Raw genomic sequence first — 99,904 nt, 5'->3', positions numbered from 1 at the left:
TTTCAAGAGCATCTTGCGTATCCTTTAATTCACGTTTTAAACGTCTGTTTTCAAGCTCAGCCTCTGTTAGATTCCCTGAACCTTTAAATGTTGCCTGGTTGTTATTGGCTTTAGCTTCTTGCTTCCACCTGTATAAAGTACTATCTCCAATACCTAAATTTTTAGCACATTCTTTACGACTTAGTTCTGGATGTGTTAAACAATAATTGACTGCATTTTGTTTAAATTCTTGATCAAACTGTTTCTTTTTATTTGCCATTTTCTTTTGCCTTCCTTTGTCTTTGAATCATCCTCTTTCTATTGTACCACTGGCGTAAATTTTCTCTTTTTGACTAGTCCTATTTATATGCTAACATCAACATTGTCTTTACTATTCCTGAAGAACTTAGAAACTGGTTCAGACAGGATCGTTCTAGACTCAATCTTTTGTTTGTTGCTTCTAGAAACACCATTTCCATTCTTACCAATAAATCTCTTGCCGATAAACTCAAAAAGAAAAAATTATCGGATACTCACTATATATTCAAAGATATTCCTGTTCGTAATGAATTTGGCATGATTACAACTATACATACTTTTACAAGACCTTAAATGGAATCCACACATCCATTGTCTTATTCCTGAATTAATCTATTCTTTTAAAAAAGATAAAATCAAAACATTTCATCATTTCAATTTTACTAAGCTTAGAAAAACTTTTCAGTTTGAATTCATTCGACTCATACAGGAAGCTGGAGGATTAAAGAAACCTGAAGAAAAGAACAGACTCTATAAAGACCATCCTAAAGGATTCTATGTCTATGCCAAGTTCAAATCCCTTGACAACGATTCTAACGATGCTTCATCTAATAAAAACAGTAAAGATATTCAAGGCTGCGTAAACTATTTTATTCGCTATGCAGGTAGGCCTGCCATGGCTGAAAATAGAATCACAGAATACAATAAAGAATCAAAGACTGTCAGCTGGTTCTACAATGATCATAAGGATGAAAAACGTCATGATGTCACAGATAATGTGATTGATTTTATAAACCGCCTTATTATACATATACCAGACTACCATGTCTTAACCACTCGATATTATGGATTCTATGCCAATGCTTCTAAGAAAACTCTAGATAAAGTACATGCACTTCTTGGAATCAAAAAGAATAAGGATTATTCTCGTGAAACAAGAACCAAAACTCTTAAAAACAAACTCAATAAATTGAAGTACCGCACTCATTTGATTGATTCTTTTAACCTAAGACCCAATTCAATGTAAATGTAAAGCCACAATGCAGTATACTTATACATATAATCCATTCAAGGACAAAAGAAATGACAGAACATACAGAAAAAGATGTATTGATGAAATGCACAAAATGCGGTTACGAAGAAGAAGTACCTAGATGGTTGATCGATGAATTATTTCCAAATGAACCTGAAGAAAACTATATGATGCACTACCCTGAATGCGATCATAAGATGATTGTAAAAAAATAATTCAGCAACTAAAGACAAATACAAAATGTTGGCTATTTTCAATAGCCCTTTTTATCGTTCCTGATAACCTACAAATTGTGATAATCCGATATTTTTTCACATATTACATTTCCCTGTTCAGAAACCAAAATCTTAATATACAAAAAAATAAGAATATCTTCACATTAAGATATTCTTAAATCTTTGGCATACACCATATACTCCTGATTGCCACTTCTTCCTTCTAGAATGCTTGGCATCGCTTCAACACTTCCATAATATTGAAATAGAAAAGATTTTACATCTTCAACAATCTGTAAGGCAAGCTTAGAATTCTTTAGAACGCCATGCTTATTCAAAGCAGTGGGACCACACTCAAATTGTGGTTTTACAAGTATCGCAATATGAGGAATGGATAAAACACGTAATACATGTTCCAATATGGTCTTACAAGATATAAAACTAACATCCATACACATAAAATCAATCGATTCATTAAACCATTCTGGTACAATTTCACGAGCGTTATGCCCTTCCATTTTGATTACACGACAATCTTGATCTAATTCTTTGGCAAGTTGAAGATGACCTACATCTAAGGCATATACTTTTTTTGCTCCATATCGAAGACATACATCCGTAAATCCACCTGTACTCGCACCAATATCTAATACAACCTGATTTTGAATATTCACATTGTACTTATCTAAACAACCCTTTAGTTTAAAGGCACCACGGGAAACAAATTCATCCTCAGTATGTGTTACGACAATATCATCTTCATCCCCAACTAAAAAACTAGCCTTTGTGATTACTTTTCCATTGACACTGATTTTACCTTCTTTAATCATATCCTGTGCTTTTGCACGAGACGATATCTGATTGAGTAAAGCTTTATCTAAACGAATCTTATCCATTTTTTTCTAGTTCCTCAAATAAACATTCTGTGCTAATACCTTCTTGAATACGTAAAGAACGAATCGAACCATGACATACATAGTGATCGCCAATAGCTAATACATGAATTTTTTCATCCAATGTATTCATATATTCTAAAATAGCACTCGATAAGCCGCCCTTCTTAATATCCGTTTCATAAACCGTAATTGGAAGGTTTAATTTTAATAAATCTTTCATCATAACTTCATCGATTGGTTTAAAGAAACGTGCATTGACAACAAGTAAGCCAATCTGATTTTCTCTTGCCTTATTGATCACATGATCCACATCCGGTCCATATGTGATCACAATTTGCGTTGGTGTTCCAACCACAAATTTTTCCCAAGTACCAATTGGAATCAATGAATACGACTTGTTTTTTGCGTATCTCACATTTCCTCTAGGATAACGTACACAAAATGGTTTCTTAGAGGCAAAGGCTGTATAAATCATATTCTGTGCTTCTTGGGCATCTTTTGGCTGAGATAAGACAAGATTTGGAATACTTCTAAGCATCGCAATATCAAACACACCTTGATGCGTTTCACCATCATCTCCAACTAAGCCACAACGATCAATTCCAAGCACAATAGGCACATTCATTCTTGCCATGTCGTGGTTGACTTGATCATAAGCTCTTTGAAGGAAAGACGAATAAATACTCACAAATGGTTTTAATCCACCTAAAGCCATAGCACAAGCCATTGTCACGGCATGCTGTTCGGCTATTCCACAATCAAAAAAACGATCTGGATAACGTTTTTGAAATTCTAATAATTTACTACCCTGCGCCATCGCGGGTGTGATTGCAACAATACTCTTATCTTTTTCCGCCAGATCCATAACCGTATTTGAGATCACTTGTGACCAGGAAATTTCATTAGGCGGAAGTAAACACAAAGATTTTCCCGTTGCGACATCAAACGGACTGACTCCATGCCACTTACCTACTTTATCTTGTTCCGCAAATTTATAGCCTTTTCCTTTCTGTGTTAGGACATGTACAACAATGGGGCCATCGTGTTCTTTGGCAGCCTGAAAAACTTTGATCAAGCTAGCAATATCATGGCCATCGACAGGTCCCATATAATCTAAGTTAAACTCTTTAAATAATGGAGCATCGATCACTTCATCTTTGATTTTATCACGGAAATGTGACAATGTATTCAATACGTTAGTTCCTAATTTATTGGATTTTAAGTTGTTTTTAACATCATGTTTTAAATCTATATATAAGTGAGAAGCACGAATATCTGTAATTCGTTTTTCAACACCACTATAATTTTTAGAAATCGACATATTATTATCATTAAAGATGATGACCATCTTCTTTTGTTTAGAACCAATATCATTTAAAGCCTCTAGTGCCATACCACCCGTTAATGAACCGTCTCCAATTACAGCAACAACTTGATAATCATCATGCATTAAATCACGTGCAATCGCATAGCCGAGTGCGGCAGATAAAGAAGTAGAAGAGTGTCCTGCTTCCCAACAGTCATACTTACTTTCACTTCGCTTTTGATATCCTGAAAGCCCACCCTTTTTACGTAATGTCGCAAATTGAGTGGATCTTCCTGTTAATAGTTTATGTGTGTAACATTGGTGCCCTACATCAAAAATCATTTTATCTTTTGGTGAATCAAAGACATAGTGCATCGCAACTGTGACTTCGACAATCCCAAGATTACTCGATAAATGTCCGCCTGTTTTCGAAATCGACTCGATTAAAAAAGTTCGAATATCGCTGCACAATTGTGTAAGCTCATCGATTGACATATCTTTGATTTGACTAGGTGACTCAATGTCATACACTTGACTAATCTTTCTCATTTTATAACCCTCGTTAAAAAAACTAGTCCGCTAAAGACTAGTTTTAGCTATTATTAATATACCCCTTTTTTCAAAGAAATTCCATATATTAATATGTACGCTTTAATAAAGTATCCAATACTTTTGTCAGTGAAGTTACATCACAACTCACAAAACCTAGTTCTTTACGAATTGTTTCATCATAGCTAGCAACCATATCTTTAGCACCTTGAAGCCCTAATAAAGATACAGCTGTAACTTTATGATTATCTACATCACTCAATGACTTTCCAACCACTTCTTCACTACCAGTAACATCCAAAATATCATCCTGCATCTGGAATTCAAGACCTAACACAAGACCTATCTTACGGAAGTGTTCAACATCATCGAATTTATTCGCTAAGATACATCCACAAACCAATGGTAATGTTAATAATTTGCTAGTCTTGTAGTGATCAATTTCCTGTAAAAGTGCAAGTGTTGGATTTGGATCATTTTCAGACTGTAAATCTAAAGTTTGTCCATAAATCATGCCATCAATCCCGGCATACCAAGAAAGAGCCTTTACTAAAGCTACTTTTTGTTCAGCACTACATTCACTATCCAATGCAACTTCAAATGCCTTCGTCAATAGTCCATCGCCCGCAAGAATGGCAGTTGCCTCATCATAAGCTTTATGACAACTTGGTTTACCTCGACGTAAATCATCATTATCCATAGCTGGAAGATCATCATGAACCAATGAATATGTATGAATCATTTCAATGGCACAAGCACATGGATATCCAACTCTTGCATCGATTCCATAGCCTTCTAGTACAGAAAACAACAAAGTAGGACGTACACGCTTACCCCCATTCATCAATGAATAGGCCATCGCATCTTTTGTACGACAATCATCATTTTCATGTACTCGCATTAATAAATAATCTTCGAATTCTTTATTCACCATCATCTTGATTCACCTCCATCAACTGATCCATTTTTGTTTCAAATTTTTTTAATTGTTTTTCGCATTGCGCACTCAATTTCAAGCCTTCCTCAAATAATGACATGGCCTCTTCAAGCTCCAATTCATTATTATTTAACAAAGCCACGATTTCATCCAATCGCTTCATCGCCTCTTGAAATTTCATTTGTTTAGCGGCCATTTTATTCCTCCTTAGTGGATACAACACATGAAGTGATCACACCATCATTTACTCTTGTTACCATTATATCATCACTTGCGACATCTTTGACATGCTTAATAACTTTATCTTCAATCTTTGAGATACTATAACCACGAGAAAGTACCTTTAAAGGTGAATAGGCATCCAATAAAGCACAATTTTTTTGTAAAGAATGTCTAGAATTTTGTAGTAAAACTTGCATATTCGATCTTAGTTTTTCAGGCACCATAGAAAGTTTATTTTCTTGTACCTTTACTATATTCATCATACGCAAATGCATTTGTTGTGTATAATTCTTAATAACATTTTTCTTTTGCAGCTCTAGCTCTAGTACATGTTCAATTTGTGTATTGTAGCCATCTAGTTTTAATTGTTTTTCTATAATAAAAGATTTTGGATCCTTTAAATACGGATGATTCTTATACGAATCCAGTTTTAACTTGTTGTGATTTAAAATCATAGACATGTTTTGCCTCAACAATTCTCTATCCTTCAAAATTTGCGTCATCACTTCATATTGATCCAATGTCACCCATTGTGCAGCTGCTGTAGGGGTTACACTTCGATGATCACAGACAAGATCACATAATGTTGTATCCACTTCATGACCTACACCACTGACAATATATGTATTTAAACTGTAAATCGTCTTTACAAGCTGGATATCATTAAAACAGAACAAATCTTCAAAGCTTCCTCCACCACGAACAATCAATAAGGCATCATGATTATGAGTATCAGCCTCTTTCAAGGATTGAATCAAACTTTTAGGTGCAAAACTACCTTGCACTAAACTAGGATATAAAGTAACCTTCATCATCGGCCAGCGCCTTTGAATAGTTGATAATACATCTTGTAAGGCAGCAGCCTGAGCTCCAGTTACAACACCAATATTTTCAATATAGTCAGGTTTAGCCTTCTTATGACTTTCATCAAAATAGCCAGCCCTCAAAAGATCTTGTTTTCTTTTTTCAAATTCAAGATATAAATCACCTAAACCATCTTGTTTCATTTTACGAATCACAAGCTGAAGACTGCCCCTTTGTTCATACACATTAATACTTCCTGAAACTAAAACACGCATACCTTCTTCTACATTGAAGTTTAAACGTGATACATAACTTGAAAACATAACACAACTCATTTCTCCGCTTTTATCTTTCAAAGAAAAATAATAATGTCCCGATCTGTGTTTTGTCAGGTTGCTGATTTCACCCTGAATCCAGATGCCATCTAGATCCATGGTTTGTGTTAAAACATTTTTAATGCGAGCAATAACACTAGAAATACTTACAACCATTTCGTTTCTCATAGCTGGTCAAGAACTCCATTTAATAATTTATAAGAATTATCATCGCAATACTTTTTAGCCAAAGTAATCGCTTCGTTGATTACAACAGCTTTCGGTGTATCGTTTGCCAAGATTTCCTGGAAAGAAATTAAAAGAATGGCTTGTTCTAACATACTTAAACGATCAAAATCCCAGTCATCACGTAATAATTCATTGATTTTTTGTTCGAAAGCTTCTTTGTTTTCAATAGTTCCCATTGTTAAACTATATAAATATCCATCAATGTCATTTGAACCTTTCATTACATCAAATACACATTTACGAATATCCTTTCCTAATAATAAGTGTTGATACACACTTTGCATCGCAACTACACGTTGTTCATGTCTATTCATCTACATATCTCCTTCTTTATATGGTACGCGTGCACTTGGTACTACTTCACTTGCAGGCCCTGCATGCACGTCTTGATCATCAAAAAATATATTGGCACCAAAACAGGCTAATACATCCGCTTTTTTAGCGCCTTGCATAAAGAATACTTCATCTACGACAATATTCCATGCTCTTAAAGTTTTTATTACACGAACACCCGTATCTTTGTTTCGTGCTGTTACAATCGCTGTTCTTAATACATTTAAATCTTTAGTTTCATTTTGAAGCCAAGATAAACTCTTTAATAAAGAAGCCATTGGACCTTTTTGTAAGGCAATATCCTGGTTTAGAATCTCATTTTCATTGAATGCTTCTAAACCATGTTCCTGATAGATCTTTTCCGATTCAGCCGAAAATAATACGGCATCCGCATCAAAGGCGATACGAATCTGATTGTCAGGAAAACTATATTTAGTATCTCTGGCATAAATCATACCAGCCGCAAAGCCTGCATGAATCGCATTGGATACATCGTTTTCATTACACGATAAGAATAAATCGACACCAAACGCCGATAAATAACGACTGATGTCTTCTCCACCACTCAAAACCATTCGACCAATGTCCATATCATAATGTTCTAGTGAGTGAATGATACGCAAAGACGTATCCGCACTATTTCTTGACATCACAATAACTTCAACAAGTTTTCGATTCGCGAGTTTATTGATATTTAATAAGTTTTTAACTAACGCAAAACCACTACCCGGATTTAACACATCATTTTCGTGAACAATTTGATAGTCACGATATGCGTCTAATCCTTCTTTTTCAAAAACCTCATTTTCTTTTTCTAAGTTAAATAAAGCTCTTGAACTAATACCTACCACAAGATAATTTTCAAAAGATACACTCATAAAATTGAAAAAAAGGAAACCTTTAAAAGATTTCCTTAAAAAATAAATCCAGTCACCTGAATTTCAATCGCTTCAGGTTTAAAGTCTGTCATATAAGAAATACTTTCAAAGATCTTGTTTTGTAGATTTAAACAAACATCACTTACATTTGATTTGTGGTTCACTTTTACAGGAATCGATAAAGTCAATTTATTGTTCTCAACACGAGTGACAATTCCTGTCTTAAATGGTTTTGTTCCTTCTGCAATCTGAACATTTTCATCTTCTTCGATCACGTTCTTTGCGATTGTAGAAAAAACTGTTTTATTTAAAGAAATAACACCATATTCATTGCCTGGTTCTAGCTCGATATATTCTTTCGCCATAATTTCACCTTCACTTCTCTTTAAGTATACCAAAAAAGTTATTTAAACTCAAAAACTTTCGCACCCCAAAGTGATGCGGTTTTTGTAACATACTGCTTTTCATGCAAAATCACCTTTTTACAAGTAACAATATCCCTCTGTAACTGTTTCTTTAAGGCTTCAAAACCATCAAAACGAATCTCATTTCGCGTCTTTTTCAAGAAGAAAAAGCGTACTTGTCGTTCATAAATATCTTGATCAAAATCAAAGATATGCGCTTCAATAGAAACTTTTGTATTTTTAAAAGTAGGATTGTTTCCCACATTGATCATAGCCCCATAAAATGTATCATCCACATATACAAAACCTGCATAAACACCACTAGAAGGCACTAAATAATCGGGATTTGCCCCAAGATTTGCGGTTGGAAACTTCAATAGTGTACTGCCACGTTTAAAGCCATGTTCAATCACGCCTTCAATCGAATACATATACCCCAATAATTCATTGGCTAAATCAATCTTGCCACTTTGAATCAATGGCTCAATGCGACTGGATGAGATTTTTTCGTTTTTCGAATTTACACTGGCAATCACTGAAACATCAAAGTAGTTTTGTGAAGAAATTGTATCCACATTTCCTGTATTCTTTGAAGCATATTTAAAATCAAATCCACAAGTAATATGTGCTACATTCATCTTTTTTAACAACATATGAAAGGCATCTACATCTAAGGCTGCAAAATTCTTAGAGAAAGTAATGACATACATCACTTCAATACCCATGACGCTTGCCAAATAGATACGATCTTCTAACGTTGTGATATGACGACATACACGATCTGGAAAAAAGATTCTCCAAGGATCTGGATCAAATGTGATCAAACCACTTTTAATGTTTAACTCTTTGGCTTTAGCAATACAATTCTTAAGCAATGCCTGATGCCCTGTATGCAGGCCATCAAAGAAGCCAATACAACAAGAACTCTTTGGCAAATTTTCTTGTACATGTAGATAATCAATACGAATGACTTCCATTACCATAGACCTCTTTTACTCTTAAAAATTCCTTCACGCTCTTTTTCATAAATTGCGATAGGCTCACCTGCATCTAAAATACATACTTCTTGATTTAGATTATCTAAACGAATGCGTTTTCCTTGGTACACATCTTGAATCGGTTGATAGTCAATCTTATCTAAATGATCCAATACATAGATTGAAGGATATAGGACGGGTTCTTGTGTTTCAAGATCTTCTAGTGTTTGAGCCTGATCAATTGTAAAGCGACCAACCTTAGTTCTTCTTAAACTTTTCATACAACCTAGATTATTTGTATTTAAGGCCAAATCACGACAAATACTACGAACATACGTTCCACTCGAACATGCTACTTTAAAACTGTAGTCACCAAGATCTTCCATCGAATAAATTTCAATATCGCTATAGACTTTAGGAACTTCAAGTCCCTCTCTTTGATAGTCCATTAATTTTTTCCCATTCACTTTTTTATTGGAAGTCTTTGGCACCAATTGATGGTTCTTACCAACAAATTTTTGAAGTTCCTCTGAAAAACAAAAATCCAAATTCACTTCTTTTTCAGCTTCCACTTCACCCCAAATATCATCGGTTGATGTACTTTTACCAAATTCGATCTGTCCAATATATTCTTTATCTGTATCACTCAAAAATTGTAATAATTTACACGACTTTCCACAAAGAACAACTAAAACGCCGGTTGCGTTGGGATCGAGCGTACCAGTGTGTCCAAATTTTTTTTGTTTATATTTTTTTCGAAGCCAATTTACAACATCATGGCTTGTCATACCATACGGTTTATCAATAATTAATATTCCATCCATAATTTCACCTTTTATATTTTACTTTTTTTTAAGGGTACTTGCAACTATGCACATTAGACACTAAAAAGTCAAGACTTGTATTCTAATATGAAGTTCGTTATTATAGAAATGCCTAAGGACATTAATTTTTCCTACACTCGAGATAAGGGAAATCGGATGTTGAATTGTTGTGTTGAAGACCCGCTACGCGTGGGGATCCTAATGCTGTTCACAGATTGCCCACCTGTACTTAACAGGGAAAGATCTCATGTTCTTGGGCTTTTTAAATAGGTAAAAAGTATGAACGCAAAAGAAGAATTTATTCAAATCTATAAAAAAAATATCCATCGTGAAGGTGCCGATACCTTTCTAGAATTCTTAGAAGGAGTTCACTCTGATTTTTTTACGGCCCCTGCAAGCACACGTTTTCATGGCAACATGGAAGGTGGTCTTTGTGAACACAGTGTACATGTATATCATTGCTTAAAGGACTATTTATCAAGACAAAGAGTTCAAGATACGTACAATATGCACTACAGCGATGAAACCATTGCTCTGGTTGCCCTACTTCATGATGTATGTAAGATCAATGTCTATAAAAAAGGTACAAGAAACAAGAAAATCGATGGTGAGTGGCATCAAGTGGATGTTTTTGAATTTGAAGACAATATTCCATTTGGCCATGGTGAAAAAAGTGTCTATATGATTCAGCCATTCATGCGTATAACGCGTGAAGAAGCGTTTGCGATTCGTTATCATATGGGATTTTCTGGAAGCGATCCAGTCAATAATGTGGGTAAAGCTTTTGAATTGTTCCCGCTTGCCTTTGCGCTAAGTACGGCCGATATGGAAGCTACATATTTTTTAGATAAGCAAGTCTAGATGACTTGTTTTTTTGATAAGAAAAGACAGGAAAAAATCCCTGTCTTACTTTGTTTCAATACCCAATTCTTTTAATTGTGCTGGATCTACAGGACTTGGTGCCTGTGCCATTAAATCCGATGCACTTGCTGTTTTAGGGAAAGCGACGACATCACGAATGTTGTCTGTACCAGCTAAAATCATAGTTAAACGTTCTAGACCAATACCTACACCTCCATGAGGTGGAGTTCCATATTGGAATGCATCCATAAACCAGCTAAATTTTTCATGCGCTTCTTCTAAAGTCATACCGATAGCTTCAAATACTTTTTCTTGAAGCTTTTGATCATGAATACGAATGGATCCTGATAATAACTCATAGCCGTTTAACACTAAGTCATAAGCTCTAGAATAACAATGTGCTGGATCACTCAACAATTTATCGACATCTTCTAAGTTAGGTGATGTGAATGGGTGGTGAGCCGCTACATAACGGTTTTCATTTTCATCATATTCAAACATTGGAAAATCAGTAACCCATAAAAATTCATAGGCATCTTTGTTGATCAAATCTAAATCATGGCCTAATTTCACACGCAATGCACCAAGTGAGGATTGAGCCACTTTCTTCTTATCCGCTACAAAAAATACAATATCATTTTCTTCGATATTCAACATGGTACGCAATGCTTCTTTTTCAGCATCGGATAAAACTTTTGTGACACTTCCCGCAAAGCCTTCCGCTGTTAATTTTAAGTTAGCAAGCGCTTTTGCACCATATACTTTTACATAATCTTGTAGTTTATCCAATTGCTTTCTTGAGAATTTGTCCGCCCCATTTTTAACATTCATAGCCTGGATGATGCCACCTTCATTTAAGCAATTTTCAAACACTTTAAATTCAGTGTTTGCGAATACTTCACTGACATTATACAAAGGCATGTCAAAACGTAAATCTGGTTTATCGGAACCATATCTTTCCATACAAGTATCATATGGAATACGTTTAAATTCTGGTAGATCAATTCCCTTGATATCTTTGAAGATTTCTTTCATCAAACCTTCTGTCATTGACCAAATATCTTCTTCGTCCACAAAACTCATTTCAATATCGATCTGTGAGAATTCAGGTTGACGGTCTGCTCTTAAATCTTCATCTCTAAAACAACGAGCAATTTGGAAGTAGCGATCCATTCCACCAACCATCAATAACTGTTTATATAGCTGAGGCGATTGTGGAAGTGCATAGAATTCCCCTTTACTAATACGACTAGGTACTAAATAGTCACGTGCACCTTCTGGAGTCGAACGACATAAAATAGGTGTTTCCACTTCTGTAAAACCATATTTAGCTAAATAATTACGAACTAATAAAGTAATACGGTTTCTTAAGATTAGGTTCTTTTGAAGAACTGGTCTTCTTAAATCTAAATAACGATATTTTAAACGAGTATCCTCTAAAGCATCTGTTTCATCCGCAATGATCATTGGTGTAGTGATAGCTGTATTCACAATTTTTACTTCACGAACTGCAACTTCAATTTCACCTGTTGCAAGCTTAGGGTTTTTGTCTTTTCTTTCAACAACCGTTCCCTTTACTTGTAGTACATATTCATTACGTACATCACTAATTTGTGTTGCTAGATCTTCATTGAATACAAGTTGTGTAATACCATAACGATCTCTTAAATCGATAAAGACCAAAGCTCCAAAATTACGGCGTTTCGCAACCCAGCCACATAAAGTGACTTCTGAATTTACATTTTGAAGACGCAACTCTCCATTGTTATGAGTTCTATACATTTCTATTCTCCTTCCTGTTCGTGATGATGATGACTTTTTTCTTCTAATAAAGAATCAACATATGGAATCAATTCATCAACACTAATAGTTTCTTGTTCTTTATGTGCAATATTTTTAACTGTGACTTTCTTTTCTTCCAATTCCGATTTACCAATCAAAATCGCTAGTTTAGCCTTTGCACGATCCACAGCCTTAAATTGTGCCTTAAAGCTTCTTTCCATCATATCCATATCACAACGATATCCATATGCTCTAAGCTCAGTCAACACTTCAAATGCATAGGTTCTAGCTTCTTTATCAAGGCACATTACATAAGCATCTAATGCCGGTTTTTGTTCCAATTCAATACCTTCAGCTTCTAAGGCAATCAATAGACGTTCCATACCTAGAGCCCATCCAATACCACTCATGCCTTCGGGTCCACCAAAATATGAAATCAATCCATCATAACGTCCACCTGCTAAAACTGTGGATTGTGCACCCATTTCTGAATTCATAGATACAATCTCAAATACTGTATGAGTATAGTAATCCAATCCACGAACCAACTTGTCATCTACTTCATAAGGAATATCTAATTTATCTAATAATTCGCATACAGTATTGAAGTATTCTTGACTGGCTTCATTTAAATAGTCTGACATCTTTGGTGCATTCTTCATGCATTCATGATCATGATCTACTTTACAGTCTAAAATACGTAATGGATTTTGTTCATAACGACGTTTACAATCCCCACACAACTCATCTACATAAGGAGCAAAATATTCTTTTAATGCACTACGATAGTTTGCACGAGACTCATCATCACCTAATGTATTTAGACATACTTTAATATCATTTAATCCTAGTGATTTAAGAATTGAGAATGCAAGTACGATTGTTTCTACATCGACATAAGGACTTTTAACACCTAAAGCCTCTACACCAAACTGGTTGAAAATACGCATTCTCCCTTTTTGAGGACGTTCATGTCTTGACATAGGTCCCATATAATAGAATTTTGCGGGTAGATCAGGATTTGCGAACATTTTATTTTCAACAAAACTCCGAACAACACCAGCAGTTCCTTCTGGACGAAGTGTTAATGATGTTTTTGAGTTTTCAAGTTTAAAAGTATACATTTCTTTGTTTACCATATCACTTGAATCGTTTTCTCTTTTGAAGACTTCTGTATGTTCAAAAATAGGTGTTCGAATTTCATCATAATTGTACATGTAACAGAAACTTCTTAATGTTTGTTCAAGAGCTTGCCATTTGTAGGATTCATTTCCAAATACATCCTGACAACCTCTAGGAATTTGATATGCCATGCGTTTTCCTCCTTTAAATAAACAAAAAAACGCCCTGATATAAGGACGTTTTAAACGCGGTACCACCTTATTTTATACGTAAAGTATACACCTCAAGTCTTAACGCGACAAACGGTTGGTTTTTGTCCAACTCCTCCAAAGTGTCCCAATAAGTATTCTACGAAAATTTTCACCAGCCATTTTCTCTCTACAGTATATCCTTATTTTCTTCTTTTTCTTAGGATTAATTATTCAGCTTCATCTAGATTTGAAACATTGTGATATACATTTTGTACATCATCAACTTCATCTAGTAAAGTAACTAAACGTTTGAATAAAGTTAAATCTTCACCATGAAGTTCAACTTCTTCATTTGGAATCATCTTATCTTCTAAGACTTCAAATTTAACATCTGGAATCAATTTTTCAACAACAACTTTTGCGTCATCCAATTGTGTTGGATCTACCGTAATTGTCATATATCCTTCTTCGATTTCAATGTCATTTAATTCGATTTCTGCTTCCAATAATGCGTCCATCATAGCTTCTTCATTATCATATTGAATAACGATTACACCTAAGTGTTCATATCCAAATGATACAGATCCACCAACACCTAATTTAGCGTGTGATTTATTAAAACAAGCTCTTAAGTTTGCGATTGTACGGTTTGCGTTATCTGTCAAACAATCAATGATGATTGTAGATCCAGCACCCTGTCCAAATCCTTCATAACGAGCACTTGAATAACTTTCATCAGCACTACTTTTTGCTTTTTCGATAGCACGCTTGATTACGTCAGCAGGCACGTTGTTTGCCTTCGCACGATCAATGGCCTTCTTTAAAGTCTGGTTCATATCTGGATTAGGGTCACCGTTTTTTGCAGCAACTAAAATCTCTTTCGAATATCTAGAATAAATTTTTGCCTTCGCATTGGCTGTCTTCTGCATTGCTGCAGCACGAACCTCAAAATGTCTTCCCATAGATTTATCACCTTTCATTTTATTTTTTACAGTTAATTATTATAACAGTCAAAGTCGAATTATTCAACCTTGGCATAACGTTCAATAATTTTTTGAACCAATGGATTTCGAACCACATCACTATTTTCCAAATGAATGATTGAAATACCCTCAATATGATCCAAGATTGTACAAGCCTGCATCAAACCTGAATCCTTTTTCTTGATTAAATCGATCTGTGTAACATCTCCCGTTACAACCATCTTACAATTTTTACCCATACGTGTTAAAAACATCTTCATCTGTGCACACGTCGCATTCTGTGCTTCATCCAAAATCACAATGGCATCATTTAAAGTACGTCCACGCATAAACGCTAAAGGTGCAATTTCAATGACTTGTTTCTCCACATACTTTTCAACTGTTTCTAAACCTAGCATCTCATTTAATGCATCATATAAAGGCCTTAGATAAGGATCTACCTTTTCCTTCATATCACCAGGTAAAAAGCCAAGGGATTCCCCTGCCTCAACAGCTGGGCGCGTAAGAATGATTTTTTCGACTCGTTCACTCTTTAACATGCTCACCGCATAAGCTACCGCAAGATAGGTTTTACCAGTACCAGCAACACCTGTCGCAAAAACAATTTCATTATGACGCATCGCATCACATAAAATAGCTTGTCCAATTGTTTTTGGATAAATCATTTTACCTGTTTTCGTCTTACATACAGCCTGTAGCTGATGAGCCTTAAAATCTTTTAAACGATTCTTAAAAGCCAAAGAACAAATATAACTTACATCTAGTGAATTTAAACGATGCTGCGTATCAATAATTGAAAAACAAGCCTCAATGACTTCTTCTACTTTATGTGCAGATAAAGTCTCATTTACTTCCACTTTGATTTTTTGGTCACGAATCATACATACAGATTTAAAGCATTTACTCAACATATCCAAGTTGGAATCTTGAAATCCTGCAAAAATCTGAATCTCTTCAAATGTTCTATCGGAACAATCAAATTCAAAAAAAGACACAAATCTCCTCCTCAAGAAAAAAAATCTGCATTAAAAATGCAGATTATTTACCTCTACGTGCTTTACGTGCAGCTTCAGATTTTAACTTTCTGCGTACACCTGGTTTTACGTAAAATTCTCTTTTGCGCGCCTCAGCAAGGGTGCCATTACGAGAAACCTGACGTTTAAATCTTCTTAAAGCGTCATCAAGTCCTTCGTTTTCTTTAAGAACTACTTTTGGCATATTCACAAACCTCCCTTCCCAAGATTAGCAAAAATATTATATCAAAGATTTCATATAATGCAAGCACAATTTGATTTTTTAAGCTAAACTTGCCTGTATACACTCTTTAGCCGCTACATTGTCGCCAACCCAAGGGGCTCTTCCATTTTCACGATAGATAAAGCTTTCATCCCCCTTGCCAAGAAGCAATACCGTATCTCCTTCTTGGGCTGAGCTGATTGCCTGATGAATGGCTTCATAGCGATCTTGTACAAACACATGTGGTGTATTTTGAATACCTGACTTGATTTGTTCGGCAATTTTTTTAGAATCTTCATCACGAGGATCGTCTTCTGTCACTATGATATAGTCACAATACTTATCGGCAAGTTCACCAAAGACTTTACGCTTATGTACATCACGTTTACCAGCTGATCCAAATACCGCAATCAAACGATGACCTGGCATTGTGACACTACGTCCAAACTGCATCATTTTTTCCATACCATCTGGTGTATGTGCAAAATCAACGATTACGTTGTATGGCTGACCACAATCAATACGTTCCATACGACCTTCAACTTGGGCAATATGTGCACATTTTTCAATGATTCTTTCTAAATCGTAACCTGTTTCATTGAGTGCTGCAATAACAGCTAATAAGTTATAAACATTAAAGTTACCCACTAAATTTGTCTTAACCGAATACATATGACCTGAATATACCAAGTCAAATTGCGTACCTTGTGAACTCATCTTAATATTAATAGCACGATAATCTGCTTCACTATTTATCGCATAAGAAACAACACGCGCTTTTGAACAATCCTTTAAAGCTCCATATTTTTCATCATCCTTGTTAATTACGGATACGCCATCTTCTTTGACCAAGTTTTTAAACAACAAAGTCTTCGCTTCAAAATAATTTTCCATTGTGCCATGGAAATCCAAATGATCATATGTAAGGTTTGTGAAAATCGCACAATCAAAAGAAATACCATCGACACGATGTTGAGCCAAACCATGACTCGATACTTCTAAAGCACAAGCCTTCATTCCACAGCGAACCATATCTGCCAATTTAGACTGCAGGAACAATGCGTCTGGCGTAGTCAAATTTGGTTGCAACTCAATATCACCATATTTGATTGCAATCGTACCAATATAGCCACATGGCGTTTTGTCGTTGATAATATCACGAATGATATTTGTGATTGTTGATTTTCCATTTGTGCCCGTTACACCATACATCTTCATTTTATCACTTGGACGAGCATAGAAAATACGAGCCACTTTATTCATGGCATCATTGACATCTTCTACACGAATATATACAGCACCAGGTGCCATGTTCAATAATTCTTTTGAATGTACAATACATACAGCTCCATTTTTTATTGCAGAATCAATAAAATCGTGGCCATCATTTGTAAGTCCTGGTAAACAGAAGTAAATATTTCCCGGACGAACGGTTCTTGAATCAAAACTTAAACCCGTAATATTGACTGTCGGTGCATTTTTAAATAGTTTGCTTAATCGCATACAACATCCTTCTTTCCATAGTACGTACCATCTTCAATACGATCCCATTCGATAGTGATTCTACCACTTAATGGTGTATCACTCAATATCTTACAAGAATGATATTGGTTTGTATAACCCGTATAATAGCCGTCTTGTTTTCTTTCAATCAAGACTTGTACAGGATTAAAACGCTTCATGTCACGTTCTCTGCATGCATTCGAAAGTTCAAGTAAACGAGCCACTCTAGCTTTTGCGACCTTCCCATTGATTTCACCCTTTAAAGTACTAGCCTTTGTTCCATTACGCTTACTATAAGGGAAAACATGGAAGAAACTTAATTCTAGCTCCGCTAGATTTTCATATGTTGTTTCAAATTCTTCATCACTTTCCTGGACAAAGCCTGCAATCACATCCGTTGAAATGGAAATATCTGGAATACAAGAACGAATATAGTTGATTTTTTCTTTAAATTCCTCAATTGTATAGGGACGATTCATACGTCTTAATGTTTCATTACATGCCGATTGTACCGGAATATGTAAATGATGACACATACGAGGATTTTCTTTCATTAACGCAATCAATGCATCGCTGACTTCCGTAATTTCTATACTTGAAATACGATAATACACAGAGTCTGGCGTATTTTCTAATAAAGCTTTCATTAATTTAGCTAAATCGTATTCTCCATCATCATAACGCCCCGTATGAATACCGGTTAACACAATTTCTGTATGTCCTTTATCACATAGATCTTTGGCAATTTGAATCACCTGTTCATGATTTAAACTACGCTCTCTACCACGTGCAAAAGGAATCGCACAATAGGAACAAAATTGATTACATCCATCTTGTACTTTTAAGAAAGCTCTATGCATCGATTCAAAACAATGTACAGGCATAGCTTCAAAATCTTTAAATTGCGTAACCTCATTGACAACGTCAATTTTTTCATGATCCTTTAATGCTTTTTGGATTAAATTCACCAATTCATTTTTTTGTTTGGCACCAATCACAAGATCGGCGTCCAAAGCCTTTCTTTCATCTTCACTTGCAAACTGTACAAAACATCCCACAACAACACACAAGGCATTTGGATTCATTCGTTTGGCATAATGAATCTTTTGACGTGATTTGCTGGCGGCTGTGTTTGTGACAGTACACGTATTGATGATACAAATATCACACGCTTGATCCGGTGATACTTGTTCATATCCTAATTCTTCTAATTGACCTGCATAGTATTGTGACTCATACGCATTTACTTTACAGCCTAGTGTAATAATTGAAAATTTCATTTATCCCTTATCCTTCCACATGATTTTGGTATTCAATCGCTGTCAACACATAACAAGCAGCCGTTTCTGCACGTAAGATGTTTTTACCTAGAGAACAATTGTCAAAACCAAATTCATTTAATACTTGAATTTCACTCTCTTCAAATCCACCCTCAGGCCCAATACATACAGTAATGGATTGTGGATTGTCTTTTAAATAACGGGCCATATGTTTTGAAGGCTCATTTTCCTTTTCATAGGCCACTAAATTACATTCACTCTTATAATTTGATAGTTCCTTCAGCGTAATCACAGGCTCTAGTTCCACTAACGTATTGCGATTGCACTGTTTTGTAGCCGCAAGTAAGATTTCATTCCAACGAATGAGTTTCTTTTCAGCTTTTTTTTCATCCAGTTTTACCACTGTATTTTTCGATACAAAAGGAACGATTTTATGAACACCAAGTTCACAAGCTTTTTGAAGCATCCATTCAAACTTATCTTGCTTGATCAAAGCACAACATAAGGTGATCGATTGATTTTCTTCAAAGACATCCACCATGGAATCAACCACTAAATTAGGTTTATTTTCAACATGTCCAAAGAATACCCCTGAATTTTTAGTAACAATACGAATCTTTTCTTTTGATGTCGTACGAAGTACATCAAAGATGTGGTGCGCTTGTTTAACATCTAAACAAATTACATCTTGTACCGAAACATTTTGATCTAAATAAACTTGTTTCATTATTTTTGTTCGCCTTCCATACTTAAGCGATTCAATTGTTTGATTTCATATGGTTTTAGGCGACGATATTCTCCGGCTCTTAAATCCTTTACGTCTAAGAACGCAAACTTCACTCTGTGCAAACGACGCACTTCATGGCCCAATGCCAACATCATATTTTTAACCTGGTGATTTTTTCCTTCTGAAATCGTTAATTCGAATTGAGTACGATTACGCGTTAAATCTTTTTGAAGCACAAATACTTTTGCCGGTTGATACTTTTCTGTCTTAGTTTTTAATCCTCTTCGTAATTGTTTGATGTCATCATCACTTAAGATACCTTGAAGATTGACAACATATGTCTTTTCTAAGTGATAACGAGGGTGAATCATATGGTTACAGAATTGGCCATCATTTGTAAGTAGTAAAACGCCACTCGTATCATAATCCAAACGTCCTACAGAGAAAATTCTTTGGTTTTGTGGCATGTAATCTAATACGGTTTTTCTGCCCTTGTCATCACTGCTTGTGCATAGACAACCTTTTGGTTTATTCATGATGTAATACACTTTTTCTTCTTTTGAAATCACATTTCCATTGACTTCTATACTATCCTGGTTCGATACTTTTGTACCTAAAACGTCACATACTTTTCCATTGACTTTGACTTTACCATCTAAAATCAATTCTTCGGCTTTTCTTCTTGAACAAATACCTGCTTGGGCAATTACTTTTTGTAGTCTTTCCATTGTCTATTCTCCTTCAAATAACTCTTCACTATTGTTTCTAGTTTGAGGTAGTTCCGGCAATTCTTTTAGATCTTCCAATTGAAAAGCATCCAAGAATTCATCGGTTACACGATATAATAATGGCTTACCAATCGCATCTAAACGATCTTTTGCTTCAATCAAGCCACGAGCCACTAATTTCTTTAACATCATTTCACAATTTACACCACGAATCTCTTCAATTTCAACACGTGTAATCGGTTGTTTATAAGCAATAATAGCCAAAGTTTCCATGGCAGCCTGTGAAAGGGTGGGTTGTTTATATTCTTCAAATAATTGTTTGCCATAAGGATATACAAATTCTTTTGTGACAAACTTAAAACGATTCGCATATTCTACAAGTTCAATTCCTTTTGAAGAACTTGAATATTCTTTTTTTAACGCATCCAATAAGACACGTATATCATCCATTTCTAAATTTTGTAGACCATGCATCATCTGATCCATAGTCAAGCCTTCTTCTCCACTTAAGAATAAAAGACCTTCTAATATTGCTTTCGCATTATCCATTCTACAAATCCTCTCTTGCGACCCAAATCATCTGCGTCTCATCAATGGAATATGTCATCCATTTTTCATGTATTAAATCTAATATCGATAAAAAAGTCACAATCACCATATGTAAGCTTGTACAATCTGCACATAGATTTTGAAATGAAATAGACCCCTCAAGATGTTTCATTCTCTCTTTGATTTGTACAGCTCTTTCTTCGATTGATAATTCTTTGATTGTGATCTTTGTTTCATACGGTTGTAAAAGCTCCATACGCACAATACAATGGCGCATTGCCTTCATTAAATCATAAGGTGATTGTGCTTCTAAAGTATCACTTTCAACTGGTACTTTCCATTCTTCCACTAAACTAGAAACGGGACGCGAAAAATGCAGTTGCCTTTGTTCGTAATCTTCCTTTAAGGCTAGACTTACTTCTTTATATCTTTGATACTCTAATAATCTTGCGACCAGTTGATCACGCTGATCTTCTTCATATTCTTCTTCTACCTCAACCGTTTCTCTTGGCAGAAGTTTCTTTGACTTATATGCGATAAGACTTGCCAACTCTGACAAATATTCGCTAGCTACTTCTAGATGCATGTTTTGCATGGCATGAATATAATCAATATATTGTGTTGCCAAAACATTCATATCTAAGTCAAACAGATCCAATTTATTTTCTTTGATCAAATGCAGCATCAGATCCAAAGGACCTTCGAACTGATCTAATGTTATTAAAAAATCCATACTATCACCCATATTAGCCATTATAACAAATTTTAAAAAGCTTTTCATCTCTAACGAGTAATGTTAGAATAATTAGAAAGGAGGTATGTCATGCGTAGAGCCATTCTCTTTTTAATTTTTGCGTTGTTTTTAGCGATGGTCATTCAGCCAAATTTAAATAAACAAATTAAAGAAAAATCAAAAATCGATGTTCCTGAACAAACGGATTCGACAATTATTACCAATGATACAGTCGACAATTCGCGCTGTAAATCGAAAGCTGTCATCTGTATTGATGCAAGTCATGGAGGTAGTGATGCAGGATATACAAGTGATGGACATACGAGTGAAAAAGATCTAAACCTGATTATTGCCAAGAAGATTGGAGACAGTCTAGCTTCGGTAGGATATAACGTCGTGTATACAAGAAGTGATGACTCTTCTCTTTCAACAGAAGATCGTATTACTTCAATCAACTCGCAAAAGGCAAAGTATTTGATTTCTATTCAAATGAATTCAAGTTCGGATCCTCTATCCAAAGGCTACTCCATTTTTACGCAGCCTAACGATAATATGATTCAGCTTGCCAAAAAACTTGCCCAAACTATGAATTCCATCAACCTATCGCAATTTGAAGGTATTGATTCGGATCATTATGAAAACTTCCCTATCTTATATGATAGTCAAATTCCTTCGATTCTATTAGAACTTGGATATTTAAGCAATAGTGAAGACTACACAAAATTAACGGATGAAACTTTCCAACAAAAGATTGCGAATGCGATCACAGAAAGCTTTTTAGATCAAATCAACTAACACTCTTCGGAGTGTTTTTTTTATATATTAAGTAATTGATTTCAAAGAAGATGAATTTAGAAATGTAAAAATGATCGAATTATTTGAATCTAGTTTTATATAGGCATGACAAAACAGACTATTGGTAACAGCCTTGTTTAGTATGGAGTTCTTATTGATCATAATCTTCTTTTGTACAATTGCATCATTTCATCAATACATCTTTTTCAGTATGCTCTGTCATTTCTTTTGTCCTTGAATGGATTATATGTATAAGTATACTGTATTGTGGCTTTACATTTACATTGAATTGGATCTTAGGTTAAAAGAATCAATCCAATGAGTGCGGTACTTCAATTTATTGAGTTTGGTTTTAAGGGCTTTGATTCTTGTTTCACGAGAATAATCCTTATTCTTTTTGATTCCAAGAAGTGCATGTACTTTATCTAGAGTTTTGCATAGAATCCATAATATCGAGTTGTTAAGAAATCATGCCAAATTCATTACGAACAGGAATATCTTTGAATATATAGTGGGTATCCGATAATTTTTTTCTTTTTGAGTTTATCGGCAAGAGATTTATTGGTAAGAATGGAAATGGTGTTTCTAGAAGCAACAAACAATAGATTGAGTCGAGTACGATCCTGTCTGAACCAGTTTCTAAGTTCTTCAGAAATAGTAAATACAATGTGTCTATGAGGGCAGTCAAGACAAAAAGAGGTAGCCTTGGCTGCAAGCTATTTCGCATATTTAACACCATAGGCATTGATTAAATAAGATAAATAATCAGAACCAGAAGTTTATGATATTTTACTGGATGATAGGTACATAGATCATGGATAAAATTCTGAAGTATTTATAAAAAAGCATACAATAAAAACTCCATCGATAAAGACTGAATGGATCGGGATATCGAATGATTCAGAAAGATGGAGTGGATGTTGAAATGTTACCGGACGACTGGAAACGAATCGGGCACGTTATTTTAGCGTGAGACTTTCCGCAGAAAAAGTCTTTTCTTGTGTTATAATTAAAAGAAAAAAGAGGTAATTTATGGAAGAAAAGTTAATATATAAAGGAATTATTTTTGATTTAGTCCGAAAAGATGTTGAAATCAAGAATAAAGCCTATAAAAGAGACATCATCCGTCATCCAGGTGGTGTAGGTGTGATTTGTATCGTTGATGGTAAGATCTTACTTGTAAGACAAGAGCGTCCAGCTATTGGTAAAGAAACATTAGAAATTCCGGCGGGTAAACTCGAATATGGTGAAGATCCAATGGAATGTGGTCTTCGTGAATTAAATGAAGAAACGGGTATGGCTTGTGATAAACTTGAACTTTTATTAAGTTTTGTATCCACCCCAGGCTTTTGCGATGAAAGAATCTGGATTTATAAAGCGATCAACCCAAGAAAAGCGGATATAAAACTTAGCTTAGATGAAGATGAAGAAATTGATACTTTGTGGCTGGATTTAGAAACTGCCTTTGAGTATACAAGAAACGGAAAGATTGATGATGGTAAGACTGTGATTGCGATCAGTCAAATGATGATAGAAAGGAATTAAGATTATGAATTTTGTGGTGATTTCACCAAACTATCCAGAAAGCTACTGGATGTTTTGCAGGGGGTTAAAAGAAAATGGGGCTAAAGTTTTAGCCATTGTCGATACACCCTACAATCAATTGAAACAAGAATTAAAAGAATATTGTGACGAGATCTATGTTGTAAAAAGTTTCCATGATTATGATGAAATGGTCAAAGCTTGTGGTTATTTTACATTTAAATATGGAAAGATTGACTGGATTGAATCCAACAATGAGGCTTGGTTGGATTTAGATGCACATCTTCGTGATGATTTCAATGTGAAAACAGGTTTTTCTCTAAAAAGAATTGAAGAACTTCAATCCAAGTCACAAATGAAAAAATATTATAAAGAAGCTAACGTTCCTGTGGCAGATTATAGAGTACTACATACACTTAAAGATGGCTTAGATTTTGCCGAACAAGTAGGCTATCCTTTAGTCATGAAACCCGATCAAGGTGTAGGTGCAAGCATGACTTACAAGATCATGAATGCTGAACAATTAGAATCGGTATATATGCAGACAAAGGATCATGTGATGATTCTAGAACAATATATCGATGGAGATGTCTTTACCTTAGATGGTATTTGTGATGAAAACGGGGATATTCGCTATTTAAACAGTTTAGAATATGTCGGCAATTGTATGGATTCTGTACTTTACCAACAAAGTATTGGTTGTTATACAACTTTTGAGATCAGTGATGAATGTCGTGACATTGTACAAAGAACAATCCATGCGTTTAAAATCAAGAATCGCTTCTTCCATTGCGAATTCTTTCGATTGAATCATGATGTGCAAGGTTTAGGAGAAAAGGGACGTATCTTTGGTTTAGAAGTGAATTTCAGACCCCCAGGAGGATTCTGTCCGGATTTAATGAATTATGCCGGAGAATTGGATGTGTATCGTTTATGGGCCGAAGTCATCTTGAAACAAAATGCTTCTTATTCAAAGCTTAGAAGATATTCGGCTGGTTTTGTAGGAAGAAGAAACTCCATCAAATATCGTTTTACAGTAAAAGAAGTGGAAGAGATGTTTAAAGAAGATATGATTGAAGTCTTATATCTTCCTGAAGCTTTTGCAGCTGCGATGGGCGATGTCGCAATTGTTGCCAAATTTACAAGTCCTGCAAGGCGAGATGAATTCTTTAAGACTGCATTAAGAAGGAAGGATCGATTATGATCGTTGAAAAAGAACTTTTCATGACAAAGCTTAATGAAACAAGAAAAATCTTTATTTATCTACCCGATGATTATGAAACAAGTAATAAACAATATCCTGTTTTATATGCCTTTGATGGACACAATATCTTTTTAGATGCATATGCCACTTATGGCAAGGCTATTCATATTCAACAACATATAGAAAAGCTAGGCATCGATATGATTGTTGTTGGACAAGAATGTAGCCATGTTGGAAATAATCGCTTAAAGGAATACGCTCCCTACTCTTTCTATGATCCGGAATATGGCTCTTTTGAAGGTCAAGGAGAAGAAACGATGGATTTTTTCGTACATGAATTAAAACCATATATAGATGATCACTATAGAACTAAAAAAACAAGAAAGAATACATTTATTGGTGGAAGCAGCTGTGGTGGTTTAATGGCTTTATATGCAGCCTATGCCTATTCCAATGTATACTCAAAGGCCATTGTGATTTCTCCTTATGTATTAGAAAGTATGGATGCGATTCTGAAAGATATCCATCAAAGTCATATTCAAAAGAACACTTCTATCTATCTATCTTGGGGTTCAAATGAAACAAGCTTGATGCATGAATTTGTTTGGCAAACAAAGGCATGTACAGAAATTGGCAATGCCCTATCTAAAAAAGGAGTCAACGTCTTATACAATGTAATTCCTGAAGGAAGACATTGTGAGGAAGACTGGGAAAAAGAATGTGATACATTCCTTCCTTTCTTGGTACAATGAATCGAAGTGTAGTGATTCAAGAGCTTGAAACAAAAGCTAAACGTAAAATTGTCATTAGTGATATCCATGGAAATTTAGATCTATATTTAAAATTATTAGATCAGATTTCTTATAAGCCCAATGAAGATTGTTTGATTCTTTTAGGAGATTTAATTGAAAAAGGAAAAAGAAATCTAGATACCCTGCATTATATTATGCACCAAGTACAAAATGAAGATGTACATTGTATCATGGGAAATTGTGATTTTATTGCGAAGAATGTTCTTTATTCGTATCGCTTAGATTTTTTAAAACATGTGCTTGGTTTTCGTAAAGAAAGTTTGATTCATGAAATGACAAGAAAGCTAAATTTTGAGATTACACATAATAGTAATATGGCAAATGTTTGTCAGATTCTAAGAAAGCACTATTTAAAAGAATTATGTTTCTTAAATGATTTACCTCATGTTTTAGAAGATGAAGACCATATATATGTGCATGCGGGTATTGAATCAAACGAAAATTTTGGAACCGATTTTAAACAAGTCATGACACATCCCTTCTTTTTAGAAACAAATGTGATTTTTAAAAAGAATGTCGTAGTAGGCCATATGCCTGTGACAGAATATTGTACGCATATTGCCTCTTTTGATCCTATTTATGATGCAAAACATAATATTTATAGTATAGATGGTGGCAATATGGTGAAATATGGCGGTCAATTAAACGCCCTTATCTTTGAAGACAATACTGTAAAAATGGATCGATGTGATTTTCTTCAAGAAAGAAAAGTCGTTCATGATGTCAAATATCATACACAAATTCCCTTCTTTATTACTTTTAATCATGGTAATATTCAAATTCTTGAACAACATTCGATACAATCAAAAGTATATTGTCCCTACAACAATCGTACATTCTGGGTTGAAAATGAATTTGTGACAAAAGACATGAAGGCGTATGATTATACAAATTATGAGATTCCATTAAAAAAAGGCGATACCGTCAAAGAGGTATTCGCCTATCAAGATAAAGTTCAAATCAAAAAGAATGGTATACTAGGCTGGACCTATCGTTCGAACCTAGAATGATACTATTCTTTTTTTTCGATTGCTTGTTCTAAATATGTGATCAATGCATTGACTTCATCTTGACTTGTGTGCCAACTTGTCACGAATCGAATGACATAGTGATCATCGCATTTTTCCCAGATTTCAAAATCAATGTTTTCACTTAAGAATTGGTATTGTTCCTTGGATACATTCACAAAAATCTGGTTTGTATCACTCTTCATGAATAAGGCATAGCCAAGTTCTTGTAGTTTAGATTGAATTTTCTGTGCTAAAACAACCGATTGTTTGGCATATCCAAAGAAAGCATCATGTTCAAATAAGCCTAAGAATTGAATGCCTAAAAGCCATCCTTTGGCAAGCATTGCTCCATTTTGTTTCATCACAAAACGGAAATATGGCTTTAATTCAGGATTGGAGATGACAACAGCTTCTCCCATTAAAGCTCCATTTTTTGTTCCGCCAATATAGAATACATCACAAATATTGGCCAGGTCATTTAAAGTATAATCTACAGTGGATAAGGCAACGCCTAGTCTTGCACCATCCATCATTAAATAGAGACCTAATTCATCGCAAACTTCACGAATATTTTTTAATTCGTCTAATGTATACACCGTTCCATATTCTGTGGCATTGGAAATATAAACCATTTTTGGATAAACCATGTGTTCATATGAAAGCATATGTGCATCAAATACTTTACGAATATCGCTAGGATTGATCTTTCCAGCATAATTATTTACCGGAATTACTTTATGTCCTATAGCTTCAATCGCACCCGTTTCATGGGTGGCGATATGTCCTGTATCACAGGCAATCACGGCTTCAAATGGTTTTAAGCAAGCTTTGATGATCGTTTGGTTAGTAATCGTTCCTCCAACTAAAAAGTGGATATCTACATCGTAGTCTGGAATATGTTTTTTAATGGTTTCTTTGGCATTTTGACAAATCGTATCCATACCATACCCAGTAAAAGAATGCCCATTGGTAGTATTCATATATTCCATGATTTCTGGAATACATCCTTGGCCATAATCATTTCTAAAAAATAACATTTTTATCAACTCCCAAAACCATTGTAACACAAAAAACAGGTCATTTGACCTGTTTATTCAATTTATTCTTCTTTTAAGCCCATGATTTCATCCGTAAATAGACGAGCATCCATCAACTTCAAATCTTCAGCGATGTATGGCTTAAATTCCATTTGATCTAATATATCTTTTTGTAAATCTACACCTGGAGCGATTTCGATCAATGTTAATTTACCATTAATTAACTTAAATACAGCACGCTCAGTGATATATAAGACTTTTTGACCTGTTTCATTCGCATAATCTGCTGAGAAAGTAACCTGTTCAATATGATTTTTGAATTTTTTGATCTGTCCTTCTTGATCAATTGTCAATTTACCATTAGCAATTGTTTCTTTTAAACCTTTAGCTGTGAATGTTCCACAATAAACGACAACTGGTGATGTTTGGGTAATATTAATAAATCCACCACATCCTGCAATTTTTGGTCCGAAACGAGAAACGTTGATATCCCCTTTTGGATCACATTCAGCAAGTCCTAAGAAGGCTTGGTCTAATCCACCACCATCATAAAAGTCAAACTGATATGTTTGGTCAATGATTGCGTCTGGGTTTGTACATGCACCAAAGGCAGTTCCATTCATTGGAACACCACCGATCCCTCCAGCTTCTACAGTCATCTTAAGTCCTGGTAAACCTTCTTCGTTGGCAACATTTGCGATCCCTTCTGGCATACCAATTCCCAAGTTGATAACAGCTGATGGATCCAATTCCATAGCAGCACGACGACAAACAACTTTACGTGCATTTAATGGCATTGGTTCAATTGAATCAACTGGGACACGAATTTCACCACAGAATGATGGGTTGTATGGATCTGAGTAAGTTTGCCAGTGATTTTCTGGATCTGCAACTACGATTGCATCAACATAAATACCTGGAATCTTAACATCCATTGGTTTTAAAGAACCGCGTTCTACAACTTTTTCTACCTGTAGAATAACTTTACCACCACTGTTTTTAACAGCTTGGGCAATACTGATTGAATCAAGAGTAGCTGCTTCTTTACACATTGAGCAGTTTCCATCTTCATCGGCATATGTACCACGAATTAAAGCAATATCCAATGGGAATGATTTATAACGTAACCATTCTTCTCCATCCATATTGATTAATTCGACTAAGTCTTCCTTAGTGCGTTCATTCATTTTCGCACCTTCTAGACGTGGGTCAATAAATGTTTTCAAACCAATTTTAGTGATAACGCCAGGACGGTGTCCAGCAATTTCACGGAACATCAAACTGATGGTTCCTAGTGGTAAGTTGTATCCTTCTACTTTATTCTCAAAAACTAATTTTTGGAAAGTAGGGATCAATCCCCAGTGACCACCAATAATTCTTTTTAACAATCCTTCATGACCCATATGGTTCAATCCAAGATCAGGTGTTCCATCTCCTACACCAGCAGAGAACATAACTGTTAAATCTCTTGGGTGTCCAGTTTCTAAGAAACTCTTTTCAATGGCAACACTAAGTTCTTGAGGGTGACCCATCCCAATAAATCCACCAACACCAATTTTATCGCCATCTTTGATCAAACTGATGGCTTCTTGGGCTGACATTACTTTTGACATTTAAATCATCCTTTCAAATAATTATTTGTTTTTAAATTCTTTTTCTTTTACTTTATTTACGAAGCATTCCATTCCGTAAGTTTGATCTTCTGTTGCGAAGCAATCCGAGAAATCTTTTACTTCGATAGCGATAGCTGAATCCATATCTGTTTGAAGTCCAGCGTTGATTGCTTTTTTAGCTTGAGCAACAGCGATTGGAGCGTTCTTGCAGATTCCGTTAGCCATCTTTAATGCAGTTGCCATTAATTCTTCTTGAGGAACTACCGCATTTACTAATCCAATAGTCAATGCTTTATCCGCTTTGATGTTACGAGCTGTAAAAATCATTTCTTTAGCAATTCCAGCAGGTACTAAACGAGCTAAACGTTGAGTTCCACCAAAACCTGGAGTAATTCCTAATCCTACTTCTGGTTGTCCAAATACAGCATTTTCAGCTGCAATACGAATATCACAAGCCATGCTTAATTCGCATCCACCACCTAATGCGAAACCATTTACGGCTGCAATTACTGGGCAGTGTAGAGTTTCAATTTGACGGAAGATTTTGTTTCCGTAAGCTCCATATTCAGCAGCTTCTTCAACAGTTTTGTCTTTCATTTCAGCAATATCTGCACCAGCAACAAATGATTTGTTTCCAGCACCAGTAATAATTACACAATAAGTGTCTTTATCTGCTTCTACTGTATTCACAGCTTCTTCTAAGTCGTTTAATACAGCTGTTGATAAAGCGTTTAATGCTTTTTCACGATTAATTGTGATAATTGAAACGTGACCTTGTTTTTCTAATAATACGTTTTCCATGATTGTTCTCCTCTAATATTTAAATAAAAAGTGAAACAACGAGTGTTTCACTTTAGTTGTTTCACTAGTTGTAGCTGTAGAATCCTTGTTTAGTTTTTTGACCTAATTTTCCAGCACGAACCATTTTCTTTAATAATGTACATGGACGATATTTAGGATCTCCTGTTTCAGTATATAATACTTCCATTACATCTAAAACAATATCCAATCCAATTAAGTCACCCAAAGCCAATGGTCCCATTGGGTGGTTAGCTCCAAGTTTCATAGCTGTATCGATATCTTCAACACTTGCCAATCCTTCTTGGTAAATGAAACAAGCTTCATTGATCATTGGAATTAAGATACGGTTAACTACGAATCCAGGTCCTTCAGCAACTTCTACTGGAGTTTTTCCTAATGATTTAGAGTATTCGATGATAGCTTCTTTTGTTTCAACTGGAGTGTTTTCACCAGAAATAACTTCAACTAATTTCATACGATCAGCTGGGTTAAAGAAGTGCATACCGATAACGTTGTGTTTGATTCCGTTAGCAATTTCAGTAACACTTAAACTTGAAGTATTTGTTCCGAAAATGCAGTCTTCTTTACAGATTTCATCTAAAGTCTTGAACAAATCTTTTTTGATTTCCATTTTTTCAAGAACAGCTTCAACGATTAAATCGCAGTCAGCTAAGTCTTTGTATTCACCAGCAGTTAAGTTAGCTTTGATACCTTCTGCTTTTTCAGCAGTTATTTTTTCACGAGATACTAATTTATCTAATTTAGCACCAATTTTGTTGATACCGTTTTGTGCCCATTCGATTTTAATATCACATACAGTTACATTGTATCCAGCTGTAGCAAATGCATTGGCAATACCTTGCCCCATTGTTCCAGCACCAATAACACCTACATTTTTCATTTTAAATATGCTCCTTTTTATTATTCAGCTTTTGCAGCTTTAATTGATTCTACTAATAAAGGTAATACAGTTGCGCAATCTCCAACGAATCCCATGTTAGAAATATTGAAGATTTCTGCTTGAGGGTCACGGTTGATAGAGATGATCAAATCTGATTTATCCATACCTGCACAGTGTTGTACAGCTCCAGAAATACCGCAAGCGATATATAATGAAGGACGTACAGTCTTACCTGTTTGACCTACCTGACGATCTTTGTCTAAGAATCCATCTTCAACAACGGCACGTGTACAGCAAACTACTCCACCCAATTCGTCAGCTACTTTTTGAAGTACATCTAAGCAGTTTTCAGCACCACGACCAGCACCTACTAAGATGTCAGCTTTTGTGATATCTACATCGGCTTTAACTTTTTCAATTACTTTTTCTACGAATACTTGAGGATCTGTTGTTCTCCAAGTTGGTGTAAATTCTTCAACTTCACCAGTACGAGTTGGATCTGTTGGAGCCAATTCGAATACTTTTGGTCGAATTGTAGCCATCTGTGGACGAGTGTCTTTACATACGATTGTACCAAATAAGTTACCACCGAATGTAGGACGAGTTACGTCTAATAATGATTCACCATTTTCTTTAGCATATTCTAAGTCTACTTCGATCTTAGTAGCATCCGCAGTTAGACCTACATTTAAACGAGCAGCTACACGTGGTGCTAAATCACGTCCTAATGGAGTAGCACCAGTTAACATTGAATCTGGTTTATGAGCTAAAACAACTTGTGTTAAAGCATCTGCATAGAATTGAGTTGAATAGTCTTTTAATAAAGCATCATCAACAACGATTACTTTGTCAGCTCCATGACTAATAACTTCTTGAGCTTTTTCTTTTACATTTTCTCCAAGCAATACACCAACTACTTTGTATCCAAATTCAGGGATAGAAGCAACTAGTTTTCTTGCTTCTGAAATAAGTTCATAACTTACTTCTGCAATGTTTCCGTTTTCTTGTTCAACGAAAACGAAGATATCTTTATATTCTTCAAATCGAGCCATTCTACTTCATCCTCCCTACTTTGTAATGATTTGCTTTTCTTTCAAAGTCTTAGCAATCATATCTGCAGTTTCCTGCTCAGACAATGTGAATACTTCTGTTTTATCAGTTACGTCTTTTGTGAAAGTAGTTTTAACTGATGTAGGAGAACCTTTGAAACCAACTGTTTCAGGATCAATTCCTAATTCAGCATTTGTTAAAACTTCAATCTTGTCTTCTTTACACAAGTCAACAATATTGTCACATTGCATGTAACGAGGTTTGTTCATTCCTGATAATGTTGTGATAACACATGGCAACTTAGCAGTTACGATTTGTTCAACATCTTCTAATGAACGTTTTACTGTGATTGAATCTTCTTTTACTTCTAAGATTTCATCTACGTAAGTAATTTGAGGAATATCCAAACGTTCAGCAGTTTGAGGTCCTACCTGAGCAGTATCACCATCGATAGCTTGACGACCAGCGATAACTAAGTCGAATCCTACTTTTTTCAAAGCAGCAGCTAAAGCGATACTTGTAGCACATGTATCAGATCCACCTAATACACGGTCTGTTAATAAAACACCTTTGTCAGCACCCATAGCAACGCCTTCTTTTAACATTTCAGCAGCTTTAGGTAATCCCATTGTCATTACAACAACTTCGGTGTCAGGGTTTTTATCTTTTAATTCCAATGCAGCTTCCAAACCAGCTAAATCATCAGGGTTTGTGATTGCAGGAACACCGTCACGAATTAACGCACCCGTTTTTTTATCAACTGTAATTTCAGTTGAATCCGGAACTTGCTTTTCTAAAACAACGATTTTCATTTTTAAACACCAATTCCTTTCTTACTTCAACATAGCGCCAGAGATAACCATACGTTGTACTTCTGAAGTACCTTCGTAGATTTCAGTGATCTTAGCATCTCTAAACATTCTTTCTACTGGTAAATCACGAGTATATCCGTATCCACCTAATAATTGGATAGCCTTAGTTGTAATTTCCATTGCTGTTTCAGCAGCGAATAATTTTGCTTCAGCAGCTAATTGAGTATAAGGACGACCTTCTTGTTTAGCAGTAGCTGCAGAGTATACTAACCAACGAGCTGCATCTGTTTTTGTTTGCATATCAGCTAATTGGAATTGAGTGTTTTGGAATTTAGCGATTGGACGACCAAATTGTTTACGTTGTTTTACATAAGCAACTGCTTCGTCGATAGCACCTTGAGCAATTCCTAATGCTTGAGCAGCGATACCAATACGTCCACCATCAAGTGTCTGCATGGCAATCTTGAATCCCATACCTTCTTTTCCTAATAAGTTTTCTTTTGGAATACGTACATTATTGAAAATTAATTCACATGTAGCAGATCCACGAATACCTAATTTCTTTTCGTGAAGACCGAATGTGAATCCTGGAGTTCCTTTTTCAAGAATGAAAGCAGAAATTCCACGAGTTCCCTTTGTTTTGTCTGTCATGGCAAAAATTACATATACATCAGCTTCTCCAGCATTTGTAATGAAGATTTTTGTACCATTGATAACATATTCGTCACCATCTAATACAGCTGTTGTTTGTTGTCCAGCAGCATCTGTACCGGCATTTGGTTCAGTTAAACCAAAGGCAGCTAATTTCTTACCTGTACATAGATCTGTTAAGAATCTTTGTTTTTGTTCTTCAGTACCAAATTGAGCAATTGGCCAAGTACCTAATGAAGTGTGAGCTGATAAAACTACACCACTTGTTGCACATGTTTTAGACAATTCTTCGATTGCTAAAATGTAGCATAAATAATCTGCGCCAGCTCCTCCATATTCGCGAGAATAAGGAATACCAAGCATCTTAGCTTGACGCATCACTTCTACAGATTCCTTAGGGAATCTTTCGTTTTCGTCAACATCCGCTGCGTTTTCTTTTATTTCGTTTTGCGCAACTTCTCTGAACAACTTTTGCATCATTAATTGTTGTTCTGTTAAATTGAAATCCATAAATGAAGTTCTCCTTTCCAGTTTTCTTGAACTATTCGAATTAGGACATCGATAGCATGAGAAAGTATGTTAAACTTTTCACACAGTCATATTCTACATACTTTTTTGAGCGTCGTCAATGATTTTGTTAATATTTTAACAAATTGTTTTAAACACTTACTCTTATTAATATATATAAAGTATTTTTAATATGTGAAAATATAAACAAGTGGTTGACATACCCTATTTTAAGGACTAGACTAAGCATGTAAAGTGAATCTCGATTTAGAGTAGAAAGTAGGTATACAAATGAGAAAAGCTTATATTGTTGCTGCGAAACGTAGTGCAATTGGTACTTTTTTAGGAAGTCTAACAGATGTTGATTTAGCAACTGTTGGTGCTACAGTTTTAAAAGAAACTATTAAACAAGCAAACATTGATCCAGCAAACTTGGACGAAGTTATTATTGGTAACGTAATCGCTGCAGGTTTAGGACAAAACATTGCTCGTCACGTTGCATTCGATGCAGGTATTCCTGTTGAAGTATGTGCACAATCTATTAATATGTTATGTGGTTCAGGTTTGAAAGCCGTTATGGAAGCTACACTTCGTATTCAAGCTAACTTTGGTGATTTATATGTTGCTGGTGGTGTTGAATCTATGACACGTGCTCCATTCATGTTGAGCTATAAAAACCGTACAGGAACTAAAATGGGTGACCAAAAATTAGTGGATGCTATGTTACACGATGGTTTAACAGATGCAATGTATGGAATTCACATGGGATGTACAGCTGATAACATTGCTAAAAAATACAACATTTCACGTGAAGCACAAGATGAATTCGCATTTGCTTCGCAAGAAAAAGCTTTAGCGGCTATTGCTGCAGGTAAATTTAAAGACGAAATCGTTCCTATTACTTATAAAACTCGTAAAGGTGAAGTGGTATTCGATACAGACGAACACCCTCGTAAAACAAGCTTAGAAAAATTAGCTAAATTACGCCCAGCCTTCAATGCAGATGGAACTGTAACTGCAGGTAATGCTTCTGGTATCAATGATGGTGCTTCATTTACAATCGTTGCTAGTGAAGACGCTGTTAAGAAATATAACTTAAAACCAATTGCTGAAGTTATCGGATTTGGACAAGGTGGAGTAGATCCACGAGTTATGGGATTAGGTCCTACTCCAGCTATCTTAAATGCATTAAAATATGCAGATCTAAAGATTGAAGATCTTGACTTAGTTGAATTGAACGAAGCATTTGCTGCTCAATCATTAGGTGTTATCCACGAATTAGAAGAAGCTACAGGTATGGATCGTGAAGCCTTCTTAGCTAAGACAAACGTAAATGGTGGAGCTATTGCTTTAGGTCACCCAGTAGGTGCTAGTGGAAACCGTATCTTAGTTTCATTGTTATATGAAATGCAAAAACGTAAATCAAAAATTGGTCTTGCTTCCCTATGTATTGGTGGAGGACAAGGTGCTGCTGTTATCGTAAAAATGTGCGATTAATTAATAAGGAGACGTGTTCTCCTTATTTCTTTAAATTCACTTGTGAATTTTTTAATTTGTGATTGATTTTCATCATTCACTATGTTAAAGTTTAAAAGGTAAATGACTAATAGTCTTACATGGAGGAATATTAATATGACAAAAAAAGTAGTTTTAGCAGGTGCATGTCGTACTGCTATTGGTAAAATGGGTGGAGCTTTAAGTAACACTCCAGCTGCTGAATTAGGTGCTATTGTTATTAAAGAAGCATTGAACCGTGCAGGTGTTAAACCTGAACAAGTTGACGAAGTATTAATGGGATGCGTTATCCAAGCTGCTCAAGGACAAAACGTTGCTCGTCAAGCTAGTATTAAAGCTGGTCTACCAATTGAAGTTCCTGCCGTAACATTAAACGTTGTTTGTGGATCTGGTTTGAACTGTGTTAACCAAGCTGCTGCAATGATCATGGCTGGTCAAGCTGATATCGTTGTTGCTGGTGGTATGGAAAACATGTCAATGGCACCATATGCTATGACTAAAGCTCGTTTTGGTTACCGTATGAACAACGCTACTATCGTTGATACAATGGTAAATGATGCATTAACAGATGCATTCAACCACTACCACATGATGATCACAGCTGAAAACATCTGTGATCGTTGGAATTTAACTCGTGAAGAATTAGATGAATTCTCAGCTAACTCTCAACAAAAAGCTGAAAAAGCTATGGCTGAACACAAATTCGATGATGAAATCGTACCAGTTCCAGTTAAAGTTAAAAAAGAAATCGTTGAATTTAAAGTGGATGAAGGACCTCGTCCAGGAACAACTGCTGAATCATTATCTAAATTACGTTGCTGCTCTGGTAAAGAAGGCGGAATGGTAACTGCTGGTAATGCTTCAGGAATCAATGATGGCGCTGCTGCAATCGTTGTTATGAGTGAAGAAAAAGCTAAAGAATTAGGTGTTACACCAATGGCTACTTGGGTACAAGGTGCATTAGCTGGTGTTGAACCAGAAATTATGGGTATTGGACCAGTGGCTGCTACTCGTAAAGTTATGGAAAGAACTGGATTAACAGTTGATGATATGGACTTGATCGAAGCAAATGAAGCTTTCGCTGCACAATCAGTTGCTGTTGCTAGAGAATTAGGATTCGATATGAGCAAAGTTAACGTAAACGGTGGAGCCGTAGCATTAGGACACCCTGTTGGAGCTAGTGGATGCCGTATCCTAGTTACTTTACTTCACGAAATGCAAAAACGTGATGCTAAGAAAGGTTTAGCTACACTTTGCATCGGTGGTGGTATGGGTTGTGCTACTATCGTAGAACGTGACTAATTTATATATAATAACGAACTAAACTACTTCTAAAAAGAGATTCAACAAAATTGAATCTCTCAGGTTGTTGACAAAAGCCTATACCTTTTCGTAAGGACATAGGCTTTTTATTGTATATAGGTAATTTTCAAAATGAAATTGTTTTTTTTTGTATATTTTGAATGATATATTGAATTTTTTGATGGCTTTTTTCTATATTTTCCTCTCAAAAGGGACATTTTCTTCAGATTATGGCACGCAAAAATCAACCAAGCATTCTGTTGGTTTTTCTTCAAGCCTTTTAACCTTGTGAAACGTAGTCCATTGTTTTCTTTACAGTCCGCAAATACTCGTTCAATGGTTTCTTTTCTTTGTGGATAAATTTCTTTCCATTCCATAGTATGACGGATCTCATCGGCATATTCTCTAAACTCTTCCCATAGGTGACGTTCGATAACTTTTGTCATGTTCTTACTCTTTGTACATTTGTTTCTAAGAGGACAATCCTTGCAGTCTTTTGGATCCAATTTATATTGTCTGTATCCATTTCTTGTAGTAGTTGTATACATAAGGATCTTATCATTTGGACATAGATAACAGTCGTATTCTTCATCATAGACATATTCGTATTTTTTAAAGAAGCCTTTTTTGGTCATTGGTCTTTTATATGGCATATAAGGAATCTGATCATTTTGTACAATGGCTCAGCATGTTGCGGGTGTCATGTATCCGGCATCTAACGAAACATTCTTAATCAGGTATCCGTATTTTCCATTGATCAATTTTTCATAGGCATCAAAAAAACTAACACTATTATGTACATTTCCAGGAACAGTTGTAATTGCCAGTACGAACGTATTCTTATCGCAGAAAGTTTGATACGAGTACGCAAAACATTTCTCCTTCTCACCTTTATGGAAGCAGCCACTTTCTGGATCTATAGTGTTTCCTGTAATTGTTTTAGTTGAAGTTTTTTCACTTCTTCACCCATTTCTTCATCATGTACATATTCTGTATGCACCATTGAATCAAAGGCCTCTTTACCTATACATTCTCTATCCTCGTTGATTTCAACCAACATTACTATAACTATGAACACAAATCTAAATCGAATATTATTTATTTTCGCAGGAATATGTTTTATATTCACATACTTCTTAACAAAGAATTTTACTTGTCTACCAAATGTTGGCTATTTTCAATAGCCCTTTTTCGTTCCTGATAATTCATATCTTGTGTTATTTTAGTGCTATTTCACATATCATATTTCTCTATTCCGAAACCAAAACCTTAATATACAAAAAAAGAGAAGACCACTAAGTCTTCTCTATTTTTCGATTTCCTTTAAGATGTTTTCAATCTTATTTCCCTGTTCAAGACTTGTATCTTGAATAAAGATCAATTCTGGCATCTTACGAATCTTAATTTTTTTTGCTACTTGAGAACGAATGAAACCCTTTGATTGATTTAAAACACGCATACCTGCATCATTACGTCCTTGTTTACCAAGGAATGTAACATACACTTTAGCTTGTGATAAATCATTTGTACATTGTACATCCGTTACCGTGCAAAAACCTAAGTTCGGATTTTTCAATTCAAATTGAAGAATATGTGAAATCTCTCTTTGAATTGTCATCTCCATACGTTCTGTTTTTAATGACATACTATTCTTCCACTTCCTGATCTTCGAAGCCTTCTATAATATCCCCTACTTTAATATCATTAAAGTTTTCAATTGTCATACCACATTCGTAACCATTTATAACTTCCTTAACATCATTGTCGAAACGACGTAATGATCCAAGTTTTCCTGTATAGATAACGATACCTTCACGAATCAAGCGAACTTTACATTCACGTTTTATCTTACCATCCGTAACCATACATCCGGCAATTGTACCAATCTTACTTACCTTATAGATCTGACGAACATCCGCCTGACCAATGACAACCTCTTCATATACTGGTGCAAGCATACCTTTCATAGCAGCTTGTAATTCTTCAAGAGCCTTATAGATGATGTTGTGTAAACGAATTTCCACACCTTCTTCTTCCGCTTTTTTACGAATAGCTGCACTAGGACGAATGTTGAATCCATAAATAATCGCATTTGAAGCATTTGCCAATAAGATATCTGATTCTGTAATTGTTCCTACAGTTGAACGAATAACATTGATACGAACATTTCCATCAACTTCCAGCTTTTCCATACTAGCTTTTAAAGCTTCCGCAGAACCTTGAACATCGGCTTTGATCAAGACATTGATTTCTTGAACATCACCCTCATCAATTTTCTTAGCTAAATCTTCTAAAGACATAGCGCTTGTTGAATTACGTTCTTTTTCAATTTGTTTATCCAAACGATGACCTGCAATTTCAGCAGCCTTCTTATAGCTATCATAAGACATGAATACATCACCAGCTCTTGGCACTTCATTTAAACCAATGATTTCTACTGGACAGCTTGGTTCAGCATGTTTGATTTCCATACCACGATCGTTTGTCATTTTACGAACACGACCATAACTAGTACCAACTACTACACTATCTCCCGTGTGTAATGTACCACGTTGAACTAACAATGTGGCAACAGGTCCACGACCTTTATCCAACTTGGCTTCAATTACTGTACCAGAAGCATTTGTATCTGGATTTGCCTTTAATTCTTGCATATCCGCCACTAACAACATTGTTTCCAACAATTCTGGAACACCAGTTCCCTTTTTAGCAGAAACTTGAGTAAAGATTGTATCTCCACCCCATTCTTCAGGCATAATTCCTAGTTCACTCATTTCAGACATGATACGATCTGGATTTGCGCCTGGCTTATCAATTTTATTTACCGCAACTACAATTGGAACACCTGCAGCTTTGGCATGGTCTACCGCTTCTTTTGTTTGTGGCATGACACCATCATCCGCCGCAACAACGATAATAACGATATCGGTTACTTCGGCTCCACGAGCACGCATAGCTGTAAATGCTTCGTGACCTGGTGTATCTAAGAATGTAACTTTTCTACCTTTTAATGATACCTGATATGCACCAATGTGCTGTGTGATACCACCAAATTCATTTTCCGTAACATTCGCTTTACGAATTGTATCCAATAATGTTGTTTTACCATGGTCAACGTGACCCATGATTGTGACAACAGGAGGACGAGGTACTAATTTAGATTCATCTTCTTCTACATTTTGAAGTTGTTCTTCAATATCATCTTCGTCAACAACAACCTCTTTATGTACTTCCACATTGAAGTTCATACAGATCAATTCAATATCCTCATCAGACAATACTGTATTGATTGTTGACATATTTCCCATCATAAATAAGAATTTAATGATTTCAGAACTATTTTTGTGAAGCAATTGTGCTAACTGACCTACAGTAATCGCATCACTATATGTGATTTCCTTTACTGCTTCTTCCTTTTTAGGTGCATTAGACTGATACGAACTCTTATGCCCTTTTCGATTTGGTTTCTTTTTGTTTTTATTGTTGTTATAAGCCATTTAATCACCTAACCTTTCATCTTTTCGATAATCGCTTTGGCAAAGCCACTATCTACAATCGCAATAGCACTCATCTTTTTATAAGAAACATCATCTAATACAGATGGTTCTACCACTATATACGGCACATTGTAATATGTGCATTTATCCTGAATTTTCTTCATCCGGTTTTGTCCGCATAAAGAAGATACAAGTACAAGTTTTGCTTGAGATTTTTGAATACTAACAAGTAAAGAATCACCCTTTGCTACTTTACCAGCACGATAAGCTAGTTGTATCAAATTCGTAACTTTATTCATTGGTAATGATTGCTTCTAATTCCTGATAGACTTCATCGGGAATTTCAGTTTCTAAAGCTCTTTGTAAAGCCTTATTCTTTTTGGCAAGAGCCAACGTTTCTAAGCTTTTAGAAATATAAGCACCATGCCCATTCTTTTTACCTGTCAAATCGATCTCAATTGTTTCTTCAGGTGTACGCACCACACGAATCAAATCTTTTTTGGGGAAGCGCTCTTGTGTTACGACACATTTTCGCATTGGAATCTTACGCATAAGACCAACTCCTAGTCATCATAATATTCGTCATATTCTTCATAGTCAACATCATCATCCCAGGCATTTTCATCTTCATATTCCTGTTCTTCGATTTCAGCCAACTCTTCTTCCGAATAGATTGGTTTCATATCTACGTAGTTGAATTTTTTTACTTCAACTGGTTTCTTTTCTTCCTCAATCTTTTCTTTTTTAGGTTTAGAAACTTGAGGCTCCTCTTGTTTATTTGAAGCATCCGCCAATGATTCAAATTTAGAAGTGTATTCTTTGACATTGGCAGCTGTCTTTTCTTTACGATTTTGTTTCGCAATACGAGCCAATTCTTCCATTTCATCGACTTCTTTTTCTTCAACTGTATTTTCTTTTTCAAATAAAGTATCTTGAGAATGTTCTTCAGCAACATCCACTTCTTCATCTTCATAAGTAAAATCAGCTACATCAATATTTTCGATTTCAGTTTCATTTGACTTTAATTCTTCAATCTTCTGTTGTTGCTTATAAGCACGTTCTTTGGCTTTCTTTTCTTCGTATTCTTCTTGCATTTTTGCACTAATAGCCATGTAATCAATACCCAATTCCTGCATTTCACTTTCAGATTTGATATCAATCTTGTGATTTGTTAATTTAACAGCCAAACGCGCATTTTTACCACGCTTACCAATCGCTAATGACAATTGGTTATCTGGAACAACAACAATCAATCCATCTTTTACGTTTTCATTTGGAATCACCGCAACACCCACACTAGGGCTTAATGCATTCGCAATTAACTCACTGATGTTGTCAGACCATTCGAAAATATCGATTTTTTCACCATTCAATTCTTCAATGATTGTTTGTACACGACTTCCACGAGGACCAATACATGCTCCAATTGGGTCAATATTTTCATTGTGTGAATAAACGGCAATCTTACATCTTTCACCAGGATCACGAGCAATGGCTTTAATTTCAATAATTCCATTGTAGATTTCTGGAACTTCACGTTCAAATAAACGACGAACAAATACTGGAGTTGCACGAGACACTAAAACTTGAGCACCCTTTGTTTCTTTGTTGACTTCAGTAATCACAACTAAGATGTTGTCGCCTTCCTTATAATGTTCTGTTGGAATCTGAGCTGATTTTTTCATCATCGCAAATGTTTTACCAATATTTACAATGACGAATTTTTCTTCAACTGTTTCAATCGTTCCTAAAACCATTTCATCCACTTTATCACAATATTCTTCGTAAACCAATGCTTTTTCGGCTTCACGAATCTTTTGTTTCATTACGTTTTTGGCAAGTACAACAGCCGCACGATCAAAATCTGTAAAATCTACTTCTTCTCCAACCATATCACCTAATTGAATGTTTGGATTTTCTTTTTGCGCTTCTTCCAATTCGATTTCTAATTCATCATCTTCCACTTCTTCAACAACCATACGCTCGTGATAAATGTGAATCGTTCCATCCTCAACATCCACACGAACATAAGCATCTGGAATTTCGATGTGTTTGCGGTAAGCCTTTGTCAAAGCTTCTTTTAAAGCATCTTCAACAATTTCTTTCGTTAATTGACGATCTGTTTCAATGCCCTGTAGAGCTTTTGCTAAATCTGCAACTTTAATTTTTTGTTTCATCTTTTTTCTCCTATACCTTTACAGCCGTCATAATCAGCTGAATGTTACTCTTTTCAATAGTGATCTTCTTTGTTCTTGTTTTATCACGATATGAAATCGTTACATCATTTTCTGTAGCTTCAATTAGATCACCAATGACTTGATCTAGGCCTTGTTTTGGATCTTTCATTTTGACAAAAACATATTTGCCAACTGCTCTTTGAATTTCTTCATCCGTACGAAGCTCTCTTTCCGCTCCTGGCGAACAAACTTCAAGCATGTATTCTTTGGCATACCAGTCTTTTTCATCAAGCATTGTGCCAATCGCATCTGAGCAAGTCGCACAAGTATCCAAATCCATTGTACCGTCTTCTTTTTCAACCGAAACTCTTAATAATGGTGTACCCTGATTTGTAATCCATTCTAATTCATACAAATGGCATCCATTGTCATTAAGAACTTCTTCAATCCATTCTTTAAGATTGTGCATACATTTCTCCTTAGTAGCAAAATATAAGGAGTGGTACGACCCACTCCTTGAATTTCTATACAATCTATTTATAGCACAAAAAAGCTTTATTTGCAACTATTTATTTTCTTCAAGCTCAACATGGCGAAGAATAATTGTCTTGATTAGCTCAGCTGCAAGCTTTGGATCATCATTACATACAATATATTTGTATTGTGATACCATCTTCATTTCATTGCTTGCCTTGGCAAGACGTTGTTGAATGATTTCTTCAGGCTCAGTGCTACGACCACGAATACGTCTTTCTAATTCCTCCATTGAAGGTGGAATAATAAAGATAGAAATCGCATCTGGACACTTTTCCTGTACTTGAATCGCTCCCTGTACTTCAATTTCCAATAAGACATTCTTTCCTTCATCGCGCAAACGATTGACTTCCTTTAAAGGAGTTCCATAATAGTTTCCGACAAACTCGGCCCACTCTAAAAGCCCACCTTCTTGAATGGCTTTCTCAAAATCTTCACGTGTTGAAAAGAAATAATCTCTACCATCCACTTCTCCAGCACGTGGTTTACGTGTTGTCATTGATGTAGAATACGTCAAATTTAGACGTTCATCAGTTTCAAAATATTTTCGAATTGTCCCTTTTCCAACACCACTAGGACCGCTCAAAATGATTAATAAACCTCTTTGCATGACAATCTTGCTCTCCCTCTTTTTCATCCATTTTACAAGTCCAAACCATGTGTGTCAAATTTAATTTAACTATGTTATAATTCTTATCAGACTAAGGAGGTCCACTATGGCTATTGACGGATTATTTTTATACAATATTCAAGAAAAATTAAACGCATATACCCCATGTAAAATTGGTAAAATACAAAATATCAGCGATGAAGAAATATTGATTCATCTACACACACGAAATGAAGGAAACCAAAAGCTTGTCATTAATGTACATTCCAACACAAACCGTGTATATATCGCAAACTTTATTCCCGGCATTCAACCAGAACCATCCAACTTTGTGATGGTCTTAAGAAAGCTCTGTTCACAAGCCATTGTCGAATCTTTTGAACAAGTAGGATATGATCGCATTTTGTGCTTACACTTATCTTGTCGCAATGAATTTCAAGACCTTGTGAAATACGATCTAAATATCGAACTCATGGGAAAATACGCCAATATGATCTTAGTCAAAGACGGCGTAATTGTAGATGCATTAAAACGTATTCCTGTATATGAAAATGCCAAACGATTCATTCATCCAGGCGCAAAATATGTAGCTCCTACTCAACCGGAGAAGAAAAATCCTTTTGAAATCAAAAATATCGATTTCGATCAAAGTCTTGTTAAACAGATCTATGGCTTTTCTCCATTACTATCCAATGAATTTATGTATCGCATGAATAACAGCGAAAAATACGTCGACATATTAAATGAAGTTGTGAATTCAAATACACTCTATATCTATAAAAAAGATTTTCATTGTATTGAACTCAAACATTTAAATGAACAACCAAAGACCTATACAATCATGGAAGGCCTAAATCATTTATATGAAGAAGATGAGCAAAAAAAGCGGATCAAAGAACAATATGGCGACATCATTCGTACTGTAGAAAAGGAAAAATTGAAACAAACAAAAAAACTTCCAAAGCTAGAACAAGCCTTAGAAGATGGAAAGGACTATCATAAATATCAAGAATATGGTGATTTGATCTTTGCGTATATGCACCAGATTCAAAAAGAAAAAACAATTGTATTACCTTCTTTTGAAACTAATGAAGATATAACAATTCCAATTGATATGCGTTACGATCTAAAAACAAATGCGAATAAATACTATCAGAAATATCATAAGATGAAGCGTAGTTTACTGATCTTAGAAGAACAAATTGAACAATGTAAACAAGATATTGAATACTATACACAACTCGAAGAACAGCTTCAACACTGCAGTGTCTTTGATGCTGGAGAAATTCGAGAGGAACTTGTTAAACAACGTGTATTGATGCCTAAAAAGGACAATAAACGTAAAAAGAAGAACAATAAACCAAATGTCCTTCATTTAGAATTTGATGATTGTGAAATCTATGTAGGTAAAAATAACATTCAAAATAACTATGTGACACACCAAGTCTCACGTAAGAACGATTTATGGTTCCACGTAAAAGACTATCACGGTTCGCACGTACTATTAAAGAGTGAAGACTTTACCGAACCACAAATTCGATTATGTGCAATGTTAGCTGCGTATTACTCCAAAGGCAAAGATTCAAGTTCTGTACCCGTAGATTATTGTTTGATCTCACAAATCAAAAAGGTACCTGGATCTAAGATTGGTTTTGTGACAATGAAATCCAATAAGACCATTTATATTGACCCAGATGAAAAATATTTATTAGAAATCATTAAAAATCATCAAATAAAGTAAAAGAGATGGAAAATTCCATCTCTTTCTTTTATCCTTTTACTTCGACTGTAGAACCATCAGGACCTGGTGTGTTTTTTAAGTAATCAACGATTTCTTGACGCTTTTCTGCTTTACAAGGTTTACATGCGATATGGTCCATATCACCTGTTACCAAGGCTTCAGCCATACCACTACATCCAGGGAATCCACAACCACCACAGTTATATCCAGGTAGTAATGATGTTACTTTTTCTACACGTACATCTGCTTCTACTTTTAAATATTTGTCGGCAACACCTAGACCTAAGCCAAGTACTGCACCAAGTACAAGCATCATAATTACGGCTACGATTACCATATTTATTCTCCCTTCACTTGATTGTGAGATGGATTGTTTGTGCAGGCATAATCCTTACATCCATCACAATCCGCTTTTAAATCTTCACACCCTTCTGGTTTGGGTGTTTTTTTATTCATTAAATACAAAACAATATAGATGGCGACTAATGTACCAAAGAACAATATTGCCAATAAATATTTCATTATACAATTCCTGTAAAGCAAGAGAATGCCATAGCCATGATGGCAGCCACAATCAATGCGATTGGATTGCCTACAAAGGCATTTGGAACTTCACTTTGTTCTAGTCTTTCACGAATTGTAGAGAAAATGAATAATACAAGGGCAAACCCTAATGGAGTACCGATTGAGTATACTAACATTTGTGCAAAGTTATAACTATTAGAAATATTTACTAAACATACATTCAAAACAACACAGTTTGTCGTGATCAATGGTAAGTAAACACCTAATGATTTATAAAGTGCAGGACTTGTCTTTTTAATGAACATTTCTGTTAATTGAACTAAAGAAGCGATGACCAAGATAAATGTGATCAAATCCATAAATTCAAGTTGTAAAGGTACAAGTACTAAATAATAAAGTGCATATGTAACAAGTGCTGCAACAACGATAACGAAGACAACGGCAACACCCATACCAATTGCTGAGCTTTTCTTTTTAGAAACACCCATGAATGGGCACATACCTAAGAATTGAGTTAAGATAACGTTGTTAACTAAAACACTCGTTACTAAAAGTGCCATTAATTCACCCATCTTACTTTTCCTCCTTCGCTGCAGCTTCTTCTTTTGCTGTTACATGTTGTTTATAAGCACCAACAGCAGCGGCTAAAACCGCAAATGTAATGAAGGCTCCAACACTAGATCCAAAGATACTCACTGTGAAGTCTTCTGGAATAATGTGTAAGTTTAACCAAACTTGCGCTTCGTTAAATGGGTTTACCACTTTAATACCACCTGTCGAAATCAATTCACGAATAAATGACATCGCAAGGACAGCCAATGTATATCCTAGACCCATTCCTAAACCATCTAAAGCTGAATCTAAAACGCCGTTTTTACTTGCGAAAGCTTCTGCACGACCCAAGATGATACAGTTAACTACAATCAACGGAATGAATACACCTAAGCTTGTATTTAAACTTGGCGCATAGGCTTGAATCAACATTTGAATGATTTTTACCAATGTGGCAATAATGACAATATAAACAGGAATACGAATTTCATCTGGCGTAATTTTACGAACACATGAAATAATCACGTTGGACATGATCAATACGATAATAACACTAACACCCATACCAATCGCATTGTTTACAGATGTAGTGATGGCTAGTGTTGAACAAATTCCTAAGAACAATGAGAATACTGGGTTATCTTTTATTAAACCCGCTTTAAAGTTTTCAAAACGATTCATCTAGATAACCTCCTTACTTTAATGTATCGACAAGTTTTGCCGCTTCATGAATACCACTAACAACAGGTCCAGAAGAAACAGTCGCACCAGAAATTGTATCCAATTCACCAGTCGCATCTTTTCCTTCTAGAGATTTTCTAAATGGAGCTTGTGTTACTTGTGATCCTAAACCTTTTGTATCGCCATTGCTGATGGCATTGTATTTGTCGATTTTCTTACTATCTTTATCAATAGAAACTAAGAATACCGTTCCTTCTTTATATCCACTTACACTCATGTTGAAGATATAAACGTTTTTATATTCATAAACCTTTTGAACCGTTTTAGAATCCAATGTTGCATCGACCAATTTAAAATCATTGGCGTTCGCATCCGGATACATAGCTAATAATGATTCTTTTTCTTGTTTTTCGTTATTTGCAGCAATAACAGGGGCAGTCATTTGATTTGCAAATGCTAAGGCACCACCGGCGACGGCTGAAACAATCGCCAAGAATAAACCTAAATGTACGATCTTGTTCATAGTGTTACCTCCACTGTTTCAACAACAGCTGCAGTTTCAGGAACCGTATCTACCTTTTGAATGGAACTAGCCGCATAGAAGCTTATAGCTAAACCAATCAAAGCTAGACATACACAAACAATTTTTGATTTTTTTACCAATTCCAATTGTTTTCCATCGAAACAAGACTCGATCCAAGGAGTAAACATATTCATCAATAAGATGGAATATAAACATCCTTCTGGAAGATTTGCTTTTAAACGAACTAAAGTTGTTAAAATGGCTGCACCCATCGCAAATACAACACGACCACTTGCACTTGTTGGACTTGTGACTGGATCTGTCAACATAAATACAGCACCAAAAATAACACCACCAGTTAGTAGGTGCAATAATGGATACCAGACAACAGCTGGAATTCCATGGTATGAATCAATGCCTGTAATGGCCGCTACAACAGCTGTTAACACAAAGATTGTTCCTAAATATACAGCTGGAACTCTCCAATCAATAATTTGACGAAGGGCAAGTACTACACCAATAATCAGAATCAAGATTGAGAATGTTTCACCAATAGATCCAGGATACGTTCCTAAAGCTAGACCTGCAAAGCCTCCATATTGAGACAAGAATGAATCCAATACGGCCGCATTGCTTGGTAACCAATGATAAGTGCTCGCAATCACTGTTGTTGGTGTTGCTTGTGAAATTAGACCTACACTCACACCTGTAAAAGCTTGTAGAATCACAGCACGTCCTACAGCTGCAGGGTTAAAGATGTTTTGTCCAAAACCACCAAATAATAATTTTGCAAGTACAATTGCGAATACTGTCGCAATAATAACTGCATAACAAGACATATTCACAGGTACCATTAAAGTTAAAATAATAGCTGTTACCCATCCAAATGAGCTCTTTAAGAAAGTTTTAACCTCTTTCTTCATAATCTTTGCGAAAATGGATTCGCAAACGAATGTAGTAATTAAAGAACAAGCTAATAAAAGAACACAATGTAAAGCAGCACTAGCTCCCCATGCAGAGGCATAGTAAATAACGGCTGCCGCAAACACAACAAGTAAACTTAAAGATAATTCTTTCATGATACGTTGTGTTGACAAGTTATTCTTAATGCTTGGACTTACATGAAAAGTAAATTTCATTTGAATCCTCCCTACTTTTTCTTAAGCATAACAATACGTTTTGCCTTACGAACATTTTCAGTTACATCAATATGAGATGGACAAATATATGTACACATTCCACATTCGATACAACTCATAACGCCACGTTTTGACATTTCGTCAACGTCATTGGCTTTCAATGCAGCTGTAATTCTTACTGGCTGTAATCCACTTGGACAATGATCACTACATTTACCACAACGTAAACATGCGATCGCATCATCATTTGCAGCTGGAAGTACAGTTAATGCATTCATAGCACGATCAACGACAAACATATCATTGACAATGGTTTTACCCATCATAGGTCCACCTGAAATCAAGCGGACAGTATCTTGTGTATATCCACCACAAGCTTCGATGATTTCACTAACTGGCATACCAACAGGTACACATACATTGTGAGGATCTTTTACACATTCCCCACTAACTGTTAGATTCTTTTGTGTGATGGCTTCTCCTTTTTCAAAGGCTTTCGCAATCGCGATGGCACTTGAAGCATTTCCGATGATAGCACCCGCTTCAGCAGGTAACCCACCATATTCTTTATGTAATACTTCACGCACTAAAACACGTTCCCAACCCATTGGATACACATCAGGGACTGGTCGAACCTCAACACCAGCCGCATCTGTCAATACAGATTTCACTTTTTCAATTAAATCTGGGTGAGATTCTTTGATACAAATGTAAACCGTTTTGGCTTCAGCCATTTTCTTCATGATTTTTGCACCTGTAACTAAATCTTTGGCATCATCCATAACAGATCGGTAATCGGCTGTGATATATGGTTCACATTCAACGGCATTGATCAATACATAATCAACTCCATCTGGTTTCATATATTTTACATAGGTTGGGAAACCAGCTCCACCTAAACCAACAATACCTGCATTCTTTACAAAATCAACACACTCTTGGCGAGTAGCACTTTGCCAGTCTAATGGGGCAAAAGATTGAACTTTCGTTTGTTTAAAATCGCATTCAATCACCATGTGATTTTGTGGACGCAAAGAATTGTGCATACGCTTAACAATTCCTTTATAAGTTCCAGAAACACTTGAATAAATTGGCACATAAAAACCTGACTTTGTTTCAGCCAGTTTTGTTCCAACGGATACAGTATCTCCCTCTTCAACAAGAATATCAAAGTCTAAAGTACGGCCTGCAACCAAAGGAATATAGACTTCCTTTTTAGGCATAAGATGTAATAATTCAGACTTTTCTGTCAATTCTTTTTTACCAGGGATATGCTGTCTCATTGGACCTAAAAATAGTGACATATAAATCCTACCTCCCATTTACACTTTTTAATCATAGGCCTTTTTTTTCACAAGTTCAAGAATTTTTTGACAATTTCCCACAATTCAAATATGTACTGACATTTACATTAAAATCATTTCATCCTATAATACTTCTATGCAAAAAAATAAATCTATTCTATCCTGGCTGGTAATATCCCTATGCTTTCTCATCTTTATTACTTCCGTTATATTCTTTGTTCAAAATAAAGGTAATGATACAACAGAAAACCTAAATGTTACATTAACAGATGTTGGTTTTGACACGCCCATTACACTCAATTGCTCATGTTCACAAGCCGATTTTGCCAAGTATACAAAGATTGTAAGAAAGACATTTAAAGAAAACAATAAACGCTTTGACCAGTACCACGCCTATAAAAATATGAATAACCTATATACATTAAATCATGAAGCTTATAATCATCCGATTCAAATGGATGAAATCTTTATAGATTGTTTAAAACTAGCCATGCAGATGCAGTCTGAAAACTCACAATTTGATATCAGCCAAGGTGCACTTTTAAATCTATGGCATGAGGCTAGAGAAAACACGCAAGTCCCTCCAAGTGATGACAAGATTCAAGAAGCTTTAAATCATATTGACTTAGATAAAATTCAAATATCTGGTCATGAAGTATCTTACTTAGATCCAGAACTATCCATCGATCTTGGTGCCATTGCCAAAGGATATACCGCTCAACTTGCCAAAGAAGCATTAAATAAAGCTGGCCTAACCAATGGATATATCAATGCGGGAGGGAATGTTGTCTTACTTGGTGAAAAAGAAGATGGCACAGATTGGAAGATTGGTATTCAAAGTCCAGATGCAAATGATGCCCTAGTTCAATATTCAACAAAAAAGGCCACTTGTTTAGTTACAAGTGGAGATTACCAAAGATATTTTACATACAAGAATAAAAAATATTCTCATATTATTGATCCTAAAACCGGTTATCCTGCAAACTATGTTCGAAGTGTAACCGTCATCACAAAAGATTCCGGCAAGGCCGATGCCTTAAGTACAACGTTGTTCTGTATGAGTGTAGAAGATGGAAAGAAATATTTATCCTCCCTGGATTATGATGTACAAGCCATATGGATCGTAGATAAAGATAGTGATGTTTCATCGGATTTAGAAACAAAAGATTATAAAATCATCACAACGGATAAAATAAAAAACAGAGTAACTCTTGTCGATTAGAGTTACTCTTTTCATTTACATATTAGTCGTGTAATACGTGGTTACAGCGATCACACAATCCATCTTCATTATCAGATTCAGTATAGTTCCAGCAACGAGGACATACATGACCTGTAGCCTTTTCTACTTGTACCTGACATACTTCAAATTGTTCTAATTCATCCGTTGTGAATGTGACTTTAGATACAATAAACCATTGTGCAGCATTACTTAATACGCGATTCATAATTTCTTTTTGTGCATCACTTACATGTAATACGACATGAGCTTCTAATGATTTACCGATTAAACCTTGAGCACGAGCATTTTCAAGTGCTTTGAAGACATCCTTACGAACTTTGAATAATTCTTCCATATCCGTTTTGATCTTTTCAACATCAAAATCCAATTCTAGATCTTTGAATGTCGTTAAGTGGATACTTTCTGCATCAAAGTGCATGTAGTCATTGACTTCTTCACAAGTATGAGCCAAGATTGGAGCCCACAATTTAGTCATCACTTCAACGGCATTATAAAGTACAGTTTGAACTTGACGACGAACTGGTGCATCTTCTTTTTCAATATAAAGAATGTCCTTTGTATAATCTAAGTAGTAAGCGGATAATTCATTCGTCATTAAGTTTGTCAAATATGTAACAACATCGGAGAAACGATATTCATTATAAGCTTTTCTACAGAAATCTACGGCATCTTTTAATTCAGTTAAAATATATTGATCCAATTCACTTAATTCATTGAAGTTTACACAATCTTTGGCCATAAATTTTTGATCATCTAAGTTTGCCATTAAGAAACGCAATGTATTACGTACCTTACGATAGTTTTCACTGACTTGTTTCAAGATCTTTTGACCCATTGAAACATCTGCTTGATAGTCTACACTACATGCCCATAAACGTAAGATATCTGCACCATATTTCTTCGTAATTTCACTAGGTGCAACGGCATTCCATTGTGATTTAGACATCTTAACGCCCTTTTCATCCATAACGAAACCATGTGATAAAACTTGTTTGTATGGAGCTTTACCATGAACGGCAGTACCAACAATCAAACTAGAGTTGAACCATCCACGATATTGGTCACTACCTTCAAAATATAAGTCAGCAGGATAGCCTAAACCACGATCCATCATAGCGCCTGTATGACTTGATCCAGAGTCAAACCAAACATCCATAGTATCCGTTTCTTTACGGAAGATACCATTAGGTGAATGTTCATTTGTATATCCTTCTGGTAATAAATCTTTAACATCTCTTTCAAACCAAACATTGGATCCATATTCACCAACTAATTTGGCAACATGATCAAAAATAGCTTGATCCATAATTGGAGTATCGTCTTCTCCATAAATAATAGGAATTGGAACACCCCAAGCACGTTGACGAGAAATACACCAGTCATTACGATCGGCGATCATATTGTGCATACGTTGTTCACCCCAAGCAGGTACCCAAGATACAGAGTGAATTTGTTCTAAAAGTTCATCACGAATTTGATCAATTGACGCAAACCATTGTGTTGTAGCACGAAAAATAATAGGTTTTTTAGTACGCCAGTCATGTGGATAAGAGTGGGTAATGAATTGAAGTTTTAATAATACACCCAATTCATCTAATTTTTGAGTGACTGTCTTGTTGGCATCTTCCACATATTGGCCGGCAAGCCATTCACCAACATCATCCATCATGCATCCTTGTGCATCAACGTTACAATACACTGGTAAACCATATTTCATCCCAATGTTAAAGTCATCCACACCAAATCCAGGTGCTGTATGAACACATCCAGTACCAGCATCGGCTGTTACGTGATCTCCACACATCAACAAACTTTCTCTTTCTGGATACAATGGGTGTATACATGTAATATATTCGAATTCTTTACCTTTGAAAGTCTTTAAAACATCACGTTTTTCAATTTCAAACTTATCACATAATTCTTCAACCATGCTTGAAAGCATAATCAATTTTCCCTTTTCTGTATCCACTAATGAATAGTCAAAATCAGGATTTACACTAATTCCTAAGTTTGCAGGAATTGTCCAAGGTGTGGTTGTCCAAATCACAAAGTTGCAATCTGTATCCAATACACCTTTTCCGTCTTTAACGGCAAATTTAACATAAATAGTTGGACTCTTTACATCTTTATATTCAACTTCAGCTTCCGCCAATGCAGACTCGCTACTTGGTGACCAATATACTGGTTTTAATCCTTTGTAGATCAAACCTTTCATGGCCATCTTTCCAAAGATTTCAATCTGGTGTTTTTCAAAATCCTTTTGAAGTGTGATATATGGATGATCATAATCTCCAATCGATCCTAAGCTTAAGAATCCAGCTTTTTGATTAGCTACTTGTTTTAAAGCATAGTCGTAACAGATTTTTCTAAATTCAGCAATTCCCATTTTCTTACGGTCATACCCCAATTTAGTCACAGCTGTTTCAATTGGTAAACCATGTGTATCCCATCCTGGAATATATGGTGTGTTGTATCCTTCCATAAAGTGTGATTTTAAAATGACATCTTTTAACACCTTATTTAAGGCATGTCCTAAGTGGATGTCACCATTTGCGTAAGGAGGACCATCATGTAATACAAATGATTCAGCTCCTTTTCTTCTTTCTAACATCTTTTCATACAATTTTTCATCTTGCCAGCGCTTCTGGAAACCAGGCTCTTTTTTAGTCAAATTTCCACGCATTTCAAATGCCGTTTTAGGCATATGAAGAGTTTCTTTGTAGTCCATACTTTATCTCCTTTTCCAAATAAAAAAACGTCCTTATAAAAGGACGTAATCAACACGCGGTACCACCTTAATTCATAGTTTTCACTATGCACTTTCATGAGATAACGGTTCAACCGGATCAAACTACTACTATCATTTCATAAGATCAGCTCAAAAGGGATACCTTAATTCCTATTCATACAATGTTTCACCAAAACTCATTGCTCTCTACAATCCTAACGAATAAAGGCGTGTCTTTATCTTAGCTAAATATATTGATCAAAGTTCAAAACAAGTCTTCCCTTTTTTGTGGTAGAAACCACTTCTTTAAACTGGAATCGACCTGTCTTTCTGATTGACACGAAATCATTATTGCACAATTGTAAATTTTGTTCAAGTACCACATCATTAACTTTCACAAATCCTGCATGAATCTTTTTTAACGCTTCACTTCTTGAACAATGTGACAATTGCGCAACTACACTATCTAAACGTAAACTGCTGCACATAATATGTATTTCTTTTTTGTTATTTTCCGTAATGATATAGTCTAAACACTCTTCAAAATGCACTGTACACTTACTAATCTGCGTACAATTGTCAATGATATATTTTGAAATCTTTTCTTTACAAAAGATATATAGATCCTCTTTTTGCACGATCAAATCCCCAATGACACTTCTTTCAATGCCAGAGTGCATTAAACAACCTAAAAGATCGGAGTGGGTTAATGTTTTAAATTTTGAATTGTACGTGGCATGAAGACAAACACAATCACTAAAGCCAACATATCCTTCAGGTATAAAGCAAGCGATCTTTCGTTGTGCTTGATCATAACCGCCATCAAAAACAAGACATATATTTTTAGGCACCATGCTTTGAAGAATGCTTTGTTCAGAAATCGATAAAAAACAGGTCATGATCGGCCTATTTTGTTTTTGAAAGATACGAATTTGATCTTTCATCTGCGAAATAAACACCTCATGACCTACCATAAATGAGCTCATTAAAAGTAATTATTAGTCTTCATCTTCGAAGTCGTCTGGACTTCCTAAAGAAATAGTTCCTTGTACACCAATTTCAGCTGGAGAACATAAAATTACGTTCTGACCGATTTTCTGAATTTTTCCATCAAGCGCATAAACAACACCTGTTAAGAAATCAATCGTACGTTGTGCATAATCACGATCTAGCTTGTGTAAGTTAACTACTACAGCACGACCTTCTTTTAAGCGTTGTCCTACTTCTTCAGCTTCTCCAAAGCTTCTTGGTTCAAACAATACCATTTTTGTATTTGAATTCAAAGAAGTTGCGTTCGTACGAGTTTTTGGTCTCTCATAACGACTTTGAGGTTCTACTTCTTCTACCTTTTCAGCTTGTGGTGCTTCTTGATAATCATCATCTTCTTCGATTGGAGCAACGAAGTCTTTTACTTTATCCATAAATCCCATGGGAAAAACCTCCTTAACGAACATAATTATAGCACAAAGAATAACTTATTCAAACTTATATTATTTTTTTTCTTTTCAAACAAAAGACATGCCATTTTGACATGTCTTTCACGCGTTTATTCCGTTTCAATCAAGCCGTAGCCACCATCGTGGCGTTTGTAGCAAACGGCAATCTTATTTGTTTCATCATCTGTATAAATGAAGAAATCGTGTCCTAATAATTCCATTTTCATGATAGCTTCATCTAAACTCATTTCCTTTGGAACGATAGATTTAGTACGAACTACTTCGTCATCATCTACATCTTCATCATTAAATAATTCATGATCCAAGAAAGCTTCGGCAAGTGATTCTTTATTTTTACGTGTTAAACGTGTTTTTGTTCTACGAATTTGATCTTCCAATTTATCTACAGCACGATCAATAGCTGCATATAAATCGTCATCTACAACCTCGGCACGTAGAATCGCATAACGTGTTGGGATTGTAACTTCAATTTTTTGTTTTGTCGGATATGTACGAACCAAGACATTGGCTACATCATCCTCTCCGATAATGAAGTACTTTGTTAAAACATCTAATTTTTTATGAATCTTATCTGAGATTCCCTGAGTTACAGTGATGTTTTTTCCTACAATATTGACTTTCATATTATGTACCTCCTATATGATTTGTATTGCTACTTAGATTATAGCACGTTTATTTTGTTTTACACTTTTCGACAAGAAATGACAAAAATATAACCAGTTTTGCCAAGGAGGTTGACAAGATAAAATGTAACAACTTTCAGAAAATGACTTGCATATTTTCATTGGATAAGCTATAGTATAGCTAGGTGATTAACATGAACATTCAATCTACATATTTTTACTTTTACTTTAGATAGCCCTAATTAAACCAATCAAAACTGAATGGTATTTTAATTAGGGCTTTTAAGCATTAACAATTTTACTGTTAATGCTTTTTTGTTACTCACAAATGGAAAGAAGGATATTATTATGATTATTACTTTAAAGAAAAATGCACCCAAACACGATGTCGACAAATTGATTGACAAATTTGAAGGCATGAATCTTCATGTCACAATGATTCAAGGCGATAACTATAACGTCTTTGGATTGGTTGGAGATACAAGTGTTGTTGATGAAAAAAGCGTTATGGCTAACCCTATCGTCTACAATGTTCAGCGTGTCGCTCAACCTTATAAATTGGCCAACCGTATGTTTCATCCAGAGGATACCATTGTAGATGTGAATGGTATTCAAATCGGTGGCAAAAAAATAGCGATGATTGCAGGTCCATGTTCTGTTGAGGGCGAAGACCAAATCTGTCGTATTGCCAAAGAAGTAAAAGCAGCCGGTGCTGATATGTTAAGAGGTGGCGCTTATAAGCCTAGAACAAGTCCATACGCATTCCAAGGTATGGGTACTGCAGGAATCATGGCCATGGTAAAAGCTAGAGAAGAAACAGGACTTCCTATTGTATCTGAACTAATGAGTGCAGAACATTTAGATGAATTCGTAGAGAATGTAGATATCATTCAGATTGGTGCACGTAATATGCAAAACTTCGATTTATTAAAAGCTGTAGGAAAAACGAAAAAACCAATTTTATTAAAGCGCGGAATGAGTGCTACGATTCAAGAATGGATCATGGCTGCTGAATACATTATGTCAGAAGGAAATCCAAATGTCATTTTCTGTGAACGTGGTATTCGTACATTTGAAACCTATACACGTAATACTTTGGATTTAAGTGTTGTGCCAATCATTAAAGAAAGAACACATTTACCGATCATCATTGATCCAAGTCATGCTGCTGGTGATTATAAATTAATTGAATCCCTATCCCTTGCCGCTATTGCAGCTGGTGCTGATGGATTGATCATTGAAGTGCATGACGATCCAGAAGATGCTTGGAGTGATGGTGCTCAAAGCTTAAAACCAAAACGTTATGCCGAACTTGTTGAAAAAGGAAAAGCCATCGCAAAAGTTATTGGAAGAGAGTTATAAGAAACTGCACATGCGGTTTCTTTTTATGTTAGAATGTTTTGGGTGATACAATGAACAATCCTTATCCTTATTCAAATGACAATAAAAGGTATCAAACCATTAATTATTATTTTCGCAATAAATACCATCAAAAAGTAGCGAAGATTCCATTAAATGCAGGTTTTACCTGTCCAAACCGTGATGGATTTAAAGGAACAGGAGGATGCACTTTCTGTTCAAGTATGGGCTCAGGTGATAGTATTTTATGTTTTGATGATTCGTTGCAGAAACAATATCAAGAAGGCTTAAAGCGCATGCAAAATAAGTGGCCCGATTGTATTGGATTTGCGTATTTTCAAAGTTATTCCAATACATATGCTCCACTATTTATCTTGAAAAAAATATATGACCCTTTCTTTAAAAATCCAAATATTCCTGGTGTTGCGATTGCGACTCGTGCTGATTGTTTAAATGATGAAATTATAGACTACTTAAATAGTCAAAATAAAGAAGTCTGGCTTGAATTAGGCCTTCAAAGTGTACATGAAGATACAATGGAAAAGTGTAATCGAAAACATTCAACACAAATTGTGTTTGATTGGTTAGACAAATTAAAGGACACAAACATCAAAACATGTGTCCATATTATCAATGGACTTCCAGGTGAAAACAAACAAGATATGTTAGAAACTGTCAAACAGATTGCCAAACATCCTGTCGATGCGATTAAGATCCATATGCTGCATTTGATTGAAGGGACACAAATGGCCAAAGAATATGAAAAAGAACCATTTCATATTTTAACTTTAGAAGAATATGTCGATATTGTAGTCGATCAATTGGAGTTATTACCCCAAGAAGTCATCATTGAACGTTTAACAGGTGATGGAATTGCGAAAGATTTAATAGAACCAAAATGGACAATCAAGAAAACGATTGTGACAAATGAAATTGATAAGTTAATGGTAAAAAGAAATACGTGGCAAGGCAAACATGTCTAACCACGTATTTTTATTTATTTCAAATTTAAACAATAATATCTTTTCTTACCACGACGAATGATTACATAGTTAGATACATATGCTTGAGTAGAATCAATAACTAAAGTTTCATCATTGACTTTGACACCGTTTAAGCTAATGGAGTTTCCTTTGATCCACTCTCTAGCTTCACGACGACTCGAAGCAATCTTAGCCTCCACTAAAACATCGATTAAAGTCTTTCCAGCTTCTTGGTCAACTTTATCCATGTTTTTAACCGCATCTAAACGTTGTTGTTCATCCAAATCATTGAGTTGACCTCTAAATAATGCGTTTGTGATATTTAAAGCCGATTCTAAGCCTTCTTCACCATGTAAATCACGTACAACTTCTTCAGCCAATTTCTTTTGTGCCTCACGTCTTCCAGCATCTTCCTTTAAAGATACTTCTAAAGCATCAATTTCTTCTTTTGTTAGGAATGTTAGTTTCTTTAAATATTCAATGACCTTTGAATCATCCGTGTTGAATAAGAATTGATATAATTCATAAGGTGAAGTCTTTTTAGGATCCAACCAAACCGTTCCTGTTTCACTCTTACCAAATTTAGTTCCATCCGCTTTCGTAATTAATGGCATAGTCAAACCATAACATTTCACGTCTGCACCACATTTTTTACGAATTAACTCTAGACCTGAAGTGATATTTCCCCATTGGTCCTGTCCACCTATCTGCATTGTACAACCTCTTGTCTGGTATAGATTTAAGAAGTCCAAAGATTGAAGGATCATATAAGAAAATTCTGTATAACTGATTCCTGAATCTAAACGTTTTTTAACAGTTTCTTTATTCAACATATAGTTTACGTTGAACAATTTTCCATAGTCACGTAAAAAATCAATAATTGTGATATCTTTTGTCCAATCTAAGTTATTGACCATGTCAAAGCCCCATAATTTAGAGATTTGTGCATGTAATGCATCATAATTTGATTTTAATACTTCTGGAGTCAACATACTTCTTTCTCCAGTTGCCTTTGGATCTCCAATAAATCCAGTGGCTCCACCCACCAACATGATTGGGTGATGTCCATGTTTTTCTAAACGTTTTGCCATCAACAATGATGAATAGTGTCCAATGTGCAAGCTATCTGCCGTTGGATCTGTACCAATATAGAATGTAACTTCTCCATTATTGATGACATCTTCTACTTCTTCACTTGTGACGTTGTCAACAAGCCCACGCCATTTCAATTCTTCAAATAATTCCATTTTGTCCTCCCTGAAAATAAAAAAAATCGCCCTATAAGGACGATTGAATCGCGGTACCACCTTACTTCATACAAAATATTTTTTGTATGCACTTAAACCTTTAACGCAGGTATACGTCAAAATTGAAGCTCCAAGGTGTATTCCGCAGGTCTATTTGAAACTTTTCACCAGCCAGTTTCTCTCTAAGAAATAGATAATCTGTGTACTCTTTCTTATCATAGCGAATTTATTATATCGAATCTAGAATCTAAACTCAATAAATATGTTTTAAATTGTTGTAAATTTTAAAAATAAATGGTTTACATGGAAGGATGAAGTTACCAATATATTCACGTACAACCGCATTATAACCACGCTTGTAGTCAAATACACCATACCCTTCTTCATCCTTATGAAAGTATCCACTAATCCCATAGAAATTATATAGATCATAGCCTTCATCAATAGCTTCTTGAATCATCTTCCATTGAATCGCATAAGGGCCTCTAAAAACTCTATGTTCATAGTTACTAGAACCAACTAGATATACGATTTGATGTCCATATTTGACAAATAAACAACATGCCAAAGGAATCTCTTTACCATACTCTTGTTTCAATTCTTCAATATGCGAAAGCTTCTTCAGTAAAGAATTGTAGTATTCTTCATCCGTCTTTAAACGTTTTTCCTTTTTGACATTACCAGGATTCTGTTCCAGGAAAGCCTTTGTCTTTTCAATATCTTTTGAAGTCTTATCAAACTCACTTTGCATCTTAATCGCATAAGCATCTAGATCGAGATAAGACAATACCGTTTCAATATGGGATTTGCCATAAAATTTATATAAATCTTTATAGTAATCCAAACTCATAGCTTCAAAGTCTTGTCTTTCACTGGTTTCCTTTTCCATTTCATCCAGTACATCTAATTGATCTTCATTCAAGACACGCGTCTTCACACAATATTTTTCATAAGTACGAATGTCTTGTCGTGTCTGATATGAAAACTCTTTAAAGATTTCTTCTTTTGTCTTACCTTTTAGATTCAAAACAGAAACCCAGCGACACTCTTTAGAGATGTCATAGCCTGGTTTCATTGGCAAATGTAAAAAGCCAGCTGCCTTTAGATTTTCTACGACATCTTTGTTGTCGTAACCATTCTCAACGATATTTCCGTCTTTGTCTCTTTGTACAAATTCAATGCACGGATCAATTTCAGCATAGATCACATTTTTCTTTTTTAAATACTCTTTCAAAGAAGATGTAAAAGAAATCACATCTTCTTTTGAATGATAGTCCATAAAGAATCCTCTAGGAATATAACAATATTTAAATACTTTCATTAACGGCATACAGGCAATCATACTAAAGGCAACTGTCTTACCGTCTTTTATGGCTTCAATATATTCAACTTCCCATCCTCGCTGCGAGAATTTCATACCTTGATAGTCGGATTGAAGAAACTCTTTTTCATGAATCGTATCCAAATATTCATGATATTTTTGGATACTTATGGTTTTGATTTGCATAAACACACCTTCTTAGTTGGCAACAATGTTTACAACTTTACCCTTAACAACGATCACTTTACGAATTGTCTTTCCTTCAAGCTGGCGTTGAACTGTTTCAAGTTCCATCGCTTGTTTTTGAAGTTCTTCATTGCTAGAACCAACAGCCGCTTCAAATTTACCACGTACTTTACCATTGACCTGAACAACACAAGTGATTGTATCTTCCACTAATTTAGCTTCATCATATGTTGGCCAAGGCTCATACGCTATTGTAGATTCGTGACCTAATAATTGCCACATTTCTTCACCAATATGAGGTGTAATACATGAAAGCATCTTCACGATTCCTTCGGCATATGGTTTATAAACGGTGTCAGCCTTATATGCTTCATTCACAAAGATCATCATTTGTGAAATAGCTGTATTGAATCCTAATGATTCATAATCTTCGGTAACCTTTTTAACAGTCTGATTATAGACTTTATCTAATTTACCATCGTTTGTATCTGTGATTTTACCAGATTCAATAAATAAACGATAAACACGATCAATCCATCTTCTAGCACCATCACATCCAGCCATGGACCATGGTTTACTTTGTTCCAATGGTCCCATGAACATTTCATATAAACGTAGTGTATCGGCACCATATTTTTTTACGATGTCTGAAGGATTGACAACATATTTAGGGAATCGTTTTCCCATTTTAATTCCGTTTTCACCTAAGATCATACCTTGGTGTACTAATTTTTTGAATGGTTCTTTACATGCCACAATACCCTTATCGTATAGATAGTTGTTCCAGATACGTGAATACATCAAATGTCCTACCGCATGTTCTGGTCCACCCACATATAAATCAACAGGCATCCAGTGCTTTAATAATTCTGGATCGGCCAATTGTTTATCATTGTGTGGATCAATATAACGTAAATAATACCATGATGATCCGGCAGAACCAGGCATTGTACTTGTTTCACGAACACCCTTTACACCATTTTGGTTGTATTGTTTCCATTCTGTCGCATTTTCAAGTGGCGCTTTTCCATTGTGTCCCTTATAGTCTTCTAACTCCGGTAAAATCAACGGCAATTCTTCATCTGGAAGAACATAGTCCGTTCCATCTTCTAAGTGTACGATTGGTACTGGTTCTCCCCAATAACGCTGACGAGCAAAAATCCATTCACGGAAACGATAGTTTACTGTTTCTTTGGCAATCCCCATATCCACTAATTTTTTAGTGATAGCTACTTTTGCCTCTTCTACAGTAAGACCAGTAAATTCTTCGGAGTTGATTAGCTTGCAGCCTTTTCCTAAATAGTCCTGTTTTTCAAAGGCATGCTCACTTACGTCTTGTCCTTCGATAACTTGAATCCTGTCAATATTGTGGGCAATCGCATATTCAAAGTCACGTTGATCATGACTTGGTACAGCCATAACAGCACCCGTTCCATAATTTGCCAAAACGAAATCTCCAATAAAGACTTCAACTTCTTTGCCATTGACTGGGTTGATGGCTTTAATACCTTCTAGACGACATCCTGTTTTTCCTTTATTCAATTCTGTACGGTCCATTTCAGATTTTGAAACCGTTTCTTGAATATAAGCTTTTACTTCATCCTGATTTTTAATTCTAGGCATTAATTCCTGCACTAAATCTCCATCTGGTGCAAGTACCATGAATGTAATACCATAAATTGTTTCGATACATGTTGTAAAGATAGAGAATTTTCCTCCACCTACGATTTCAAATTGAACCTCAACACCCGTTGAACGGCCAATCCAGTTTCTTTGCATTTCCTTTGTCGATTCTGGCCAGTCAATTTCATTTAAACCTTCTAGTAATCGTTCCGCAAAAGCAGCCTGGTCGATACATAGTTGTTTCATATTTTTACGAACAACTGGATATCCACCACGTTCACTCTTACCATCGATAACTTCATCATTCGATAATACTGTACCCAATTCTTCACACCAGTTTACTGGCATATCTACATATTTGGCATAGCCATCTTTATACAATTGTTTAAAAATCCATTGTGTCCAATGATAGAATTCTGGATCAGATGTTGCGATCATTTTTGACCAGTCATAGTCAAATCCTAATTCCTGCAACTGTTTTGTGAAAGTCTTTATATTTGTTTGTGTAAAGCCATTTGGATTATTTCCTGTTTGAACAGCATATTGTTCAGCTGGAAGTCCAAATGAATCATATCCCATTGGGTGAAGCACATTATATCCTTGCATACGTTTCATACGCGAAACAATATCTGTAGCCGTATATCCTTCTGGGTGTCCAGCATGCAATCCGACACCACTTGGGTATGGGAACATGTCTAGTGCATAAAATTTAGGTTTTGAAAAATCCCAAACATCGGTTTTGAATGTTTCATGATCTGCCCAATATTTCTGCCATTTCTTTTCTACTTCTAAATGATCGTACATATTAGCCTCCTATTAAAATAAAAAACGTCCTTGAAATCTAAGGACGTTTGTACGCGGTACCACCTTAGTTCACAATTCTCATTGTGCCCCTCAAACTCTTTATCGCAGAGTATACGGATAACATTACTCATCAGCTCCTTAGCAAGTTCAAAGGCTGTACAATGCTAAATTTCACCAACTTTAGCTCTCTAAAAATTGTCATTTCCTTCTACTACTCTAATTCATCGCTATGCATCAATTTTATCTTTTTTTTCATTGTTCGTCAATATCAACCGAAACGATTGCCTTATCATCATAATAGATTTTCATTGAAACATCTAAATATGTACATTCAATAAAAGTCTTTTGATCTTCAAAATGCACATCTATATTCTGTATCCTTTCATCTTTGTCCTTTATTATTTTTTCACTCGTATGACATAACTTAATGCGATTATTATGATGGATCATATGCTTGGCATGATCTACAATGGATAGTTCAAGAATATTTTGTTGATTAGCCTTTAATAAATACACATTTTGAAGGGTACTCAACGATAAAAAGGATACAATCTGAAGCACTAGAAATAAACACACTAGACTTACTTCACTCGCATACCCATTAATAGAGTTCAAAGTCATAGGTTTTATTCTTCTTTTTGAACCAAACATAATATCCATCTTCTTTCTTATAAAATATAGCCTCATCAATTTGTTCCATATAGATTTCATAGCCAGGACTCTTCACAATACGATGCTTATCAAAATACAAGACCTTCTTTTCATGATTTAAAATATAACTTAGACAGTCCGATTCTATTTTCAAATCATTTGATTGTGCAAGTTCTCTTCTTAATTGTAAAACCGCAAATTGATTTTGCGTGTCCACATCCATATGGGCAAAGTGCAAAGCACAACGCATAAGCATACAGCCTAATAAACTGACTAAACTTGTGATAAACAACGCCAACAAAGCTTCAATCAGTGTAAAACCATTTCTTTTCAATTTTTTCATCAATCTTTAGATTCCTTTGAAAATATAAAGTATAAATACCATTCAACACCAGACTTGCACAAACCAAAATCACAAAGAACGCAAACAAGGCATCTTCGAGTAAAAAGCCATTATTCTTTTTCAAGACGAACCCTCCCAGCTCCAACCTGGAAAACAAGTTTCATTTGACTCGATGCATTTTGACAATGGAGTGACATAGCCTTAGACATGTTGCCCTTAGCATTGTAGTAAAAAGATACATGATCACACGCAATATCATGTGGTATTCCATATTCAATTTCATCAATATAGATCGAATCACCAATTTCAACATACACTTTTCGATGTTTTACATACGCTTTTTCCTGTGCCGTAATACATAGAGTCTGCAGATTTTTCATAAACACATATAAAGAAGAGTGCATCTTTGTAGAAAGCCCAAATCCAAGCATAGAAACAATAAGCAGCACCACTAACACTTCAACAAGGGTAAATCCATTCTTATTGGGATACGGCTTGCCCATCTACGATCACCACTTTACTATGATCCGGACATGTATCCTGTCCTTTTTTTAAATAACCAAAATCAATCAATTCCTGCACACTTGTTGGCGTTTCTAATTGATCGATTTCATATAACATGATTTGCGAGTTGACAATTTCAAGTAAAGCTTCACACCCCTTATTACGAATAATTTTTTCTTTTTGTTGAATATTTGGAAGTGTGATCAATAAAAGTAGCGCAACAATCAACATCACAATCATCATTTCAAGTATTGTAAAACCATTTTTCTTTTCCATTTTTCTTTCTCCTTTTAGAATTCATTTAACATATTGAGTGGCATCATCATAATTTGATAGACAATCAAAACTAAGATTCCAATACTGATATACGAAAACAATTGAATACCCGTCGATATCTTCTTGACAGACTTTTCTAAATCCACACTGCATTTCTTCATGTACAAGTCAAAAAAGACATGCATTTGGTTGCTCGTTAAGGCATAGACCAACATCTTTTTTAAATCCGAATCAAACACTTCGATTTCTAGAAAACTTTCTTCTATATTCTTTCCATTTTTTAAACATGCAAGAATTTCATTGGAAACCTTTCCAATAACACTAAAATCCATACACGCTAATGTTTCTAAAATTTCCTGCGTCGAAGTATAAGACTTGTCTAAAGCTTGATACATACATACAAATTGGAGCGATATCATTTTTTTCATTAACCGAAATGGACATTTCATTTTCGAATTGTATTTATAAAACAATACATAATAAAGAAACAAATAGAAGACAATGGACAGAATCGCAAATCCAAACCCCCACTTTAATAGATGGATAAACACAAATACCATTCTATCTGAAATGTAGTCTTTCATTTGAACAAGGACATAGTCTGAAAAGAATAGAATCATAAAGAACGCAAAGATCAATAAAAAGAACGGATAGTTAATCTTCTTTAAAAGTGTTTCAAAAAAAGTATTCGAACTTTTCTCAATTTTATTTATGCAATTTAACGAATCACTTAAATTTAATTTTTCAGATAGAATTCGTAAATATTTAAAATACAATTTCTTTTGATTTAGAGTAAATATTTCTTGAAGACTCATCCCTTCTTTTAAATACGTTATGATTTCTTCATCCTTTTTAAACGTTAAATGAATCAATGTATCTAATGGCAAGCCTTGATTCATCAACATCGCAAATTGTTCAATTTCATCCCGAAAAACCAAGACTATCGTATTTTGCCTGGGCATCCACGATATATCCTTTTTCAATACCTTCTGTAATCTTTTTAGATAAAGTTTTAAATTCTTTTGGATACCTTCCGTGTTCCAAGACATACTGCAACGTTTTTTGATCCATGATTTCATAAACACATACCTTAGAGTCACCTCTAGAATATAGGCGTTGCGAAATAATGGCCGTACAAACACTAGCCAGATCTTTCTTAGATACACCTAGATCTTCAAGACGACGAATACACTCCTTTCCATCTTTGGCATGAATACTCGTAAAAACAAAGTGACCAGTTAAACTCGCTCTCAAGACCATCTTTGCGGTATAGCTGTTTCTTGTTTCACCAATACAAATAATGTCAGGATCATGCCGCAACAATTGTTCAATACCGACATCATAGGTAAATCCCATACTTTCATTGATCTGCAGCTGCAAGTAAGAATCATCCTCAATCTCAATGGGATCTTCAAGGCTGACCACTTTATGCTTCTTGGTTTTGGCAATCTCATGAAGTAAGGCATGTAGCGTCGTAGTCTTTCCACTATTGGTCGGACCTACACTGATGACAAGGCCTTGTCTTAATGGCACAAGTGAATTGAAAAAATTCGTGTCTTCTTTCCATAAAGATAAAGCATTCAGTTCAATCGCATGCATCGTATTCAACATTCGAATAACACCCGTTTGCACGTTATGATTATTCAGCATACTGAAACGACAGAAGATTTCGTGATTATGAAATAAAATTTTGAATTGGCCACTCTGTGGAACATATGGACTGGTAAGATCCATTCTAGAAATGAACTTGAGATACTCAAAGAATGCGGGCTGCCAAATATCTTGGTAGACATCTAACATATCATTTTGCGTTCGAAGTTTGATCTGAAGCTTTTGATTCTGTACAACAAAATGAATGTCACTTGCCTTTTTTTCAATCGCATACGCAATGAGATCTTGTAATAAATCATCCATTTTTTATCACCCCCTTCTCATATACGAAAAAAAAAGCAGAAATTCTAATAAATTTCTGCATATTTTAAACTTTCGTTCCATTTTTTCTCTTGCGATAAAGAAGTGGATGGGCCATGACCTGGATATACTTTATAATCCTTGTCTAGTTGAACCAATTTTTTTAAAGATTGTTTCATACTGGATACAGAGCCTGTTGCCAAATCCATTCTTCCAATAGATCCTTGAAATAAAACATCTCCAGTAAATAAACAATCTTCAATTTTTAATACAGTTGAACCGATGGAATGTCCTGGACAATACATGGCTTCTATATCAAATCCTGCAATGGTGTTCTTTCCTTCTAAAATGGGTTTACATTTTACGACACATGTAACATCCATATAGAAGGCAGAAGATGAATTTAAATCGGGATCTTGAAGAAAATCAAATTCATTGGGATTTAAATACACATCGCAATGGAATGCATCCACAATCTTATCTACGCCTGAAATATGATCAAAGTGAGCATGTGTTAAAACAATGGCTTCTAGAGTGCATTCATTTTCTTTTAAGATGAATTCAAGGTTTGGATACATATCTGCAGGATCAATCAAGATAGCATGATGATTTTCCATCACCAAATAACAATTCGCCTGTACGGGTCCTAAGGGTTGTTGAAGTACTTTCATAGTCTAATACATAAAAAAGACCGAATAAAACGGTCTTTCTTACTTTTTCTCCTTATGTTCAGTCTGCTGATTGCATTTTGGACAATATTTTTTAACAGTCATACGTTCAGGATGTTTTTTCTTATTTCTTGTACCAATATAGTTTTCTTCACCGCAAACAGAGCACTTAAATGTAATACGATCTCTCATGTTCAGTCCTCCTCACATTAGTAATTACTAGTTGATTCTAGCATAACTTACAAGTCAATTTCAAGTCATTTCCAAAATTTTAACTCGCTGGATACAATTCAAAATATTTTTTCACCACTTCTGGCATAACAGCTGTTTGACAAATGTTTGGTGCAACGCTTTTAGTATTCATTGAAGAAGTCGGTGCCGAGCACGCAAAAGACATCGTTGGAGACGAACTTGGTGCATATCCAACCAGGTTTGCGGTTGTATAATCGCCAACTTCAGCTGTACCTGTTTTCGCCGATACTTCCACACCAATATCCTTTAGCTCATCCCCACAATAGCCAGAAGATACACAGGCTCTAAATCCTTGTTGCACACGCTCTAAATATTGTGCATTCTTTTCAGGTAATGTAGATTTAATTTTTTTGCCATTACTCATAACTACTTCACTCGAATTGACTTCTGTCGCATAGGCCATAAAGTGTGGTTCATATAAATTACCACCTGAGGCAATGGTTGTACCATAAGTAGCCAATTGAAGTGGTGTATACATATCAAACTGACCAATCGAATAGTTTAGTATCATACCTGGTTCAGAACCATAACCCATATAAGAGCTCGATTCATTTGGCGCATCCACACCCGTCTTGTTGCCTAGGCCAAACATCGAATAATAAGAACGCATTAAATTTAGCGTACCTTGAAGGTCTGCCACAGCTAATGGTTCTTTTTCTACATAGCTTGAGCCGGCTAAACGAATGGCTACATTAAACATATAAACGTTACTACTTACTTGTAGTGCAGATACATCATCAACAGGTCCATGGTCTTCATATGAACCAAATTCCTGACCACCAATATTCATAACTTTATCGACAATCACTTCACCTGGACTTACGACATGTTCACTCTCACCCATATAGACAGTAGCCCCCTTGATACAAGATCCTGGGTTCACTAAAGACATATAGTTACCAGCGGCAAAGTAGGTCATTTCTTTGGTATCTAGATCCATTTGATAGCCAGACATCGCAAGTACCGAACCATTTTTTGAATTTAAAACAGTCGTAAATAAAGATTGGAAGTTTTCACGATTTTTCGTACCCCCATTCTCACTCAAAGTATTCTTTAATACATTATCTAATGTAGATTGAAGATCTATATCAATTGACAAATGAATGTCATATCCTTTTTTGGCTTCCTGAATCACTTCTTTTTGCGCTAGCCCCTTTGAATCATAGGTGATCTTGGCAATTTCTGTGGTTCCTGCTAATAAATCATTATATTGATATTCTAGGCCTGATTTTCCAACACTCGCATTATATTGATAGCCTTTAGATAGATAATAACTGGCAAGCTCACTTGGTAATCCTTGGGTGCTTGTAGTAACACTACCTAAAACGTCGGATAAAGATTCGCCATATGGATATTCGCGTTTCCAACCTCCAAAATCAACGTCAAAACCAGGAAAATCCGTTTTATGTTCTACTAAATACGCGACATCATCATCACTGACATCTTCTAATACAACATTTTCTTGACCTGTACTTTGGTTGTCCACCATTCTTTGGTAGATGACACACATCTTTAGATCGGCCTGAGACATTTCTCCAATTTGTTTCTTACCAATACGATTCATTAAAATTTGATATCTTTTACTTTCAGCATCATCACCCCATGCCCCATTTTTATATTGTTTTAATTCTTTAGCAGTCAATAAATGATTGGCAGCATATTCATTATCACTTGGTGATAAGAATGATTTGTATGTGATATACGCTTGTTTTTTATCTTCATCCGTAAAATCTTTAGCACTGACACTGAAGACTTTTACAATACGCTTGGCATAAAGTTCATAGTCATCTTCATCAAAATTATTGGGTGAAGTAAAAACGATATTGTGACTGACTACTGTTTTAGCTAAGATTCTTCCCTTACAATCATAAATCTGGCCTCGTGGTGCCGATGTATATTGTTTGATGGACGTATAGTCTTCACGCTTGGCGGTATAGTCATTATATGAAATGATCTGCAGATAAAACAATCGTAAAAAGATGACCAAGAAACACACGACTATTATAAGCGTAAGTATCAATATACGATTGGAAATGACTTGATCAACAGATACATTTTGATTTGTCCTTTTCAATGTTTTTCTACTCTTTTTCAATTGGATCCCCCTTTGTACGAAACATTATATATTATACACGTTTCTAAGATGAAATGGAAAAAAAAGAAGGAATGGCGTATACTTTAGTCATGGAGGTTGTCTATGAAAAGAACTGAAACTCGTCAAGTAAAAGTAGGAAATCTTGAAATTGGACATAATAATCACGTCATTATTCAATCTATGTGTAACATAGAAACTAAAAAGGCCGATGAAGTTGTCAAACAAATTTTAAACCTTGAAAAAATGGGATGCGAATTGATTCGTGTCAGCTGTATGGATATGGAGGATGCCAAAGCCATTAAAGACATTAAGAAACAAATTCATATTCCATTAGTAGCCGATATTCATTTTGATTATCGTTTAGCCTTGGCATGCATTGATGCAGGCGCAGATAAGATTCGTTTAAATCCAGGTAATATTGGGGCTAGAGAAAATGTAGAAAAGGTTGTGAAGGCATGTAAAGAAAAACACATTCCGATTCGTATTGGAATCAATGGTGGTTCTTTAGAAAAGGATATTCATGAAAAATATGGTAGGCCAACAGCCCAAGGTATGATTGAAAGTGCAAAAAGACATGTACAAATTCTAGAAGATCTAGATTTCTATGATACGGTATTATCTTTTAAATCCAGTGATCCATTACTTTGTATTGAAGCCTATCGCTTTGCTGCCCAAACCTTTGATTACCCACTACACTTAGGTGTAACCGAAGCAGGTACTACAATGACAAGTGCCATTAAGTCCAGCTTAGCTTTAGGTACATTATTAAATGAAGGTATTGGAAATACGATTCGTATTAGTGTTAATGGGGCTCCTGAAAAAGAGATTCCCATTGTCAAAGAATTATTAAAAGATTGTAAATTGATTCAAAACGTACCGAATCTAATCGCATGTCCAACTTGTGGACGTACACAATGGGATATGGAACCGGCCGTAAATGAAATTGAAAGCTATCTTCAAACCGTCAATAAAGATGTCACAGTCGCCATCATGGGATGTGCTGTCAATGGTCCAGGAGAAGCAAAACATGCTGACATCGCCATTGCAGGCGGAAAAAAAGAGGGGTTATTAATCAAGAAGGGTGAAATCATTGAAAAGATTCCTCAAGACAAGATTGTGGCTCGTTTAAAGGAAGAAATTGATAAATTTTAAAAAATCTCAGCGCAATGCTGAGATTTCTTCTTTATAAGGCGCCTTTCCATCAATAAAAGGTGTCTCTAATATTTTTGTGACATGTTCTAATTTAGGATGATGCACAATGGAGTGCAATACATCAAAGCCTATATAGCCTTTTCCTAAATTTTCATGGCGATCCTTATGTGCACCGAGTGAATTCTTAGAATCATTGATATGCATACATAAAAGATTCTCTAAACCTAAAATAGAATCAAATTGATCTAAAACTTCATCAAAATGCGTAATATCATACCCGGCATCCCAAATATGACATGTATCCATACAATAACCAATACGCGATTTTTTATGGATTCCTGCATAGATCTTGGCTAACTGTTCAAAGGTAAAGCCACACTCATTCCCTTTTCCAGCCATCGTTTCTAGGGCAATCTTAACTTCTGTATCATCATGATCTAACACTTCATTTAAACCATTGATAATCCATTCAATACCTACATCCATACCCGCTCCTACATGACTTCCTGGATGCAGTACAAGTGTTGTTGCACCAATTTGAGAAACACGCTCTAATTCCGTTTTTAAAAAGTCTTGCCCAAACTGGGCTGTTTCTGGTTTTAGAGCATTCGCCAAGTTAATGATATACGGTGCATGTACAATCACGCGATCGATAGAAAAATTGTGTTCAGCCATATAGTCTTTGGCTTCTTTTATCTTTAATTTAGATACATCCACACGACGCGTATTGCTTGGAGGACCCGTATAAATCATACAAGCGTTTGCTCCATAGGATAGTGCTTCTTCAATAGCACCTTTAAAGTAATTTGGAGCTTTAAAAGATACGTGACTACCTAAATAGATCATGCGTCCATTCCTTTTTGGCGTTGTCTTTCTTTCGCACGCTCTTTTTGTTGGCGCTTAATATCCGACTTAATCATTTCACGACGCTTTCTACGTTTCATACGATCAATTTCCTGGCGTTGTCTTTTCTTATAGTTTGGTTTTACTTTCTTTTTCTTATGAACGATTTTTTCCACTTCTTCATGAAATTCATCCTTTTTCATTGGACGCTTGTTCACATATGGTTTTAAATCTACAAATTGTTTATTCTTTACATCCTGATGTTCAAATGCAATGCCTTGTTTGATTAATGACTGAATTGATTTCGTATCACTTTCTTTATATAAAGCGATACATAGTCCATCACGACTCGCTCTTCCGGTACGACCTGCACGGTGGATATAGAATTTTAAATCTTTTGGGAATCCACAACTAATAACGTGCGTAATTCCTTCTAAGTCAATTCCACGACTGGCAATATCGCTGGCGACAATGTAGCTTTTCCTCTGGCTTTGAATCATTTTAATGGCCTGCATACGTGCACGTGATTCAAGACCTGAGTGAAGTTCGACTAAATCATAGCCATTTTCACGCATGGTGTTCGCAATACTTTGAGCTTCTAGCGTAGTATTCGCAAAAATCAAACATACATAAGGTTGAATACATGGAAGTACGTCTAAGATCTTTTGTTCGTAGCTCTTATGCTTACAAGGAACTAAAATGTGTTTTACATCGCTTTGGAAAGCTTCTTCCTTTTTGATTTCAATAAATTCTGGATCATATAAATATTTCTTTAAGAATGGTTGTAAAGATTCTGGAATGGTTGCCGAGAAAACCATCATTTGAACCTTCTTATCCATCTTCGATAGAATTTCATCAATATCTTCTAAGAAACCAAATTCTAAGGTCATATCCGCTTCATCAATTACGACAATTTTAGCCGTATCCAAACGCAAGACATTATCTTTAATAAACATGTCTTTCATTCTTCCAGGCGTACCAATGACGATTTGTGGCTGCTTTTCCATTTGTGTCACTTTTTCCATACCACCTGTGACTAATTTTACGCGTACATTAAAGTGTTTGGCAATCTTACGGCAACGATCATACAATTGGTATGCAAGTTCTCTAGTTGGAGCTGAAATAACAGCTTGTACGCAGTCTTGATCAAAGTCTAGCATCTCAAAGATAGGCATAAAGAAAGCGTGTGACTTTCCTGATCCTGTACTGGATACACCAATGATATCTCTATTTTTATTTTTACGATTTAACACCTGTTCTTGAATCGGTGTTAAAGTTTTAAAACGTTCTAAGTCCATTATTTCTTGAATACGATTCTTCATAATTTTCACATCCTTACTTTAGTATTATCCCAAAATTCTTCCCATTTTACAAATACAAAAAATTAGGGCATAATGAATATATGAAAACACAAAATATTATTATAGTCAAGCCTCAGGGCTATTGCGGTGGGGTTTTAAAAGCCATTGAAACCGCCAAAAAAACAAGAATTCAATATCCAGATCAAAAGATTACCATATTGGGTAATCTAGTGCATAATCAATATGTCAAAAAAGCGCTTCAATATTATTCCATTGATACCATTGAAGATAAGTCAAAGACACGCGTGGAATTATTGGATGAAATCCATGAAGGCATTGTGATCTTTACAGCACATGGCGTCAGTCCTAAAGTCTATGAAAAGGCCAAAGAAAAAGGATTGATTTTGGTGGATGCGAGTTGTCCATTTGTACTTCAAACACAAAAGATTGTGAAGCAATATTTAGATGAAGAGTATACCATTTTCTATATTGGTAAAAATAAACACCCCGAAGCTGAATCGATTTATACAATGAGTGAGCATGTGCATTTGATCGAGCCACATAAAGAGATTCCTAAAGTGAGTACTTCAAAGATCTTTGTGACAAACCAGACTACGATGTCGATCTATGAATTGAAGGATACGTTTGAAAAGATTAGACGCTTATACCCGAATGCCCTCTTCCACGATGAGATTTGTAACGCTACGCGAGTTCGGCAACAAGCTATTTTGGATTTAAAAAACGTCGATTGTTTGATTGTCGTGGGAGATCCAACTAGTAACAACTCGCAAAAACTTGTAGATATTGGAAAACAAGCTGGCATTGAACATGTCTTCTCGATTCAAACGGTCGAAGATATTGATAAAAAAGATTTTGAAAAATATACTACGATTGCGATTACGAGTGGTGCAAGTACGCCTACGTATTTAACGAATCAAGTCAAAGATTATTTATCTTTCGATATGGAAAAGCCAAAAATCCGTATTCAGGAAATTCTCTGAGTACGGATTTCTTTTATATATTCCATTTTTTCAATAAATTCAGGCTTGTTGACTTTGGAAAGAATATTTTTATACTTATTCTCTTCAAAATCTAAATACGCTGCATATGTTTCATCAATAAGCATGTTTACACCAAAGTAAAGTTGGGATGTAGAAACCTCTTGTTCCTTATCTTCACAAACACAATCAAGAATAGGATAGTAGTGTCCATGATCATAAATCATTTTTTCTTTCACAATATGAATATGATGATCGTGTAAATATTTTCGTAAGGCAAAATCATCTTTATGACAAGATAATAGAAGGCGTAAACCACGATACAAATTTCCCTTTGATAGGATATCGATAATGAGTTTTCCTCCCATGCCACAAATAATGATTTGGTCGACATCGCTTTCTAAACCCTGAATGCCATCCAACAATCGACAAGATACCAAATCGGATAAATGATTCTCTTCAATCGTTTTCTTGGCATTATCTAGTGGGCCTTGTGCCACATCACAGGCATAGCCTTTTTTAGATTGATGATTCAAAATGGCGTTGCAGACAACATAGGCATGATCACAGCCAATGTCCGCAATGCACTCTCCATTCACCCATTCTAATATTTCTTGAATTCGATTCGAACAAGGTATCATTATTTTACGAAATCTCTTAAACGCTTGCAGCGATTTGGATTTTTCAATTTACGTAATGCCTTGGCTTCAATCTGACGAATACGTTCACGTGTTACGTTAAATTCTTTACCAACTTCTTCAAGTGTACGAGTCCTTCCATCTAACAAGCCAAAACGCAAACGCAATACTTTTTCTTCACGTTCTGTAAGACCTTGTAGAACGGCATTGATTTCGTCTTTTAGTAATTGGTTGTTTGTGTAATCATCTGGAGATAATGTATCTTTATCTTCAATGAAGTCACCTAAGTGAGAGTCGTCTTCTTCACCGATTGGTGTTTCTAGACTGACTGGATCTAAGGCAATCTTTTGGATTTCACGAACCTTTTCCGCCGAAATATTCTCCATCTTTTCGGCAATTTCTTCTGGTAATGGATCACGACCTAAATCTTGTACCAATTGACGTTGAACACGTGTTAGTTTATTGATCGTTTCAACCATGTGTACGGGAATACGAATTGTACGTGCCTGGTCTGCGATTGCACGTGTAATAGATTGACGAATCCACCATGTCGCATATGTTGAGAATTTAAATCCTTTTGTGTAGTCAAATTTTTCAACGGCTTTGATTAAACCACAGTTTCCTTCTTGAATCAAATCCAAGAACAACATGCCACGTCCTACATATTTTTTGGCGATAGATACAACCAAACGAAGGTTTGAAGAAATCAACGTTTGTTTGGCTTGTTCACCATCCGCAATGACTTTTGCGAGTTTCTTTTTCTCTTCATCACTTAAATCAGGGTTTTTCATCGTTTCTTTGGCTTCTTCCCCTTCTTGGATCTGACGAGCAATGATGGGCTCTTCTTTTGGATCCAATAATGGAATTTGACCAATTTCTTTTAGATACATCTTAACGGGGTCATTGATCTTGGCATGCGATGAATTAGCGAATGTCTTTTCCAATTGGGAAATTTCTTCCGCAATCGAATCTTCTTCGTCCAAATCCTCGTCGTTTAGATCATCGTCTAAGACTTCATCCTCATCTAATTCTTCCCCATCGATAAATTCGATTAAGTTTTCGTCGATCCAGTTATATAGATCGTCCATTGTATCATCATCTAAATTTAAAGCACTTACCGCATCTAAGAATTGTTTTTGTGAAACATCGGCATTTTCTTCTTTGCTCTTCAGCAAGAATTCTTTTGCCTCTTCTAAGCTTGTAAACTTTAATTTTTCATTTGCCATACTTTCATCCTTCCTTTCGATGTAAGATTTCATTTCTTTGAATAATTAATACCTGTTTTTTACTAGCCAAGGAAATCTTTAACATCGGATCTTGCACATTCTTGATCTGATCATTGAGATTGTCAATTTGGTCTTGTAAAGTACATTCTTTGATCTTCATTAAACTATCGTTAAAGAAGTCTTCATTATATCCATCAACATGAAACGGATTTTCCATCAGGCTTACCAACAAATTACGGACGTCTTCTTTTTCAATGTAGCTCATGAGTACATCAAAATCGATATGGTCCATATTTCGATACATGTCGTAACAATATAATGACAATTCTTCACAGACTGGATCTTGGAAAAACCCAATCTGATCTTTGAATTGATCGGCCGCAAGTTTACTGTTTAGAATCATCCATAAAACACCGTGTTCGGCAAGTGTTCTTCCATTTTTTAATGGCTCTATATTTCGAACCACAGCCGCATTATTTCTGGATTCTTTTTTGGGTGCCGGAATATTTTCGGATTGAAGTGATAAATCAAATCCTGTCAAATCTCGGATACGAGAATAATAATCGGCCTTTTCAAAATCGGTGCATGTCCTTTCAATGAATGACTGCATTTCCGATGTGAATTTTTTCTTATCCTCGTAATTGTCTAAATCATATTGGTTCGGTAAATAATCAAATAAGAACTCTACAAATGATACAGTTTTATGAACAGATAAATAGAGTTCATCTTTTCCAAGTTCATTAAAGATTTCATCTGGATCTTTACCGGTTGTATTTTTTACTATGGAAAAATTCAGCCCGTAATCAACGGCTAATTTTCCAAACTTATAGGTAGCTGCTTTACCAGCTCGATCCCCATCGTAACAGACAACCAAAGGGACGTTTAAGCGTTTTAATAGCGTTATTTGTTCTTTTGTACAAGCTGTTCCTAAACAAGCAATACTTTCATGAATGTCTGCCTTTTCAAAGGCAATGACATCCATAGCTCCTTCAACTAATATGCAACGCTTGTTCTTTTTCGCAAATTCTTTGGCTCTATGATAATTAAAAATCAAATGGCCCTTATGATAGATCTTTGTTTCAGAAGTGTTGATATATTTGGCTACATCCTTATCTTCATTTAAACGCCTGGCCGTAAATCCAACGGGATTTCCATTTTCATCATGAATGGGAATCATCAATCGATTGTCGAATACGGCATAGGTATCTAGATCGTGAGTACGAATTAAACCTGTATCTGTGAGTATTTGTTCGTTAAAACCTTTTGCCTTGAGATACTTCACACTACGACTCGATTCAGGTGCATACCCAATCTCAAATCTTTTTATAATATCTTCATTTATTTTTCTTTGACTTAAATACCTTTTCACGCTTTCGCCATTCTCACTGTGCAACTCATATGTTAAAAAGCGAATGTACGATTGGATGCAGTCATATAAAGGCTGATTTTGATCAACCTTAGGTTGAAACTGACTTGTATCCATGTGTAAAGGATAATGAATCAGTTCCGCTACCTTACAAACGGCTTCTAGAAAGGAAATGTTTTCAATCTTTTGTACGAATGTGAAGACATTTCCTCCGGTACCGCATACGAAACATTTGAATATTTGTTTATCGGTCGAAATCGATAAACTAGGATCGTGATCATCATGAAATGGACAAATGGCTTTATAGTCTTTGCCTTTTTTTTCTAATGTGATATAACGGGACATCACATCAACAATATCGGCCTGCTGACGAATGGCCTTTATATCATCTTCTGATATCCAGCTCATTAAAATTCAATTCTTTTTTCAATATATGAGACAAGGTCATCTAAAGCGATACGTTCTTGTTGCATAGTATCACGATCACGAACCGTAACACATCCATCGTTTGCAGTTTCGAAATCTACCGTAACACAGAATGGTGTACCAATCGCATCTTGACGACGGTAACGTTTACCAATGCTTTGTGCATCATCATACGTTACACTAAAGTGTTTAGCTAATTTAGCGAATACTTCATCCCCTTGATCGGATAATTTTTTAGAAAGTGGAAGTACAGCTACTTTATATGGAGCTAATGCTGGGTGTAATTTTAAGACAACACGAGAATCATTTTCTAATTGTTCTTCTTGGTAAGCTTCACACATCACGGCCAACATCAAACGTTCAACACCTACACTTGGTTCAATAACGTATGGAATGTATTTTTCGTTTGCTTCTTGATCAAAGTATTCTAAGTTTTGTTTAGAAGTTGTTTGGTGTGCTTTTAAGTCAAAGTCTGTACGGTCTGCGATACCCCATAATTCACCCCATCCGATAGGTTCAGAGAAGTGGTATTCGATATCACTTGTACCATTTGAATAGTGAGCTAATTCTTCAGGATCATGTGCACGTAAACGAATATTTTCTTCGTTGATACCCAAATCTTTTAAGAATTGAACACAATTTTTACAATAGTATTCAAACCAATCTAAATCCGTTCCTGGTTTACAGAAGAATTCAAGTTCCATCTGTTCGAATTCACGTGTACGGAAAATGAAGTTTCCTGGTGTAATTTCGTTACGGAAACTCTTACCAATCTGTCCAATACCGAATGGTAATTTTTTACGCATTGTTCTTTGTACGTTTTTGAAGTTCACAAAGATTCCCTGTGCAGTTTCTGGGCGCAAATAGATTGTACTCTTCGCATCTTCTAATACACCTTGGAATGTTTTGAACATCAAGTTAAATTGACGAATGTTTGTAAAGTTTTTAGCTCCACATTTTGGACATGTGATTTCATGTTCAGCGATATAGTTTTCCATATCTTCATTTGACATACCACCACAGTTTACTGTGTGATTGCTGGCTTCTTCAATCAATTGATCCGCTCTAAAACGGCTCTTACATTCTTTACAATCCATTAATGGATCACTAAATCCGCCAACGTGACCACTGGCAACCCATACATTAGGGTTCATTAAGATTGCACTCTGCAATCCTACATTGTGTTCACTTTCCTGGATGAAACGTTTCCACCATGCATTTTTAATATTGTTCTTTAATTCAATGCCTAAAGGACCAAAATCCCAAGTATTTGCCAAACCACCATAAATTTCTGAACCTTGGTAAACAAATCCAGAGGTTTTCATGTGATTTACTACATCATTGAATGTCTTTTCGTTCATGTTATTTACCTCATTTCTTTCATGTATACAGACAAAAGGATACACTTTCATATTTTATCTCATTTATCAACAAATTTCTAGACTAAATCCAAAGACACAAACAAAGAAAAAGCCATGATTTCTCATGGCCTGTTTTTAATTACCCACTTAAAAATAGGTTCTCTCATTTTCATATGTTTTGTACCACAAAACTAGTGCGTCGCAAGATATAGAATCGCTTCCTTGTACTTCTCTAGCCTTAGATAATCTTGTTTTGTAGGTTCTTTGATTCTTGTGATATCCAAATTATGTAAAAGGTCAGCAATCTTTACCTTTTTAGCTAACTTTGATGTAGAGACTCGAGATATATATTCAAAATAAGATTCATCTTTTCTATGCGTTAATGTAATTACGCCATCTACGATTTCATTTGGGAACATCTTTCTCAATTCATCTTCTGTGACATCTGTATCTTCTAATACATCATGTAAATACGCAACTGCCTTTTCTGTATCCGTATCCATATAAGAAGCCACTTTCATCGGATGAAGAATATAATCTTTCCCTGCTTTATCCACTTGTTTAGAATGTGCCTTTTTTGCGATTTGAAGTGCTAATTCATAAAACATTACTTTAAACCTCGAATACTTTCTAAAAAACGAATACTTGGATAATTCTTATGAGTATGATATTCCATCCATTTGGCTAGATAGATTAAGTCATCAAGATTGAAATTGAAATGATCTTTAACATACTCTAAGTTTTCTTCTTTGCACTTAAATAGAGCGCGATATTTCTTTAATTGTTCTATACTCCATTTTGGATATTGATTGTGATTGCACTTTTCACATAAGAATCCACCATCTTTTACAGAAAGAGTTTCTACTCTTGTGCTTTCACAATGTACACACCCTTGGATAAAAGGTTGGATTCCTTCTTGTTCAATACAATATTTTAGAATGATGCAGGCCCAGAAATAAAAATCATCTAAGTCTTTGTCGGCTGCGTTCCAGCAATCCAATACTACATTGAATAAATTTTCTTCTTTTTTAGTTTTAGAAATCAAGTCGTGCAATACGAAACAACAACTCGATTTAAACAGATCTTCTTGAATGTGATAGTAATAATGAATGGTTTGTCCTTGTAGTAATAAGGGCATTTGTGTCTTATCTTCGATCATGAATTCATTATAAGAAAAGGGCTGTACAAGCCGCAAATTCTTAGAATTGGGTTTGAACAGTCCTCTTGCGTATAAAGTTAAAATGGAATCTGTAGTCAAAACTTTGACTAGGCCATCCTTATCTTTGTATTCACCAACACTTAATACAAGTGCCTGAATCTTAGTCTTCATCGATTTGTTCTAATTCGTCTAAACCAAATTCTTTGATCTTGTTTTCGTGATTACGCCAATTCTTTTCGACACGCACAAAGAGTTCCAAATCCACACTGCATCCAAGCATATCTTTTAATTCCTTTTGCGCATCTAGACGAATCGAACGAATCATGCTCGCTTGTTTCCCAATCAAGATTCCCTTCTGTGATTCACGATCGACTACCACCATCATTTGAAGATACATGCGGTTACCACGTTTTTCTTTACGCTCTAAAATAACCGCTACACTATGAGGGATTTCCTCATGAGTTTTAAATAAGATCTTTTCACGAACAATTTCACACATTCTAAAGTTGATGTCATGATCCGACTTCATTTCTTCAGGAAACATCGGCTCGCCTTCTGGCAAATACCCTTTGAACACCTTCAACAACTCTTCAAGATTGTCTTTATCCAAAGCACTGATTGGAACAATATCATTGAAATCATATTGTTTTTGCCAATACATCAAACGCTTTAATAATTGTTCCTTACCAAGCTTATCAATCTTATTCATGATCAATACAACCGGTTTATGTAATGTTTCAATACGCTTTAAAATGAATGAATCTCCTGTTCCAAAAGCTTGAGAGCCATCTACGATCCATCCAATCACGTCACAATCTTCCATTGCCGAATAGGCATTCTTATTTAAGACGCGTCCAAGTTGTTGTTGCGGCTTATGAATACCTGGTGTATCTACAAACACATATTGACAATCTTCATTTGTCAAAATACCCGAAATATTGTTTCTTGTCGTATTCGGTTTGTCCGACATGATTGCGATTTTTTCTTTCAACAATGCATTCAACAATGTTGATTTTCCTGCATTGGGTCTTCCTACAATCGCAATAAATCCTGATTTATAATTACTCATTTTACCTCCGTTTTTAAAATAGTTTGGGCAAAAATACATAAAGCCCAATACATGCGGCAAGCACGCTGATAATAAAGACAGCTCCTGCGGCCATATCCTTAATATGTTTGGCTTGTTGGGTATGTTCAAGAGAAATATAATCCACGCATCTTTCAATACACGAATTGATGATTTCACTAAACCATACTAAGCCAATGGCGAAAATCAACATCATCCACTCATTTAGTGAACAATGAAAGAGAATGCCGCACAATATCACAATCAATCCAAAGATGCCTTGAAGACGAATACTGCGATCACAAGTGAAAGCGTAAAATAGGCCTTGAAAGGCATATTTAAATCTACCTTTGAACCAATTCATCTAAAATCTCATCCTGTAAGGCAAACATTACCTTTTCGTCCTCTTCCTTCATGTGATCGTATCCCATTAAATGAAGTAATCCATGGCAGAATAAGAAACATGCTTCACGACGAATCGAATGACCATAGGCCTTAGCTTGATCACGAATGGCTTGTACATTGATAAAAATATCACCAAGTTCATATTGATCTTCTTCAATCCACATATCACTCATATCATCTTGAATCGCAAAACTAATGACATCTGTAGGACGGTCAACATTACGATAGTCACGATTAATTTCGTGAATCTGTTCAGGTGTTACATAAATTACCGATAAACTCCAGTCTCCCTTTCTGTCTAACACCTTGCATGCACGTTCTAATATCATTTCAAAATCTTTTTTGTATCGATAGACACTTCTATCTTTTGCGTTATTTGTAAAAATTATTTCCATGCCTTGATTATACACTAAACCAAGAAAAAAAACTTTTTTTTCGAAAAAGTCACACGAATAAATAATGTGCCCGGTTCGTTTACAGTCGTCCAGCAACATTTCAACATCCACTCCATCTTTCTGAATCATTCGGTATCCCGATTCATTCAGTCTTTCTTAATGTATTTTTTATTGTATGCTTTTTATAAATACTTCAGAATTACATCCATGATCTATGTACCTATCATCCAGTGAGTTAGCATAAACTTCTGGTCCTGTCCCGAAACCAAAATCTTAATATATAAAAAAGAGTTCAAAACGAACTCTTACTTTGTAGTTTCTCTAAATAATTTTGAGAATGAAATTTCAATATCTTTGTTCAGTTTAACAGACTCATCTTCCACTAACATCTTAGTTAGTAAACGCATCGCAACAGCTCCTAAATCGTATTCAGGAATGTTGTAAGTTGAAATGGTTGGACGCATCATTGTCAAATATTTTGAGTTCAAGATACATACAAGTTCTGTATCATCTGGAATTGAATATCCGCTTTCTTTACATGCGTTCATTAAAGCGATGGCTTGAGAATCACGGAATGTGATGACCATACGACTTGGTTTGTGGTCTTTGTAGTAATCGGATAAGAATGTGTAGCTTGATTTGTAGCTATCATCGTATGTAACATACTTATCAAATACCAATCCTTTTTCTGCATAAGCACGATCTACACCCGCTTTTAATTGTTCCATCATAGAAAGATTCAATTTATCTTCTACCATAGAAATATCATCAATACCCTTTTCGAAGCATTCATTCACAAATTCATAAGCCATACGTTCGAAGTTGATATATACATTTCCAACGTTACCAATCTTTTGCCCTTTTAATTTACTTCCAACTACAACCATTGGAATTTGGTATTCATGTAAAACTTCCATTTCATCTTCTGAGAAGTTGTCATTAAACAAGATTACACCATCGACACGTGATTTAATAATAGATTCAATCACATCCTGCATTTTTGAAATTCCCTTACTTGTTGTATGGAACATGATGTTGTAGTTATAGATTTTTGCGACATCCATCAAACCATTCAAGATTTTTGCGTTGTACGCAAACAATTTTTCGCTCATTACGATTGAAATTGTCGTAGTTTTAGACAATGCCAAACCTTGCGCAATCGCATTTGGTTTATAACCCAATTTTTCAATAGCTTGTTGAACACGCATACGTGTATCTTCACGCACTACATTACTATCATTAATAACACGTGATACAGTTGCCAATGAGACATCGGCTTCTTTGGCAACATCATAAATGGTAATTCGTTTCATTCCTATTCGTCCCCCTTATTAAAAATCTTCTTTAATCCACTAAACAATGCTTCGGTAGCTTTACCCGTTACTTCTTCTGCTTTATCAACGGCACGAATAACAGAATCATTCGTACGAATTTCATCGACTTTTTCATCCGCCTTATCAATTACCTTGCGCAAAGAATCATTTTTTCTTAATGTTTCTTTTCCAAATTTAAAGCCCTCAACAACCAATCCAGCTGTACCCTGTAAGAATTCTTTTCCAGCTGACATTGTCTGTTTAAATTGTTCACTTTCACTTACTTCAACCACTTTATCCTTTGTCGAAGAAAGAATATCTTTCGCATCTTCTTTTGCCTGCGATAATGCTTCCTTAACCTTTTCAGGATCCGAAGCATCCTTTAATAAGTCACGCACATCATCGAATAATTTTTCGATTTTGCTCTTGGCATCCTCAATAATTCTTTCATTATCTGTATTTTCGGATTCATGCATTACTTCAAGCTCTAGCATCGATTCTTTTTCTAAATCATCAATTAATTGTTTTTCATCCATGTCATTCATCCTCCTTTGTTTCTATGCTTTCTTTTCCATTTTTTTTACTTTGAAACCAGTCTTTGGCATTTTGTACATTTTCACTTAACGCACCAACCACATTCATAAATGTTTCTTTTGCGGTTTGATTTACCTCATCCACCGTATTCGAAATATTTTCTGCCGTTTTTAATGGCGCATCTAGTTTTTTCAATTGATCATTGGCTGTGTCCAATGTTTTTGAGACTTGTTTTAAAGTTTCAATCAATTGCTTCAAAAAGAGAATCATATAAATTAATGCGATGACACCAACGATGGGTAACACATATGAAAATGCACGAGCTAATGTACTCATAAAGATATCTAAACTCACAATACCACCTCAGAAAAATTATAACATGAACTCTCTAACTTATCTATTTATTTTGAAACTTTTTTTCACAAGCGTGAAAACGCTACAAATAATAAAGGAAGTGTCGAATTATTCGAACACTTCCATAAAACAGAAACTAGACGCATAATACGGGAAATGATGAACATTTTCATGGCAAATGCAAGCTTTCATTGAACACCCACCCAACTCTTCAAAAAAGGATAAGCTTAAATCGATGTATAACCATGTTGTTTGTTCATATTTTCTTTGAAATCAGCTCATCCTTTTTTATTTTCTCTGTTCATTCAAGTATTTTCGTATGAATGGAGTGAATGCCTTTTGAAAACTCCACATCATTTTTTCCAGTAGGATCCCTCCATCCCCCATATTCTCTATATTCACATGGAATCGCAGGACAATTTACATTACATCCCATTGTGATCACAATATCTACTCGCACTATTTCTGACAACAATTTAGAATATTGTGTTTTTTCCATGTCTATTTAATCCAGGTCTTTCATTAAACGTACGTCATCTTGATTGATTTGTGGTTTTGTTTCTGTTCCAGCGGAATAGCTTTCAAATACATTTGAAGAAAGGTGTTTTGACAATGCTTAGGCAATTTGACTACGGCACGTATTATGTACACAGATAAAAGCCACCTTTGGTTTTTTCATAAATAAATCACCCACCCTTGCTAGTTTTTAACTTCGTCTTAGGTCAATGGTTTTCCATAGGATATGATTTCACTTCTTCTGTCTAAACAGAACAAAAAGCCTATTCCCTTATAAAAAGGTATAGGCTTTTTCAACAATCTACAAGTATCCTTAAATACTCTTATAACATTTTTTCTAATTTATCTCTCAATAAGTAGATGTCCTTACTAGACATGAAGACAAAGGCTGCTGGAGCTAATGTTTTTAACTTTTCAGCTGAAGCATCATCTACATCTAATAAAATCGCATTAGGACAACGATCCATCAAATCTTGAATTGTGACTGTGATTGTTTCATCTTCTCTTACGGCATTTTTAGGGAAATCCAGTAAACATACTTGATCCGCCGTATTTAAACTCTTGGCAAAGTCATCCAAGAAATATTGTAGACGTGAATAACGATCTGGTTTATATAACGCTACGATTTTCTTTTCTGGATATTTTTTACGAACTGCATCTATCATTAGACGAATCGCTGTTGGATGGTGTGCATAGTCATCGACTAATACACTATCCTTGACTTCATCAATCACAAATCGACGAGCAATTCCTTTATAGTCTTGTAAGCCTTGTACAATGATATCTGCAGGCATACCTAACATATAGGCTAGTGCAAAACATCCTAAGGCATCTTGCATAAAGGCATCTCCCACTTCATTTAATTCAACGTGAGCTAGAATTTCACCATTATGCTTACAATCAAAATGCATACCAAATGGACCTTGTTCAATATTGATGGCTTGATAATCATTGCCATCCTTTAAACCATATGTAGTTACCGGCACATTGTAGTGTAGATTTTTAAGGTGTTCATCATCTCCAAAAATGACAATGCCTTTTTTGACTTGGTTGGCAAAACTTTGGAATGCCGATACATAATCATCCATATCTTTATAATAGTCAATGTGATCCAATTCAATATTGGTGATGATCGCATAATCTGGATGATATGCCAAGAAATGTCTTTGAAATTCACAAGATTCTAGCACAAAATGGTTGGCACGTTCTGGCATATAGCCATGACCATCTCCAATTAAGTATGCACATTCATCTTGTAAAGAAAGAACTTGGCCTAAAATGCCTGTTGTTGTGGACTTACCATGCGTTCCCGCAACACAGATAGAACTGTATGACTCTAATAAAATACCTAAGTATTCATTATAATAATATGTTTTTACAGTTGGATTGTCCATCGCCGCTTTTACTTCCGGATGCGTTTGATCAAAAGATAAACCAATGATCACTGTGTCATTATCCTTAATGTTATCGGGACTGAATGAATAGATTGGAATATGACGCGCTCTTAATCCATCTTCTGTAAAGATATATTTATCGATATCACTACCTGTGACTTCTTTATGTTCATCATGTAAGATACATGCCAAGGCAGCCATGCCTGTTCCTTTAATACCAATAAAATGATAAGCCATTTTATTCACCTTCTTTGTCAAATAACGATTCTTGTTTGTTTGTTTCCTTTTTTGGCTTCTCTAACATTTCAGAAAGCTTCATATTTTTCTTTGATTCTTCAACCTTGTATTCAGGAATGGAATCCGCAGGCTGCATACTTGGTAAGTATGTTCCATACATGGGAGATAAGATTTTTGAGAAATCTTCGTCTTCTGGTTTGTTTAACGTAATCGCATCATGCACTTTATCAAATTCTTTTTTAGAATCTTCCACATTTCCAAAGATTGGAGAAAGGACTGGCTGATAATCTAAATCTTCGGCAACACGACGTACTTTTACCGATTTATGACGATCGTATTTATACACTTTTTGTTTCGGTTTTGCCTCTTCTTGTGCAATCGAATCGATATCTAAACCTTGGAAAATTGTTGTCTTCTTAGGTTTAGGTTGAATAATCGCCTTTTCAAAAATAGGAGAATTCATAAAGTTTTCAGGATCCGTTTCAATAGAGCTTGCTGCTTCCTTTAAAATTGGTTCTGGCTTTACAACTTCTTCATCTTCTAGAACTTGTGGTTGTGCAACAACAGGTTCTGGTGTTCCTTCTTCTTGTTTCGCAGGTTCTTCTACGACTTCTTCTTCATCGTCTTCTTCAACATCTTCATTGAAGATCGCATGCATTAAATCCTTTAACATATTTCCTTCTCACTTTCTATTGTCTGATTCAGAAATGCTTCTATTTCTTCTTTTGTCTTGCGAAGTGTAGAAACAAATCTTGATATTTCTTTTCCATCCTTGAAACATATAAAGCTAGGAATCCCCATCACTTCATATTCAATCGCAATATCCATACAATGATCACGATTTAAAGAATAGAACTGTAAATCACTAAATTGTTCTTCAATTTCAGGCAAGAAAGGTTTGATGTACATACAGTCTGGACACCAAAATGCTGTAAACATCATCACTTGAATGCCTGAATTTGTTAATGCGTTTAAAAATTCGTCTTTATTATGAAGCTCAGTCATGTGCATACCTCCAAACACAACGATAAATTGGCTGACCCAATGAAATAAATTTTTGTTCATATTCTGTAATTGCATCTTCATCATGTTTTTCACGACGATAATCTACACTGATTTCAACCATCTTAAAACCGGCATTTTGAAATTCAATCAAGCTATATTCAAATAAAGCACTGTTATCGGTCTTCATTTGGATTTCACCATTGAAAGATAAAATACGCTTGTATTGATCTAAAAAAGTAGCGCTGGATAAACGTCTTTTCGCATAGCGCTTTTTAGGCCATGGATCCGAGAAATTTAAGTGGATCACATCCACTTCACGCGGACCAAACCATTCTCCAATGGAACTCGCATCATCTTGAATCAGTTTCAAACGCTTCTTTTCTGTATCCTCATCGTATTTTTTAGCGGCAATACCTGCAGCACTCTCATTCTTTTCAATCGCAATAAATCCAGTGTCTGGATACATCTTAGCCATATCTAAAGAATAGTTTCCTTTACCACACCCAATTTCGATATGTAAAGTATCTGTATCCAATAGCTTTTTCCAGTTTCCTGCTTGTTTAGATGGTTCTTTTACTAAACAACTCGCAGTAGGCAAATAATCCGTTGCCCACTTTACTTTACGCATTCTCATATTAGCTGCACAATGTCACGATCGCATCGGCATAAATACAGATAGCCTGTAATAAGTTATCTAATTTAATACCTTCATCACGTTGGTGACATCCTCCTACAAACGCATCGGTTTCAATCACTTCATTTGGAAGTTCTGGTCCATACGATACAAAATTTTCAAATTTACGAGCATATGTTCCACCACCAATTGTGATTGGACAAGAGAAAGTATCGCCTGTGTATTTTTGATAGACACTCATTAAATCTTTCACTAAACGAGAATCTGGGTCTACGAATAATGGTTTTGAATCTCCACGATTTTCTGCTTTTATATTTGAAGTCAAGTTTGCACATGCTGCATCAAATTTTGCCATGATTTCATCGGCATTTGTATCATTTGGATAACGAATATCAATTAAGATGTCTGTTTCATTGTTTTCCATATTGACAATGCCTGTATTCATTGTCAAGAAAGACATATATAAGCCATCTTTTTCAATACCTACTGGTTTACCCATCCAGTCTTTTAATAAGAAATATAAATCTTTTGAAAGTTGATCATCATAGGCTTCACCAATAAAGTTCAACAATAAGACAGCGGCATTTATACCGTTATATGGCATAGCTGCATGCGCAAATGCACCATCAATATGTAAAGTTACACCATCTTCACTTCTTTTGATGGAACCCTTAACACCTTGCGTAGCACAATAGAACTTAAATAAATCTTCTTGTTGATAACTCATGACATCCACTGTGACATCGGCTTTACCAATCACAATATTTGGACGGCTTCCCGCATGAAGTTTTTTGATGACAGTTGCATCACTACTTACTAAGCCAACATGTAAGCCACCTTTTTCACCATAAATAACTGGGAAATTGGCATCGGGTACAAATCCCATTTGTGGAACTTCAGCATGATCAACATAGTAGTTCATACATTCCATACCAGATTCTTCATCGCATCCCGTAATCAACATGACTCTTTTTTTCAAAGGAATGTTTAAGTCACGAATCATCTTTAATGCATAGTATCCAGCTAATGCAGGACCTTTATCATCCATAACACCACGTCCAAAGATGTAGCCATTTTCTAATGTTACTTTTAAAGGATCTTTTGTCCATCCCTCTCCTAGTGGCACAATGTCCAAGTGTCCTAAAACACCAAATGTTTCTTCTCCTTGACCATATTCAACAACGCCTGCATATCCATCAATGTCTTTGGTTTCAAAGCCATCGCGCTTGGCCATATCTAACATGGCATCCAATACGTCACGACAGTTTTTTCCAAAAGGAGCATTTTCAGCTTTCGTTGATTCATCACGAACACTTTCATACGATACAAGTGTGTTTAAGTCTTTTAAGAAATCGTCTTTATATTTAAGTACTTCTGTATTAAAATCCATAATTTTCACCTCTACCCAACTATTTTACCACATAGTCAAGAAAAAAGAACTCGTTTTTAACGAGTTCCTAACTTTTACGCTTCTGTTTTTTCTTCTTCCGTTTTAGGTTTTGGAAGTAAAGCTTTTGCGCTTACATTGATACGACCCTTATTGTCGATTTCTGTAACCTTAACATCGATGATATCACCAAGTTTTAACACGTCTTCTACTTTATCTACACGGTGGTGAGAAATTTTAGAAATGTGTAATAAACCATCTGTATTACCAAACAAGTTAACGAATGCACCGAATTTTTCTAGACGAACAACTTTTGCTGCAAATACATCTCCAACTTTGGCAACACGTACGATGTCACTAATCATTTGTTTCGCCTTTTCGATTGTATCATAATCATTGTGGTAGATAACTACTTTTCCATCATCATCAATATCAATTTTTACATTGTCACATTGCGCAATGATTTCGTTGATCATTTTTCCACCAGGTCCGATTACATCTTTAATCTTATCTGGATCTATGTTCATCATCGCAATCTTAGGTGCATATGGACTCAATTGTTCTCTTGGACTCGGGATACATGCCAACATGTTATCTAAGATTTCTAAACGTGCCTTGTGAGCTTGTGCCAATGCTTCTTCGAAGATATTTTTAGTAATACCTGTTACTTTGATATCCATCTGTAAAGCTGTGATACCATTTTTCGTTCCGGCAACCTTAAAGTCCATATCTCCAAAGTGGTCTTCCATACCTTGGATATCTGTTAAAACAGTATATTTACCTGAATTATCATCCATGATCAATCCCATCGCAATACCCGCAACAGGTGCTTTGATTGGAACACCAGCAGCCATTAAAGACATTGTTCCTGCACAAATACTTGCCTGAGAACTAGATCCGTTACTTTCCATAACATCCGCTACTGTACGAATTGTATATGGGAATTCATCTACACTTGGTAATACTTGAGCTAAAGCTCTTTCGCCTAAGGCACCATGACCAATTTCACGACGTCCTGGATTTCCCATACGTCCAGTTTCACCAACGCAATATGGTGGGAAATTATAATGGTGCATGAAACGTTTTGAATCAACAACAGTTAAGTCATCAATGATCTGGTTGTCATTTAATGCACCCAATGTAGTTGTAGATAATACCTGTGTTTCTCCACGCGTAAATAAAGCCGAACCATGAACACGAGGAAGTAAATCAACTTGTGAGTTCAATGGACGGATTTCATCGATTTGACGGCCATCTGGACGTACTTTATCTTCAATGATCAAACGACGTACTTCATCTGCTTCAATACCACGACAGATTTCACGAGCTTGTTTCACCGCATTGTTTTGATCTTTTTCAGATTCATATTCTTTGTTTGCGATCATTTCAGCAGCTTCATCTGTTAAATCATCAATTTTTCCGTAACGCTCTAATTTTTCTTTAATCGATACAGCTGCACGAATTTGTGCTTCAAAGTTTGCACGAACTTCACGATCGATTGTTTCATCTACGGCATACAATTCGATTTCACGTTTTTCTTTACCACAAGCGGCTACGATTTCTTCTTGGAATGCACATAATTTTTTGATTTGTTCATGTCCAAACATCAATGCCGCAAGCATATCTTCTTCGCTAACTTCTTTAGCTCCAGCTTCAACCATGTTTAAAGCTTTTGCAGTACCCGCAACAGTTAAATCGATATCACTTTCTTCCATTTGAGCCACTGTAGGGTTGGCAACCAATTCTCCATTGATACGTCCAACTTTAACACCTGCGATTGGCCCATTGAATGGAATATCTGAAATACATAATGCCAATGAAGCACCAAACATAGCTGCCATTTCAGGACTTGCATCTTGATCTACACTTAATACCGTGTTGACAACCTGTACTTCATTACGGAATCCTTCCGCAAATAAAGGACGGATTGGACGGTCGATCATACGAGCTGTTAATGTCGCATGTTCGCTTGGTCTTCCTTCACGACGTAAAAATCCTCCTGGAATTTTTCCAACAGAATATAACTTTTCTTCAAAACTTACTGTTAAAGGGAAAAAGTCAATCCCTTCTTTTGCCTGGTTTGATGCACAAGCAGTTGATAAAGTCACTGTATCTCCATAACGGATAATAACGGCTCCATCAGCCTGTTTTGCGATTTCACCAGTTTCTACTGTGATCCCCCGACCACAAAAATCTAAATGAAACTCTTGTTTCGCCATTTTTTCACCTCAATCATACTTTTATATTTTATCAAATAAATGCATAAAAAAAAAGTAATCTTTTCGATTACTTTCTTAAACCTAATTTAGCGATCAATGCTTTGTAACGGTCTAAATCTTTACCCTTCAAGTAAGCTAACAATTTTTTACGACGACCAACTTTTTTCATCAATCCACGTTGTGAGTGGTAATCATGTTTGTGTTCTTTGAAGTGTTCAGTTAAACGGTTGATTTCTTCAGTCAATACTGCGATTTGAACTTCAGGAGAACCTGTGTCACCTTCGTGTACTGCATACTCTTGCATAATTGCTTGTTTTTCAGATTTTAATAACATTTTTTCTTCCTCCATGTATATTAGTCCTTTTCTACCGAGCGAAAGGTTGGAAGTTTCCAGACTCTCAGTACAAAAGCTACTAAATGATATCATTCTATCATCATAAAATCAACTAGAATCGTATTTAATATTTCAAGTCCAGCATCATTTAAATAGATACATTCCCCTTCGAAACAAAAATACTCACGATACGTATCTAATACAGTGGCATAATGATTTTTAAAATCATTCTGATATTTCAAATTCCATTCTCTTATATTCAACCCAAACTTTGTACGCAATGCCATCATGATCGCATCCATACCTCGTTCAGATAGTGGTTCAGGAATATATGTAGAACAAGGACCCTTCAAACAATACTGCTTTAAACTTGTCGTATTATCATAACGAATGCCATCAAGTCTTCCACTTGCGCCACAGCCAAAGCCATAGAAGTCTTTATCTTGCCAATAGGCTAGATTATGTTTGGAATAATAGCCTGGCTTACAAAAGCTAGAAATCTCATAATGAATATATCCGGCTGCTTCAAGTGTTTTGGTAATGTATTCAAACATATCCGCTTCAAGATCTGGATCACAAGGCTCTACACCTGTCTTTCCAAATATTGAATTTTCTTCAATCTGTAAAGAATAGATGGATAAGTGTGGTATATCTAAACTTAAAAATGTGGAAATATCTATTTTCACATCTTCCATTGTTTGATTGGGAAGTCCAAAAATTAAATCAATGGAGAAATTATGAATTCCACTTTCTTGAATCCATCGAATCACATTCTTAGCCTGATTGGATGTATGTCTTCTTCGACAGACTTTTAATAGATCATCATTAAAGCTTTGTACACCCAAACTAATACGGTTGACTCCCAAAGAAACATAAGATGCTAGTTTTTCTTCATCTAAGGATTCGGGATTGCATTCTACGGTAAATTCATCAATATCTTTGGGAAAACAATTTCTTATCGATGCAAAATCATCCAAACTTAATACACTTGGTGTGCCCCCACCAAAATAAAGAGTATGAAGATTTGAAATCTTATACTCTTGAATTTCTTGTATTAACTTTTCTTTCCAACTCGAAAAGAACTGTTCATTTTTTTGAATCCGGACAAAATCACAATACGCACATATCGAATCACAGAATGGAATATGTACATAGGCTGATGGTACCATTAGTCGTCATCCATACTTAAAACGGCCATGAAGGCTTCTTGAGGAATCTCTACCGATCCAACCATCTTCATACGTTTCTTTCCTTCTTTTTGTTTCTCTAACAATTTCTTTTTACGTGAGATATCGCCACCATAACATTTTGCCAATACGTTTTTACGCAATGCCTTAATGTTTGTACGTGCAATGATCTTTCCACCAATAGCTGCCTGTACAGGAATTTCAAATTGCTGCTTAGGAATCAAGTCTTTTAATTTTACGGCCATCGCGTTACCGCGGTTATACGCAAAATCTCTAAACACAATGGTAGATAGGGCATCGACGATCTGTCCATTTAATAAAATATCCATCTTCACTAGACTACTTGTACGGTATCCGCTAAATTCATAGTCAAAACTAGCATATCCTTTTGTACAAGATTTCATCTTATCAAAGAAATCATAAATAATTTCACTTAATGGCATTTGGTAAACCATCATCATACGAACATCATCTAAAACTTGAAGGTCTACATATTCGCCACGTTTTTTCTGACAAAGATCCATCATCGGACCCACAAATTCTTTTGGCACCATAATGTCACACTTCACATAAGGTTCTTCAATATGATCCACTTTTTGAGGTTCTGGTAAAGCCGATGGGTTATCGATTTCTTCCATAGTACCATCTGTTTTATAGACATGATAAATTACGGAAGGACTTGTTGCGATCAAACTAAGATTGTATTCACGCTCTAAACGCTCTTCAACTACGTCCATATGTAATAAACCTAAGAATCCGCATCGAAATCCAAACCCTAAAGCTTGTGATGTTTCCGGTTCATAGTGTAGAGCCGCATCATTTAATTTTAATTTGGACAACGCTTCTTTTAAATCGTCATAACGCGCATTGTCTACAGGATACAAACCACAATATACCATCGGGTGCATTTCACGATATCCAGATAGTGGTTCACTTGCAGGATTGGATGCAACTGTAATCGTATCACCGACACGAACATCTTCAATGTTTTTAATGGCTGCACTGACCCATCCTACATCTCCACAGTTCAATTGGTCTTCCACAACTTCTTTTGGTGTACGAACACCCACTTCTGTGACCTCATATTCAGCGCCGGTTGCCATAAAGCGAATCTTATCTTTTGGTTTGATTGTTCCATTCTTTACCGATACAAACGCAATGATTCCACGATAGGAATCGTAGAAAGAGTCAAAAACTAAAGCTTGTGTTGGTGCTTCTTTATCCCCTTTTGGACTTGGTAATTTATGCACGATTTCTTCTAGCACTTTATCGACATTCAATCCCGATTTAGCACTGATTTCAACCGCTTCACTACAATCCAATCCAATTAAATCTTCAATTTCTTTTTTCACCACTTCTGGTTGGGCACTTGGAAGATCCACCTTATTTAATACAGGCAAGATTTCCAAGTCGTTTTCTAATGCCAAATATACATTGGCTAAAGTCTGTGCTTGTACGCCTTGAGCTGCATCCACAACTAAGATAGCCCCATCACATGCCGCTAAAGAGCGAGACACTTCATATGTAAAGTCGACATGGCCTGGTGTATCAATAAGATGGAACAAGTAGTCTTGTCCATCTTTGGCATGATATACAAGCTGTACAGCATTTAATTTAATTGTGATACCACGCTCTCTTTCTAGATCCATTGAATCTAGAATTTGATCTTTCATTTCACGCTTTTCCACCGTATCCGTAAGTTCCAAGATACGATCGGCTAACGTACTTTTTCCGTGGTCAATATGTGCAATGATACAAAAATTTCGAACATTCTTTTGATCCATAGATTTCCCCCTAATCTACAATATTTCCTACCAAGTTACGACCCTGTCCATTAAAAAAGCTAGCACAATCCATGACTGGCTTTCCTTCCATTTGACAAGTTTCAATCACAAGTGTACCCAAATGAAGACCAATGCCAAGTTTGTTCTTGCCAATCTTGATAAGACGACCAAACTCATTCTGTTCATCTAAATAACTTGCCTTTAAAATCTTAAATTTCTTTCCATTCAACAATACATAAGCACCTGGTGCATCTGAGAAAGCACGAATTTGATTCAAGATGTGTTCATCATCCTGATTTAAATCGATATGTTCTTCTTCTTTAGATAAAATAGGCGAGAATACAACCTGACTTTCATCCTGCTCTACATAGACAGCCTTTCCAGAACAAATCTCTTCAAAATGTTCCAGTAATAACTCACTTGCACAAATACCCATCTTTTCAAATAAAGATGTGGAATTGTCTTCAGGCAATATTTCAATTTCTTTTTGGGCTAAAACAGGACCTGCATCCATTTTAGGTGCCATTTTCATTAAGGACATCCCACTTACTTTATCACCATTCCAAATGGCTCTTTGGATTGGGGCTCCCCCTCTATATTTAGGAAGCAAAGAACCATGAAGGTTTACACAACCAAACACAGGAAAGTCCAAGACTTCCTTAGGTACAATTTGTCCATAAGCACAAGTCACAATTAAATCAGGGGCAAAATCAAGAATCGTTTGATAGTCTGATTTAATTTTAACAGGCTGAAAGACAGGAATGTCATATTCTAAAGCCACTTCTTTGACTTCTGAATAAACTAACTGTTGTTTTCTACCCTTTTTCTTATCCGGCTGTGTTACCACTAAGCCTACATGTATATCATTTTCTAACATTGTTTTTAATACGACACTAGCAATTTTGGGTGTTCCCATAAAAATAATGCGTCTGTTTTCCATAATATCACTCCAATACTAGAGTATTATAGCGTATTTTTTTGAAGTTGTGTTGCAATAAATCAGAAATTTTGCTATAATCCATATGCAATTTATGTCAGGAGGTGCACTTCATGCCACAGATTAAATCTCAAAAGAAACGTGTTAAAACAAATAACAAGGCTCACAAATTAGTCGTATCTAAAAAATCAGCATTGAAATCAAGTATTAAAGCTGTATTAGCAGCTGTTGATGCTAAAGATAAAGAAGCTGCTGTAGCAGCTTACAACGACTGCAGTTCTAAATTGGACAAAGCCGTAGCTAAAGGTATTCACCACAAAAACTACGCTAGCCGTCAAAAAGCACGTTTAGCAAAAGCTATTAACGAAATCGCGTAATGAAGGATTAAGAAGTCAGATGACTTCTTTTTTTATTTCTGATATGATTCTGTTGTAAGTAACGTACCTATCACGCTAAATCTGTTCCACTTTTATCAGAGGGGCCTTTTTTTGTCTACATGGAGGAAAAATGAAGAATCACGAACCAAACCAAACAACAATTGAAGCCATTGAAGAAGGCAAACAAATGCTAGATGATCCAAACACGCCTTCCTATTCAACTACGGAAGAATTAATTACTGCATTAGACAAATAATCGCACCTCGTTATCGAGGTGCTTTTTCTCGTATATAGAAACATTTAATAAATTAGGATATAGAGCTAGAATTGACACTTACACAACATTTTACATAAATTGACTTCTGAGCATATATCTTTGTTTTGAATACTACCTAAGATATTATTAATTTTCATGAATCCAACTTAAAACATCTTGTTCCAATCATTATTATATGTAACTCACCATATTGTTATAATGCTGAATAAACTTGTAGATAATATGTCATTACATTTCTTTTGTCTCTTAAGGTAAATAGCACTAGTTTATTTAATGATAATAATATCTATATCATTTTTTATTAAATGTGACTTTCAAAAAATCAACGTTAGTAATTAATCAATATGTAAATATCTTTTTAGCTCATCAGAAAAAATATCATGATTAAAATTATCTACAATATCTTGCCTGTTGCGGATATATATACATTTATCCCATTTGTTATTATACAACTCAAAAATTCCAATGATTTGCTTTTCAGATTGAGTATTTCTAGAATTTCTTGCTTTTCGAAGACTGCGAGCGCGATTGTTTTCTCCAACAAAACAAATTGTCATATTTTCTGTATCATTTCGAATAGCACAAGAAAAAGTAAATGTATTTGTAACTAAACCAGAAATAAATAAATTCGTTGACGCATCCGCATGCAAAAACTTATTTAATTTTTTTAAAATGTTATTTTTGACTCTTAATGTATTGTAGTCATAATGTTGTTCATCTCTTATATTGGAATTAGTAATAGTCCCATTAAGGCAAATGTCAAAGAAATTACTTTCTGATACTCGAGCTATTGATAGTCCTGTAAAATGGCAGAAATCTTGCTTTTTAAATGTTATTGAACAATACATATAATCTTCTGTAACAACGACAAAAGTTTTATCTTTTAAAAAATGATTGTAGTAACAACTTCCTTGAATCGCTCCTCTACGTAATCTCTCCTTTTGACCTGGTCTTAAAATATTTCGATTCGTTCCCATGTGTACCTCTAAAAAAAATAAGGAGTATCACTACTCCTTTTAATACATATCTGGTAAGTTTTTCTGTCGGTTGTCGACAATGATTAGACATGAGCGTTTACCGTCTCTCATCCGACTACAACTTTTCTCTCGGTTGTCGAGCATGTAAATAGACATGAGCGTTTACCGTCTCTCATCCGACCACAACTTTTAAAGATGCTTACCACATCTAAAGGTATTGCTACCTTCAATATAATTATACCAATATTTACCTTAAAATCAATCACAGTATTCTCAAAAAAACTAAAACATTATTTCACCTAACACCCTTCTAAAACAATGAACAAAATGATAATGTCCTTTAGTTAAGAAAATTAGTAAATGATCCAAACATACCTTCCTGTTCAACTGTGGAAGAATTAATTGCTGCATTTGAACCTTTTTAAATCAATCAACGATTCTATCAAACTTGGTTCAGAAATAGCACTAATCATACCCTCTTTATACAGTTCCATGACACTATCAATATTATCAAATGAATATATATACACATTTTCATTTTCTCTATGAATAAACCAATACTCATCACAATTTGATATAGATGTATTGTAAGCTATTGTCTTGCTCTTTTGGCTGCAGACTGCGCACAGTCTTTTCCAAGTGTTTTTGTGTCGAATCCCAATGATTCATAGGCTTCGATAGCTGTCATTCCTTTTTCCAATTGTTTATAAAGGGCAATATAAAAATCCTTTGTATAAATGAATGCGTCCATCTTTTCTGTAAGTTCTGCAACGAATTTATTGTCTGCATGCGCAATGACCGCATCACGATGTGCTAATCTTTGTGCTTCTGTCTGTTTCTTCTTTTTCTTTTTTACTTGAGCCATAATTCCAATTTCTCCTGTGTAAAGGCACCAAGCTCAAATGCTCGTTTTAATGCCTTTATTCCTGCTTTTTCCATCATCTTATCATATTTTTCCTGTTCAATTTCCATATATTCTGAATATTCACCATCTGATGCTAGTATATTTATAGGACAGGTAAAACATCTCGAATTTGATTTGATAAGGAACCAATCACATTAAAAATAGAATGAGATATTGAACATGACTGTCCTGGATATTGTAGATTCTTGTGCATAT

106 protein-coding genes, 1 pseudogene and 4 other annotated features are annotated in these 99,904 nt (G+C 35.4%); of the genes and pseudogenes, 18 read left to right on the top strand and 89 right to left on the bottom strand.

The features are described from left to right. On the bottom strand, positions 1–259 hold a 259-nt coding region (locus FYJ55_RS00975; RefSeq protein ID WP_154555251.1), incomplete at its 3' end, for a transposase. Positions 260–571: 312 nt separating this feature from the next. Between FYJ55_RS00975 and FYJ55_RS10885 the strand changes: the two genes are divergently transcribed. Together FYJ55_RS10885 and FYJ55_RS10755 are read left to right on the top strand one after the other, a co-directional pair. Then, complete coding sequence (locus FYJ55_RS10885) at positions 572–1,264, top strand: transposase (RefSeq protein ID WP_326831827.1); 693 nt, start codon at positions 572–574, stop codon at positions 1,262–1,264. 56 nt (positions 1,265–1,320) lie between these two features. Beyond that, positions 1,321–1,485 (top strand): hypothetical protein, encoded by a 165-nt coding sequence (locus FYJ55_RS10755; RefSeq protein ID WP_195836627.1) that lies wholly within the window; start codon positions 1,321–1,323, stop codon positions 1,483–1,485. Between the two features lie 164 nt (positions 1,486–1,649). Here the strand turns inward: FYJ55_RS10755 and FYJ55_RS00965 are convergent, their stop codons facing one another. The 10 genes from FYJ55_RS00965 to truB all read right to left on the bottom strand — a co-directional run bounded on the left by FYJ55_RS00965 (position 1,650) and on the right by truB (position 10,178). After that, on the bottom strand, positions 1,650–2,381 hold the full coding sequence (locus tag FYJ55_RS00965) for a TlyA family RNA methyltransferase (RefSeq protein ID WP_154555250.1): 732 nt from the start codon (positions 2,379–2,381) through the stop codon (positions 1,650–1,652). Then, positions 2,374–4,236: a 1-deoxy-D-xylulose-5-phosphate synthase gene (gene dxs / locus FYJ55_RS00960; RefSeq protein ID WP_154555249.1), complete on the bottom strand. Its 1,863-nt coding sequence runs from the start codon at positions 4,234–4,236 to the stop codon at positions 2,374–2,376. Before dxs ends, FYJ55_RS00965 begins: the two co-directional genes overlap by 8 nt. A gap of 88 nt (positions 4,237–4,324) precedes the next feature. Then, a complete protein-coding gene (locus FYJ55_RS00955) occupies positions 4,325–5,173 on the bottom strand; it encodes a polyprenyl synthetase family protein (RefSeq protein WP_154555248.1) in 849 nt (282 codons plus the stop codon). Then, the gene (gene xseB / locus FYJ55_RS00950) at positions 5,160–5,369 is read right to left on the bottom strand and encodes an exodeoxyribonuclease VII small subunit (protein ID WP_117572533.1); all 210 of its coding nucleotides are present in this window, start codon (positions 5,367–5,369) and stop codon (positions 5,160–5,162) included. Before xseB ends, FYJ55_RS00955 begins: the two co-directional genes overlap by 14 nt. Before the next feature lies 1 nt (position 5,370). Next, entirely contained in the window at positions 5,371–6,690 is a 1,320-nt protein-coding gene (xseA, locus tag FYJ55_RS00945) for an exodeoxyribonuclease VII large subunit (RefSeq protein ID WP_195836626.1), read from the bottom strand. Between the two features lie 8 nt (positions 6,691–6,698). Next, the gene (gene nusB, locus FYJ55_RS00940) at positions 6,699–7,076 is read right to left on the bottom strand and encodes a transcription antitermination factor NusB (RefSeq protein ID WP_003865032.1); all 378 of its coding nucleotides are present in this window, start codon (positions 7,074–7,076) and stop codon (positions 6,699–6,701) included. Then, complete coding sequence (locus tag FYJ55_RS00935) at positions 7,077–7,973, bottom strand: 5'-nucleotidase (protein ID WP_154555246.1); 897 nt, start codon at positions 7,971–7,973, stop codon at positions 7,077–7,079. Between the two features lie 35 nt (positions 7,974–8,008). Then, positions 8,009–8,338: an Asp23/Gls24 family envelope stress response protein gene (locus tag FYJ55_RS00930; protein WP_154555245.1), complete on the bottom strand. Its 330-nt coding sequence runs from the start codon at positions 8,336–8,338 to the stop codon at positions 8,009–8,011. 38 nt (positions 8,339–8,376) lie between these two features. Next, positions 8,377–9,354 (bottom strand): riboflavin biosynthesis protein RibF, encoded by a 978-nt coding sequence (gene ribF, locus FYJ55_RS00925; protein WP_229771017.1) that lies wholly within the window; start codon positions 9,352–9,354, stop codon positions 8,377–8,379. Next, a complete protein-coding gene (truB, locus tag FYJ55_RS00920) occupies positions 9,354–10,178 on the bottom strand; it encodes a tRNA pseudouridine(55) synthase TruB (protein WP_154555243.1) in 825 nt (274 codons plus the stop codon). The genes ribF and truB overlap by 1 nt, the downstream gene beginning before the upstream one ends. Positions 10,179–10,457: 279 nt before the next feature. On the opposite strand from truB, the gene FYJ55_RS00915 reads away from it, so the two are divergent. Continuing rightward, positions 10,458–11,039 (top strand): hydrolase, encoded by a 582-nt coding sequence (locus FYJ55_RS00915; protein WP_154555242.1) that lies wholly within the window; start codon positions 10,458–10,460, stop codon positions 11,037–11,039. Positions 11,040–11,084: 45 nt separating this feature from the next. Here the strand turns inward: FYJ55_RS00915 and aspS are convergent, their stop codons facing one another. From aspS to FYJ55_RS00860, 11 genes are all read right to left on the bottom strand, one after another. Continuing rightward, positions 11,085–12,821: an aspartate--tRNA ligase gene (gene aspS / locus FYJ55_RS00910; protein ID WP_154555241.1), complete on the bottom strand. Its 1,737-nt coding sequence runs from the start codon at positions 12,819–12,821 to the stop codon at positions 11,085–11,087. 2 nt (positions 12,822–12,823) lie between these two features. Next, positions 12,824–14,134 (bottom strand): histidine--tRNA ligase, encoded by a 1,311-nt coding sequence (gene hisS / locus FYJ55_RS00905; RefSeq protein WP_154555240.1) that lies wholly within the window; start codon positions 14,132–14,134, stop codon positions 12,824–12,826. Positions 14,135–14,172: 38 nt separating this feature from the next. After that, positions 14,173–14,362 (bottom strand) — a binding site (T-box leader). Continuing rightward, positions 14,362–15,096 carry a YebC/PmpR family DNA-binding transcriptional regulator gene (locus FYJ55_RS00900; RefSeq protein ID WP_117571825.1) on the bottom strand — a complete coding sequence of 245 codons (735 nt, stop codon included), beginning with the start codon at positions 15,094–15,096 and terminating at the stop codon, positions 14,362–14,364. It overlaps the preceding feature by 1 nt. A 59-nt stretch (positions 15,097–15,155) precedes the next feature. Continuing rightward, positions 15,156–16,112 carry a PhoH family protein gene (locus FYJ55_RS00895; RefSeq protein WP_279142469.1) on the bottom strand — a complete coding sequence of 319 codons (957 nt, stop codon included), beginning with the start codon at positions 16,110–16,112 and terminating at the stop codon, positions 15,156–15,158. A 43-nt stretch (positions 16,113–16,155) separates the two neighbouring features. Continuing rightward, entirely contained in the window at positions 16,156–16,335 is a 180-nt protein-coding gene (gene rpsU, locus FYJ55_RS00890; RefSeq protein ID WP_003865021.1) for a 30S ribosomal protein S21, read from the bottom strand. A gap of 78 nt (positions 16,336–16,413) precedes the next feature. After that, complete coding sequence (locus FYJ55_RS00885; RefSeq protein ID WP_154555238.1) at positions 16,414–17,856, bottom strand: UDP-N-acetylmuramoyl-L-alanyl-D-glutamate--2,6-diaminopimelate ligase; 1,443 nt, start codon at positions 17,854–17,856, stop codon at positions 16,414–16,416. Continuing rightward, positions 17,847–19,136 carry a tRNA (N(6)-L-threonylcarbamoyladenosine(37)-C(2))-methylthiotransferase MtaB gene (gene mtaB / locus FYJ55_RS00880; protein WP_154555237.1) on the bottom strand — a complete coding sequence of 430 codons (1,290 nt, stop codon included), beginning with the start codon at positions 19,134–19,136 and terminating at the stop codon, positions 17,847–17,849. The genes FYJ55_RS00885 and mtaB overlap by 10 nt, the downstream gene beginning before the upstream one ends. A 7-nt stretch (positions 19,137–19,143) precedes the next feature. Then, positions 19,144–19,863 (bottom strand): RsmE family RNA methyltransferase, encoded by a 720-nt coding sequence (locus FYJ55_RS00875; protein ID WP_154555236.1) that lies wholly within the window; start codon positions 19,861–19,863, stop codon positions 19,144–19,146. Then, complete coding sequence (locus tag FYJ55_RS00870) at positions 19,863–20,591, bottom strand: pseudouridine synthase (RefSeq protein ID WP_154555235.1); 729 nt, start codon at positions 20,589–20,591, stop codon at positions 19,863–19,865. Before FYJ55_RS00870 ends, FYJ55_RS00875 begins: the two co-directional genes overlap by 1 nt. Positions 20,592–20,594: 3 nt before the next feature. Further along, on the bottom strand, positions 20,595–21,140 hold the full coding sequence (gene scpB / locus FYJ55_RS00865; RefSeq protein WP_117926341.1) for an SMC-Scp complex subunit ScpB: 546 nt from the start codon (positions 21,138–21,140) through the stop codon (positions 20,595–20,597). 1 nt (position 21,141) lies between these two features. Beyond that, complete coding sequence (locus FYJ55_RS00860) at positions 21,142–21,873, bottom strand: segregation and condensation protein A (protein ID WP_118114513.1); 732 nt, start codon at positions 21,871–21,873, stop codon at positions 21,142–21,144. Between the two features lie 90 nt (positions 21,874–21,963). Between FYJ55_RS00860 and FYJ55_RS00855 the strand changes: the two genes are divergently transcribed. The 5 genes from FYJ55_RS00855 (at position 21,964) to FYJ55_RS00835 (ending at position 27,236) form a co-directional block, all read left to right on the top strand. Then, positions 21,964–22,668: an N-acetylmuramoyl-L-alanine amidase family protein gene (locus FYJ55_RS00855; protein ID WP_154555234.1), complete on the top strand. Its 705-nt coding sequence runs from the start codon at positions 21,964–21,966 to the stop codon at positions 22,666–22,668. A 1,032-nt stretch (positions 22,669–23,700) separates the two neighbouring features. Beyond that, the gene (locus tag FYJ55_RS00850; protein WP_154555233.1) at positions 23,701–24,213 is read left to right on the top strand and encodes an NUDIX hydrolase; all 513 of its coding nucleotides are present in this window, start codon (positions 23,701–23,703) and stop codon (positions 24,211–24,213) included. Between the two features lie 4 nt (positions 24,214–24,217). Further along, the gene (locus FYJ55_RS00845; protein ID WP_154555232.1) at positions 24,218–25,414 is read left to right on the top strand and encodes an ATP-grasp domain-containing protein; all 1,197 of its coding nucleotides are present in this window, start codon (positions 24,218–24,220) and stop codon (positions 25,412–25,414) included. Next, on the top strand, positions 25,411–26,166 hold the full coding sequence (locus tag FYJ55_RS00840; protein ID WP_154555231.1) for an alpha/beta hydrolase: 756 nt from the start codon (positions 25,411–25,413) through the stop codon (positions 26,164–26,166). The genes FYJ55_RS00845 and FYJ55_RS00840 overlap by 4 nt, the downstream gene beginning before the upstream one ends. Then, entirely contained in the window at positions 26,163–27,236 is a 1,074-nt protein-coding gene (locus tag FYJ55_RS00835; RefSeq protein ID WP_154555230.1) for a metallophosphoesterase, read from the top strand. Before FYJ55_RS00840 ends, FYJ55_RS00835 begins: the two co-directional genes overlap by 4 nt. Before the next feature lie 2 nt (positions 27,237–27,238). Here the strand turns inward: FYJ55_RS00835 and FYJ55_RS00830 are convergent, their stop codons facing one another. The 7 genes from FYJ55_RS00830 to FYJ55_RS00800 all read right to left on the bottom strand — a co-directional run bounded on the left by FYJ55_RS00830 (position 27,239) and on the right by FYJ55_RS00800 (position 34,611). After that, positions 27,239–28,273, bottom strand: coding sequence for a threonine aldolase family protein (locus FYJ55_RS00830; protein WP_154555229.1), 1,035 nt, complete (start codon positions 28,271–28,273; stop codon positions 27,239–27,241). 62 nt (positions 28,274–28,335) lie between these two features. Further along, positions 28,336–29,886, bottom strand: coding sequence for an acyl CoA:acetate/3-ketoacid CoA transferase (locus tag FYJ55_RS00825; protein WP_154555228.1), 1,551 nt, complete (start codon positions 29,884–29,886; stop codon positions 28,336–28,338). Positions 29,887–29,907: 21 nt separating this feature from the next. Further along, complete coding sequence (locus FYJ55_RS00820) at positions 29,908–30,687, bottom strand: enoyl-CoA hydratase-related protein (protein WP_154555227.1); 780 nt, start codon at positions 30,685–30,687, stop codon at positions 29,908–29,910. 64 nt (positions 30,688–30,751) lie between these two features. Continuing rightward, positions 30,752–31,588 (bottom strand): 3-hydroxyacyl-CoA dehydrogenase family protein, encoded by an 837-nt coding sequence (locus FYJ55_RS00815; protein ID WP_118114494.1) that lies wholly within the window; start codon positions 31,586–31,588, stop codon positions 30,752–30,754. Between the two features lie 20 nt (positions 31,589–31,608). Continuing rightward, entirely contained in the window at positions 31,609–32,640 is a 1,032-nt protein-coding gene (locus FYJ55_RS00810) for an electron transfer flavoprotein subunit alpha/FixB family protein (protein ID WP_154555226.1), read from the bottom strand. A gap of 15 nt (positions 32,641–32,655) precedes the next feature. After that, positions 32,656–33,450 (bottom strand): electron transfer flavoprotein subunit beta/FixA family protein, encoded by a 795-nt coding sequence (locus tag FYJ55_RS00805; RefSeq protein WP_117571807.1) that lies wholly within the window; start codon positions 33,448–33,450, stop codon positions 32,656–32,658. A gap of 21 nt (positions 33,451–33,471) precedes the next feature. Then, positions 33,472–34,611 carry an acyl-CoA dehydrogenase gene (locus tag FYJ55_RS00800; RefSeq protein WP_154555225.1) on the bottom strand — a complete coding sequence of 380 codons (1,140 nt, stop codon included), beginning with the start codon at positions 34,609–34,611 and terminating at the stop codon, positions 33,472–33,474. A gap of 288 nt (positions 34,612–34,899) precedes the next feature. Between FYJ55_RS00800 and FYJ55_RS00795 the strand changes: the two genes are divergently transcribed. Next, entirely contained in the window at positions 34,900–36,105 is a 1,206-nt protein-coding gene (locus FYJ55_RS00795) for an acetyl-CoA C-acetyltransferase (protein WP_118114492.1), read from the top strand. 135 nt (positions 36,106–36,240) lie between these two features. Next, a complete protein-coding gene (locus FYJ55_RS00790) occupies positions 36,241–37,425 on the top strand; it encodes an acetyl-CoA C-acetyltransferase (protein WP_154555224.1) in 1,185 nt (394 codons plus the stop codon). A 107-nt stretch (positions 37,426–37,532) separates the two neighbouring features. Here the strand turns inward: FYJ55_RS00790 and FYJ55_RS00785 are convergent, their stop codons facing one another. From FYJ55_RS00785 to gmk, 9 genes are all read right to left on the bottom strand, one after another. Next, on the bottom strand, positions 37,533–38,078 hold the full coding sequence (locus tag FYJ55_RS00785) for a transposase (RefSeq protein WP_154555223.1): 546 nt from the start codon (positions 38,076–38,078) through the stop codon (positions 37,533–37,535). A 263-nt stretch (positions 38,079–38,341) separates the two neighbouring features. Continuing rightward, positions 38,342–38,503 carry a hypothetical protein gene (locus tag FYJ55_RS00780; protein WP_154555222.1) on the bottom strand — a complete coding sequence of 54 codons (162 nt, stop codon included), beginning with the start codon at positions 38,501–38,503 and terminating at the stop codon, positions 38,342–38,344. Positions 38,504–38,731: 228 nt separating this feature from the next. Further along, complete coding sequence (gene rbfA / locus FYJ55_RS00775; RefSeq protein WP_118114490.1) at positions 38,732–39,070, bottom strand: 30S ribosome-binding factor RbfA; 339 nt, start codon at positions 39,068–39,070, stop codon at positions 38,732–38,734. Position 39,071: 1 nt separating this feature from the next. Then, entirely contained in the window at positions 39,072–40,922 is a 1,851-nt protein-coding gene (infB, locus tag FYJ55_RS00770; RefSeq protein ID WP_154555221.1) for a translation initiation factor IF-2, read from the bottom strand. An 8-nt stretch (positions 40,923–40,930) separates the two neighbouring features. Continuing rightward, the gene (locus FYJ55_RS00765) at positions 40,931–41,221 is read right to left on the bottom strand and encodes a L7Ae/L30e/S12e/Gadd45 family ribosomal protein (RefSeq protein WP_154555220.1); all 291 of its coding nucleotides are present in this window, start codon (positions 41,219–41,221) and stop codon (positions 40,931–40,933) included. After that, positions 41,214–41,474 (bottom strand): RNase P modulator RnpM, encoded by a 261-nt coding sequence (rnpM, locus tag FYJ55_RS00760; protein ID WP_154555219.1) that lies wholly within the window; start codon positions 41,472–41,474, stop codon positions 41,214–41,216. The genes FYJ55_RS00765 and rnpM overlap by 8 nt, the downstream gene beginning before the upstream one ends. A gap of 11 nt (positions 41,475–41,485) precedes the next feature. Further along, the gene (gene nusA / locus FYJ55_RS00755) at positions 41,486–43,099 is read right to left on the bottom strand and encodes a transcription termination factor NusA (RefSeq protein ID WP_154555218.1); all 1,614 of its coding nucleotides are present in this window, start codon (positions 43,097–43,099) and stop codon (positions 41,486–41,488) included. A gap of 10 nt (positions 43,100–43,109) precedes the next feature. Further along, entirely contained in the window at positions 43,110–43,568 is a 459-nt protein-coding gene (locus tag FYJ55_RS00750) for a ribosome maturation factor RimP (protein ID WP_154555217.1), read from the bottom strand. Positions 43,569–43,664: 96 nt separating this feature from the next. Further along, positions 43,665–44,243, bottom strand: coding sequence for a guanylate kinase (gmk, locus tag FYJ55_RS00745; protein ID WP_154555216.1), 579 nt, complete (start codon positions 44,241–44,243; stop codon positions 43,665–43,667). 106 nt (positions 44,244–44,349) lie between these two features. Between gmk and FYJ55_RS00740 the strand changes: the two genes are divergently transcribed. Further along, complete coding sequence (locus FYJ55_RS00740; RefSeq protein WP_154555215.1) at positions 44,350–45,984, top strand: Rqc2 family fibronectin-binding protein; 1,635 nt, start codon at positions 44,350–44,352, stop codon at positions 45,982–45,984. A gap of 28 nt (positions 45,985–46,012) precedes the next feature. On the opposite strand, the gene FYJ55_RS00735 is transcribed toward FYJ55_RS00740, so the two are convergent. From FYJ55_RS00735 to FYJ55_RS00705, 7 genes are read right to left on the bottom strand one after another with little or no spacing between them, the layout of a single operon-like run. Next, a complete protein-coding gene (locus FYJ55_RS00735; protein ID WP_154555214.1) occupies positions 46,013–46,321 on the bottom strand; it encodes a (Fe-S)-binding protein in 309 nt (102 codons plus the stop codon). Between the two features lie 2 nt (positions 46,322–46,323). Continuing rightward, positions 46,324–46,506, bottom strand: coding sequence for a hypothetical protein (locus tag FYJ55_RS00730; protein WP_154555213.1), 183 nt, complete (start codon positions 46,504–46,506; stop codon positions 46,324–46,326). Continuing rightward, a complete protein-coding gene (locus FYJ55_RS00725) occupies positions 46,506–47,081 on the bottom strand; it encodes an electron transport complex protein RnfA (RefSeq protein ID WP_117571602.1) in 576 nt (191 codons plus the stop codon). The genes FYJ55_RS00730 and FYJ55_RS00725 overlap by 1 nt, the downstream gene beginning before the upstream one ends. Position 47,082: 1 nt before the next feature. After that, a complete protein-coding gene (rsxE, locus tag FYJ55_RS00720) occupies positions 47,083–47,742 on the bottom strand; it encodes an electron transport complex subunit RsxE (RefSeq protein ID WP_154555212.1) in 660 nt (219 codons plus the stop codon). A 13-nt stretch (positions 47,743–47,755) separates the two neighbouring features. After that, the gene (locus tag FYJ55_RS00715; protein WP_154555211.1) at positions 47,756–48,265 is read right to left on the bottom strand and encodes an FMN-binding protein; all 510 of its coding nucleotides are present in this window, start codon (positions 48,263–48,265) and stop codon (positions 47,756–47,758) included. Next, complete coding sequence (locus FYJ55_RS00710; protein ID WP_154555210.1) at positions 48,262–49,404, bottom strand: RnfABCDGE type electron transport complex subunit D; 1,143 nt, start codon at positions 49,402–49,404, stop codon at positions 48,262–48,264. The genes FYJ55_RS00715 and FYJ55_RS00710 overlap by 4 nt, the downstream gene beginning before the upstream one ends. An 11-nt stretch (positions 49,405–49,415) precedes the next feature. After that, entirely contained in the window at positions 49,416–50,708 is a 1,293-nt protein-coding gene (locus FYJ55_RS00705) for an RnfABCDGE type electron transport complex subunit C (protein ID WP_154555209.1), read from the bottom strand. 136 nt (positions 50,709–50,844) lie between these two features. On the opposite strand from FYJ55_RS00705, the gene FYJ55_RS00700 reads away from it, so the two are divergent. After that, entirely contained in the window at positions 50,845–51,930 is a 1,086-nt protein-coding gene (locus FYJ55_RS00700) for an FAD:protein FMN transferase (protein WP_154555208.1), read from the top strand. A gap of 22 nt (positions 51,931–51,952) precedes the next feature. Here FYJ55_RS00700 and ileS read toward each other — a convergent pair whose 3' ends face one another. The 4 genes from ileS to hpf all read right to left on the bottom strand — a co-directional run bounded on the left by ileS (position 51,953) and on the right by hpf (position 56,759). Beyond that, entirely contained in the window at positions 51,953–54,679 is a 2,727-nt protein-coding gene (ileS, locus tag FYJ55_RS00695) for an isoleucine--tRNA ligase (RefSeq protein ID WP_154555207.1), read from the bottom strand. 36 nt (positions 54,680–54,715) lie between these two features. Continuing rightward, positions 54,716–54,931: a binding site (T-box leader), on the bottom strand. Then, a complete protein-coding gene (locus tag FYJ55_RS00690; RefSeq protein WP_195836625.1) occupies positions 54,925–55,653 on the bottom strand; it encodes a YlmH/Sll1252 family protein in 729 nt (242 codons plus the stop codon). Its footprint overlaps the feature before it by 7 nt. Before the next feature lie 24 nt (positions 55,654–55,677). Further along, complete coding sequence (locus tag FYJ55_RS00685) at positions 55,678–56,109, bottom strand: cell division protein SepF (protein ID WP_117571610.1); 432 nt, start codon at positions 56,107–56,109, stop codon at positions 55,678–55,680. A 116-nt stretch (positions 56,110–56,225) separates the two neighbouring features. Beyond that, a complete protein-coding gene (gene hpf / locus FYJ55_RS00680) occupies positions 56,226–56,759 on the bottom strand; it encodes a ribosome hibernation-promoting factor, HPF/YfiA family (protein WP_154555205.1) in 534 nt (177 codons plus the stop codon). Between the two features lie 348 nt (positions 56,760–57,107). On the opposite strand from hpf, the gene aroF reads away from it, so the two are divergent. Further along, the gene (gene aroF, locus FYJ55_RS00675; RefSeq protein WP_154555204.1) at positions 57,108–58,121 is read left to right on the top strand and encodes a 3-deoxy-7-phosphoheptulonate synthase; all 1,014 of its coding nucleotides are present in this window, start codon (positions 57,108–57,110) and stop codon (positions 58,119–58,121) included. Between the two features lie 50 nt (positions 58,122–58,171). Continuing rightward, positions 58,172–59,101, top strand: a complete 930-nt coding sequence (locus tag FYJ55_RS00670; RefSeq protein ID WP_154555203.1) for a TIGR01212 family radical SAM protein — start codon at positions 58,172–58,174, stop codon at positions 59,099–59,101. A gap of 14 nt (positions 59,102–59,115) precedes the next feature. Here the strand turns inward: FYJ55_RS00670 and tyrS are convergent, their stop codons facing one another. The 13 genes from tyrS to FYJ55_RS00605 all read right to left on the bottom strand — a co-directional run bounded on the left by tyrS (position 59,116) and on the right by FYJ55_RS00605 (position 70,982). Continuing rightward, a complete protein-coding gene (gene tyrS / locus FYJ55_RS00665; RefSeq protein ID WP_154555202.1) occupies positions 59,116–60,348 on the bottom strand; it encodes a tyrosine--tRNA ligase in 1,233 nt (410 codons plus the stop codon). A gap of 32 nt (positions 60,349–60,380) precedes the next feature. After that, positions 60,381–60,576, bottom strand: a binding site (T-box leader). Positions 60,577–60,601: 25 nt separating this feature from the next. Further along, complete coding sequence (locus FYJ55_RS00660) at positions 60,602–61,855, bottom strand: peptidoglycan bridge formation glycyltransferase FemA/FemB family protein (protein ID WP_154555201.1); 1,254 nt, start codon at positions 61,853–61,855, stop codon at positions 60,602–60,604. Positions 61,856–61,867: 12 nt separating this feature from the next. Beyond that, entirely contained in the window at positions 61,868–64,282 is a 2,415-nt protein-coding gene (gene leuS, locus FYJ55_RS00655; RefSeq protein ID WP_154555200.1) for a leucine--tRNA ligase, read from the bottom strand. Positions 64,283–64,318: 36 nt separating this feature from the next. Beyond that, positions 64,319–64,516 (bottom strand) — a binding site (T-box leader). 18 nt (positions 64,517–64,534) lie between these two features. Beyond that, positions 64,535–64,933: a hypothetical protein gene (locus tag FYJ55_RS00650; protein WP_154555199.1), complete on the bottom strand. Its 399-nt coding sequence runs from the start codon at positions 64,931–64,933 to the stop codon at positions 64,535–64,537. Beyond that, positions 64,884–65,276 (bottom strand): prepilin-type N-terminal cleavage/methylation domain-containing protein, encoded by a 393-nt coding sequence (locus tag FYJ55_RS00645; RefSeq protein WP_154555198.1) that lies wholly within the window; start codon positions 65,274–65,276, stop codon positions 64,884–64,886. The genes FYJ55_RS00650 and FYJ55_RS00645 overlap by 50 nt, the downstream gene beginning before the upstream one ends. Then, positions 65,239–65,400, bottom strand: a complete 162-nt coding sequence (locus FYJ55_RS00640) for a hypothetical protein (RefSeq protein WP_154555197.1) — start codon at positions 65,398–65,400, stop codon at positions 65,239–65,241. Before FYJ55_RS00640 ends, FYJ55_RS00645 begins: the two co-directional genes overlap by 38 nt. Further along, complete coding sequence (locus tag FYJ55_RS00635) at positions 65,387–65,779, bottom strand: prepilin-type N-terminal cleavage/methylation domain-containing protein (RefSeq protein ID WP_154555196.1); 393 nt, start codon at positions 65,777–65,779, stop codon at positions 65,387–65,389. The genes FYJ55_RS00640 and FYJ55_RS00635 overlap by 14 nt, the downstream gene beginning before the upstream one ends. Beyond that, the gene (gene comGC / locus FYJ55_RS00630; RefSeq protein WP_117571621.1) at positions 65,757–66,056 is read right to left on the bottom strand and encodes a competence type IV pilus major pilin ComGC; all 300 of its coding nucleotides are present in this window, start codon (positions 66,054–66,056) and stop codon (positions 65,757–65,759) included. Before comGC ends, FYJ55_RS00635 begins: the two co-directional genes overlap by 23 nt. Positions 66,057–66,070: 14 nt before the next feature. Continuing rightward, entirely contained in the window at positions 66,071–67,018 is a 948-nt protein-coding gene (locus FYJ55_RS00625) for a type II secretion system F family protein (RefSeq protein ID WP_195836624.1), read from the bottom strand. Further along, positions 66,978–67,970, bottom strand: a complete 993-nt coding sequence (locus FYJ55_RS00620; protein ID WP_154555194.1) for an ATPase, T2SS/T4P/T4SS family — start codon at positions 67,968–67,970, stop codon at positions 66,978–66,980. The genes FYJ55_RS00625 and FYJ55_RS00620 overlap by 41 nt, the downstream gene beginning before the upstream one ends. Before the next feature lie 44 nt (positions 67,971–68,014). Continuing rightward, positions 68,015–68,638, bottom strand: coding sequence for an MBL fold metallo-hydrolase (locus tag FYJ55_RS00615; RefSeq protein WP_154555193.1), 624 nt, complete (start codon positions 68,636–68,638; stop codon positions 68,015–68,017). 39 nt (positions 68,639–68,677) lie between these two features. Beyond that, positions 68,678–68,827 carry a 50S ribosomal protein L33 gene (gene rpmG / locus FYJ55_RS00610; RefSeq protein ID WP_003864966.1) on the bottom strand — a complete coding sequence of 50 codons (150 nt, stop codon included), beginning with the start codon at positions 68,825–68,827 and terminating at the stop codon, positions 68,678–68,680. Between the two features lie 79 nt (positions 68,828–68,906). Further along, entirely contained in the window at positions 68,907–70,982 is a 2,076-nt protein-coding gene (locus FYJ55_RS00605; protein WP_229771016.1) for a peptidoglycan D,D-transpeptidase FtsI family protein, read from the bottom strand. Between the two features lie 102 nt (positions 70,983–71,084). Here FYJ55_RS00605 and ispG point away from each other — a divergent pair, with 102 nt between their 5' ends. Beyond that, entirely contained in the window at positions 71,085–72,134 is a 1,050-nt protein-coding gene (gene ispG / locus FYJ55_RS00600; RefSeq protein WP_154555192.1) for a flavodoxin-dependent (E)-4-hydroxy-3-methylbut-2-enyl-diphosphate synthase, read from the top strand. A gap of 6 nt (positions 72,135–72,140) precedes the next feature. Here ispG and FYJ55_RS00595 read toward each other — a convergent pair whose 3' ends face one another. Both FYJ55_RS00595 and FYJ55_RS00590 read right to left on the bottom strand, forming a co-directional pair. Next, positions 72,141–72,980, bottom strand: a complete 840-nt coding sequence (locus tag FYJ55_RS00595) for a deoxyribonuclease IV (protein ID WP_154555191.1) — start codon at positions 72,978–72,980, stop codon at positions 72,141–72,143. Next, positions 72,977–74,299: a DEAD/DEAH box helicase gene (locus FYJ55_RS00590; protein WP_154555190.1), complete on the bottom strand. Its 1,323-nt coding sequence runs from the start codon at positions 74,297–74,299 to the stop codon at positions 72,977–72,979. The genes FYJ55_RS00595 and FYJ55_RS00590 overlap by 4 nt, the downstream gene beginning before the upstream one ends. 80 nt (positions 74,300–74,379) lie before the next feature. Here FYJ55_RS00590 and ispH point away from each other — a divergent pair, with 80 nt between their 5' ends. Continuing rightward, the gene (gene ispH, locus FYJ55_RS00585; protein WP_154555189.1) at positions 74,380–75,279 is read left to right on the top strand and encodes a 4-hydroxy-3-methylbut-2-enyl diphosphate reductase; all 900 of its coding nucleotides are present in this window, start codon (positions 74,380–74,382) and stop codon (positions 75,277–75,279) included. Here ispH and FYJ55_RS00580 read toward each other — a convergent pair. From FYJ55_RS00580 to fmt, 23 genes and pseudogenes are all read right to left on the bottom strand, one after another. Beyond that, on the bottom strand, positions 75,264–75,917 hold the full coding sequence (locus FYJ55_RS00580; RefSeq protein ID WP_154555188.1) for a tRNA (adenine(22)-N(1))-methyltransferase: 654 nt from the start codon (positions 75,915–75,917) through the stop codon (positions 75,264–75,266). The genes ispH and FYJ55_RS00580 overlap by 16 nt on opposite strands. Then, on the bottom strand, positions 75,917–77,140 hold the full coding sequence (gene rpoD, locus FYJ55_RS00575) for an RNA polymerase sigma factor RpoD (RefSeq protein ID WP_154555187.1): 1,224 nt from the start codon (positions 77,138–77,140) through the stop codon (positions 75,917–75,919). The genes FYJ55_RS00580 and rpoD overlap by 1 nt, the downstream gene beginning before the upstream one ends. 4 nt (positions 77,141–77,144) lie before the next feature. Further along, positions 77,145–78,914, bottom strand: a complete 1,770-nt coding sequence (gene dnaG / locus FYJ55_RS00570; protein ID WP_154555186.1) for a DNA primase — start codon at positions 78,912–78,914, stop codon at positions 77,145–77,147. Beyond that, entirely contained in the window at positions 78,914–80,293 is a 1,380-nt protein-coding gene (locus tag FYJ55_RS00565; RefSeq protein WP_118114510.1) for a glycine--tRNA ligase, read from the bottom strand. The genes dnaG and FYJ55_RS00565 overlap by 1 nt, the downstream gene beginning before the upstream one ends. A 191-nt stretch (positions 80,294–80,484) precedes the next feature. Further along, positions 80,485–80,901 carry an HD domain-containing protein gene (locus FYJ55_RS00560; RefSeq protein WP_154555185.1) on the bottom strand — a complete coding sequence of 139 codons (417 nt, stop codon included), beginning with the start codon at positions 80,899–80,901 and terminating at the stop codon, positions 80,485–80,487. After that, positions 80,901–81,623, bottom strand: a complete 723-nt coding sequence (gene recO, locus FYJ55_RS00555) for a DNA repair protein RecO (protein WP_154555184.1) — start codon at positions 81,621–81,623, stop codon at positions 80,901–80,903. Before recO ends, FYJ55_RS00560 begins: the two co-directional genes overlap by 1 nt. Further along, positions 81,613–82,521: a GTPase Era gene (era, locus tag FYJ55_RS00550; RefSeq protein ID WP_154555183.1), complete on the bottom strand. Its 909-nt coding sequence runs from the start codon at positions 82,519–82,521 to the stop codon at positions 81,613–81,615. The genes recO and era overlap by 11 nt, the downstream gene beginning before the upstream one ends. Before the next feature lie 13 nt (positions 82,522–82,534). After that, the gene (locus FYJ55_RS00545; RefSeq protein ID WP_154555182.1) at positions 82,535–82,882 is read right to left on the bottom strand and encodes a diacylglycerol kinase family protein; all 348 of its coding nucleotides are present in this window, start codon (positions 82,880–82,882) and stop codon (positions 82,535–82,537) included. Further along, positions 82,863–83,318 (bottom strand): rRNA maturation RNase YbeY, encoded by a 456-nt coding sequence (gene ybeY, locus FYJ55_RS00540; protein ID WP_117923899.1) that lies wholly within the window; start codon positions 83,316–83,318, stop codon positions 82,863–82,865. The genes FYJ55_RS00545 and ybeY overlap by 20 nt, the downstream gene beginning before the upstream one ends. 305 nt (positions 83,319–83,623) lie before the next feature. Next, positions 83,624–84,631 (bottom strand): LacI family DNA-binding transcriptional regulator, encoded by a 1,008-nt coding sequence (locus FYJ55_RS00535; protein WP_154555181.1) that lies wholly within the window; start codon positions 84,629–84,631, stop codon positions 83,624–83,626. A 2-nt stretch (positions 84,632–84,633) separates the two neighbouring features. Beyond that, positions 84,634–85,167, bottom strand: a complete 534-nt coding sequence (locus FYJ55_RS00530; protein WP_154555180.1) for a hypothetical protein — start codon at positions 85,165–85,167, stop codon at positions 84,634–84,636. 1 nt (position 85,168) lies between these two features. Further along, the gene (locus tag FYJ55_RS00525; protein ID WP_154555179.1) at positions 85,169–85,519 is read right to left on the bottom strand and encodes a hypothetical protein; all 351 of its coding nucleotides are present in this window, start codon (positions 85,517–85,519) and stop codon (positions 85,169–85,171) included. Positions 85,520–85,820: 301 nt separating this feature from the next. Then, positions 85,821–86,132 (bottom strand): annotated as a pseudogene (locus tag FYJ55_RS00520) (arsenate reductase ArsC). Between the two features lie 226 nt (positions 86,133–86,358). Further along, a complete protein-coding gene (locus FYJ55_RS00515; RefSeq protein ID WP_154555178.1) occupies positions 86,359–87,666 on the bottom strand; it encodes a UDP-N-acetylmuramate--L-alanine ligase in 1,308 nt (435 codons plus the stop codon). Between the two features lies 1 nt (position 87,667). Next, entirely contained in the window at positions 87,668–88,339 is a 672-nt protein-coding gene (locus FYJ55_RS00510; RefSeq protein ID WP_154555177.1) for a hypothetical protein, read from the bottom strand. After that, positions 88,333–88,671 carry a thioredoxin family protein gene (locus FYJ55_RS00505; RefSeq protein WP_154555176.1) on the bottom strand — a complete coding sequence of 113 codons (339 nt, stop codon included), beginning with the start codon at positions 88,669–88,671 and terminating at the stop codon, positions 88,333–88,335. Before FYJ55_RS00505 ends, FYJ55_RS00510 begins: the two co-directional genes overlap by 7 nt. After that, positions 88,664–89,299, bottom strand: coding sequence for a tRNA (guanosine(46)-N7)-methyltransferase TrmB (gene trmB, locus FYJ55_RS00500; protein WP_419006388.1), 636 nt, complete (start codon positions 89,297–89,299; stop codon positions 88,664–88,666). The genes FYJ55_RS00505 and trmB overlap by 8 nt, the downstream gene beginning before the upstream one ends. Before the next feature lie 7 nt (positions 89,300–89,306). Next, a complete protein-coding gene (gene pepV, locus FYJ55_RS00495) occupies positions 89,307–90,695 on the bottom strand; it encodes a dipeptidase PepV (protein ID WP_154555174.1) in 1,389 nt (462 codons plus the stop codon). 74 nt (positions 90,696–90,769) lie between these two features. Then, a complete protein-coding gene (gene pnp / locus FYJ55_RS00490; RefSeq protein WP_154555173.1) occupies positions 90,770–92,911 on the bottom strand; it encodes a polyribonucleotide nucleotidyltransferase in 2,142 nt (713 codons plus the stop codon). A gap of 67 nt (positions 92,912–92,978) precedes the next feature. Next, complete coding sequence (gene rpsO / locus FYJ55_RS00485) at positions 92,979–93,245, bottom strand: 30S ribosomal protein S15 (protein ID WP_117923787.1); 267 nt, start codon at positions 93,243–93,245, stop codon at positions 92,979–92,981. 89 nt (positions 93,246–93,334) lie between these two features. Further along, positions 93,335–94,414: a radical SAM family heme chaperone HemW gene (gene hemW / locus FYJ55_RS00480; protein ID WP_154555172.1), complete on the bottom strand. Its 1,080-nt coding sequence runs from the start codon at positions 94,412–94,414 to the stop codon at positions 93,335–93,337. Continuing rightward, entirely contained in the window at positions 94,414–96,216 is a 1,803-nt protein-coding gene (lepA, locus tag FYJ55_RS00475; protein WP_154555171.1) for a translation elongation factor 4, read from the bottom strand. Before lepA ends, hemW begins: the two co-directional genes overlap by 1 nt. Before the next feature lie 10 nt (positions 96,217–96,226). Next, positions 96,227–97,156 carry a methionyl-tRNA formyltransferase gene (gene fmt, locus FYJ55_RS00470; RefSeq protein ID WP_154555170.1) on the bottom strand — a complete coding sequence of 310 codons (930 nt, stop codon included), beginning with the start codon at positions 97,154–97,156 and terminating at the stop codon, positions 96,227–96,229. Between the two features lie 110 nt (positions 97,157–97,266). Here fmt and rpsT point away from each other — a divergent pair, with 110 nt between their 5' ends. Both rpsT and FYJ55_RS11220 read left to right on the top strand, forming a co-directional pair. Beyond that, positions 97,267–97,530 (top strand): 30S ribosomal protein S20, encoded by a 264-nt coding sequence (gene rpsT / locus FYJ55_RS00465; protein WP_003864936.1) that lies wholly within the window; start codon positions 97,267–97,269, stop codon positions 97,528–97,530. Positions 97,531–97,660: 130 nt separating this feature from the next. Continuing rightward, on the top strand, positions 97,661–97,786 hold the full coding sequence (locus FYJ55_RS11220) for a toxin-antitoxin system protein (protein ID WP_154555169.1): 126 nt from the start codon (positions 97,661–97,663) through the stop codon (positions 97,784–97,786). Between the two features lie 356 nt (positions 97,787–98,142). Here FYJ55_RS11220 and FYJ55_RS00455 read toward each other — a convergent pair whose 3' ends face one another. Together FYJ55_RS00455 and FYJ55_RS00450 are read right to left on the bottom strand one after the other, a co-directional pair. Next, positions 98,143–98,784 (bottom strand): PBECR4 domain-containing protein, encoded by a 642-nt coding sequence (locus tag FYJ55_RS00455; protein WP_154555168.1) that lies wholly within the window; start codon positions 98,782–98,784, stop codon positions 98,143–98,145. Between the two features lie 592 nt (positions 98,785–99,376). Further along, entirely contained in the window at positions 99,377–99,649 is a 273-nt protein-coding gene (locus FYJ55_RS00450) for a hypothetical protein (RefSeq protein ID WP_154555167.1), read from the bottom strand. Positions 99,650–99,904: the final 255 nt, after the last annotated feature.

Source organism: Holdemanella porci (assembly GCF_009696075.1).
Taxonomy (GTDB): domain Bacteria; phylum Bacillota_I; class Bacilli_A; order Erysipelotrichales; family Erysipelotrichaceae; genus Holdemanella; species Holdemanella porci.
Note: the sequence above shows the minus strand (reverse complement) of the source record. Positions and strands in the feature narration are given on the sequence as shown.

Excerpts from the sequence above, each read along its gene's own strand:
- FYJ55_RS00715 (WP_154555211.1), bottom strand. The coding sequence starts at position 48,265 with ATGAACAAGATCGTACATTTAGGTTTATTCTTGGCGATTGTTTCAGCC.
- rpsO (WP_117923787.1), bottom strand. The coding sequence starts at position 93,245 with ATGTTATTAAAATCTGAAAAACAAGCAATTATGCAAGAGTATGCAGTA.
- FYJ55_RS00825 (WP_154555228.1), bottom strand. The coding sequence starts at position 29,886 with ATGTCAAAAGTAATGTCAGCCCAAGAAGCCATCAGTTTGATCAAAGAT.
- FYJ55_RS00660 (WP_154555201.1), bottom strand. The coding sequence starts at position 61,855 with ATGCAAATCAAAACCATAAGTATCCAAAAATATCATGAATATTTGGAT.
- FYJ55_RS00620 (WP_154555194.1), bottom strand. The coding sequence starts at position 67,970 with ATGGATGATTTATTACAAGATCTCATTGCGTATGCGATTGAAAAAAAG.
- FYJ55_RS00820 (WP_154555227.1), bottom strand. The coding sequence starts at position 30,687 with ATGGAAAACGTATTATTAGAAAAACAAGGTCACGTTTCAATTATCACA.
- rpsU (WP_003865021.1), bottom strand. The coding sequence starts at position 16,335 with ATGCCAAAAGTAGTTCTTAAAGAAAACGAAGGACTTGATGACGCTTTA.
- FYJ55_RS00650 (WP_154555199.1), bottom strand. The coding sequence starts at position 64,933 with ATGTTTGGTTCAAAAAGAAGAATAAAACCTATGACTTTGAACTCTATT.
- FYJ55_RS00735 (WP_154555214.1), bottom strand. The coding sequence starts at position 46,321 with ATGGTAATCGTAGCCGTAATTATGATGCTTGTACTTGGTGCAGTACTT.
- hpf (WP_154555205.1), bottom strand. The coding sequence starts at position 56,759 with ATGAAAGTCAATATTGTAGGAAAAAACATCACTGTAACTCAGGGAATC.
- dnaG (WP_154555186.1), bottom strand. The coding sequence starts at position 78,914 with ATGAGCTGGATATCAGAAGATGATATAAAGGCCATTCGTCAGCAGGCC.
- FYJ55_RS00625 (WP_195836624.1), bottom strand. The coding sequence starts at position 67,018 with ATGCCCAGGCAAAATACGATAGTCTTGGTTTTTCGGGATGAAATTGAA.
- FYJ55_RS00690 (WP_195836625.1), bottom strand. The coding sequence starts at position 55,653 with ATGGTAGGTCATGAGGTGTTTATTTCGCAGATGAAAGATCAAATTCGT.
- FYJ55_RS00635 (WP_154555196.1), bottom strand. The coding sequence starts at position 65,779 with ATGGGCAAGCCGTATCCCAATAAGAATGGATTTACCCTTGTTGAAGTG.
- gmk (WP_154555216.1), bottom strand. The coding sequence starts at position 44,243 with ATGCAAAGAGGTTTATTAATCATTTTGAGCGGTCCTAGTGGTGTTGGA.
- FYJ55_RS00965 (WP_154555250.1), bottom strand. The coding sequence starts at position 2,381 with ATGGATAAGATTCGTTTAGATAAAGCTTTACTCAATCAGATATCGTCT.
- FYJ55_RS00590 (WP_154555190.1), bottom strand. The coding sequence starts at position 74,299 with ATGAAGAATCGTATTCAAGAAATAATGGACTTAGAACGTTTTAAAACT.
- nusB (WP_003865032.1), bottom strand. The coding sequence starts at position 7,076 with ATGAATAGACATGAACAACGTGTAGTTGCGATGCAAAGTGTGTATCAA.
- ribF (WP_229771017.1), bottom strand. The coding sequence starts at position 9,354 with ATGGAAGTCATTCGTATTGATTATCTACATGTACAAGAAAATTTGCCA.
- leuS (WP_154555200.1), bottom strand. The coding sequence starts at position 64,282 with ATGTACGATCATTTAGAAGTAGAAAAGAAATGGCAGAAATATTGGGCA.
- infB (WP_154555221.1), bottom strand. The coding sequence starts at position 40,922 with ATGGCTTATAACAACAATAAAAACAAAAAGAAACCAAATCGAAAAGGG.
- FYJ55_RS00915 (WP_154555242.1), top strand. The coding sequence starts at position 10,458 with ATGAACGCAAAAGAAGAATTTATTCAAATCTATAAAAAAAATATCCAT.
- FYJ55_RS00935 (WP_154555246.1), bottom strand. The coding sequence starts at position 7,973 with ATGAGTGTATCTTTTGAAAATTATCTTGTGGTAGGTATTAGTTCAAGA.
- FYJ55_RS00885 (WP_154555238.1), bottom strand. The coding sequence starts at position 17,856 with ATGCGATTAAGCAAACTATTTAAAAATGCACCGACAGTCAATATTACG.
- FYJ55_RS00900 (WP_117571825.1), bottom strand. The coding sequence starts at position 15,096 with ATGGGAAGACATTTTGAGGTTCGTGCTGCAGCAATGCAGAAGACAGCC.
- FYJ55_RS00765 (WP_154555220.1), bottom strand. The coding sequence starts at position 41,221 with ATGAATAAAGTTACGAATTTGATACAACTAGCTTATCGTGCTGGTAAA.
- FYJ55_RS00860 (WP_118114513.1), bottom strand. The coding sequence starts at position 21,873 with ATGGATTTTTTAATAACATTAGATCAGTTCGAAGGTCCTTTGGATCTG.
- FYJ55_RS00955 (WP_154555248.1), bottom strand. The coding sequence starts at position 5,173 with ATGATGGTGAATAAAGAATTCGAAGATTATTTATTAATGCGAGTACAT.
- FYJ55_RS00530 (WP_154555180.1), bottom strand. The coding sequence starts at position 85,167 with ATGGATGAAAAACAATTAATTGATGATTTAGAAAAAGAATCGATGCTA.
- FYJ55_RS00615 (WP_154555193.1), bottom strand. The coding sequence starts at position 68,638 with ATGAAAGTACTTCAACAACCCTTAGGACCCGTACAGGCGAATTGTTAT.
- rnpM (WP_154555219.1), bottom strand. The coding sequence starts at position 41,474 with ATGCGTAAGATTCCAATGCGAAAATGTGTCGTAACACAAGAGCGCTTC.
- FYJ55_RS00750 (WP_154555217.1), bottom strand. The coding sequence starts at position 43,568 with ATGCACAATCTTAAAGAATGGATTGAAGAAGTTCTTAATGACAATGGA.
- FYJ55_RS00670 (WP_154555203.1), top strand. The coding sequence starts at position 58,172 with ATGAACAATCCTTATCCTTATTCAAATGACAATAAAAGGTATCAAACC.
- FYJ55_RS00705 (WP_154555209.1), bottom strand. The coding sequence starts at position 50,708 with ATGTCACTATTTTTAGGTCCAATGAGACAGCATATCCCTGGTAAAAAA.
- aroF (WP_154555204.1), top strand. The coding sequence starts at position 57,108 with ATGATTATTACTTTAAAGAAAAATGCACCCAAACACGATGTCGACAAA.
- FYJ55_RS00535 (WP_154555181.1), bottom strand. The coding sequence starts at position 84,631 with ATGAAACGAATTACCATTTATGATGTTGCCAAAGAAGCCGATGTCTCA.
- rpmG (WP_003864966.1), bottom strand. The coding sequence starts at position 68,827 with ATGAGAGATCGTATTACATTTAAGTGCTCTGTTTGCGGTGAAGAAAAC.
- FYJ55_RS00725 (WP_117571602.1), bottom strand. The coding sequence starts at position 47,081 with ATGGGTGAATTAATGGCACTTTTAGTAACGAGTGTTTTAGTTAACAAC.
- FYJ55_RS00800 (WP_154555225.1), bottom strand. The coding sequence starts at position 34,611 with ATGGATTTCAATTTAACAGAACAACAATTAATGATGCAAAAGTTGTTC.
- FYJ55_RS00545 (WP_154555182.1), bottom strand. The coding sequence starts at position 82,882 with ATGAATTGGTTCAAAGGTAGATTTAAATATGCCTTTCAAGGCCTATTT.
- FYJ55_RS00560 (WP_154555185.1), bottom strand. The coding sequence starts at position 80,901 with ATGTTTTATGAATTAGCACTTCAAATCGCAAAAAAGGCACATTCTAAA.
- FYJ55_RS00830 (WP_154555229.1), bottom strand. The coding sequence starts at position 28,273 with ATGTTATTTTTTAGAAATGATTATGGCCAAGGATGTATTCCAGAAATC.
- FYJ55_RS00875 (WP_154555236.1), bottom strand. The coding sequence starts at position 19,863 with ATGAAACAAGTTTATTTAGATCAAAATGTTTCGGTACAAGATGTAATT.
- FYJ55_RS00845 (WP_154555232.1), top strand. The coding sequence starts at position 24,218 with ATGAATTTTGTGGTGATTTCACCAAACTATCCAGAAAGCTACTGGATG.
- FYJ55_RS00840 (WP_154555231.1), top strand. The coding sequence starts at position 25,411 with ATGATCGTTGAAAAAGAACTTTTCATGACAAAGCTTAATGAAACAAGA.
- scpB (WP_117926341.1), bottom strand. The coding sequence starts at position 21,140 with ATGGATAATGCGAAAGCAATATTAGAAGGTCTTTTATTCTTAAGTGGA.
- FYJ55_RS00815 (WP_118114494.1), bottom strand. The coding sequence starts at position 31,588 with ATGAAAAATGTAGGTGTTATTGGTGCTGGAACAATGGGGCAAGGTATT.
- fmt (WP_154555170.1), bottom strand. The coding sequence starts at position 97,156 with ATGGAAAACAGACGCATTATTTTTATGGGAACACCCAAAATTGCTAGT.
- FYJ55_RS00505 (WP_154555176.1), bottom strand. The coding sequence starts at position 88,671 with ATGACTGAGCTTCATAATAAAGACGAATTTTTAAACGCATTAACAAAT.
- era (WP_154555183.1), bottom strand. The coding sequence starts at position 82,521 with ATGAGTAATTATAAATCAGGATTTATTGCGATTGTAGGAAGACCCAAT.
- nusA (WP_154555218.1), bottom strand. The coding sequence starts at position 43,099 with ATGAAACAAAAAATTAAAGTTGCAGATTTAGCAAAAGCTCTACAGGGC.
- truB (WP_154555243.1), bottom strand. The coding sequence starts at position 10,178 with ATGGATGGAATATTAATTATTGATAAACCGTATGGTATGACAAGCCAT.
- mtaB (WP_154555237.1), bottom strand. The coding sequence starts at position 19,136 with ATGAAATTTTCAATTATTACACTAGGCTGTAAAGTAAATGCGTATGAG.
- aspS (WP_154555241.1), bottom strand. The coding sequence starts at position 12,821 with ATGTATAGAACTCATAACAATGGAGAGTTGCGTCTTCAAAATGTAAAT.
- FYJ55_RS00785 (WP_154555223.1), bottom strand. The coding sequence starts at position 38,078 with ATGCCATATAAAAGACCAATGACCAAAAAAGGCTTCTTTAAAAAATAC.
- FYJ55_RS00455 (WP_154555168.1), bottom strand. The coding sequence starts at position 98,784 with ATGGGAACGAATCGAAATATTTTAAGACCAGGTCAAAAGGAGAGATTA.
- FYJ55_RS00850 (WP_154555233.1), top strand. The coding sequence starts at position 23,701 with ATGGAAGAAAAGTTAATATATAAAGGAATTATTTTTGATTTAGTCCGA.
- FYJ55_RS00710 (WP_154555210.1), bottom strand. The coding sequence starts at position 49,404 with ATGAAATTTACTTTTCATGTAAGTCCAAGCATTAAGAATAACTTGTCA.
- trmB (WP_419006388.1), bottom strand. The coding sequence starts at position 89,299 with ATGCGTAAAGTAAAGTGGGCAACGGATTATTTGCCTACTGCGAGTTGT.
- FYJ55_RS00790 (WP_154555224.1), top strand. The coding sequence starts at position 36,241 with ATGACAAAAAAAGTAGTTTTAGCAGGTGCATGTCGTACTGCTATTGGT.
- FYJ55_RS00730 (WP_154555213.1), bottom strand. The coding sequence starts at position 46,506 with ATGAAATATTTATTGGCAATATTGTTCTTTGGTACATTAGTCGCCATC.
- FYJ55_RS00645 (WP_154555198.1), bottom strand. The coding sequence starts at position 65,276 with ATGAAAAAATTGAAAAGAAATGGTTTTACACTGATTGAAGCTTTGTTG.
- FYJ55_RS00835 (WP_154555230.1), top strand. The coding sequence starts at position 26,163 with ATGAATCGAAGTGTAGTGATTCAAGAGCTTGAAACAAAAGCTAAACGT.
- FYJ55_RS00685 (WP_117571610.1), bottom strand. The coding sequence starts at position 56,109 with ATGGGATTTATGGATAAAGTAAAAGACTTCGTTGCTCCAATCGAAGAA.
- FYJ55_RS00450 (WP_154555167.1), bottom strand. The coding sequence starts at position 99,649 with ATGGCTCAAGTAAAAAAGAAAAAGAAGAAACAGACAGAAGCACAAAGA.
- FYJ55_RS00810 (WP_154555226.1), bottom strand. The coding sequence starts at position 32,640 with ATGGCTCGATTTGAAGAATATAAAGATATCTTCGTTTTCGTTGAACAA.
- FYJ55_RS00595 (WP_154555191.1), bottom strand. The coding sequence starts at position 72,980 with ATGATCTATTTAGGTAGTCACGTATCTTTTAAAGCTCCAAATTACTTT.
- FYJ55_RS00795 (WP_118114492.1), top strand. The coding sequence starts at position 34,900 with ATGAGAAAAGCTTATATTGTTGCTGCGAAACGTAGTGCAATTGGTACT.
- FYJ55_RS00930 (WP_154555245.1), bottom strand. The coding sequence starts at position 8,338 with ATGGCGAAAGAATATATCGAGCTAGAACCAGGCAATGAATATGGTGTT.
- hemW (WP_154555172.1), bottom strand. The coding sequence starts at position 94,414 with ATGGTACCATCAGCCTATGTACATATTCCATTCTGTGATTCGATATGT.
- FYJ55_RS00740 (WP_154555215.1), top strand. The coding sequence starts at position 44,350 with ATGGCTATTGACGGATTATTTTTATACAATATTCAAGAAAAATTAAAC.
- FYJ55_RS00855 (WP_154555234.1), top strand. The coding sequence starts at position 21,964 with ATGCGTAGAGCCATTCTCTTTTTAATTTTTGCGTTGTTTTTAGCGATG.
- hisS (WP_154555240.1), bottom strand. The coding sequence starts at position 14,134 with ATGGCATATCAAATTCCTAGAGGTTGTCAGGATGTATTTGGAAATGAA.
- FYJ55_RS11220 (WP_154555169.1), top strand. The coding sequence starts at position 97,661 with ATGAAGAATCACGAACCAAACCAAACAACAATTGAAGCCATTGAAGAA.
- dxs (WP_154555249.1), bottom strand. The coding sequence starts at position 4,236 with ATGAGAAAGATTAGTCAAGTGTATGACATTGAGTCACCTAGTCAAATC.
- comGC (WP_117571621.1), bottom strand. The coding sequence starts at position 66,056 with ATGGAAAAGAAAAATGGTTTTACAATACTTGAAATGATGATTGTGATG.
- rbfA (WP_118114490.1), bottom strand. The coding sequence starts at position 39,070 with ATGTCATTAAAAACAGAACGTATGGAGATGACAATTCAAAGAGAGATT.
- pnp (WP_154555173.1), bottom strand. The coding sequence starts at position 92,911 with ATGGCGAAACAAGAGTTTCATTTAGATTTTTGTGGTCGGGGGATCACA.
- ispG (WP_154555192.1), top strand. The coding sequence starts at position 71,085 with ATGAAAAGAACTGAAACTCGTCAAGTAAAAGTAGGAAATCTTGAAATT.
- FYJ55_RS00870 (WP_154555235.1), bottom strand. The coding sequence starts at position 20,591 with ATGGAAAGACTACAAAAAGTAATTGCCCAAGCAGGTATTTGTTCAAGA.
- xseA (WP_195836626.1), bottom strand. The coding sequence starts at position 6,690 with ATGGTTGTAAGTATTTCTAGTGTTATTGCTCGCATTAAAAATGTTTTA.
- FYJ55_RS00805 (WP_117571807.1), bottom strand. The coding sequence starts at position 33,450 with ATGAAAATCGTTGTTTTAGAAAAGCAAGTTCCGGATTCAACTGAAATT.
- ybeY (WP_117923899.1), bottom strand. The coding sequence starts at position 83,318 with ATGGAAATAATTTTTACAAATAACGCAAAAGATAGAAGTGTCTATCGA.
- FYJ55_RS00510 (WP_154555177.1), bottom strand. The coding sequence starts at position 88,339 with ATGTTAAAGGATTTAATGCATGCGATCTTCAATGAAGATGTTGAAGAA.
- rsxE (WP_154555212.1), bottom strand. The coding sequence starts at position 47,742 with ATGAATCGTTTTGAAAACTTTAAAGCGGGTTTAATAAAAGATAACCCA.
- rpsT (WP_003864936.1), top strand. The coding sequence starts at position 97,267 with ATGCCACAGATTAAATCTCAAAAGAAACGTGTTAAAACAAATAACAAG.
- tyrS (WP_154555202.1), bottom strand. The coding sequence starts at position 60,348 with ATGGAATTATTTGAAGAATTGAAATGGCGTGGGCTTGTTGACAACGTC.
- FYJ55_RS00565 (WP_118114510.1), bottom strand. The coding sequence starts at position 80,293 with ATGAACGAAAAGACATTCAATGATGTAGTAAATCACATGAAAACCTCT.
- ileS (WP_154555207.1), bottom strand. The coding sequence starts at position 54,679 with ATGGACTACAAAGAAACTCTTCATATGCCTAAAACGGCATTTGAAATG.
- FYJ55_RS10755 (WP_195836627.1), top strand. The coding sequence starts at position 1,321 with ATGACAGAACATACAGAAAAAGATGTATTGATGAAATGCACAAAATGC.
- FYJ55_RS00700 (WP_154555208.1), top strand. The coding sequence starts at position 50,845 with ATGCAAAAAAATAAATCTATTCTATCCTGGCTGGTAATATCCCTATGC.
- rpoD (WP_154555187.1), bottom strand. The coding sequence starts at position 77,140 with ATGGCAAATGAAAAATTAAAGTTTACAAGCTTAGAAGAGGCAAAAGAA.
- FYJ55_RS00580 (WP_154555188.1), bottom strand. The coding sequence starts at position 75,917 with ATGATACCTTGTTCGAATCGAATTCAAGAAATATTAGAATGGGTGAAT.
- recO (WP_154555184.1), bottom strand. The coding sequence starts at position 81,623 with ATGAAGACTAAGATTCAGGCACTTGTATTAAGTGTTGGTGAATACAAA.
- xseB (WP_117572533.1), bottom strand. The coding sequence starts at position 5,369 with ATGGCCGCTAAACAAATGAAATTTCAAGAGGCGATGAAGCGATTGGAT.
- lepA (WP_154555171.1), bottom strand. The coding sequence starts at position 96,216 with ATGGATCAAAAGAATGTTCGAAATTTTTGTATCATTGCACATATTGAC.
- ispH (WP_154555189.1), top strand. The coding sequence starts at position 74,380 with ATGAAAACACAAAATATTATTATAGTCAAGCCTCAGGGCTATTGCGGT.
- pepV (WP_154555174.1), bottom strand. The coding sequence starts at position 90,695 with ATGGATTTTAATACAGAAGTACTTAAATATAAAGACGATTTCTTAAAA.
- FYJ55_RS00515 (WP_154555178.1), bottom strand. The coding sequence starts at position 87,666 with ATGGCTTATCATTTTATTGGTATTAAAGGAACAGGCATGGCTGCCTTG.